The sequence below is a fragment of the Brevibacterium aurantiacum genome (genome assembly GCF_007558825.1).
GTDB lineage: Bacteria > Actinomycetota > Actinomycetes > Actinomycetales > Brevibacteriaceae > Brevibacterium > Brevibacterium aurantiacum_A.
This window is the reverse complement of record NZ_VLTK01000012.1, coordinates 1-114,202: the sequence shown is the minus strand read 5'-3', so window position 1 is coordinate 114,202 and position 114,202 is coordinate 1. Positions and strand designations below refer to the sequence as shown.

The following is a 114,202-nucleotide window of genomic DNA, read 5'->3' as shown; positions in this document are numbered from 1 at the left end:
GATGGTCTGCGGTTGTGCGGAATCCAGCCCAGCGCAACGATGCGGATAATCATGTCGATCGCCAGAAGTGTGAAAATCAGCCAGTTTGGCCACGCCTGATCGATTGAGAAGAAAAGATAGTTCTCCAATCCGGTCATGTCCTTACTCTTCCGGTCTGCGGGCCGTCAACGCCGGGTGCCGCGCTCAGACTCTCAGGCACCAGAGCTCAAGCTGCCTTGAGAAATTCGCCGTCGGTCTCGTCTGGCACCATCGTATCCTGCCGCATGATTCCCAAGGAGATCGCCCTGCGGCCCACCCCGCCTCCGCCGAGGACAACAGTCACAGTCATAATGGAAGGTGACGACCAGACACAGAGGCGAAGGTGCTGACAGTGATTCGAGATATCTCCCCCGAGGGGTCCGACCGTTCGGACCTCGCCGATTCCTCCAGCCGCGGACCTGATGTGCCCGACCCTTCGGCCGTGCCGATCAAGCCCGCCGTCAGCGTGCTCATGATCCGCGACGGTGCCACCGGGCTCGAGGTCTTCGTCCAGCACCGGGTGTCGACGATGGACTTCGCCGCCGGCGTCGTCGTCTTCCCCGGCGGCCGCGTCGATCCCATCGATGAGCAGACCGCAGCCTCCATCGCAGTCCCCGATGCGCAGAGTCATCAGGCAGCGTGGAAGGACTCCACCATCGCCGAGGTGGCCGATGGTTGGCGCATCCTGCTCGCCACCGCTGTGCGTGAGGTCGAAGAGGAGACAGGAGCCGTGCTCGACCCGGCAGGACTGAAGCCGTGGGCGAACTGGGTGACCCCGGCAGGGCGCCCGAAGCGATTCGACACCTACTTCTACGCGCTTTCGGCCGGCGACCTTGAGTCGGCCCGTCATCAGACCACCGAGGCGCATTCGAGTGAATGGATGTCGGTGGCTCAGATCCTGACCGCCGAAGCCGAGGAGCGTCTTAAGCTGATGCGCCCAACACTCGTGCTCATGCGCGAGCTCGACACGTTCGACACCGTCGCCGAGGTGGTCGGATCCGAACGGAGCATCGACCCGGTCCGCCCGGAGTTCCCCGGCAGACACGGCTGAGCCGCGCCAGCCCGTCGCGGGTGAGCAGTCCGCACATCACAACTGCCTCACTGCGCCTCAGCCCTTCGTCCGATTGGCCATGCGCGCCAGCCGTTCCGTGACGACCTCGCGTTGCTCGTCGGTGCCGATGAGGGAGGCCAGCGCCTCCTGCTCCGCATCGAGACCCGTGGCCAAGTCGGCCTCATAGGAGAGGTCGACGAGCTTCTTCGCCCACACGAGTGCCGAGCGTGATTTCCCCGCGATGTCGGCGGCAAGTTCGAGAGCTCGCTCTACCGGGTCCTCGGCCAGCTCTTCGACGAGACCGATCCGCAGCGCCTCCTCGGCGCCGATTGCCTCGCCTGTGGCGATGAGCTTCTTCGCCGTTCCGGGCCCGACCAGGCGCGGCAGCAGCTGGGTCCCGCACATGTCCGGGATGATCCCCCATTTGATCTCCATCAGTGAAAGCTGGACGTCGGGTCCGGCGATGCGGATGTCCGTGCCCAGCGCGATCTGCATCCCGCCGCCGAGCGCCGGACCCCTGAGCCCGGCGATGACCGGAACCTCGATCAGGGACCACACGTGCACTGCCTTCTGCGCCAGTGCCCGAGCGGACCCGAGCCGCTCACCGACGTCGACGGCGCCTTCGGTCGATGACTCGGACCCCGCACCCGCCTCGGCGGAGGTCGTCGCGGTGCCTTCCTCCGCGAGCCTGGACATCTCGGTGAAGTCCAGGCCAGCACTGAATGCCCGCCCGCGACCGGAGAGCACGACGGCCCTGACCTCAGTCGATTCCCTGAGCGCGAGGCCGACCTCGACGAGGTCCTCGAACACCTCTCTGGTCAGTGAGTTGAGCTTCTCGGCGCGGTCGATCTCCACATGGGCGACCCCCCGGTCGATCGTATAGGTGACGTTCGAATGTGCTGCGTGGGGCATGAAGTCCTCCGGTTCCAAAGCTGAACGAATGATCAGCTGCGTTTCTTGAACCCTATCGAAGCCCCGGTCAACGTCAAGATCAGAACGGCGAACAATGAGGTCATGCACATGACGACCACGCCCGGCCACGCGAAATCGGTGAACAGAACCGCCGACAGCCAGGCGCCCAGGCTGGTGCCCAGATAGTAGACGGTGAGGTAGATGGCCGCCGATCGGGTGGAGTCGACACCGGGTCGTGAGGCGCTGGCTGACGCGGATGCGCCCGTGTGGCCGAGGAAGAAACCGCCGGTGAGCAGGGACATGCCGATGACGATCACCGGCAGATTGTCGACGAGAGTGAGTCCGGCGCCGACAAGCGCTGTGACCATGCCGATCAGCGTCAACGAGGTGCGCGAGAGTTTCGTGGCCAACCGACCGTAATACGTGGTGACGACGGTGCCGACGAGGTAGATGAGGAAGAACAGTGCGACCGCACCTTCGCTCAGTCGCCAAGGATCGTGCTGCAGCCGAGTGCCGAGCATCGTGAAGGACCCGCCGAAGACGATCATGCACAGGAAGCCGGTGAGGTAGATCCGCCACAGCCCCGATCCCAGCGGAATGATCGCCCCCCGAGGCGGCTGTGCGGTCTCCGCTGTCGCCGACGGTTCCGGCGTGGTCGCCGACTCCAGCTCGGTCGCCGACGATTCGCGGGCGGCGATCACTCGTGAGGTGGTGAAGAGATCGTGGCGGAGCAGCCAGACCACGATGAGCCCGAAGACCAGAGAGACTGCCGCGGTGAACGCCAGGCCGCCGTGCCAGCCGAGGCCCTCCGCGGCAAGACCGGTCAGGAGCCGGGAGGCGAGTCCGCCGATCGTGTTGCCGGCGATGTAGACGCCGATCGCGCCGGGCAGTGCCTTCGCCGGCAGCCGCAGCGAAAGATAGGCCATTGCGGTGGCAGGCACCGAGGCGATCGCCACGCCTTGGAGGAAGCGGACGGCGATGAGCAGTTCGGGGCTCGGCATGAACGGCAGGATGAGCGCGAGGATTGCGGCCAGGATCACGCCGCCGGCGATCTGCCTGGCATGCCCGATGCGCGGGGCGAGCATGGAGAACGGGATGAGGAATACGGCCATGGCAACATTGGTGGCAGAGACCGTCAGGCTCGCGGTGGGAGCGTCGATGCCGTAGGCGCCGCGGATGGCGGGGAGCAGTCCCTGCGTCTCATAGAGCACGAGGAAGACCGAAACTCCGGCCAAGAACACCGCCACGATGGTTCGCCGAGTACTCGTCGCGCTCGGCTCACCAGTACTCATAGACCCAACGCTATGCCGATACTGGGGAAAACCCCAATGCGCGAACACTCACCTGTTTCCTAGGCTGTACTCAGGTCCCCCACCTGACGCCCATCCCCCGGTTCTCCGCGGCACGTCGATCACATCACGTCGATCGCTCCACGGAGAGCGGCGACGCAAGAGAAGGAGAACACCGTGTCCGTGTCGCCTCTGGTCCCCGAACTGCCCTCCATCGGCCCCTTCGATTCCCTTGACTCCCTTGAACGTCCGGGTTCCGTGAATCGACCGAACTCCGACAATGAGGCCGAGCACAACCATGCCAACCGCTCCTTCTTCGTCACCTGGCTCCTATCGCTCCTGCTGGGATTCCTCGGTGCCGACCGCCTCTACACGGGACGTTTCCTCACCGGCGGGCTCAAGCTGGTCAGCCTCGGCGGACTGGGCCTGTGGTGGGTCATCGACCTCGTCATCGTCATGGCCGGCGGACTTCGCTACGACAACCGCCCTCTCCGCGGTTACGACTCCTGGAAGGAAGTCGCGTGGATTGCCACAGGGTTCCTGCTCATCATCGGCTACTCCCTCCAGCTCGATGAACTGGTCCAGGCGCTGCTCACACGACTGTTCTGAGTCAGACGCTCGGAAATTTAGCCCACCCTTTCCTGAAATCCCCGTGTTCTCGGTTTAGGCTCGCATCAAGCACAGACCGAAGAAGTTCAAGGAAAGGTCGGTACCCCATGGTCAGCCAGCTCGGAGGAGACTCAACAGGGAAGCGCGTGGCTCAGGCCGCTGCCGCCGTCTCAGCGCTCGGCCTCGGCGCCCTCGCCGCCTGGGATGTGACCCAGAAGAAGCATTCGATCCTCCGCAACTATCCGGTCGCCGGTCACGCACGGTATCTGCTCGAGTCGATTCGCCCAGAGATCCAGCAGTACTTCATCGAGCGGAACTGGGATGGCCGTCCGTACAATCGCAACACTCGCGCAATAATCTACGAACGCGCCAAAGGCAAGCACTCCGAAAGCGCCTTCGGCACTGAACGCGACGTCAATCGCACGGGCTACGAGGCCCTCATGCACTCCACGGTTCCGATCACGAACTCCCCGACTCCCCCGCGGATCCGTGTCGGCGGTGCGGAATGCACACAGCCCTATGACATCTCGCTCCTCAACGTCTCGGCCATGAGCTTCGGATCGCTGAGCGACAATGCGGTGCGCTCGCTCAACAAAGGCGCCGCCCTGGGTGGGTTCGCCCAGGACACCGGAGAAGGCTCGATCACGCCCTACCACCAAGAGTTCGGCGGCGACCTGATCTGGGAGATCGGCACCGGCTACTTCGGCTTCCGAACCCCCGAGGGCGAATTCGCTCCGGATGTCTTCGCACAGAAGGCACAGGACCCACAGGTCAAGATGGTCTCACTCAAGCTTTCCCAGGGTGCCAAGCCCGGCCTCGGCGGCGTCCTGCCCGGCCCGAAGGTCACCGAGGAGATCTCAGAGATCCGCGGCATCCCCGTCGGCAAGACCTGTGTCAGCCCGCCGAACCACACCGTGTTCTCGACGCCGATTGAGCTCCTGGCGTTCATCGAGCAGATGCGAAAGCTCTCCGGCGGCAAGCCTGCTGGTTTCAAGCTCTGTGTGGGTTCGCGCACCGAATTCCTCGGCATCTGCAAGGCAATGCTCGAGACCGGCATCACTCCCGATTTCATCATCGTCGACGGCTCTGAGGGCGGCACGGGAGCGGCACCGCTCGAATTCGAGAACCACGTCGGCCTGCCCCTTACACAGGGCCTGATGATCGTGCACAACGCGCTCATGGGTGCGGGACTGCGTGATCGCATCAAGATCGGTGCGGCAGGGAAGATCGCGGCCGGCTCCGACATCGTCAAGCGACTCATCCAGGGTGCCGACTTCACGATGGCAGCTCGCGCCATGATGATGGCCGTCGGCTGCATTCAGGCTCAGGTCTGCCACACAGGCAAGTGTCCCGTCGGCGTGGCCACGCAGGATCCCCGTCGAGCTCGCGCCATCGATGTTCCCGACAAGTCGACCCGCGTGAAGAACTACCACGACGGCACTGTCACCGAGGCCGTGCGCCTGATGGCTTCGATGGGCGTGGCCCATCCTGATGAGTTGGAACCGACGATGCTGCGCCGCAATGTCTCGGAGTCTGAGTCGTGGTCCTACGCTCGGCTCTACGACTGGCTCAAGCCCGGCGAACTGCTCAACGGCGCTCCTGATGACTGGGCTGCCGACTGGGAGACGGCACAGGCTGACTCCTTCGCCATCCCGCACGGCCGCAGCCGCTGAGTCATACCTCGAGCCTCGGCAGAGCTGTATTCAACTGAGATAACAGGAGATCGCCATGGCAGCCCTCGTTCTGCTCCATTCCGCACTGGGCAAGACTCCCGGCATCGAAGCGATCGCCGATCGCTACAGAGCCGCCGGGCACACCGTGCTCGCCCCCGATGTCTACGAGGGACGCACATTCACCACCGCCGAGGCCGGGGTCGGCCACTCACAGGACGTCGGGTTCTCTCAGCTCGTCGATCGGGCCGCCGCGGCCTGTGCTGACCTGACTGGTGAGATCGTCTTCGCCGGGCTCTCCCTCGGTGCCGGCATCGCCCAGCAGTTGGGCAAGAACGACGCGCGGGCACGCGGCGCGCTCCTCTTCCACGGTGGCGGCTTCCCCAAGCCCACCCGATGGCAGGAGAATGTGCCCGTCCAGATCCATTTCTCAGTCGATGACGAGTGGAGAGACGCAGCGGCGCCACAGACTCTGTTGGAGTCGGCTGCCCGAGCGGGGGCACAGGCGGAGTATTTCCTCTACCCGGGCGGGAGTCACCTCTTCAGCGATCCGCTGGTCGCTGACTTCCGGGAGGACAGCGCTCAGCTGCTCCTCGACCGAAGTCTGGCGTTCCTCGACCGAGCCTGAGCCCGGCTCGCCTCAGCCCATCACCAGGCCATTGTCGACGACGAGGTTCTGACCCGTCACTGCTGGTTCTCACCTCAACGAAGGCCCAAGCCACCAAGACAACCGCCCACCAATCCCCTCTCTCACCCAACAAACGTCGAAAGCGGACCGTGGCGCCGAGAGCCGAGCGCACCGACCAAAGCCGACTCCCTGAAGTCACCCGACGGCGCTCCGGTCTGCTCTCGACGACTTCCCGGCTATAAATGGAGCGGGATCTGTGGATGTGTTGACGTCTTTTTGTATTGTTTCATTGCGTTTGATGTGGTTTGGTGCCATTATCTTTAAATGGTTCAGGTATACATCAAGCAGGACCTGCTCAGATTCGGCTTGACCGACGACGATGTCCGCCGAGCGCAGCAGTGTTGCCTGCGAAGAATTCGGCGCGGGCACTATGCCGTGGTCAGCCCCTGCAATTCACCGCAACATGCCGTTCTCCACTCGCCTGGTGCTGCCGAGCCGATCTCTTATCCCAAGACTTTTGGCGACATCCGAGACCGGACGGAAAATCTCAAGCCATTGATTCGTTCGCGACTGCTCGAGCTCCACTCCGGTGATGTCTACTCCCACATCTCTGCCGCGCTGATTCACGGCATTCGCCCGCCGTTCCCGGCAACCGACCAGGCCGAGATCATCCGCACCGGATACCACGAAAACTTCCCCACATTGCGCATCTATGACCGCACGGTTCCCCTGACGGACCGGACCACCGTCGGCGATTATGCGGTCACAGGTCTGTCGCGCACACTTTCCGACATCGCCCATGACTACCCGCTGGAGATTTCGGTTCCGATGATTTCCGAGGCCCTTCGGGTCGGCAACATCAGCAAGCCCGAGCTTCTCGAGCAGATGAAGATTCGGCGAAGAGGGTGCAGAGTTGCGCAACAAGGCCTCGCACTGTCCGATCCGCTGCACGAATCCCAGGGCGAGTCACTCTGTGCAGTGAAGTTCCACAGATTCTCGATTGCAGATATGATCCCGCAGGTAGCGGTGCACGATCGCACTGGGAAATTTCTCGGCAGATGCGACTTCAAGCACGCACGACTTCCGCTGATCGTGGAGTTCCACGGTCTGGGCAAGTACTACCTCAATGAGAATGGACCAGATCGAGCAAGCAAGGACAACCACGCTCGGCACATGCGGCTCGCCAATGCCGGGTTCGCGGTATTCAATTTGGTCTGGGCCGACCTCTTCCGCAGCGACATGTTTTCTGCCATCAAGAAACACATTGCCGAAAGCCGACCGCACCGTTGAGAGCCGACTCCCTGAAGTCGCCCGCCGCCGCTGGAGTCGGCTCTCAATGTTAGGGTCGGCCCTCGCCGGCGGGATCGGCTCCGGCGACGATTCAGCTGAATGTGTTGGGATTGCCGTTGGCGCCTCAGCCCATCACCAGGCCATTGTCGACGACGAGGTTCTGACCCGTCACCGCTCGTGAGGCCGGTGATGCGAAGAACACCACCGCCGAGGCGAATTCCTCCGGAGTCGTCACATGTCCCAGCGGAGTCTGGGCCGCAATCTGGTCGAAGACCTCTTCCGGAGTCGCCGAGGAGGCATCGGTGGTGCGCAGCAGCCCACCGGAGACCATATTCACCCTGACTCCCGCTGGCCCGAGGTCCTTGGCGAAGGTCCTCGTCAAGGACAGCAGGGCTGCCTTCGCTGCGGTGTAGTCATGGTAGGGCACAACGGGGTTCTGCACGAGGTTGGATCCGATGTTGATGACCCGTCCCGAGCCGATTTCGCGGAATCCGCTCATTGCCGCCTGGACAGTGTTGAGCGCCGCTCCGACGGCTCCACGGAACTGGTCGGTGAAATCGGAGAAGTCGATTTCGTCTGCCGGCTGCCGTTCCTCGCCGTTGAAGGAGAAGTCGACAAGTGCGTTGTTGACCACCGTCGACACGGGCGCCCCGAACTCGGCGTGTGCAGCTGCGAGCATGGCGTCGACTGCGCGCGAGTCGGTGACATCGGCCTCGATGGCCACTGCACGACCACCGCGAGCACGGATGGCCTCGGCGAGCTCCTCCGCGGCCTCGGCAGAGTAGCGATAGTTGATGACGAGCGCCGATCCCTCATGAGCAAAGGCCTTCGCGATGGATGATCCGACCCCGCGGCCGGCCCCGGTGACGAGGACGATCTGCTGGTCCAAGGGCATGGCCGATGTCGTGAATGCCTGGGCGTTGCTCATCGCAATTCTCCTTCGAATGCTAGGCGGTCCTCGGCGGTGCCGAGGTCATATCCGGTCGTGATCTCACCCTACCCGCGCGTTGGGGCACCGATGCCATTCTCGGGTGCGTCTTCGCCGGTCTCCGGGTGTGTTGCGGCGCTCAAACGTGATTACCTGGCCGATCCTCCTTAGACTGAGCACACGACCATCGTTGTCCATCCCCAGGAAGTCCCTCATGAGCGAGCTCGGAGCCAGCATCTCAATCGGAGTCCTCGCAGCACTCGTCGTTCTCGTCATCTACCTGATCGCGTCGCGTATCGGGCGATGGCAGCCGGCTCCGCAGCGTCGATCCCAGGGCGGACAGGCGCCGCAGCAGCCTGGGTACGGCCCCGGTGGCTACGGTCAGCAGGGATACGCGCCGGGCGCGCGACCGCGAGGCGGCACCTACGACCAGTCGACGCGTGCCTACAATCAGCCGACGCAGGCCTACGATCAAACGACCCGCGCCTATCCCCAACAACCCGAGCGCGTCTACGGTATGAGCGAGGACGAGACTCGTGTGCTTCCCGCGACAGGGGCCGACACCGATTCGCGGGCCACGAAGGCGGAGCTGAGAGACAACATCGGCCAGTCGGGGCAGATGGTCGAGACGAACCGTCGCGCGGCCACCTCCTCGAACGGTGACACTCTGGCGGTGTTCACGTATATCTTCGGCGCTGCCCTCATCGCCGTCATCGCGTTCGTGTTCTTCAACAATCTCCTCCTCCCCGCTACGGTCGGCGCACTGGCCGGCGCGATCATCTGTGTGGCGTTGGCATCGACCTACACGCTGAAGTCCCTCGATTTCTGGCCGGACAATTCGACGATCACGATCATCAATCTCCTCGTGGCTCTGGCCGCCTCCGTCGCCATGTTCATCGGCGCCGAGCAGACCGAACGCGACGGATTCACGCTGGGCCGCATCACCGATTCCTTCGCCGCATTGCCTTTCAGCGAAGGATTCACCGGTTTCGCCACCGCCATCGCCGATCGCGTCGTCGAGTTCTTCCGCGAATTCGGGTTCATGGGCTTCATCTTCCTGATCCTCATGGGCGTCGGCTGCATCATCGTCTTCACTCTGGCGGCCAAGTCACTCATCGACGTCATGGACTGGCGCATCTTCGTCCAGTTCGGACGCTTCGTCACCGACCGTCCCATGTCCCATTCGCGTGCCGTTCGCTTTCAGTCTTCGAAGGTTTCGCACACCGTGACGTCGATCATTCTGGCCGGGATCGCGGTCCTCTGCGCGACCGGAATGGCCTATGACGGATTCACCTGGTTCACTCGCTGAGAAACAATTCAGCTTGAGGGATATAAGATAGTCTCCGGACTTCCCCGTCGTGGCGCGCTTCAGGAGTGCGTCGCATCGGCCTTCAGCAGACGACGACGAACGACCCGCAAAGGGATGAGAACCTCAATTGGCGAATGGCAACGCAACATTCCGGCACTCGAACGTGGCGCTTCTCGGCCTGACTGAGATCCTCGCCCCGAACGAAGTGACCTCTCAAGAATTCGACGAGCGCCTCGCCGATACCCTGTCCATGCTCAACCTGCCGACCGGGCTGCTGCAGCGCGTCGCGGGAGTCTACGCGCGACGCAACTGGGATCAGCCGAATCAGTTCGCCGACGGTGCGATCGCCGCTGGCAAGAAGGCCCTCGCCGAGGCTGGGGTCTCCCCCGACTCGATCGGACTGATGGTCAACACCTCGGTCACGCGTGAGCACCTCGAGCCCTCTGTGGCCGTCGGCGTGCACGCCGGCATCGGCCTGGGTTCCCAAGCGATGAACTTCGACATCGCCAACGCCTGCCTGGGCTTCGTCAACGGAATGACCCTGGCCGCGAACATGATCGACGCCGGCCAGATCGAATACGCTCTCGTCGTCGCCGGCGAGGATGCCTCCCGCGTCCAAGAGGCCACACTGCGCCGACTGACGCGCCCCGGCATCAACCGCGAGGAGTACCTCAACGAGTTCGCCTCCCTGACACTGGGATCCGGTGCCTCCGCCGCCGTCCTCGGGCCAGCCGACAAGCACCCGGAAGGCCACCGCATCCTCGGCGGCATCACCCGCGCCGCGACCCAGCACCACGAACTGTGCGTGGGCGATCACAACGGAATGTTCACCGACACCAAGGGTCTGCTGGCCGGCGGCATGGAACTCGTGGTCGCCGCGTGGGAAGAAGCCCACGAGGATGGCTGGAACTGGCGCGACATGGACCGCTACGTCATGCACCAGGTCTCCGACGTGCACGTCAACTCGATCACGAAGGCCGCGAACCTCGATCCCGATCGGATCCCGGTCACCTATCCCGAACTCGGCAATGTGGGACCGGCTTCCCTGCCGATCACGCTCAGCCGCGAGGCATCACACCTCAAACCCGGCGACCGCATCCTGTGCATGGGAGTCGGGTCTGGACTCAACACCGCAATGACCGAAATCGAGTGGTAGAGGTTCGATGATAATTCCTGCACGGCCGGCTCAGGCTCCCCCGAAGCTGCCCGAGTGGGACCCCGCCTGGTCCCGAATCGTCGAGGCCAAGACATCCGATGGGCCGCATTCCTTCCATGTCCTCGACACCCTTGAGGTGCTGCGCGCCGAAGGGCTTGAACCCAGCGGCACGATCCTTGCCCTGCACGGCAATCCGACCTGGTCGTACCTGTGGCGACACCTTGCCCAGGCGACGGTGGACGCTGCCCGTTCCGGCGGACGAGTGTGGCGGCTCGTCGCTCCCGACCAGCTCGATATGGGCTTCTCGGAGCGGCTGGCACATGAGTCTCTGCCGACTCCCCACGGCACCCAGGTGCGCCGGATGTCCCAGCGCATCGATGACTTCGACGCCGTCGTGTCTGCCCTGCTCGCCGAGGTGGCCGGCAGTTCCGCGCCCCACAACGAGGCGGCAGGCGCCGCGAGCGCCGCACCCGACGACGCAGCCGCGTCGGCCGATCATCCGATCGTGACGATCGGTCATGACTGGGGCGGCGTGCTGTCCCTGGGGTGGGCGTCACGCAACACCGACCTGGTCTCCGCGTCGATCAGCTTGAACACGGCCGTCCACCAGCCCGAGGATGCCCCGATACCGGCACCGCTGCGGGCAACCTTGGCCGGACCCATGCTGCCGACCGCCACCGTGGTCACCGACGGATTCCTGCGGGTGACGATGGGCCTCGGCGATCTCGACCCGGAGATCAAAGACGCCTTCCGCTCCCCTTATGCGAACGCCTCACAGCGCCACGGGATCGGCGGCTTCGTCGCCGACATCCCCGTCAACGAGAACCACCCGTCCTACTCGGAGCTGCAGCGCGTCGGTGCCGATATCGCGGCCTACGAGCACCCTGCTCTCCTGGTGTGGGGACCGAAGGACCCGGTCTTCCTCGAACGCTATCTGCGTGACCTGCGTCAGCGCCTGCCCCAGGCCGACGTGCACCGCTTCGAACTGGGCTCCCACTTAGTCAGCGAAGACTACGACGTGGCCGGCGTCGTCATCGACTGGCTGAAGACACAGTTCCCCGTCGACGATGCTGGAGCAGACGCCGCCTCCGGCACAACTGCTGCCGAGAACACGTCTGCAGCAGCCCCTGCGCGTGGAGTCACCGCGATCCTCGACGCACGCCACGACGACGAATCCATCGCCTCGGTGGACTTCGCACAGAATCCTGCGCAGCAGATCACCTGGCGTCATCTCTGGCACGTGACGACGAGCATCGCAGGCGGCCTGCTCGAACTCGGCGTGCGCCCCGGAGATCGGGTCTCCATGCTCGTCCCGCCCGGCAACAACCTCACTGCGGCCCTCTACGCGTGCCTGAAGATCGGTGCCGTCGCGGTCGTCGCCGATGCCGGACTGGGGCCGAAGGGCATGACCCGGGCGACCACCTCGGCGGATCCGCAGTGGATCATCGGGGAACTGCCTGGACTCGGCCTCGCCCGTGCCTTCAACTGGCCCGGCCGGCGCATCTCCGTGTCCCCTCTGGGACCGGTGCAGGCCAAACTGTTCAAGGTCGAGACCAGCCTGACCGCGCTTTCGCGCACCACACACCACGCGCAGCTGCCCACACCGGCAGCCACCGACGATGCCGCGATCCTCTTCACCTCCGGATCGACGGGACCGGCCAAGGGCGTGCGCTACACCCATGGCGACATCTCCGCCCTTGCAGCAGTCCTGACCCGAGTCTTCGACGTACACGAAGGCACCGGCCTGGTCGCCGGCTTCCCACCCTTCGCTCTCCTGGGACCGGCCATCGGGGCTACCTCGGTGACTCCGGACATGTCCGTGACCAAACCGAAGACACTGACGGCCAGCGCCATCTCCGATGCGATCATCGCCGGTCATTCCACGATGGTCTTCGCCTCACCCGCTGCGTACAAGAATGTCGCCGCCACCGCCTCTGACCTGGATGAGGAGCAGAGGGCCGCATGTGCACGGGTCGAGCTCGTGCTCTCGGCTGGGGCTCCCGTACCGCTGGATCTGATGGATTCCATCGCCGAGGTGTTCCCGAACGCGAGCATCCACTCGCCGTATGGGATGACCGAGGGCCTCCTCCTGACCGACATCGACCGTGCCGGTGTCACCGCGGCGGCTGCCACGTCCAATCTCGGCGTGTGCGTGGGCCGGCCCATCGACGGCGTCGAGCTGGCACTGGCTGCGATCGACGACTCTGGTTCGTCTGCAGACACGCTGGAACAAGGCGTTGAGGCACAGGGCCACCTGGGCGAGTTCGTCGTCAGCGCCGCCCACATCAAGTCCGGCTACGACAATCTCTGGGCGACCACCGCTGCCTCGGCTCGGGATGACCTCGACGGTCGGACCTGGCACCGGACGAACGACATCGGCCACATCGACGCCGAGGGCCGAGTCTGGCTCGAAGGCCGTCTGCAGCATGTGGTCACCACACCTCGCGGGCCGGTGGGCCCCGGTGGTCTCGAGGCGCTCATCGATTCCGACGAGCAGGTCAGGCGCAGTTCGATCGTGGGCATCGGCCCGACCGGGACACAGTCTCTGGTGGCCGTCCTCGATGCCGAAGGCACCGATCTCTCCCCTGGCCTGGCACCGTTGGACCTGACGTCGAGACTGCGGGAGCTGGTTGCCGAGGTCCTCGGACACGACCTCACCGCGGTGCTCGTCGCTCCTGCGTTCCCGACCGACATCCGTCACAATTCGAAGATCGACCGATCCCGGTTGGCCACCTGGGCCGATCACGTCCTATCCGGCGGTTCGGTGCGTACCAAGGTCTGAATCCCGACCGTCTGAGGAGTCCTCATGAAGATCACCGTCACCGGGGCCTCCGGGCTCCTGGGTTCGTCCGTCGCTCGCGCACTGATGGCAGACGGCCACCAGGTCACGACTCTGCAGCGTCGCCCCTCCTCGGTGGCTGGCGTCCATGATGTCATCGGGTCGGTCACCGATCCGAGCAGTGTCACCGAAGCCCTCACCGGCGCCGAGGCTGTTGTGCACTTGGCGGCGAAGGTGTCAATGATGGGCGACCCCAGTGAGTTCGAGGCCGTGAACATCGGCGGCACGCGCACCCTCGTCGATGCTGCGCTGGCAGCGGGTGTGAAGCGGATGGTGCATATCTCCTCACCGTCTGTGGCCCACACCGGTGATTCGATCATCGGCGCAGGAGCCGGTCCGGCCTCACCTGAGCAGGCGCACGGTGAGTATGCGCGAACCAAGGCCGCCGGTGAACTCATCGCCCTGGACGCCGACTCCGAGGACTTCAAGGTCCTCGTCCTGCGCCCACACCTCATGTGGGGGCCAGGCGACACCCAACTGACGGAACGCGTCATCGATCGCGCACGGGCCGGCCGGATGCCGGTGCTGGGGTCGGGTGCACCACTCGTCGACGCCCTGTTCGTCGACAATGCGGTCGAGGCAATCGTTGCCGCCGTCGACGCCGTCACGTCCACGCACGGTGAATCGCTGGTGGTGACGAACGGTCAGCCGCGCCCCATCGGGGAGCTCATGTCACGCATCGCCATCGCCGGCGGCGCCGGGGTGCCGAAACTGCGCGTTCCCGTGGGTCCCGCGCTGGCGGCCGGATCCATTGTGGAGAAGGTGTGGGATCTGGGCGAGCATGACGATGAACCTCCCCTGACGAGGTTCTTGGCCGAACAGCTGTCGACTGCGCACTGGTTCGACCAGCGCCGCACCCAGGAGGTTCTGGGGTGGACACCGCGAGTCAGCATCGAAGAGGGACTGAAGATCCTGGCAGACCACTACCGGGGTTGATCAGCGAGGTGGTATCTGGTGTCTGTCGATCTGGATCGCCTTGGATGGGCACAGGAATTCTGCTTCATCGGCAGCCTCCCATTCCGATTCGGGCGGGGCGGAGTCATTGAGATGGGCGAAACCGCCGTTGCCCTCCGGGTTGGAGAAGACCTCGGGGGCGACGAACCCGCAATTGCCTGAAGCAACGCACATGCTCGCATGAAGAGTGATCTTCATCGGAACTTTCCTCTCGTGGCCTGCGGCGTTCGTGTCTGTTCGGTCGGAGCTCGGCAGGAGCCTCAGCCCCGATAGCGTCGCACAAGAGGACACGTATAGGGGTCCTGACCCTTCACACCGACCTGACTGAGATAGGCGATCACCGTGGCCGCAGCCTCGGTGAGAGTTCTCTCCGTATACGGTATGTCGTGCTTGGCGCAATGCTCACGGACGATCTTCTGCATCACGGGAAGACTGGGACGCGGAGCCGCCGGGAACAGGTGGTGTTCGATCTGGAACTGCAGGCCGCCCAGCAGAAACCGTGCCACCGGCCCGTCTTTGATGTTCCGGGACATGACAACCTGCCTGCGCAGGAAATCAATATGCATGCCCTTTTCCACAGTGGGCATTCCGATGTGATTGAGCGCGAAGGCACCGCCCAGCAGGATTCCGAAGAATCCGACCTGGACCCCGAAGAACGCGCACGCCATTCCGAACGGCAGCACCAGAAAGAGCAACGTCAAGTAGGCACCGAATCGGATCGCGATCAGCACGATCTCCGTCACCCGGTGCGGCACGTTCGGGGCAGTGAGTAGAGTCTTCAATGACGCAAAGTGAAGATTCGCCCCTTCCAGAAACAGAAGCGGAACGAAGAAGGCACCCTGATGACTGGCAAGGAAGGCACCGAACCCCCTCCTCCGGCTGGCCGCATTGGGAGTCATGGCAATCAGGTTGGACTCGATGTCCGGGTCCTCACCCTCCTGATTGGGGTAGGCATGATGCGTATTGTGCTTGGCCATCCACCAGCTGAAGCTCAGTCCCATGAACAGTCCGGCGACGATGCGCGACGTCCACTCGTTGAGCTCCCTGGACGCGAAGACCTCACGATGAGCGGCCTCGTGCGAGAGGAAGCCGAGCTGCGCCATGACCATTCCGATCAGGCCGGCAGTGATCAGCTGAAACCAGGTGGCGCCGAAGATGACGACGGCGGCGAGCAGAACCGCCAGCGCCAGCAGCCAGATGATGATTCTGGTGAGATAGAAGCCCCGGCGTCGTCGCAGCAGGCCGGAATCGTGGATTGTCCCGCTCAGCTGTCGATACGATTCGACATATCTTTCAACCGCCATGGCCGCCCTCCTCGTCCAGCAAAGGCCGACGGGCTGCACCTCGTTGCGCCCGTCGTGGAGATCCGTGCGCTATCTCTAGATTTTAGATCGGTCGACTGCCCACATCAACGGGCGATCGCGTCGCACTGCGAAATCTGGGCGACCTCTTCAGTACTTCGAGGTTCCGTCATTCGCAGAAGGGTCGTCGGTGTCATCGACGCTCTCGAGTTTGTCAGCCGGTGCGGGCTCCGAACCGTTCAGCGCATCGACGGAGATTCCCGGTTCGCCGGTCGGAGGGTTCTCCAATGACGACCCCGCCGTCTCTGCATCGACTTCATCCTCTGTCCGAGCCCTCGGCTCATTGACCGTCGACTCATCGTGCGTGAGACTATCGGGCTCTTCTGACCTGCCGACCTCTGGGACTTGCGACCCGCTGTCGTTTGACCCGTTGCCGTTATGGTCGCTGCTGCGTTCGGTGTCTTTGGGTTCGGCTTCGATCGAGGACTCGTCTGCATCCGGTGACACCTCAGCCTTCTTCGCCACTGCTTCGTTCGCCGCGGGTGGTATCGGTGGGACCCTCGGCTCCGTGGAAGAGGCTTTCGCCTTCGCCCCTGATCCTTCGTCATCATCGATGCTCACGCCCGCATCGGCAGCTAATCGAGCACGCCGTTCGGCGCGTGCATTCGCGCGCTCCTCCTCGCTCATCGCGGGCGTCGCGGGAGCTGTGTCCCTGTGGCTCGGCTTGACGACTTCCCAAACCAGGAGGACTACCACCATAGTGATGCCGACTATGGCACCCATCAGCAGCGAACCCCACGGACGGGGCATGGAGAAGAGGTCGGCAAAGAAGTTGATGCCGAACAGGACGCCGATTCCGATGATCAGAGCAACGAGGTATCTCATGTCTCCATTGTGCCTTGTCTGCGAACACAATCAGGCGAAGTCGGCAGATATCTGTCGTGAGCAGTCTGAGCTCAGCCAATTGCTGTGGCGACCGTGCAGTTGGCCGGCCTGTCCGAACCACCACCGGACGCAGATCGGTCGGGCCCGCTGCGGAGGCGGGGCTGCCCTAACCCCCAAACGGCTCCCGCACAACCATCGCGGTCCCCACAATCACCTGACCCCGCGCCCCCTGGCCGCTGTGCCATGGGTCACAATGGAACCATGAACACCATCGCACAGGACCAGTCCCCCAGCTACGACGATGTCATCGCTCGCATCGATGCCGATCCTGAAGAGTTCTGGCTCGACCAGGCCAAGCGACACATCGACTGGGTCACCGAACCGACTCGCGCCGTCGACGACGCGAACGCCCCCATCTACCGGTGGTTCCCAGACGGCGAGCTCAATGTGTGCTTCAACGCCGTCGACCGCCATGTAACGGCCGGACGCGGAGAACAGGCGGCCATCATCTACGACTCGCCGGTCACGAATACGATTCGCACGATCACATACTCAGAACTCCTCGATGAGGTCTCCCGTTTCGCCAGGGCGCTGTCCGACAAGGGCGTGGTCAAGGGCGATCGGGTCATCATCTACATGCCGATGGTCCCCGAGGCCGCCGTCGCCATGCTCGCCTGTGCCCGCATCGGAGCGATCCACTCGGTGGTCTTCGGCGGATTCGCCCCCAACGAGCTGGCTGTTCGCATCGACGACACCTCTCCGAAGGCCGTCATCTCCACCTCATGCGGGGTCGAGAAGAGTCGCATCCTCGAGTACAAGCCCATGGTTGACGAAGCGATCGACATCGCCGAGAACAAACCTGAGTTCACCGTCATCGTCCAACGAGACGAGCACCGCTGCGATATGGGCGAGGACGATCTCGACTACGCCGAACTGCTCGCGAACACTCCCGAGGGCATTGAACCGGTCACCGTCAAGGCCACCGATGAACTCTACGTCCTCTACACCTCCGGCACGACGGGCAAACCGAAGGGCATCGTGCGTGATTCCGGAGGCTACGCGGTGGCATCTGCGTTCTCGATGCCCAATGTCTTCGGACTCAATCCCGGCGACACGATGTTCACCGCATCCGACGTCGGCTGGGTCGTCGGCCACACCTACATCGTCTACGCGCCGCTGCTGGCCGGAGTCACTTCGGTCCTGTTCGAGGGCAAACCGATCGGCACACCCGATGCGGGCACCTTCTTCCGCATCATCGAAGACCACGGGGTCAACGTTCACTTCACGGCGCCGACGGCCATGCGCGTCGTACGCAAGGAAGATCCGAACGGCGAGCTCATCAAGAAGTACGACCTCTCCAGCCTGCGGGCCTCATTCCTCGCCGGTGAACGCCTCGACCCGGACACCTATGAGTGGACGACGAAGATCCTCGCCGAGGCGACCGGTCGGGACATTCCCGTCGTCGACAATTGGTGGCAGACGGAGACCGGCTGGCCGATCGCGGCCAATCCGCTCGGACTCACTCAGTTCCCCCTCAAAGCCGGGTCCCCGACGAAGCCGGTGCCGGGCTTCCAGGTCGAAGTCCTCGATCCAACCGGCCAGCCGAAGCCGGCCGGCGAGGAGGGCCTCATCGTTATGAAGCTGCCCCTGCCGCCGGGGACGATGGCCACCGTCTGGGGCGATGACTCCAGATTCGTGTCCTCGTATCTGTCCGCGTTCGACGGCTACTACCTCACCGGCGACTCGGGCTACCTCGACGAAGACGGATACGTCTTCGTCATGGGCCGCACCGACGATGTCATCAACGTCGCCGGCCACCGCCTGTCCACGGGCATGATCGAGGCCGTCATCGCCTCCCATCCTGCGGTCACGGAGACCGCCGTGATCGGCGTTCACGATGATACGAAGGGACAGAACCCGCGCGCACTGGTCGTTCTCGGTGATTCCGCCGAGGCGACCGATCCTGATGCGGTCATCGCCGAACTCGTGGCGCTGGTGCGCAAGGAGATCGGCCCCGTCGCCGCCTTCAAACAGGTCGATATCGTCTCTGCTCTGCCGAAGACTCGGTCGGGGAAGATCCTGCGCAAGACGATGCGTGAGATCGCCGACGGCGTTGACTCCCCGGCCGTGCCCTCGACGATTGAGGACCCTGCAGTGCTCGAGGCATTGGAGTCGGTGCTCCAGCGCGGCTGAGCACTGACTCCCCTGAGCCCTTGAACGTTCAGAACCGGACACCGCGCTTGTAACCTGCTGCGAATCCGTGGTCGAAGGCAGCCCCGACCATCCTGCCCAGACCTCGGCGTCGGCTGCCAGCGCGGTGGTCATGTCCGCGGTGGCCGTGTCCACAGTGGTCACGGGTTTGATAGTCACGAACATCGTGGTCACGACCTCGGTGATCACGACCTCGGTGGTCGGCGCCGCGAGTGCCTGGTCCACACTCTTCATGACCGCGGTGGTGGACGAAACGGCCTTCGTCTGTGATGCCTTCACCCCATTCCTCGGGTGAGTCCCAGCCACCACGCGAGGCCCACTCATGACGCTGGCCCCGGTCGCGGCGAGGACCGAATCCATGTCCGCGCCCGGGTCCGAACTTGGGCCCGAACTCGGGTCCGAATTTTGGCCCGAAGCCGCGCCGACCGGCGAATTCTCGGCGATCATTCCATTCATAGCCTGCGTCCCCTGCATCCCCGCCGAGCGCGTCAACGATTTTGCCCAGATTCTCTGTCAGAGATTCGAGCTCCTCATCCGACAGCGCCTCGTCGATCACCGCATCGACCTGTTCGCGGATCGCCTGGCCGCGGCTTCCCAACTCCCCCGCAGCAGCCGCAGCAAGGACCTTTCGGCGCAGCAGGCGGCTCGCCTGCTTGAGAAGGTCCGACAACTCCGGGGTCTCGGCACGCATGTCGGAATCGCCACTCTCGGCAGGGCCGGCCTCGTCGAATTCGTGTCCATCATTCATATTCATGCTCTCCTGACTGGGAATATCACTTCGATCACCTGCACGGTCCTCGCGACCTCCTGGGCCGCTGCCGGTGTTGGTGTTGTTGTCGTTCTGTTCGCTGTTGTTGTGCGAGTTCATGTCGTCTCCTTTGTTTGTCATCTGACATGTACATGTAGCATGACATGCATTTAGAGTGCATGTCAATCAACATGTAAAATCGGAGTATGAGCAATCAGGGAGACAGCGATCAGGGCACGGACAATGCCAGTCAGAGGATCGCCGAGGCGCTGACACGCCTGCAGTGGAGGCGCGGCCCCGGCGGTGGCCCGCGCGGATTCGGACCGCCAGGCGGTGCGGCTGGTTTCGGTGGCCATCCCGGGTTCGGCGGTCCAGGACGGGGCGACTTCCCGTTCGGTCGCGGCCGCCATCCCCACAGCAGCGGGGATGAGCGTCCCCCACAGAGCCAGCACGATCGACACGAAGAGGACGCACGCGAGGATGCCGGTGATCGCGGTCGGCATGAGGACGAACACGACTGGAAGGGGAGATTCGGCGCCCGCTTCGGCGGGCGAGCGCAGCTGCGACTGCTCATCGCCCTTGCTCAGGCCGACCGATCGCTTGGCGTCAGTGCGATCGGCGAGTCCATCGGCGTCGACCAGCCTCGCGCCTCCCGCCTCGTGTCACAGGGCGTCGAACTGGGGCTGCTCCAACGTGAAGTCGATCCCGATGATGCCCGTCGCACTCTCATCGCGCTGACGGAGAAGGGTCGCGCGATCTCGAACAGGTTCCGGGGAGCCCAACGTGAGAGTGTCGATCTGGCCCTTGACGGGTTCACCGATGAGGAGCGTGCACTCCTGGCTCAGCTGCTCTCACGCTTGGCAGATGCGTGGCCTCGGTGAGGAGCTTCTCGCTTCAGCTTTCGGCGAGTGTCTTGAGCCTCTCAAGCGACGCCAGGAGATTCTCGGACGTCGTCGACTGCGCGCGTGGCAGTCGCAGGGGGTCTCTCAATTCGGTCCAGTCATAGGTTTGGCGAACCAGGCTTGAGCGTTCTCCTGTTGCTTCGATCTCCCATGTCCACTTCTGGCCGAACGGTTCGCCACCGACTTCGGAGGGCTTCCAGGCGATGAGCCTGCCCTCCTCGAAGGCCACGATATGGTTCTCTCGATCCACACCTTTGGTCAAAGTAGTGATGAAGGATCCGCTGGCGCTGGTCGGTCGCTGACCTTGGGCGGCTGTGCCCAGATTGTCGTTGCCGTCCCATTCGGGCTGGCGGACAGGGTCCGCGATGAGGTCGAAGACCTCCGAGGCGGGTGCTGCGATCTCGATTTCCGCACTGACTACCTTGAGCGCCGGGTCAATCGTGTCGAAGATCTTGGCGTCGGGGGCAGCATTCCCCTCAGTGGGAGCAGGTGAGTTGGATGTCGGTTCGGTCATGGGGTTCCGCCTCTTCGCTGGTGTCCGGTTCCGACGGCAGCTTCGCCCCGCCGTCATGCAGTCGCCGTCAGGATACACAGCTTTCTGCTCGGTCCAGGTATTTCTGTGCCGGCGAATCCGGAACTGGCGCTCAGTCCTCGAGTGCCTGCTCCTGACGTTCGGCTCGCAGCTCCGCGGTGCTGAAACGAGTGAAGAGCCGCGAGGAATCGCTGGACAGCGACAGCAGCACGGCGACTTGCATGGCGATCGTCGTCAGAGCGTACATGTTGGTCGCGAGGTCGCGGTCTCCCGTGAAGTAGTTCGTCATCGACACGATCACGGACACCGTGGAAAGAGTCAGGATCCACAGTCGCGCCCGATTGCTGCCGCGGAAAACGGAGATGCTCGCGATCACCTGCAGGCATCCGATGAGGAGGCTGAGTCCGATGAGAACTCCTGCCACGATCCGTGTTGCCGTTTCATCGGCGAGGGTTTCGATGTCTTCGCTGTAGTCAACGACCTCGGTGCGCAGTCCATCCCAGTCGAGCACTGTGCCCAGCACATCCCACGCCTGAAAGATGAGCAGGACCAGGACGAGGGCGGCACCGACGACCGTCTGCAGCGGCCGCTTGTGCCACAGGGTCTTCGTCACTTCTCGGACCGACCGTGCGTCGGAATAGATCTGAGTCGCATCGAGGGCGAGTTCGAGTCGGTCAGGAGTATCTGTTTCGTCGGCGGCCACCTCGGTGACTTCGATGATCGGCAGATCCCCGTCCGTGATGATCGCGTCCCCACCGCCGTTGCGTGAATGATAACCAGTCGAGAAGTCCTGAATGTGCTGGACGACGATCGCCTCGTCGGCCGAAGCCACCGTGTCGACGATGTAGTCACGTTCGACATCGGTGTTCTCTTCGATCTTGTGGGTGAACTGCAGTGTGAATAGTGAGATCCCGACGCTCTTGTCATAGGTGCCCGCCGCCAACCAGTCCGCCTGATGCCCACCGGGCAGCATCCAACCGGCGGGACACTTCCAGAACCGCACATGGTGACGCTGGCCGGGGTCGCCGTCGACCTCCTGCTGATAGGCGAAGTCCTGGCGCCTGCCGAACAGCAGCAGGGGCGAGACCGGCGCCTTGGGATAGCTTCGCCGCGTCAGAGTAGACCTGATGATCTCCCAGGTTGAGGCTGGTGTGATGCCATCGGCAAGAATCCAGCCCGCGGCCTTCATCGCGTGATGGATCTGCGTTTCATCACCGCGCCATGCGAGGTTGACCGGGTCACCGAGCAGTCCGTCCGAGGTCCGTGCCCGACCGATGAAATAGTTCGGGACGTAGATCTGAGAGAGGATGCGATGAAGCCGTGGAAGCGCCAGGTACGAGACCACTCCCCAGAACACGAGGAGGGTCAGCACCTGCCACCACCCGAGCGAGAACCCCTCGAGCAGGATCAGCATCGCCAACCACGTTGATGAAGCACCCCCGAAGAGGAAGAAGAGGTAATCGAGAACCCCGGTGACGGTGAAACGATGGCGCCGGAATGCGAACGGCTGCCTCTGCCGTCGCTTCAACGAGGCATCCGAGCGGTCGGGCCCAGATTCGGGCGTCGTTATTCCGGAGGTCATGGGACAAGTTTAATGATCGCGGCGGCGATTCAGGGTCGCAGTCGCCGTCGCCGCAACCTCAAGATTCTCGTCGGTGCTGAGTTCGGCAATGAAATCATCGACCTCGGCACCTGGAATCTCAATGAGGACCTGCAGCACTCGGAACCGCATAGTCGCCTCTGGCGACCGCGCATGCCGCCGCAGATCCGACATGATCCGCGCCGCGACCTCAGCACGCTCCCCTTGTTCCGGAGCATCGTTGACGAAGGCGGCGAGTGCCTCGGCGGCCTCGATGTCTTTGGGGCCCTCCATCGCGATTTCGAGCAGGTCCGCGACTGCAGCGAGATCCCCCATCTGCCCCAGAACAAGAGCGGCACCGCTGCGCACTTGAAAATCAGTGTCTCCGAGGCCGGAGTGCAGCGCCTCGGTGATGGCCGCCTCAGCGACGGGCCCGAGCTCGTCCTTCGCTGTATTGCGACGAATCTCGTCGAGCGCTAAAAGCGCGTTGCGACGAACGTCGACGGAGAGATCGTCCATTCCCTTCGCCAGATAGCGGACCGCTTCGGGCCCCGACTGGACCAGGGCCCAGCGCATGGCCCCGGCAGCGTTGAGCACAGGTTCGTTGAAAACGGCTGCCGACAGGGACTCCACGGGCACAGTTCCGTCGACACCGCTGCCCAGTGCCGCCTTATGCCGCTGGATGACGTCGCCGGATTCCAGCGAACGCAGGAGATCAATGGTCAGCAGCAGTGCCTCCCCATCGGCATGGTGGAGACGGTCGATGCGCTCAAGATGGGAGAGCAGCTCCTGTTCGGCTGCGATGCGTCGCCTCGACGTCTCGACCAGCTCGCGAATCAGTCGACGCGGATCGAACGCAGGATCATCGAGGAGGGTCCCGATCTCTGCCAGCGACATTCCGAGCTTGCGCAGCCCTTCGATGTGGAAGATGCGTCCGATATCGGCCGCGGAATACTCCCGGTACCCGCTCGAGGTGCGCCCACTGGGATCGATGAGCCCCAAGGATTCATAGTGCCGCAGCATGCGGGCGCTCACGCCTGACCGTCTGGCCACCTCGCCGATCAGCATCAGCACCCCTCTCCCTCTTCCACTATAGACAGCTCACGCTGTCGCGGCTGCGCCATCAGCGCATCCAGTTCATGAGAAAGGAGCCCGAGGTGTCACACGCAGCACTGCGCGAGCTTGCCCCGCCCGGCAGTGCCGCCTCGGTCGACCCTTCCCGAAATCGACCTATGCTGACGCCTCGGACCCCAGTGCGACCACGCGTTTGGCTTCACCCAAGGCGTGAGCGAAGCCGGCATCCGGGTCGGTGAACATGTCCCGAGTCGCCATGGCGTGTGCCCGCACTGTTTCTTCCTCTGCCTGCAGTCTTCCATCGAGCACTGACACGAGATCCTCACCCAGAGAGACGATGGCTCGGCTGAGGCTCTTCTGCGTCTCCATGTCACCCTTCCCAAGCTGTGTGACCAGGGACAACGCCAAGCGCTCTCGATCATCACCGGGGACAAGTGTCGCTGCAGCCCTCCACGCACTGCGGGCCACCTCGGTGTCGGCATGAGCGATCAGACTGTCTCCGATAGATCCCGGGTCCATGGCCTCCCAGCCGCGGGGATCACCGATCTTCGACAATGTGTGCAGCGCCTGACTCTGGGCCTGCGGCACATCGGAGCTCAGCTCGACGATGAGCAGCGGCACAGTCGCCTCGGCGGGCATCCGAGTGATCGCCCAGGTGAGCATGTCACGAACGAAGAAGTCCGGTTCGACTCTGCACCGCTGGACGAGAACGCCGAGGTGCCGGTCCTCGGCAGTGGTCCCGACGGACAGCGCCGCCTGCAGTCGCTGCTGCGGGTTCGACGACGATAAGGCCGCGATGACGGGCTCACGTTCCGCCCGGGGCTGCGACTCAGACAGGATCGTCGAATCTGCTGTGTGTGGATTGGTCATTGTGTCCACCTCCTGGGAACCAGTGAAGTCCCTGACATAGTGTCAAGGTCAAGCCCCGGTCTACATCAGCCGCGCCTCGTAGAATCAGATCATCAGTGCCGCCGGATCGGAATGTGACATGGACAAGTTCGACGTCAAGAAGTCGATGCCCAGCTATCGTGCCAGACACGGCTCCTTCGAACTCGTGGAGGTGCCGCCGTTGCAGTACCTCATGCTCGACGGACATGGCGACCCGAACTCTTCGCCCGACTTCGCCTCGGCCGTCGCGACGCTCTATCCGCTGGCATATTCACTGAAGTTCTTCAGCAGGAACGAGCTGGGCCGCGACTACGTCATCCCACCGCTCGAGGGGCTGTGGTGGGCGGAGGACATGTCGACCTTCACATCTGCACGCGACAAAACCCAATGGGACTTCACGCTCATGCTCCTGGTGCCCGATTGGCTGAACCGGTCCCATCTCGACCACGCGATCGCTGTGGCGACAGGACGCAGGCCACTTCCTCGCCTCGACGACGTCCGCTTCGACATTCTTCGGGAGGGCACATGCATGCAGACCCTGCACATCGGACCCTTCGACGACGAGGCCGCTGTGCTCGACCACATGCATTCAGCTGCGATCCCGGCTGCAGGATTCGAGATGACGGGCAGACACCACGAGATCTACCTCAGCGATCTGCGCAGAAGCGCCCCGGAGAAGTTGCGCACGATTCTGCGTCAGCCAGTGCAGACCCCGCCTCTCGGCAACCATGCCGACGAGTGAACTTCCCCGACACCCTCACTCGCCGTTGGACCAATGCCCGCGGGAGGCCGGGGCACTGCTCGGTGCGCCGTCCCCGCCCGTGTCCGCGCCTGAATCCTCACCCGACCTGTCGGTGCCGGCGACTACCAGGACCACCGTGACGACTGCGACGGCAACGACCACCATGATGACTACCGCAATCACACCCACCAGGCACCCGAAGAGTCGAGATCTCGGGTTGCGTCGTCTCACGAAGATCATGGTCCGATCTTAGACTGCACACTGGTCGGTTCGCCCTGAGGAAATGACGCAGAGTTGGAACATGAGGCATCGTCGCCGACACACACCAAAAAATTCACTTCCGTGACCTTCTTGTGACAAAAGGTACGGCGTGGACACATGCATCCCTCAGTTTGTTGCATTATCGTTATATTCATGGCTGGAACGACTCGACACCGCAAGGGCTCTCGGTCCGTGCTTCGTGGTGCCCTGATCGGTTTCGGGGCAGCGGTGGCAGCATTGGTCCTTGCCGCCGTCGTGATCATCAACTCACCTGTCTCGTTCGGCTCGACTACGATCAGGCAGGTGCAGATGGCTTCAGTGAATCAACTGACCGAACAGCAGATCGACAATGCCCGACTGATCATCGGCATCGGTCGCGGCGGCGACTTCGATGACCGTGCAATCAGAATCGCTCTCATGACCGCACTCCAGGAATCCTCGCTGCGGAACCTCGAATCTGGTGACCGCGATTCGATCGGTCTGTTCCAGCAGCGCCCTTCGCAGGGTTGGGGTGAACCAGAGCGCCTCAACGACCCCATCTTCGCCACGAAGTCCTTCTACGGAATCAACCCGGACATCGAGAACCCGGGACTCGTGCAGATCGAAGATTGGCATACGATGGCCCCCACCGAGGCGGCACAGGCCGTCCAACGGTCCGCCTTACCTGACGCCTATGAGCAGTGGGAGTCTCTGGCCGACGATCTCATCGGCAGTCAGGACGACGTCGAAGCCCTGAGCTGAACGGTGAGTTCGCCGCAGAATTTCCGGTAATCTCTATCCATGGCCTCCACTTCAGATTCCACCCCGGTCAATGCCGCAGTCAAGCAGCTCCTGCGCAATCCCGAGGGCAATCTCGAAGCCATCTCAGAGACCGCCGACCTATTCAAGGCGCTGGCCACACCGTCGAGGCTGAAGATGCTGTTGGTCCTCGCCCACGGTGAGGCGACAGTCACGCACATCGTTGAGTCCACCGAGCTTTCACAGCCCCTGGTCTCCCAACACTTGAAGTTCCTGCGCGGCCTCCACCTCGTCGGGGTCAACCGAATCGGCCGCGAAGCCTACTACTCACTCAAGGATGACCACGTCGCTCACATCATCCTCGACGCCCTGGCCCACACCGTCGAAGGTCACGAGCACTGAACCCATCGATCGTCGGGCCTCGCTCCGGCGTCAGCGTCGTCTGCGCAGCGCCTCCGGGCCACCACCGACGACCCAGACGATCACAACGACCAGCACCGCACCGATCCACTGTGCCGACTGCAGCCGCTCTCCGGCGATGACCGAGCCCAGGACCACGGCCGACAGCGGTTGGAGCAACATGAGAGCGGCGGTCCGCGACACCGACACCAGCGGGCTCGAGATGCTCAGCAGCACCCATGACAGAGCCTGGCCGAAGACGGCCAGCGCCACCATCCACGCCCACCCGTCCCAGCCCAGGGCGAAGTCGAGCCCGCCGAGCGCGGCACCGGCGATCGCCGTCATCACTCCCGCAGCAATGGTGCCCACCGCCACGGGTGCGACCACGAAGTTCGGTGCCGCGTTCCGACAGTGGTGGATGCCGAAGATGTAGACGCCGTAGAGAATTCCGGAGAGCACTCCGAAGATCGCGCCGCGCACCGGGTTCGCCGCTCCCTCGTCGGCGCCGAAGATGCCTCCGGTCAGCAGCATGCCGATGATCATGATGGGAATGCACGTGATGAAGAGCCACCCGGGCCGCGTTCCTCCGAAGACCCATACCAGTGCCGGGAACACGATGACCTGAACGCTGATGAGGACAGTGGAGACGCCGACTCCAGCATCGAGGACGCTCTGGGCCCACAGCACGTAGTCGATGCCCAGTGCCGCACCCGAGGCAGCTGCGACGATGAGTGCCCTGGACGGCAAGAGCCCATAGCGTCGGAGCTCGATGATCGCCAATGGCGCCAGGACGATGACAGCGATCCAGCAGCGCAGAAATGCCGCGGTCGGGGCACTCGCCTCGGCAAGGATGACGAACAGACCGGCCGAGCCCAGGAGCAGTGCAGACACGATGACGCCCAGTGTCGGCAGCCCCGAGGGCGACGGCTCTGAGGCGGCTGGTGAGCCCGAGGACGCAGGCGGCTGCCCGGGCGGTTCCGCGCCATGGGCCGCGGCCGAGTTCGGAGTCATCGCATGAAGTCGAGGATCCGGTCGAGCGCCTCGGCGGTCTTGTCCGCACCGACAGCCAGCGACAGCCGCACCGAGCGCGACCCGTTGAGGGAGTCGAAGTCATCACCCGGAGCCAAGGCGACTCCGGTGGTCTCGAGGAGCGCCTGGCACCAATCGGTCGCGGTGACGATGGCGGCGTTCGACCGCTGCAGGATCTCGTCGATGCGGGCATACATGTAGAACGCCCCATCGGGCGGGGCCATATCGGAGAACCCGAGGTCAGCAGTGGCGTCGAGAACGTGCTTGCGGGCACGGGCGAAGGATTCGACCGCCGCCTCGCATTCGGCATAGGACTCCTCCGTGAAGGCCGCCACGGCCGCATATTGGGCGGGAACCGGGGCACACAGCGACAGATTCCCTGTCACGTTCTGCGCAGCGTGAGTGAGCTCTTCGGGCAGGATCGCCCAGCCGAGTCGCCACCCGGTCATCGCCCAGTACTTCGAGAACGAAGAGATGACGATGGCACTGTCATCATGGGCCAACGCGGTCTCACCACGCGTACCGATGTAGCTGATGCCGTGATAGATCTCGTCGGAGATCACCTGCACACCGTGTTCGGCGCACCAGGAGATGAGTTCGCCGAGGTGCTCGCCCGAGATCATCGTCCCCGTCGGATTCGCCGGCGAGGCGAGCATGAGTCCCTTGAGCGGGGCCTTCGCATGTGCCTGCTCGAGGAGTTCCACGGTCGGTTGGAAGCCATGGTCTCCACCGCAGTCGAGTTCGACGATCTCGCAGTTCAATGCGGCGAGGATGTTCTTATATGCGCCGTATCCCGGGCGGGCGAGTGCGACTCTGTCACCTGCGTCGAAGCAGGTCAGGAAGGCCGTTTGGAAAGCACCGGAGGAACCCGTGGTGATGGCGATGCGTTCTGTGGGCACCTCGACGCCGTACCAGTCACGGTAGTGCCCGGCGATGGCTGTGCGCAGTTCGGGGATGCCGAAGATCGGTGAGTAGCCGAGGTTCGTACCGTCGGTGACCACCTCGGCGGCTCTCCTGCGCACCGGCCCCGGTGCACCTTGGGTCGGTTCGCCCAGGCACATGGCGATGGTGTCCTGGCCTTGGCGCGACATCTCCTGGACCTTGGCCACGATATTCATGGCGGCGAAGGGCTGGACGAGTCCGGCCCGGTCAGAGACGCGGGATGCGTTCGTGTGAGTGCTCATTGTCATTCGTCACTTCCTCTCACGCGGGACGCGTCCCATGAGGTAGAACTCGGGGTTGGGCATCATTCCGCCCACGTGTGCCATGCGGTTGGACAGGCCGAAGAATCCGGTGATGGCACCGATGTCCCAGGCATCCTCGTCGTCGAATCCGTGTTCGGCCAGGGCTGCGAAGTCAGTGTCGCCGAGTGCCCAGGGCTGTGTGCAGACCGTCATTGCGAAGTCGAGCATCGCCATCTGACGGTCGGTGATGTCGGCCTGCCGGTAGTTGACGGCCACTTGGTCTGCGACCAGGGGCTTCTTCTCCATGATGCGCAGCACGGCTCCGTGGGCGACGACGCAGTAGAGGCAGTTGTTGACCGCCGAGGTGGCCGTGACGATCATCTCCCTGTCTCCTTTGGTCAGGTTCCCGGTCTCCTTCTCCATGAGAGCGTCGTAGTAGGCGAAGAATGCACGGAACTCGGCCGGCCGCCGGGCCAGGGAGAGGAAGACATTGGGCACGAAGCCCGATTTCTCTGACACGGCCAGGATGGTTTCGCGGATATCGTCTTCGACATCGTCGATGTCGGCGTAGGGGTATCGCATACAGCTCATGCTAACCGCCAGGTCGGTTCCTGCGTGCCCCGGGTCACGTGCAGGGCTGGGTTGCTGTTGTGCTGAAGGCTAGGGTGAGGAGCAGACCATCAGCGACGACCAGAAGGAGTGTCAATCATGAGCGATGAGAATACCGGTTCGACAGGTGAGATCCAGCTCGACAACGGAGTCTTCCGCGTGACCAGGTGGACGATCCAGCCTGATGGGGTCATCCCGATGCACAAACATGAGTATGAGTACGTCGTCATTCCGATGGTCACCGATGCGATGCACGTGCGGAACTCGGATGGCACGTCGATCGTCGCTGACCTCGAAGCAGGAGTCAGCTACACACGCGCCGCAGGGTCCGAACATGAGGTCTCGAATCCCAACGGGACCGACGACATCGTCTTCGTCGAAGTCGAACGCCTCTGATGCAGCGAAGTCGAACGTCTCTGACTCAGACTGGCACGTCCCAGGTATGGACTGGGTCGCCGGAGGCCTGGTTCGCCACGTAGGCGTCCATCATCTGCTTGAGTCCTTCGCGGCGCTCCGGTGAGTCCGGCGCACTGTTCGGGGCCAAGCGGTCAAGCATCTTCAGCTGCCAGGTCGCACCGTTGGTCCGCTTCTCGGCCCGGCCTTCGATGATCGACATGTATTCTTCGATGACGTCCTTGTCGATGCCCAATCTGCTCAGTCCCCTGCGCGCCTGCGGAATGAGAACATCGAGGACGAGGTCCGCGACATCGATGTGGCCGATCTTCGGCCAGGTCACGCGCGCATGTATGCCGTCCTTGGCGCAGGCGAAGAAGTTCTCCTCCGCCTCGCTGAAGGACATCCGCGACCACACGGGGCGGTTCTCTCCGACGAGGAATTCGGCCAGACCGTAGTAGAAAGCGGCATCGGCGACCATGTCGACGGGCGTCGGTCCGGCTGGGAGCAGTCGGTTCTCCACACGGATGTGAGCTCCGGAGTCCGAGGAGTCGTAGATGGGTCGGTTCCAGCGCCACACGGTGCCGTTGTGCAGATTGAGTTCGTAGAGCTTCGGAGCATCGGCCGAACTGAACTCGACGAAGTCCTTGATCTCGGGCAGCAGCGGTGGGAAGTAGCGGACGTTCTCTTCGAAGAGGTCGAAGACGCTGGTGATCCAGCGCTCCCCGAACCAGACTCGGGGCCGAACTCCCTGATTGACGAGTTCCGGGGTGCGCGTATCGATGGACTGGGTGAACACCGGGATCCGGGATTCGTGCCAGAGCTTGCGACCGACGAACAGCGGGGAGTTCGCACTCATCGCGACCTGGGCTGCTGCGATCGCCTGGGAGGCGTTCCACGCCTCGGCGAACTTGTTGGGTGCGACCTGCAGGTGCAGCTGCATCGAGGTGCAGGATGCTTCCGGGGCGATATCGGAGAATTCGTGCTTGTACGTCTCCTCGCCGTCGAGTTCGATGCGGACGTACTCACCCCGAGCATCGACGATCGAGTTGCTCAGCGCCTCGTAGCGATTCTCTTCGGTGATCCATGTCTCTTCGGTGAGGAACTGGGTGCTCAGGGTCGGCAGAGTCCCAATCGATGCGACCTTCAGCCCTTCCGCCTCGGCGGCCTTCTGGGCTTTGCCCAGCCGGTGCGCCACGCCCGCTTCCAGAGTCTTCAGTCCACGACCGGCCACTTGCAGCACCGGGTGATTGAGCTCGAGGTTGAACCCGCCGATCTCCGACTGGTACTCATCGTCGAGGCGCTCGAGGACCTTCGTGTTGTTCAGGCTCGGCTGATTGTCCGAGTCAACGAGGTTGAGTTCGAGCTCCAGACCGATCGTGCCCGCGGACTTGAACTCCGCATGGCGCAGATACGTGTCGAAGAGCTCGAGGTTCTCCGCGAGCTTCTCCCGATACAGCGTGCGTTCTTCCGGCGTGTACCGCTTGGAATTGACTGCCTCACCCATGGGACAAGCAAACCACAGACTGACACGGTTTGCGCGTGTGCGAAGTCCGACTTTTCTCAGTTCGGATAAGGCTGAGTCACGTCGCATCATGCGGACGCCGCAACCGCCCTTGCAGGCCACATCGTAGAATCGGCGCATGACCACCTCACTGTCTTCAGATCTCCAGTCCGCTGACCTCGTATCGAAGGCCACCGACCGCCTCCCCCTCATCCTCGATGACATCCGACGCGTCATCACGAAGGAGACGCCTTCGCACGACAAGGAAGCCGTGGCCGCAGGGGCCCAAGACTTCGTCGAACTGCTGTGCGAACGACTCGGGGCCACCGCTGAGGTCATCACCGTCGATGACACCGCCCATGTGCGCCTGCGCTTCGGTTCGGGCCCGGCCCGCGTCGTCCTCCTCAACCATCAGGACACGGTGTGGCCGCACGGGACCTTGGCCCGCAAGCCCTTCTCCACCGATGAGGGGATTCTGCGCGGGCCGGGCAGCTTCGACATGCTCACCGGGGCGATCATGAGCATCCACGCGAGCGCGATTCTGCGCGAGCACCTCGGCGAGGGCGCCCTTGAGGGACTGTCGATTCTGGTCACCGGCGATGAGGAGATCGGGTCGATCTCCTCGTCCGAACTCATTCGCGCCGAGGCGGCCGAGGCGAAGGCTGTGTATGTGATGGAGGCGAGCGCCGGCGGTGCGCTCAAGCTCGAGCGCAAGGGCACGAGCAACTACACTCTCGTATTCACGGGCAAGGCCTCTCACGCCGGGCTCGAACCGGAGAAGGGGATCAACGCGGGCATGGCGCTGGCCCTGCACATGCCCCTTGTCGCAGATCTTGCCGATGCTTCGGCGGGCACCTCTGTGGTCCCGACCGTGATCAGTGCGGGCACCACCTCGAACACGGTTCCCGCCGAGGCGCGCGTTGATGTGGATGTACGTGCTCGCACGGCCGCCGAACTCGATCGAGTCGATGCAGCCATGCGTGAACTCGCCACCCGCCCGCAGCTGGAAGGCTCGTCGATCGAGGTCATCGGCGGAATCAACCGTCCGCCGTTCGAACGTGAGCAGTCGGCTGAACTCTTCGATCGTGCCACTGCCCTGGCCGCTGAACTCGGCCTGCCCACTCCGGAGGGCGTGTCCGTGGGCGGCGCTTCGGACGGCAACTTCACTGCCGGTGACGGCATTGCGACACTTGACGGCCTGGGCGCCGTGGGCGATGGCGCGCATGCGGAGCACGAGCACGCGGTCATCGCTGAGATCGCCCCGCGCACAGCTCTGCTCGCGGCCCTCATCGCCGATCAGCTCTGATACTGACTCCTCTGGTCAGCTCCAGGTCTGAAGCGAGCCGGAACACGCAGGGTTGAAGCGAGCCTCAGCGCGCTGCGCTGACTCGGTCAGTCACCTGACCGGATAGCCCGCGACCCGCATGTCCTCCGGGTTCTTCGTGCTGAAGAGCCAGTCGCGGAAATGCGGGTCGGGGACGATCTCGTCATAGGCGCTGAGGTGATCGTCGCCGACAAGGTAGTAGTGGTAGTCGAAGCGGTCGAGGATGCGCATCAGCTGCTCGGGCTGCGCTCGGTCGTCGAGAACCTCGCACAGGATGTCCGGCTGCAGTGTGCCCAACAGTTCCCGACCGTTGTCGAGGACGTCGTTCTCTGCACCTTCCACATCGATCTTCACGGTCACCTGCGGACGGCCGGGCGGCAGATCCGGGAGGAGCTCGTCGAGCGAGGTGAAGCGCACCTGCGCACCGGAGTCGAAGTCCATGCCAGTCCCATAGAACGACGGCAATGCCGATCCTCCGTCGCCGGTGGGCACCTGCATCGTGGTGCCGGGCTTGCCGACGCCCGTCGGATGAACAGTCACCCGTTCACCGAGGTGGTTGCGCGCGACGTTCTTCTCCAACCCGGTGACGACGGCGGGGATGATCTCGAACGAGTGGGCGACCGCAGTCTGATTCGCGGCCAGCACCGCCATCGTGAAGACCCCGGTGTAGGCACCGATGTCGAGGAACACGTCCGCGTCGCGGGACAGTTCGACCATGAGGTCGAGCGCGAAGGCGTCCTCTGCCTCCGTCCGGCGGCCCTTGCCCCAGTAGAACTCCTTGGCGATCTCGCAACGGAACGGATCGACGAGGTAGAAGCCTGCGCCTCCGGCACGCCCGCGGACCTCGGTGAGTCCGATCGGTGCGGGCAGCCTGCCGACCTTGATGCCGTTGATGTGGGGCGCCACCGTCCTCAGCATCGGGTGGAGATACGGCTGCGCAAGTGCAGCCTTGACTGGCAGTTTGAGTCCGAACCACTTCTGCTTCCGGCCCTTGAGCGACCGCAGGTAGTCGTTCACGTAGCTCTCCCTTGAGTTGAGCGGGATCTTTGACTCACAGTACCAATGTCGGACGCACGCGCTCCAGCGGCAGACCGGCGCGTGAGACGGATGGTGCGAGCACGCCGGTGACCACAAGGAATCCTGTCGGAGTATTCCGAAGGAGACTCATGTCAGTCTCGCCGCTGGAATCGACCATTCTGGTCCATCGAAATCGCCGCGGTCCGCGCTTCGCATGTCCACTTCTGTCCCATACTCCAATGCCCGCCGAGGCGGTCCTGCGAGTGGTTATAGGCTGGGTCATAGGATCATCAGCCCCGAACACAAAGAAGGTGCATGGCGCATGAAACTCAAGTCAATCACTCTCCACCAGGTGTCCATTCCCCTCGTCACCCCCTTCGAGACCTCATTCATGCGGGAGACGGAGAAGGACTGCTACCTCGTCGAGGCCACCTTCGACACCCCGAAGGGTGAGATCACGGGCTGGGGTGAGTCGGTGGCGATGATCTCCCCGCTCTACTCTTCTGAGTACGTGGCTTCGGGCATCGATGTGACGAAGCGATGGCTGGCTCCGATCCTCTTCGACGTCGACGATCTGACTGCGGAGACCGTGTCCTGGCACCTGCGTCACGTGATCGGTCACCCGATGGCGAAGTCGGCGCTGGAGATGGCGGTCATCGAGGCCCAGCTCAAACTCAATGACCAGTCCTTCAAGACCTACCTGGGCGGCGTCGTCGACTCCGTCCCCTCCGGAGTCTCCGTGGGCATCCAGGATTCTGTCGAAGAGACGGTCAGAGTCATCGGCGGGTATCTGGACGAGGGATACGCCCGCATCAAACTCAAGATCAAGCCGGGTAAGGATATTGCCCCGATCGCCGCGGTGCGCAAGGCCTTCGGCGACGACTTCGGCTTCCAGGTCGATGCCAACGCCGCCTACACCCTCGTCGATGCCTCCCACCTGCGCAGACTCGACGATTACGGCCTCCTCCTCATCGAACAGCCCTTGGGAGAAGCCGACATCCGCCAGCACGGCGAGCTCGCGAAGCTGATGGAGACTCCGATGTGTCTGGACGAATCGATCGATTCCGCTGAAGCCGCCGCCGATGCGATCTCCATGGGCGCGGCAGCCGTCATCAACATCAAGCCCGGACGCGTGGGCGGCTTCATCGAGGCGAAGAAGATCCATGATCTCTGCGCCGCACATGGTGTGGCAGTCTGGCACGGCGGAATGGTCGAGACCGGTTTGGGCCGTGCCGCCAATGCAGCATTGGCATCACTGCCCGGCTTCACCTTGCCCGGAGACATCTCCGGATCGAATCGCTTCTTCCACGAGGACATCACCGAAGAGATCGTCATGTATGACGGCAAGGTCGATGTGCCCACCGGTGTCGGCTTCGGCGTGTCGATCGACCCCTCGAGGCTCGAGAAGCTCCGCACCGATTCGCTGCAGATCCTGCCGCAGAGCTGAGCCGCTGGGTAGAGTCCAACGGTTGGTAACTTCTGATCGAAAGAATCGGGCGGATTCGACCAGAAGTTACCAACTGTTGTTCCTCGCGGCGGCCGATCACCGCAATGAGCGACAACGGCAGCTGGGGCCAGCGGATCCGGTGAGGAGGAGTGGCTCCGACACTCGGGCGTGCGACTGCTAACGTCAGGGTCTGCGTCTCCGGCGGGGGCCATCAGCCTCAGGTGTGGGTGTGCGTCTCCTGGGCCGCGTCCTTCGCCCTGTCGAACTGGAACGTCGAGTGTTCGATCGCGACCTTGAAGTGCTCAGCCAGGCACTCCTGGAGCGCGATGAGTATTCGCGGGGCATGACCGTCGTAGAAGCATTCGTCGGCGAGGACCACGTGGGCGGTGAGCACGGGGAGGTTCGAATCGATGCGCGTCACGTGAAGGTCGTGGACCTCTTGGACGTGCTCGACTCCTTCAATGTGCATCTTGACCCTGTCGAGGTCGAGTTCCCTGGGGGCGACTTCAAGCAGGATCGATCCGGTCTCCTTCAGGATGGAGAAGGCTCGTGGGACGATCAGCGCGGCGATGAACAGGGCTGCCACGGCATCGGCGCGGGTCCAGTCGAAGAGCCAGATGGAGACGGCGGCGAGGATGACGGCGACGGATCCCAACGCATCGGCGATGACCTCGAGGAACGCGGCCTTGAGGTTGAGCGACTGCTCTTTGGAGGAACTGAGGATGATGATCGACACGATGTTGCCGAGAAGTCCGACGACGCCGAAGAACATCAGTTCCGGGCCCGGCACCTCCGGAGGGACGAAGAAGCGACGGATGCCCTCGATGAGACTGTAGACGCCGAGCCCCAGCAGCAGAGTCGCCTGCGCTCCGGCGGCAAGCACCTCGGCTCGGCGAAACCCCCAGGTCTTCTGACCCTTCGGCGGCTTGCGGACCAGGGTGGCGGCGAAGAGTGCGATCCCGATGCCGATGAGGTCGACGGAATTATGTCCGGTGTCGATGAGCAGCGCCAGACTGCCCGTCATGATCGAGCCGATCACCTGGAAGACGAAGATCAACAGGACGATGCCGAAGACGATCGCCAAGCGTCGACGCGATCCTGAGCTGTGCGAGTGATCATGAGCCATGGAAACCTCCTTCATGGTCACATTAACATATGCGCATGTCTTTATGAATGAGTGCGTCATCCCTCGAACTCAGCGCGTACCGGTGCCCGCTGCCCGTCCCGCTCCAACTTCAAACTGCCGCCGAGGCGGGCCCGCGCAGCAGACCCGGACGCAGAAAGCGTACATGCCCGGCATCTGCTGCCAAGCACGTACGCATCAGTTCCGCACACTGCCCGAGGGTCACCGCCGGGCAGTGTGAATGCCGATCACGGCACAGACTATTTCCTGTCGGGACCGCCCGTCCCGTCCGAATCGCCGTCACGACCGTCGCGTCGGCGCAGCGCCTCGGCGATGTAGGACTGCACGTCGATTCCAGTGGCCTTCTTCACGTCATCGCCGATGTGCGTGAGGTCGAGCTCACCGTTCTCGTCGAGGTAGTCCTTCGGGTCGAAATTCCCACTCGACCATGCACTGGGATCTCCCAAACCAGTGGGCTTCGGCCCCCCGCGACCCGAGCGATCTCCGCGACCTGAGCGATCCCCGCGACCCGGCTGGCCGCCGTGGCCCTCGGAGATCTCGCCTTCGACGACCTGATCGTTGTCGTCGGCTCCACCGCCTGCAGAACCCGAACCGGCGAAATCACCCGCATCGTCGAATCCGGTCGAGTCATCCCTGCCCCAGCCGGTCGCGGACTTCGATCCGCCCTGGTTCTGGGCCTTGCTGACCAGATCGCTGAGGTCGATGCCGGTGGTGCCGCGCACGACCTCGAGCACCTGAGCGAGGTTGTTCGATACCGAGTTCGCGAGCTTGGACTCACCATCGGTGGACACGATCGAGAGGTCCTTGATGTTCGCGTAGGGCGCGACGAGCTCGCCGGCGATGGTCGGCAGAACTTCGAGGACCTTCGACAGCACGGCGGCATCGTTGAACTTCTTGTAGGCCTCAGCCTGAGCCTGGAGGGCTCCAGCTTCTGCCTCACCGCGCGCCCTGATCGCATCGGCCTGAGCCTCGCCCTCGAGGCGAATGGCCTCAGCGTCCTTCGAACGACGATGCAGCTCGGCGGCTGCCTCGGCTCGGCCCTGGGCTTCGACATCGTAGGCTCGCGCGTCAGCTTCTGCCTGCTGGCGGTACCGCTCCGCATCGGCAGGACGCCTGACCTCGGCATCGAGCTGTTCGGCACGCAACTCTGCGGCTTCCTTCGCGACGATTCGGTCGCGTTCGAGCAGCTTCTGCTTCTCCGCCGCGTTCGCCAGCGGACCGGCGTTATCGGCACCCGCCTGACGCTGATCGGCTTCTTCTTTCAGCGCCGCACGCCGCAGCGCGAGCTGCTGCTGCTGTTCGGCGATTGCCTGATCTGTCAGAGCCTGCTGCTTCTGGGTTGACTCGTTCTGCAGCGCCTGCTCGACGGCCGAGGCGCGACTGGCGTTCGCCTCGGCGATGGCGGCATTCTTCGCGACCTCCGCCGCCTGCGGGCGACCCCAGTCCTTCAGGTAGCTGCCCTCGTCCTCGACCGCAGAGATCTGGAATGTGTCGATGACCAGACCCTGGTTGTTCATCGAGTGCGCTGATTCCTCCTGCACCTGCGAGGCGAAGGAAGCGCGATCCTGGATGATCTGCTCAACGGTCAGCGTACCGACGACGGCACGCAGCGTACCGGAGAGGATCTCTGTGCTGTAGGGCTCGATCTGATCCTGCTGATCGAGGAAGCGCTGTGCTGCCTTGCGCACGTCTTCCTCGGTGCCACCCACCTTGACCTGCGCAACTCCGTGCAGGCGCAATGCGATGCCGTTCATCGAGATGCCGTCGATCGCGACGGCGATCTGACGTGAGGACAGCGACAGGATGAATGCCTTCTGCACGATCGGATAGACCACTGAGCGCCCACCGATGATGATGCGACCGGTACCGCCCGAACTGCTGGCATTGCGGCCGGTGATGATGAGGGCCTCAGACGGGGAGGCGATCTTGATCGAGCGCATGATCACGAAGAACGCGATCAGGGCGATGATGACTATGACACCGATGACTACGGCGCCCAGGATGAAATCCACTTGAGCCTTTCCGAGATTCTGGATTGGAAGGGGCCAGGCACAGTGGGACCACAGCGCCCGTTGTGTTCATCCTATGCGAGTCTGCATGTCCTGGACAGGCCCGCCGAGGCTACGCGTCGTTCACTTGCCCCATTCGCCGGGAGGACCGAGGAACAGCAGTCCGCTGAAGATGATGATGACGAAGATGATTCCCACACCGATGGCCAGGAATGGTGAGCGGATCGCCCAGGAGGTGAGCTTCTCGAACCAGTTCCGCGGGGTACGACCGTTCGCGCCCAGCCCCCAGCCCCCCTCCAGCGCTCCTGTCCTTTCCACGGATCGTTCGAAGGGAATCGTGGCGTAGGGAATGATGGCCGAGGCCAGGCCCGTGGCGATGCGCTTCTTGCTCCACATCTGCGAGGTGCCGACGCCGAGCACGGCGATGACGAAGCAGATGAAGACGAACCCATGGATGCCGCCGCCGATGCGCACCCCGATCTCGGTGATATGGGTGTATTTGAGGATCATGCCGATGATGAGCAGTGTCCAGGTGATGGTCTCTGCAATGGCGAAGGTCTTGAAGAAGAGTTTGGGAGTCACGAACCAATTCTGCCTGACCAAGATGAGCGGGTGCTGAAGACTGTGAATGGGCACGCGGGCCGGTGAACTTTTGCAGTCACCGGCCCGCGTGGCATTCGGGGGATGCTCAGGCCTTGCGGCGGCGAGCTCCCATTGTCATGATCACGCCGAGCGCCATAAGTGCGCCCGCCGAGATCACCAGGGGCAGGGCCTCATTGCCTGTGCGCGGCAGGTCTCCGCCGCCGTCACCGGCACCCGGGCCGTCGCCGTCCTCGGCGAGGACCTCGAAGGAACCGGACAGCGGGTCACCGCCGTCGCAGTCGACCGTGACGTCGTACTGTCCGACGTAGGTTGCGGCCTTGGACTCGTCGAGACCACGTACGCCGAACTTGGCCACGGAATCGGCATCTGCCGTCGCAGCCTGCTCGAATTTCTCGATCTCGCCGTTCTGCGGCTCCACGGTCATCGTGGCAGTGGTGTCCGGGGTGCAGCCGGCGGCTGTCACCTGGACTCCCTTCTCACCGACGAAGTCAGCCTGGTCGATCGTTGTCGGATTGATGCTCAGACTCCGCTCGCCCGGGGTCTGCGTCGGATCATCCGTCGGCGTCTTGGTAGGAGTCTCCGTCGGTGGAGTGGTCGGCGGATCGGTCGGGTCCGGCGCATCACTGAGATCGTAGGCGAGCGTGTGCACCGAATAGCCGATGGCCGGCGCGAAGATATCGAGAGACTCTTGGTTCACGTTCTCGATCGTGTCCGTGGGCTGATGGTAGTTGGTGTCGTGCTTGTCACCAACGGTTCCGCCGAACCATTCAGCTTCCTGCTCAGTCTTCGTTCCATCCGCACCGGAGAACAGGCCGCTGGCTGGGATGCCGTTGTCGATGAAAGCCTGGTAGTCCGAACGGCCCGAGAAGTCGGTTCCGACGTTGGGCTGATCATTATCGGCGAAGTAGTCGGTGAAGATCTTCTCGAGTTCCGCCGATCCTTCGGGCACATTGACGCCGTCCGGGATCGGCACATCGGAGCCGTCCGAATCCAAGGTGCCGACGATGTAGTTGTCGGAGCCGATCATGTCGAAGTTCATGTACGACTTGACCTTCGAGAGCTCGGCGTCTCCGAGGCTTTCGACGTAGTGGGTCGAACCGACGAGTCCGACCTCTTCCGCGGCCCACCAGCCGAAGCGGATGGCGTTGTCGGCTTCGGTCGGCTGCTTGGCCAGAGCCTCGGCGCTGGCCAGAAGTGCAGCTGAGCCGGACCCGTTGTCATTGACTCCCGGACCCTCGCGGACACCGTCGAGGTGGGCGCCGAACATCTGGACGTTGTCGTGGTCGCCGGCCTTGGTTTCGGCGACGACGTTCCAGGTCGTCGAGGTGGTGTATTCGGTTTCGAGGGTGAAGTCCGCCAGCAGCGGCTCATCCTCGGAGGCGCCGTCGATCTTGGTCAGCAGATCGTTGCCGACGTTGTAGCTGACGCCGACTGTGGGCGCTCCATTCTCGACACGTTCGCCGAGGGTTGCGTTGAGTGCCTCATCGGGGGCAGAGGTGTCGTTGTTGTAGAGGATGACCGCTGCGGCTCCGGCATCCGTGGCCGCCTGGGTCTTCTCTCCGAAGGAACAGGTGCCGCGGGCGACGAGCACGAGTGCGCCCTCGGCGCTGTCATCGAAGTCGCTGGCCTCGCAGCCAAGCTGACCGCCGGCCAGGTCGCTGTAGTCATCGTCGACCGGCAGCGCCACCGACAGATCGGTCAGCGGTTCTTCGGTGCCCTCGGTGTAGCTGGCCGGGGTGACCTCGACCTCCTCGCCGTCAACACTGACGGCGACCTCGCCGAACGTCTGATCGTCGACTTCGAAGGCCTGTCGTTCGACGTCAAAGGCACCTGTTGCCTCAAGCGTCTGTTCGACGTATTCAACCGACTCCTCATAGCCGGGAGTGCCCAAGGCGCGGAACCCCTCATCGGCGTGGGAAGTCGAGATATCGGAGATCTTCTGCAGATGATCCATCACGGCGTCGCCGGTGACGCCCATATCGGTGTGCTCGGTCGGCCCCGCGTTCCCCGCCGCCAGTGCCGGACTGAATCCGCCGAGAGCCAGACCGGTGGCGGCGGTGACCGCCAACCATGTTTTGGTACGCAACTTCATAGAGTTCCTTTCGCTCCTCAGGTGCCAGACGAACCATGATTGCTTTTCGCACACGTTCGCGAGCGGGCATCTCTGACCGCGTCCGGTCATCGACCGAACGTCACCCATGGGGTAATCGCAGCACACGAATAGCTGAACACGAACCTGATGCACCGCTGCTGGCAGAAGTTCGCAACAGCAGCGGTGGCAACCGGTCGAGCTCAAGGGGAAGCTTGATTCTCACGTTTCGCAATGTCTTCGCCATTGGTAACGAAATACATACATCTATAACGAAACGGTGACACAACTCACATTGAGCTTTAATCTAGTCCATCCCCTGGACCTTTGAGGTAACGAATCGATAACAACCAATACTTCATCAATTGCGCAAGTATTGAATTCAAATGCCTACTCAAAGTAGAATCAGACCAGTGATGAACAACGAATCGACAACCCCCGACGCTGCCTATAAGCCCGATCGCCGGACGATCAGACGCTGGCAGCGATATCTTGCGAACGAGCGGCTCGAGGAGCGCGTCTACCGCAACCTGGCCGAGCGTCGCACCGGCGAAGACCGGGAGATACTCCTCGCTCTGGCCACCGCCGAATCCCGGCATCAGGAACACTGGATCGACCTCCTCGGCGAGCATGCGCAGAAGAAGCGGGCCCCCGATCTGGTCACCCTGAGCCTTGCGTTCCTGGGTCGAATGTTCGGGTCGGTCTTCGTTCTCGCTCTGGCGCAGCAGTCGGAGACGAGTTCACCCTATGACGACGACGAGGCGGCATCGGCAGAGATGGCCGCCGACGAGCGGATCCACGCCGAGGTTGTGCGCGCTCTCGCCGCCCGCTCCCGGGCCCGGCTGTCGGGCAATTTCCGGGCCGCAGTCTTCGGCGCCAATGACGGGCTCGTGTCGAACCTCGCGCTCGTCCTCGGTGTCGGCGCTGCCGGGGTGGGCAACCACGTCATTCTGCTCACCGGCGTCTCCGGCCTGCTCGCAGGGGCTCTGTCCATGGCGGCCGGGGAGTACATCTCCGTGCGGTCCCAGCGCGAGCTGCTCGATGCATCGACACCTGATCCTGAATCCCGCCACGCACTGGCAGATCTCAACATCGATGCCAACGAGCTCGCTCTCGTCTTCCGCGCCAGGGGCATGGACTCCCCCGAAGCCGATGCTCGAGCACATCGGACGATCGCCGCAGCCAAGAACAAGAACGCGGCTCCTCAGCTGCCCAGCCTCGACTCCGGCGTCGACCGCAACGAGCTGGGCACCGGCTTGGGGGCATCGCTGTCGAGCTTCGCCTTCTTCTCCTCGGGCGCCCTCATCCCGATCCTGCCCTACATCTTCGGCATGTCCGGCCTGCCCGCCGTGTTCCTCTCCGCCGGCCTCGTCGGCATCGCACTCCTCTTCACCGGCGGCACAGTCGGCCTGCTCTCCGGAACCGCTCCGGGACCACGCGCCCTGAGACAGCTTGCGGTGGGATTCGGTGCAGCGGCCGTGACATACGCTCTCGGCCTCCTGTTCGGCGTCAGCGCAGGCTGACCACGGCTTCTGCTGCGCACAGGCTGAGCGCAGCAGCCTCTCGGCGCAGGTTTTCCGAGAACCTAGACTGTCTGTATGACCGATACCCTTGTCCTGATCGACCCTGCCGCGTCCACCGTCGAGGTAGCCGATCTCGGCGACCCGCAGCTCCCTGTCACGGACCTGTCGGCCCATCGTGGCGACGGCATCTTCGAGACCGTTCTCGTGCGCATCGACCGCGGCGTGACCGTGGTGTCTCGTGATCGCCATTTCGCACGATTCTGCGCGTCCGCCTCGGCGCTGGGTCTGCCCGATCCGGAACCGGAGCTATGGGACCGCAGTCTCGACACCGTGATCGCCGAGGTGCGTGCAGCTGCTCCGAGCCTCACCGAGTTCGGGGTCCGCTACGCGCTTTCACGCGGAACCCAGAATCCAGACGGAAGCCAGAGCCCACGAGGGTGGGCCTTCAACGTTCCCGTCGACGAGAAGATCACGCGAGCACGCGCACAGGGCATCTCCGCCGTCAGCCTCGATCGCGGCTACGACGCCTACTTGGGAAGCAAGGCACCTTGGTTGCTCATCGGCGCGAAGACCTTGTCCTATGCGGTCAACCAGGCCGCCGGAAGATACGCAGCGGAGCAGGGCGCAGACGAGGCCCTGTTCGTCTCCCACGATGGAGTCGTCCTCGAGGGACCGACGTCCAACCTCATCATTCGCCGAGGCGACCGCCTTCTCACACCGAATCCGGAGGCAGGTCTGCTCTCGGGGACGACGCAGCGCCTGATCTTCGACCATGCGGGAGAGCTCGGGCTCAGTGCCGAATATGCAGACTTCGGCCTGGGCGACGTCATCGAGGCAGATGGTGCCTGGTATGTGTCCTCGATGCGCACAGCCGTGTCACTCAATCAGCTGGACGGGAACCCGATCCCGCGAGACGAGGTACTGACAACGCAGCTTCAGAGACTGATCATGGCCGGCTGACGCCGTCGGCCGAATCCGCTGCCGACTGCCTCGGTGCGTGCCGGTTCACTGCGGAACGTCCTGCTTCAAGTCGGCTCGTGTCGGGACGGCCTGTCTCGGAACGATTCGATGCGGAACGAGGAGACGGCACGACCACCGTCAGGACCAGCGCGAGGATGCATGCCCCGCAGCCGGCGAACCACAGGATCCAGAAGATGTCGGCGAGCAGCGGGAAGAGCCCCAGAATGAAACTCAGCGCGCCGAAGGCGAACAGCCCGGTGATGACCGCGACTTTCCATCTGCTGAGCATTCCAGCTCCTCTCGTGCACTGAAGCTTCAATCTATCGCTCGCATGCGCGCGCCACATCCCTCGAAAGTATGAAGTTCTGCCTCATGCTTATGAATGGGTCTCCTGCGCTAGTGTGGTCACGTACGGATTCGCACCCCAGCGACATCTGCGCGGCGCATCATCGCCGCAGGCACAACGTCTAACGAAAGGACACGAGCATGGGAAAGCTCGCATGGCAGGTCATCGGCGTCGGAGCGCCCATCGTGGCAGCATTCGCGGCTCGAAAGGCGTTGACCTTCACTTGGGAGAAGGCGACCAAACGACCAGCACCGAACAACCCCGTCGATGACGAGATTTCGATGTCCGAGGCTCTGGCCTGGACCATCGTCTCCGGCGTCGGCGTCGCAGTGGCACAGCTCGTCGTGCAGCGCATCGCCGCCAGCACCGTGCGCAACAGCTTCGGCGACGAGGCTCTGCCCAAGAAGTTCCGCAAGCAGATCGAAGAAGGCGTCGACTGACCAGGCGGCTCCGTTGAATAATCAGCATCGCTGATCGTTCGACCGGCTGATGGGTCGGAGCCGCTGAGCGGTCAGCCGTAGAGTTCGGCGATCACCCTGGCCAGATCCGCAACGGCGATCTGGCCGGGTGCCGACGCCTCCCCCAGCTGCGCGAACGTTGCGCAGCTTCCGAAGTCCGCGCCCATGACCCGACTGGTTCTGCCCAGCTGACCCATCGAGATTCCGAGCACGGGAACCTCAAGGGTCTCCGCCGCTCGCGCGGTGGCCCCCAGCAGCTCTGCGACGTCCGCCCTGCTCGCCGGCATCATCGCTATCTTCGCCACATCTGCCCCGGCCGCACCCATCCTCGTGAATGTGTTTGCCAACGCCTCCGCCGAGTCCGTTCCGGCGAAGTTGTGGTGCGAGGCCACCACCGGGAGGTCCTCGCCATGCGCCATGTCGATGAGTTCCGCGGCACCACGGCGATCGATTTCGACATCGAGTGCCCACGTGACACCCGCACTCGGTTCCCTCGGTCCGGATCGTACGGATCGACCAGACGTTCCGGCAATCCCGGTGATGAGTGTCGTGAGGATCTCCGTATAGACCTCTTCGCTCACTTCAGCGTTCCCGCCTTCGAACCCTGTCCGCAGCGTGATGAGAACCGGAAGCCCCGCCGCAGTCACATGCGGCGCCAAGCCCAGGACCGCCTCGGCGAGTTTCTGGGGAGCAATCGGGACGGCCCCGTGGCTGCTCTCATCCGCGACACAGTCGATCACGGGATCGATGCGCCATTCGATGACGTCGACGACTCCCGTGTCGGCGATGGCCCTGCACTGTCCTAGGATCTCTTCGGGCACGGTTGCCTGGACGGGAACGATGATGGCCGGGCGCCGCGAGTCAGCAGCCGTGGACGAATCGACAGCAGCCCGGTGACCTGCGGCATCATTGAGGAACGGCAATTGCTTCATGGCCCAAGCCTAGGTGCTTGGGCCGGCGCACCAGCGAAGAGGAACACCACGTGGAGACCAGGGACCAGATGACCATCACCGCTCGAGACGGATTTCCGCTCGCGATCCAGGTCAGCGGCCCACCCGAGGCACCTGCCCTGCTCCTTCTCCAAGGGCAATCGAACTCTCACGCATGGTGGGACGAACTGCGTTCGGACTTCGAACCCCAGTTTCGCACCGTCACCTTCGACTACCGCGGCACCGGCGGCAGCCGCGGTGAACTGAGTGAACTCTCGACTGCAAGCTTCGCCGCCGACGCCGCCGAGGTTCTCGACCATGTGGGCGTCACTCGTGCTGCCGTCTACGGGACGTCGATGGGTGGGCGAGTCGCTCAGATGCTGGCTGTGGACTTCCCTGATCGCGTCGACGCTCTGGTTCTGGGGTGCACGACACCCGGAGGGCCCAATTCCGTCAGACGGCCCCGAGAAGTGGGCCAGAACCTGGCACGTCTGCGCGGTCGTGAACACACCCAGTACCTGTTCTCACTGTTCTACACCCCGAACTGGACAGCGGCCCCGAGGTACAGCAAACTCCTCGGCGATGACACGATGACCGCCCAGGAGTCCGCGGCACATCTGCGCATCAGTGCCCGTCACAATGCGTGGGAGCGCCTGCCGGAGATCGCTGCACCGACGCTCATCGTCCACGGCGACGAGGACCTCATGAACCCCGTGGCCAACGCCCACCTGCTGCATGAGCGCATACCGAACTCCCGTATCCGCATCACCCCTGGAGGTCGGCATGGCTTCTTCGAAGAGTTCGCCGAGGTGGTCACTGCGGAGATCATCGGGTTCCTGAGCGCTGGTTCTTGAACTCCTCTCTCTGAATAGTCGCTGACTCAAGGCCGTATCTCCTCCGAGAGCGGACAACCTCGTTCACCATCAAAAATCCGCATTGTGTAACAAATCGAATAAGGCTATACCTATATGCCTCAAGAGCGGTTTGTAACAATCAAGTAACGCATTGGTCTACATAACCCCAGGTCAGAGCGGCCGTCAAGTTCGCCGCTCCGTGTTCTATCGACAAAACTACTACCGAAAATCCTGAACAAAACTACAATAGGGAGTGAGATATCCGTGTGCGGTGAGGCGAGTGAGCGATCGACCCAGTTCGGATCGACCACCACCGCATCGCAAAACGGGGGTGAAGCCTCTCGTTCTTGCGGAAGTTCAAGAATGTAAGGAGGAATCACGTGAGCGTAGTCAAAGCGTCAAACGTGTACAAGGTCTTCGGCAAGCGTCAGAAGGAAGTCGTCAAGCGTCTTGAAGAAGGTGCAGATCGCGACGAACTCACAAAGCTCGGCACAGCGGCGGTCATCGATGCCAGCTTTGAGGTCGAAGCGGGTGAGATCTTCGTCGTCATGGGACTCTCCGGTTCCGGCAAGTCCACTCTTATCCGCACACTCAACGGGCTGTGGGCTCCGACCACGGGGTCAGTCGAAGTCCTGGGCACAGACATCGCCAAGATCGATGCGGCAGCTTTGCGCAAGGTACGCAGCGAACACATCTCAATGGTCTTCCAACACTTCGCGCTGCTCCCGCACCGGACGGTTCGCGACAACGCCTCCTATGCACTTGAGATCCGAGGGACGGAGAAGGCCAAGCGCGACGAAGTCGCGGACCGCTGGCTTAAAGCCGTCGGCCTCGAAGGCTGGGGAGACAAGTACCCCGAGCAGCTCTCCGGCGGCATGCAGCAGCGTGTGGGTCTGGCACGAGCACTCGCTGCCGAAACCGACATCCTGCTCATGGACGAGGCGTTTTCTGCACTGGATCCGCTCATCCGGCGCGAGATGCAGGAGCAGCTCGTGGAGCTGCAGGGCGAGCTCAAGAAGACCATCATCTTCATCACCCACGATCTCAACGAGGCAATGTTCCTCGGTGATCGGATCGCAGTCATGCGCAACGGGCGCATCGTCCAAGTCGGCACACCAGAAGAGATCCTCACCGATCCCGCCAATGACTACGTCGCACAGTTCGTCCACGACGTCGATCGTGCCCGTGTCCTGACAGCGAGCAACGTGATGGAAAAGGCACGACAGGTCGTGACCAACCAGAACGGACCTCGTGTTGCTCTGCGCAACATGCGTGAGAGCAATGCTTCGGCGATCTACGTCACCGACCGCCACCGCAAATTCCTCGGTGTCGTCAGCGATCGTGACTGCATCGACCATCTCCGCAATGGCGGGAACACCCTGGACGAGATCATCCAACCGATGACGACATCAGCATCACCCGAGGATCTGCTCATCGAGCTGTTCCTCCCGTCATCGGAGACCCCTCTTCCTGTACCAGTGACGAATGACGAAGGGCATCTCGTCGGGGTCGTCCCTCGAGCGACCCTGCTCGCCGCTCTGGGCAGCCAGAACGGGGACGGAGAGCAGACCCACGATGACGCCAACCTGGAGTGGACTGCACCAGTGGACACCGGACTCATCGACCAGATCCTCGCCGAGACGGATGATGCGTCAGAAACCGAAGCGGCAAGTGGGAGGGGCGATCTCTAATGGAGAACATCAGAATCCCAGTAGGAGTCTGGGTCGACACTGTCTTCGACTGGCTCAAAGACAACGTCGCCTGGTTCTTTGACTTCATCACCTTCCTCTTCACCTTCCTCATCGATTCACTCACCAATGTGCTGGTTGATCTGCATCCTCTCGTCATCATGATTCTGCTCGCGCTCATCGGCTGGGTCCTGCGGTCCTGGCAGATGGCGCTGGGGACGCTGATCACGTTGTTCTTCATCGTGACGATGGATCAGTGGGTGCCCTCGATGCAGACACTGGCACTGGTCATCATTGCCGCGGTCATCGCAGTCATCATCGCAATCCCGGTCGGCATCCTGGCGGCCAGGAACGATACGGCCTCTGCCATGATCCGACCCGTGCTCGACTTCATGCAGACCATGCCCGCATTCGTCTACCTCATTCCCGCTGTCACCTTCTTCAGCATCGGTGTGGTGCCCGGCCTTGTTTCGACGGTCATCTTCGCCTTGCCTCCAGGTGTGAGATTCACCGAACTCGGAATTCGCGGAGTCGACTCGGAGACGGTCGAAGCCGGTCAGTCCTTCGGTGCAACACCGGGGCAGATCCTCAGGGGCGTCCAACTGCCGCTCGCTACGCCGACGATCATGGCCGGCATCAACCAGGTCATCATGCTTGCTCTGGCCATGGCCGTCATCGCCGGCTTCGTCGGGGCCGACGGCTTGGGCAAGAACGTCGTCGAAGCGGTCGCCAGCCAGAACCTGCCACTCGGCGTCGAATCCGGACTCGGCGTGGTCATCATTGCGGTCTACCTCGACAGAGTGACAGCCGCCCTGGGCACTGCGAAGGACTTTCCGAACTCACTGATCGCTACATTCCGTAACCGGAGCGCAAAGAAGAAGGCCACTGCTGCACAGGCCTGACCATCCCCAGCCGTCACAGACACAACCTGTCGAATACAAGAGAAAAGGAACATACAATGAAGAATAGATTCCTCACCACATTCATCGCCGGAGTCGCGGCCCTCGGCCTAGCCCTGACCGGCTGCTCGCAGGAAGCGGCTAAGGACGACGGCGGAAGCGGTGACAAGGGCGACATCAAACTCGGCTACGTCACCGGTTGGACCGATGGCCAGAGCGTCTCGCTGCTGCTCGAAGACCAGCTCGGAAAGCTCGGCTACAATGTCGAGACCGAAACCTTCAGCGACGCCGCAGTCCTCTACGCCGGCATCGCCAATGGCGACGTCGACATGTACCCTTCCTCGTGGCCCGAGGTCACGCACAAACAGTACATCGACAAATACGGCGACGATCTTTCTGATGTCGGTGCATACTACGACAACGCTGTGCTCACCATCGCGGTGCCGAAGTACATGAAGGACATCAACTCGATCGAGGATCTCAAAGGCAAGGGCAAGGACTTCGACGGAAAGATCATCGGCATCGAGCCCGGCGCCGGTCTGACCGCGGCCACGAAGAAGATGATCCCCGATTACGGTTTGGACAAGGAGTACGAGCTCGTCACCTCGTCGACAGCAGCCATGCTCACCGAGCTCGGCAATGCCACCGACGCCGAAGAGGACATCGTCGTCACACTGTGGCGCCCGTTCTGGGCGAATAACGCCTACCCGGTCAAGGACCTCGAGGATCCGAAGGGCGCGATGGGCGAGGCGGAGAAGCTGCACTTCACCGGCACCAAGTCATTCGCCGAAGACTTCCCAGAGGCCGCTGACTACATCGGCAAGATGAAGCTCGATGACAAGCAGTACGGTGACCTCGAGGATCTCGTCGTCAATGAGCACAAGGACGATGGCGAAGCAGCCATTGCCGAATGGCTGAAGAGCAACCCAGACGCCTACGAGGGCGAGATCGCCGACGAAGAGAAGTGATCCAAGTTCAGGGAATCAGATCATGATGCCCTGAACCCATTCGAAAGACCCTTCGGCTCGTTCACAAGAGCCGGAGGGTCTTTCGCAGATTGGTGAACGAACTCAGCGCCGTGACCTTCAACAGCGCCCTATGGCTCGGCCGTAATAGTGCGCTGGCTTTGCACCGACAGGGAGGAGATGTATGACGATGAGTTCGTACGAGTTCCATACCGAGGATTTTTCTACTCAAGCTACGACGGGCACTCCCGTCGGCCCCATCACCGTCACCAGCAACGGGCGGTCCATCACCCGAGTCACTTGGCGAGAGTCGGACACAGAATCCGGTCAGCTCGACGACACCGGTCTGGGCACTGCTGGCCCCGACGCTGACCCTCTTCTCGTCGAAGCACTGCGACAGCTTCGCGCCTACTTCGACGGAACCTTGACCACCTTCGATCTGCCCCTGGACCTGGGGCAGATCTCGGCAACCGCGCGGACGGTGCTCACCACTCTCGACGAGACGGTTGGACCCGGCACCACCGTCACCTACGGCGAGCTTGCCCGGCGCAGCGGGACGGGAATCCCCGCACGGGCTATCGGCAGCATCATGGGCCTGAATCCACTCCCGCTGGTCATCGCCTGCCATCGAGTCGTGGCCAGCGATGGGCTGGGCGGCTACTCCGGCGGTCGTCGCGGCGAAGGGTTGGCCACCAAGCGTTGGCTGCTCGAGTTCGAAGATGCACTCCCCCGCCCGTTGTTCTGAACAGCTTCACCTCTCGAAGAGGCTCTGTCCGATGTACTCCCCCTCCTGGACGCCCGGCGGAATCGCCCACACCGTCGACCCGATCGGCGTGGTCCACTCATTGAGCAGATCCACCTCGGCGAGGCGGCGTTGGATCGGCAGGTACTGCCGGTCGATGTCGGCTTGGAACGATGCGAACAGCAGTCCGGCTTCCTCCCCCGCCCCCGTCTCGTAGTTGAACGTTCGCCGGTGGATCTGAGTCTCCGGGCCCAGCCCATCGCGAGCCCTGGCCACATGCGAAGCCGCCGAGATCTTCGTCAGGCCGCGCTTGTCGACCGCGGTGAAGTCGGGAGCATCGAACTCGTCAGTGCCCGACAGCGGTGCGCCTTGATCGAGGGTCCGTCCCGTCGCGAACTCGCGTGCCGGCCGGTCAGCCCTATCCCAGGTGTCCAAGTTCATCGCGATATCGCGCAGCACCAGGGTCGTTCCCCCGCGCATCCACTCAGGCAGATGTGCACCGAGGTTGTCCGGCGGTTCCCCGCGCGCGGAGTACACCGCATCTTCCCTGCCGGTGCCCTGTCCCCAGATGATGCGCGCGAAGTCTTCGGATCCGGGACCGGGGTTGGCTGTCCCATCTAACTGTCCGAAGAGGTTCCGTTGGGTCTTCCCCTCTGCTTTGCTGCCGTAGGAACGGCGGAACCCATCCCTCTGCCAGGCCACCTCGGCGAAGGTCCGGGAATCCTTCCACAGCATCCTTCGTGCATGTGCCAAGGCCAGCGGATCGTCACCGCAGATCTGCAGGAGCAGATCGCCTGTGCACAGGTCCGGTTCGAGATCATCGATCGGAAACTTCTCCAGTGGACCTAACCAGGTGGGCACGGAATTCTGCCCCGCCAGCGTCACAAGGCCGCGGCCGAATCCGAACGTGACCGTCAATCGCGCCGGATCGTGGGCGAGTTCGGGTTCGGAGTCGGCCAGTGGGCCGCCGCCCTGCGTCAGGGCGGCGGCATCTGCGGTGAGCAGTCGCAGCCAGCGGACCACCTCGGCGGCGTCGATTCCGGGTTTCAGCGTCAATGCGAGGAAGTGCGCGTGAGCCTGCGGAGGAGTCTCCACCCCGGACTGGTGAGGGGCGTAGAACGGTTCGGTGAGCGACCCGTTGGCTCCGCGGAGATCCCGGGACGGCGAGTCCTCGGCACGGCCGCCAGCACCGGATCGTCCCACACCGAAGCCTGCGACGGCGCCGACCACTCCCGTCCCTCCGGCGGCTGCCACCGATGCGATGAGACGTCGGCGGCTGAAGCCGTGAGAATCAGAAGAGGCATCTCTGGACTCAGACTCAGTGGTCATCGTTGTCCCCGTGGACCATCTCGTCGTGGTCCATGTCCCCGTGGTCCATTTCGTCGTGGTCCATGTCCGTACGGTCCATGTCATCGTGGTCGGCGCCGTCGCCTTCGCCATCGGCCTCGCCAGGGGCGTAGTTCTCCTGCGCACCCGAATAGTCCTTGGCGATGGCGGTCACCGGGAAGCTCTGCTGATCGGCGGTGACGAGCTCCAACGAGATCTCCTCGCCGGGTTTGATCGGCTTCGCCAACCCCATGACCATGATGTGATCGCCACCGGGCTTGAGGCTCAGGGACTTGCCCGCAGGGATCGTGAAGCCGCCCTTCTTCTCCTGCATCGACATTCCTCCCGAGTTGTCTTCGAGAGTCTCGTGGAGTTGGACCTGGTCAGCGTCATCGTACTTCGCGGCGACGAGGTTGATGTCTTTGTCGCTGTTGTTCTCGAGTTCTCCGAAGACAGCGGTCATGCCGTCGTCGGCGGCCTTGACCCAGGCGTTGTCGAGACTCAGGGAGTCGACGCTGATCTGGGAGCTGCTGGCTTCTTCGGGCTCGCTCGCCTGGCTCTGGTTGCAGGCACTGAGGCCGATCATGAAGGCAACTGCCATGGTGGCCATCAGGGTGGTGTTCTTTCGCATTTCGTCTGCACTTTCAGCTTGTCGGTGCAGCCGGGCACAGGTCGCGACTTACGATCGGACGCCGACGCGATCGGGCGCAATCAGGCGCATGGACACGATCGGGCACACGGTACTGCTCGTCCGCGACGGTGCATGGCTGTCACCAATGATGTGTGAGTCGGCGGGGTCTCCGCCGATGGTGAGGTTCTGAGTTCAGACGAGAGCGGGCGGTCCGCGTCGGTAGTTCGGGCCGACGACGGCAGAGGTGATGGCCTGTGGCAGATGGAACTCGCCCTGGACGAATCGGGTCGGGAATTCGGCCAGTACACCGACCGCCTCGGCGAGTGACCGAAGTGCGGTGGCGACCGGTCCCAGCGCCAGCTGCAGGATGGTGAGGATGATGTCTTCGCCGCGCTTGAGGGCCACTGCGGTGACGATGACCGCGGCGATGTGAGCGAGCACCATGGGCAGGCTCGCGCTCGAGCCGTCACCGGCCATGTGCGACATCGGATGGGACATAGACCCAGCCTGGCCCACGTCGAGGGCACCGGTCCCGTGGTTCATGTGCTGGTGGCCCATGGCCATTCCGGTCGTCGTTGCACCGGTGGCAGCGGGTGCGGCGGTGAACCAACCCATCGACAGGTGCATGAGGATCTGGCCCAAGCCGAGCAGTGATCCCAACGCCAGATATCCGAGCCGACGACCAGCGAGGATCATTGCGGCCCATAAGGCGAAGACGAAGACGATCACGATGCCGACGACCGAGGTCGTGCCACCGGCGCCGACGTGCATAAGCACGGCCAGCAGAGTCGTCATGAGCGCGGCGAAGAGAGCACGAACCGACTTGTTCGATCCGGTCATGCCCCTCCTCTCCTTGGGCTGCTCGCACAGATGGCACCGTGGCTGAGCCTCAGAAGACTCAAATCTTCTACACAGTGTAGAACCAATATGGCCTACGGCGCCAGAGCGACCCTGTCACCACCGAAGAGGAGCAGGTCCTGAGCTGAGCTGCGTTGCTCGGTGCCGTCGGAATTCACATCCTCAGCCAGGTGTCAGCGGTCTTCTTGATCATGGCTCCGGCTTCTTCGGCCGAGTCCAGCCAGGTCACGGGTTGACCTTCGGGGTCGATCACCGCGTCGGAGAGGACGACGACGTCGAAGTTGCAGACGAGAGCGGCCATCGCGGAGGCACGAACCGATCCCGGCAGATCGCCGGCGCCGGTGTCGTCGGGAGCGTCTGCGTCATCCGCGCCATCCGTGCTGCCTGCACCATCCGGGGCATCTGCACCGTCCAGGGCATCTGCATCCTCGGAATTCGCGACTGTGCTCACGTCCCCACCGGCGATGACGATGCGGTCAATGCCCATGTCGTGGAGGCCGGGGGCCAGGTCTCGGATGCCGTCGAAGACGTCAGGCTTCTCCGAACGCAGCACGAGGTCTTCTTCGTCGGGCACGAAGATGGACAGTTCCTCATCGTCGACGTCGACGAGTTCGTCCTTCGTCGAGGCGAAGATGAGGACACCGCCGACGGTGCGAGTACGGCCGACGATGTCGACTAAGATCTCGGCGTCGTCGGTGTCGATGAGGAGCAGGGCATCCATGTCTCCTATCGTGCCATGTTCTCTGTTCGGATGCTCATGTCCGCGTTCAGCAGCAGGTGCTCGGAGGGCATTCCCACGCGCAGCAGACTGAGCTCGTCCTCGGCGATGACCCCCAGTGCCCGCAGCGGCACCAGGCTCGCGGCCCGGACCGCCTCAAGCGGGGTCATTCCCACCTCGGTAACGGCTCTCATCACCGCATCTTCCATGGTCAGAGTGGAGCCGGCAATGGACCCGGTCGAACCGTCCTCGCCCAGCAGTCGCGCCACGGAATCCTCCACCTGCACCGGCAGAGATCCGAGCATGTACCGCCCGTCGGCCATCCCTGTCGCGGCCATGGCATCGGTGATCAGCGCGATCCTGCCGGGCACCAGGCGCGTCAGCATCCTTGCAGGAGCGGTCGCCACGTGCACTCCGTCGTTGATGAGTTCGAGCGTGACGTGTCCTGCCTCGATCGCGGCGAGGATCGGACCGGGCGCCCGGTGGTGGATGCCGGACATCGCGTTGAACGTGTGGGTGAGGATGTTCGCGCCCGCGTCGAAGGCACGGCCCGCTTCCTCGTAGCCGGCTGCGGTGTGCCCGATGGCCACGCTCACCCCCGCCGAGGTGAACCGTGAGATCGCGTCGAGCGCACCGGGCAGTTCGGGGGCGATCGTGATCTGGGCCAACGTTCCGTCTGCAGCCGTCAGGATCGATTCGACCGCCTCGGGGGTAGGGCACGTGAGAACTTCGGGTGCGTGGGCGCCCTTGAAGTCCGGGGACAGGAACGGACCTTCAGCATGCAATCCGAGTACGCCAGGCTTCTCCCTCACGAGCCTGGCTCCGGTCGTCAGGGAGTCGCAGAGACCCTCGATCGTGTCCGAGACGAAGGAGAGGGCGAGCGCCCGGGTTCCGTGCCGGCGGTGGACGGCGAGCACCTCGTCGAGTCCGTCATCCCCGTCCTCGGCGCTCGAGCCGCCGGCTCCATGGCAGTGGATGTCGACATAGCCGGGGACCAGGTACGCGCCTTCTGCATCGATGGTCCTCACTCTCGCCGAGGTGCTCAGGTCCTGCCAGCCCGAACCGCGGCCGCGTGCGATGACGACTCCCCCGGCCTCGGCAAGCCAGTCATCGGCCGTGTCCACGGTGAAACCAGCCGGATCGCCGTCGAGGATGATGGCATTGCGGATGATGGTGTCTGCGGGCGTCGTCGTGTTCGCCTGGTCGCTGTCTGTCGTCATCGGTCCGATTTCTGCCTTCACCCCAGAGTGCGGACGCGTTGGGCGTCGATGTCGAGGACGTGCCTGTCGAGGAACGCCAGGACCGTGCGGTACCAGACCTCGGCATTGCCGCGACCGGCCACCCAGTGTCCTTCGTCGGGGAAGTACAGAAAGCGATGCTGTGTCTGCCCCTCCGCGTCCAGCGGCGTCTTCGACCGGGACAGCAGGTCGTACCAGAGTTCCTGCCCCTGCCCGATGGGCACCCGGTAGTCCTTGTCACCGTGGATGACGAGCATCGGCACCTCGATCCGGTCGGCGAACAGGTGCGGCGAGTACGTCCCCGACTGCTTCCGCATGGCCACGTCCCAAGAGGCGTTGTCCGTGGTCCGTCCCATCGACGTCGTGTTCCACAGGGAGGCGTGCGTGATGATGCATCTGAACCGTTCGCTGGTGTGCCCGGCCACCCAGTTCGCCATGTACCCGCCGTAGGATCCGCCGGCCAGAGCGGTGCGCTCGGCATCGATGTCGGGGCGTTCTATGGCCGCATCCGTGAGCGCCAGGATATCTGTGAAGGGCGCCCCACCCAGTTCCTGCTGACCGCGGTCGATCATCGACTGGCCGTAGCCGGTGGAGATCGCCGGATCCGGCAGCAGCACCGCGTATCCGGCGGCCGCGAACGGTCCCGGGTTCCACCGATACGTCCAGGAGTTCCAGGACCCCCAGGGCCCGCCGTGCGCGAATACGACGAGTGGGAACGGACCTTCCCCGTCGGGCACAGCCAACCAGGCTCGCACCTCGGTGCCGTCGTCACCAACGGCGGCCACCTCGGTGAGGGTGCCTGCCCCGTCGATGACGTTCGCCGGGTTGGCGAGCTCGCTGATCTGACCCGAGATCAGGTCGATGGCGATGGGCAGTGGTGCGACATCGATCGCCGAGGCGGTCGCCACGACCGTGATTCCCTGCACCTGCAGTCCTGCAAAGGCATATTTCTGCCCCGGACCGCCCACCAGCCGCCGAGGCTGTTCGTCGTTGACATCACCGATGAAGACACTGCCGCGTCCGTGGTCGTCAGCAGTTGCCACGATCGTCGAATCGTCGGCCCAGACGGGTTCGAACCAGTGATCGGCTTCGGGCCAGACTGGCTCCACTGAGCCTGTGTCGAGGTTGAGGAGCATGAGCGTTGCGGACAGGTTCGTCTTCGACGTCCAGAACTGCTCGCGAGTGACCAGGGCGTGGGTTCCGTCGGGGCTGATCGCCTCGACGCCGAAACCGTGGTCGGCGGCGGCCTCGACCAGCAGGCGGGGTGCACTGTGTTTGTGCAGGTCGAGCTGCCAGATCTCGCTGGCCTCGAGCTGACCCGAGATCGGCTTCTCGACCTGGACGAGAACGAACTGTGCTTCCTCATCAACGGCCCAGTCGACGAGTCGTCCCGGCGGCAGAGGCAGGTAGCGAAAGGTGAGTCCGATGGAAGCGGCTGTGGTCGAGTCTTCGCTGCAGCTGGTGGCCTCGGCGGCCGGGGTGGTGGACGTGGCACCGTCAGACGTGGTCGTCTCGGATTCAGCAGCGCCCCGTGTGGCGTCGGGGGTGAGGTCATCGTCGAACTCGTCGGTGATCTCGGTCAGGTCTGCGACCGCGAGGGTCTCCTGTCCCGGGCCCAGGTCATGATCCCAATGGCGGATGGGGAAACCCGCGTGGAGGATTCCGCTGACCTTCGATTTCCTGCGTTCCTGACTGTATTCCTGGTGTTCGTCCTCGTTCGCGGCCCAGCTGTGGACGGGGAACTGCACGATCATGGAGTGGCCTTTGACCTCGATTCGGGAGAATCCGCCGTCGTGATCGGCGAGCTTGCGTGCTTCCCCGGTCTCCGGCAGGGCCCAGAGGCTGGGGCTTTCGGCATCTTTGCCGTCTTCGCCGGTGCGCTTGGCCGCGAAGTACACGGTGCCCGAGTCGCTGACGGCGGCCGGGCCGATGGACTGATCGCCGCGGGTGATTCGGCGCGGTCGTTCACCGCTGATATCTGCCAGGTGGGAGAGGTAGCTGTTGCCCTCGGCATTGAGGAAGGAATACTGGGCGATGACACGGCCGCTCTGGTTCGTCAGGAGACCTTGCAGTCGGCGGGCATCGAGGAGAGTAGTCACAGCGTCGTTGATCGTCATAGAACCATCCTAGGATCATCGCCGATGGTCGGGTCTGCAGATTTCTATTTGAATCTCGGCGCGGGAACCTTTTCGCCGTCGATGGTGACCGTGGGCAGCATCTGCTTGAACTCCTCTGCCGCGTCCGCGTCCGATTCGAGAGCACGCATCTCGACGCCGATGTCGACGAGGCGCCCATTTGTCTGGTATCCGATCCGGGTCCCGTACATGACTGTCGGCTCCTGGTTGATCGCGAAGATCTCCGTCGGGCCGAGCACACCTTGGTAAGACCAGTAGGATCCGGCCGCGAGGCTGCCCGTGCGCTGAGACAGCACCGAGGAGTCCGGCTCCGCGAACGTGTATTTCTTCTTCGCATCGACGATCGACTGTGGGGACTCGTCGTAGCCCTTGCTGCAGGTGATGAGGATCGTGTCGGCGTCGGCGACGGAGGTGCCGCGGGAGAAGGAGTGGAAATCGTCGTTGGCCGATCCCTGGGTCCAGTCATCTGTCATCGCGACGCTGACGTCGACGGGGCATTCATCGCCGAGGTTGACCGAGACTTCCTTCATCCCCTCGGGGATTCCGTCGTCAGGGGGTGCCGTGGTGGGGTTCTCGCCGGCCTTCTCCTGCACTGCCACACGGACGGGACCGGAATCCCGTTCTGCGGTGCGGATCTGCAGAGCCGAGCAGCCGCTGAGGGCAAGGCTGAACAGTGCCGCTCCTGCCACGACTGTTCGCACCTTCGCAGCGTGGGCCATCACCGTTCTTCCCTCGACCGCAACTCACGGCGGCTCAGTGGCTGCTGTCCCGAATCAGGCTGCTGTGCTTGAGGCGGCTGCGCCGGAGGCTGCGGCGGTTGCTGCTGCCAGGCCTGCTGCGGTCCCGGCTGGCTGCCGAACTGCACCCCGGGTTGACTGCCGTAATACTGCTGCGGTCCAGGCTGACTTCCATAGGCCTGCTGCGGTCCTGGTTGGCTCCCATCAGGCTGCTGCGGACCCGACTGCGGACCGCCGGTACCCTGTATCGGCCCCGACTGGGGTCCAGGTTGGGGCTCTGACTCCGGCGCTGCCTGTGGGTTCCCGGGTGAGCGGCCGACGCCTGGGCCGGGCTTGAACTGGGAGTGCTGACCAGAGTCCGGTGGGAAACCGCCGCTCAGGGATTCTCCGGTCGACCTGTGGACGAGGTTGCCGTCGACTCGCTCGAGGCGTCGCTTCGAGGTTCTTCGCGGCGTCCCCAGGATCCGTCCCTGAAGCTCCGCCTCGTTAGGCTGCCGGGGAGGCAGGAAGCCGGGAGTCTGCCCCGTGTCGGGAAGCTGCACCGGCTGGACCGGATGAGATCCGGCCGCGGCATGCCCGACCTGATCGGCCATCGGCGGCACCGTCACCTGCGCGGCGTCGCCGAGAACCGGCAACACCATACGCACCGAGGTGCCCACACCTTCTTGGCTGAACAGCTGCACCGAACCGCCGTGACGGGTCACAATCGCCCGTACCAGTGACAGTCCCATGCCGGAACCGGCCACTGCACGAACGCGCGAGCCACGTGAGAGTTCGTCCCACACCTGGTCCTGCTCGGTCAGCGGAATGCCGCTGCCGGTGTCGGCCACCTCGACAACGACCCAGCGGTGGCTGTCGATGATCTGTTCATTGGCACGCAGTTCGACGACTTCGGCCTGAGAGGAGTATTTGAGCGCATTGCCCAGCAGGTTGAGGATCGCTGTCAGCAGCAGATCTTCCTCACCGGCGACGTCGGGCAGACGCCAGGGGGCACGGGCGACCGTGGCCACGATCATGCGATCTTCGGCGCCTGGCGCTGTCGATGCATCTTCGACAGCCTGGTGGATGAGCCGATCGAGATCGACTCGGGCGTATTCGATGATGCGCGTCTCGACGTCGGCGAGTTTGCGCAGGTCGGCCAGGAGGCGTGCGACCCGGCGCGAGGAGATGTCGACCTGTTTGGCTGAGGATTCGACTTCGGTGATAGAGCCGCCCTCACGGACGACGTCGCGGATGCTCGCGGCCGAGGTGCGCAGCGCGGTCAGCGGATTCTTCAGCTCGTGATCCAGTCGGATGAGCATCCGGTTGCGTTTGGCCAGGGAGTCCTCACTCGCCGCTGTCTCGATCGACTCCTTCAGTGCTGTCTCACGTCTGCGCAGATATCTCCAGGCGAAGAAGGCGCCGACGGCCAAGCCTGCCAGCACGAGGAACAGCAGGAGCAGGAACAGCCAGATCTGGATCTCGAAGACCAGAAAGTTCGTCATGGGGACCTCTGACCATCTTCGCCTCGGACCTCACCGACGAATCTGTAGCCCCGCCCCTGAACGGTGGCGATCCACCGAGGTTCGGCGGCGTCCTCCCCGAGGACTCGGCGCAGTTCGGCCACACGGGAATCCACCGCACGTGTGCCCACGGCCTCTTCGAAGCCCCACAGGATCTCAAGCAGACGGGACCGTTCGATGAGTTCGTCCTTGTGGACCATGAGGTATTCCAGCAGGGTGAAGCCCTTGGGGGTGATGACGAGTTCACGATTGCCCATCCATGCGCGCCTGCCCACACGATCGACGCGCAGGCCGAAGCTCGAGACCAGCACCGGAGCAGTGGCCAGGGGCGGCCCGTCTGTCCGGGTCCGACGCAGCACTGCGCGGATGCGCGCCACGAGCTCATGTGGGTCGAAGGGCTTGTTGAGGTAGTCGTCGGCGCCCTCTTCGAGTGCCATCGCCCGTTCGACGGCCTCTCCGACTTGGGTCAGCAGCAGAACCGGGACCCAGTTCTCCTCCTGGCGCAGTCGTCGCAGAACCTGCCTGCCATCGGCACCGGGCATGAGCACGTCGAGGACGCAGACATCGGGATTGTGCCGGTGGATCTCGTCGAGGGCCAACAGGCCATCGCTGGCGGCGAGCACCCGAAAGCCTGAGCGTTCGAGGAAGGGGACAACGGCACCGAGGACATCGGGTTCGTCGTCGGCGACCAGCACCAAGGGCTGGGGATCGTGCTGAGTGTCAACCGTCATTGTGGTCCGTTCCGCTTCCTCTTCTGCGTTCCCACGCGGCTTCCCTGGCTTCTGCCCGATCGACCGCCTCGGCGAGCTCATCTCGGTACAGCATAGAACGACGCAGGTGCTTGGTGCGATAACCGGCGCGTCCGACCATGTGCGTGGCCACGGGAATCGTGACGAGCTGGAACGAGATGACGATCGCCAAGGTCGTCACCGTCGACCATGCCGGGTACTGGATCGCAATCGCGACAGCCACCGTCAGCAGCCCCAGGATCTGGGGCTTTGCACTCGCGTGCATGCGCGAGAGGAGATCGCCGAAGCGCAGCAGACCCAGCGCGGCAGCCAGCGACAGCACCCCACCGAGGAGGATGAGCACCGCAGAGATGATGTCGAGGATCATCGACGTCCCCCTTCGTCGTCATCCGGTTCAGGTCCGGTGCGCTCACCGTCGTCGGAGTCCTCGGGTCCCGAGTCGGGTCCCGTGCCCATAACCTCACCCTCAGCATCCGAGTCGGGATCGACGCTGGGTTCGGCGCTGGGGTCGGAGCTGGGGTCGGTTCCTTGGTCGAGTCCCACGGTCACAGGCTCTTCGTCTTCCTGCACGGTGATCGCATCGGGTCCGTCGGCGACATCGGAGATTCCGCGGGCCACGTCATCGGGCCACTCCTCACCGACTGGGGATTGTGCTTGCTGGCGGGCCCCGGTGTCACTGTGCCCCTCTGCGTCATCGGCTGATTCCTTGGGCATGTGCCAGTCCGAGCTGGAGAAGTCACTGAGTGAGCCCACCTCGGCGCCGGGGGTCATGGAATCGGACTTGGACACGTACCGGGAGACGCTGACGGAGCCCACGAATCCGAGCATCGCCAGCACGATGAGCACGGGCAGGAGATCCGTGCGACCGGACAGGGCCATGAACCCGCCCAGACCGCACATGATCGAGGCCAGCACGACGTCGGTGGCGATCATGCGATCGAGGATCGAGGGTCCGCGAACGATGCGGTAGAGGGCGATGATCACCGATATGGCCAGCAGCACCGAGGCTGCGACGATGAGGGTGTCGAGAACGATCTGGCTCATCGGGCACCTCCGCGTTCATCGGCCATCGGATCGGGGGTGACCTTCAGCGCAGCGAGGTCACGATGGGAGCCGAGGGCTTTGATGAGCAGCTCTTCGATATGGTAGACCAGCTCCTTGGCGGCGAGGACCTTCTCCTCGGAATCGCAGTCGAGGACGTGCAGATAGAGGACGCCCAGCGCCCGGTCGCTGTCGACGATGATCGATCCGGGGATGAGGCTGGCAGTGTCGGCTACGAGTGTCATCAGAAGGTCCGAACTCGTGCGCAGGTCGCAGGCGATGACCGATCCTGCGCCCACCGCGCGCGGCCGGAATGCGTACCAAGCCACCTCGACAGAGGCGATGATGAGCGAATAGAGGAACCACAGTCCGTAGCTGAGGGCGTGGATGATGTTGAACCTGCCGGAGAGCACCACCGGCGGCAGGTAGAACACGCGGGTCACGAGGAATGCGAGGATGATGCCCGTGATGATGTGCATGAGCGACACCGCATCCCAGAGCATCACCCACAGCAGGACGAGGAAGAACACCAGAACGAGCTGTTGGACGAAGCTCCTGCGCTTCGTCATCCGAGGCCGGTTGGGACTCACAGGCCATCACCCCCGAGCACATCGCTCACGTAGCCGACCGGCGTCTGCAGGTTCTCCGCAGCACGGTTCGCCATGCCCCACAGCGGGGCCGCGAAGACGGTGAGGACGATGGAGGCGATGACAACCACGGTGGTGGCGGCGAACATCGATCCCGGTACGCCGATCTGTGATTTCCAGGGCTTGCCCGCGAGCTTCGCCTTCTTGCGTTCGGCGAATTCTGTGACGAGCTCTTCGTTCGGCTCCTCCGCATCCGCAGGGTCTCGCCAGAAGGCCAGGTTGAAGGTACGCCCGATGACGTAGAGGGTCAGCAGGCTGGTCACCGTGCCGGCGACGATGAGGCTGACAGCGAGCCAGTCGTGGTCGGAGAAGCCGGCGGCGAAGAGGGCAACCTTGCCGATGAACCCGGAGAACGGCGGGATGCCGGAGAGGTTGAGGGCAGGGATGAAGAAGATGATCGACAGCGCCGGGGACAGCACCATGAGGCCGCCCAGGGACCTGGTCGAGGTCGACCCACCTCGCATCTCCACCATTCCTATGGCCAGGAACAGCGCAGTCTGGACGATGATGTGGTGGACCGTGTAGTAGATAGCGGCAGAGAGTCCGACGGTGGTCCCCAGAGCCACACCGAAGAGCATGTAGCCGATGTGGGAGACGAGGGTGAAGGACACGATCCTCTTGATCTCCGACTGGGCGATCGCGCCTAAGATTCCGACCACCATCGTCAATGCTGCCGCTATCAGGAGAGGCACTCGCAGAGAGGACTCGGAGAACAGCAGCGTCTCGGTGCGGATGATCGCATAGATGCCGACCTTCGTCAGCAGCCCCGCGAAAACAGCCGTGACCGGGGCCGGAGCGGTCGGATAGGAGTCGGGCAGCCAGAAGGACAGCGGGAAGATCGCGGCCTTGATGCCGAAGCCGAGGAGCAGGAGGACATGCAGGATCATCTGCACATCCGGCGGCAGTTCGCTCAGCCGCTCTGCCAACTGCGCCATGTTCACTGTTCCGGTCGCCGAGTAGATGACGCCGATCGCTGCCAGGAAGATGATCGAGGACACGAGCGAGACGACGACGTAGGTCACGCCCGCCCGGATCCGCTCGGCCGTGGCACCGAGTGTCAGCAGCACATAGGAGGCGACGAGGAACATCTCGAAGCCGACGTAGAGGTTGAAGAGGTCACCGGCGAGGAAGGCGTTGGCGACGCCCGCGCACAGCACCAGATAACTGGGGTTGAACACGGAGATCGGAGTCTCGTTCGAATCGTCGTTGGCGTCCTGGCTGAGCGCGTAGATGAGCACGCACAAGGTGACCAGGGAGGATACGACGAGCATGAGCGAGGAGAGCCTATCGGCGACGAGCACGATCCCTGCTGGCGGCTCCCACCCGCCGATCGCCACTACCTGCGGGCCGTGGGCGTCGACGCCGAAGAGCATGATGAGGGAGATGATCATGCCCGCGCTGAGGATCAGGATCGACACGATGTTCTGTGCCCGCGAGTGCTTCGACAGCACCAGCGCCAAGCCTGCACCGAGAAGGGGCAGGAGAACGGGCAGCGGCACAAGCACGGGGAGGAGATCCATCATTTCTTCTCCTCCGTCTCGGTTCCTTCGGAACCTCTGCCGTCCTGGTTCGCCGAGGTGGTCCCGGCCCTGCCCTTGCCCGCACCGTACTTCGCCCTGTCCGTGCTGACCTCGCCGACTTCACGTTCATGTGGCTTGCCGTCGTCGTCGAGGTCGATGGCGCCGGTGATCGGGCTTTCGGCCTCATCACCGAACTCGGTGTCGTCGTAGTCCGTGCTCGCTTCCGCCTCGGAGTCGATCATCTTCGTGATCGCCACCCGCAGGTCGGCGGTATCATCCTGCAGCGAATCGGCACGGACCAATCGCCAGGAGCGGTAGATCATGGCCAGCAGGAACGCTGTGACCGCGAACGTGATGACGATAGCCGTGAGGATGAGCGCCTGTGGCAGCGGATCCGACATGCCCTCCGTGGACAGGTTCTTCCCGTCAGTCAGCGGCGGGACTCCCCTGCCTGCGGTGAGGATGATGAGGACATTGACTCCGTTGCCCAGAAGGATGAAGCCCAGCAGCACGCGGGTCAGGGAGCGTTCGAGCATGAGGTAGATGCCACAGGCGAAGAGGAATCCCATGGCCAGCACCATGATGAAGGGCACAGTCATAGCCGTCCCCCTTCCGCGCCGTTGTCCACGTCGAGGTGGTTGACACGGTCGAGGATCGAGGAGACCGCGTCGTGCTCAGCCTCGGCGCTGAAGTTCTCCGAGAGGTTGTACGACTGGTTGAGTCGATTGGTCAACACCATCTCATCGCGCTCCTGGTGCAGGTCCACCTCGGCGCCCAAGGATCTGAGGATGTCGAGCATGAGGCCGACGACGATGAGGTAGACGCCGATGTCGAAGAACGTCGAGGTTCCGAACGACAGGTGCCCGAGCACCGGAATGTCGCCCTCGAGATAGACGGACTTGAACACGGTGTCGCCCCAGATCCACCCGCCGACGCCGGTGAGCACGGCCATGATCATTCCGGTTCCCAGCATGCCCGAGGGGGTGAAGCGGGCCGCCTCGGCGAGTTCGAATTTGCCTCCGGCGAGGTAGCGCACGACCAGTGCCAGACCGGCCACGAGACCTCCGGCGAAGCCGCCGCCGGGATCGTTGTGGCCGGCGAAGAGGAGGTAGAGGGAGAAGATGAGGACAGCGTGGAAGATCAGGCGGGCGGTCACCTCGAGGATGATGGATCGGTTGCGTGGGGCCAGTGTGCGTCCGGCAATGAGCCAGGAGACTCGCCGCTGTGTCACATCCTCGCGCTGAGTGTCGTGGAAGTTGCCGATCTCCTCGGCGACCGGCTGGAAGCGCACCCGCCCCTGCAGCTCGGTGCCGTCACGGCGGGAGACGAAACGGTGGAGGTGTCCTTCACGGCCGCGGACGAAGATCAGTCCGGCGATGCCGGTGCCGGCGGCGACGAGGACCGAGATCTCACCGAGGGTGTCCCAGACGCGGATGTCGACAAGAGTCACGTTGACGATGTTCTTGCCGTGGCCGAGTTCGTAGGCGAGCTGACCGAAGTCCACGGAGACTGGGTCGCTGATGCGCACACCGGCGGCGATGAGCACAACCACCATCATGGTCACGCCGACTGCGGCGCCGATGATGGCGCGCCAGGCCGGGGTGAAGCGTCCGGTGCTCTGACCGATCCGAGCCGGAAGGCGACGCAGGACGAGGACGAAGACGACGATGGTGATGGTCTCGACGAGTACCTGGGTCAGGGCCAGGTCCGGGGCTCCGACGAAGGCGAAGTAGGCGACCATCGCATAGCCCGAGATTCCGGTGACGACCACGGCGGTGAAACGCTTCTTAGCGCGGGTGGCTGCGACCGCGACGATGATGAGGACCGCTGCGACTATGAAGTCGAGCGGGGTGTCGAAGAGTTTGAAATCGATGTTCCAGGTGTCGTTCGAGATCACAGCCAGACCGATGCCTGCCACGAGGACGAGGTAGATCACGCTCTGGTAGAACGGCAGCGAACCGCGCTGGGTGCGTGAGGTGACCCACAGGGCCAGCCTCTCCATCCAGTTGATCAGCTTGCTGTAGAGGTCGTGGAAATCCAGCCCCGAAGGCAGCGTCGACTGGACCTTGGCAAACGAGTCGCGGAGGAAGAAGAGGCCCAGGCCGACGGCAATGGTGATCGCGGACAGGGCCAGCGCAGGTTCGAGCCCGTGCCATAGGGCCAGGTGGTAGTCGCCGTCGCCGGGGTCGATGACCGGCAGCATCGAGGTCCAGGCTCCGAAGTAGCCGTCGATGAGCCCGGCGGCCGGTCCCAACGCCACGGTGAGCACGGTGAGCATGACCGGGGAGATGATGAGCGTGATCTTCTCATCGCGGCGGGCGATGTCGTCGACGCCCGCTTTGCTCGAGAACGCGCCCCAGACGAATCGCGCCGAGTAGGCCACGGTGAGCATCGAGCCGATCATGACGCCGATCAGCGCAATGATCGATGCCTTGTCCCCAGAGCCCAGCAGAGTCGAATAGACCGCCTCCTTGGCCACAAATCCCAGCAGCGGCGGCAGGCCGGACATCGAAGCTGCGGCGATTGTGGCGCAGACGGCCACGACGGGGAAGGCCTTCCAGCCACCGGAGAGCTTCGTCAGGTCACGCGTTCCGGCACGGTGGTCGATGATGCCCACGCACAGGAACAGACAGGCCTTGAATAGGGCGTGTGCAATGAGCATCGCCAGCGCGGCCTTGGTGATGTCGGGTGTGCCGAAGGAGGCCATCGTCGTGAGGAACCCGAGCTGGGAGACCGTGCCGAAGGCGAGCAGAAGTTTGAGGTCGGTCTGCTTCAGGGCCTGCCAGCCGCCGATGAACATCGTGAGCAGTCCCAGGGTGAGCAGGGTCTCCGACCACCCCGGGAGTGCGTGGTAGCCCGGCGCCAGACGCAGGATGAGGTAGATCCCGGCCTTGACCATCGCCGCTGCGTGCAGGTAGGCGCTGACCGGGGTCGGTGCTGCCATGGCGCCGGGGAGCCAGAAGTGGAAGGGCAGCAGCGCGGATTTCGAGACCGCCCCGACGAGGATGAGGATCACGGCCGTGACGATGACGGGCCCGGTGTCCAGCCCGAGACTCGCGCGCTCCATGAGCGTCGAAATCTGACCTGTTCCGGTCGCGGCCATCAGCAGGATCATACCCACGAGCATGGCAAGTCCGCCGGCCGTGGTGACGATGAGGGCCTGCAGTGCGGCCTGACGGGAGCGACGGCGGGATTGGCTGTGGCCGATGAGCAGGTAGGAGAAGACCGTGGTGCCTTCCCAGAACAGGTAGAGCATGAGGAGCTCATCGGCGATGACGAGTCCGTACATCATTCCTGCGAAGGCCATGAAGACTGCGGCGAACCGGGCCAGGCCAGGCTCATCGGGCGGGAAGTAGCGGGCACAGTAGACGAAGACGAGGGCACCGACGCCTGTGACCAGAAGACTCATGATCCAGGAGAGTTCGTCGAGGCGGAAGATCCCTTCGAGGCCGAGTGCCGGAAGCCAGTTCATGCTCTCGACCAAGGGCGAACCTGCAGACCCGAAGATGTCGGGGACCTTGGCCAGGCTGAAGATCAGCGCGGCGAACGGCACCAACGCAAGGAAGAAGAACCCGTTGCGACCGAGGCGCCTGACCAGTGGGTACGCAATGACAGCAGCCCCGAAAAAGGCTCCTGTCATGACTATCACCGGCGGACACCTCCGTCATTTATAAGATTTGCCAGAATGCAGTGCTCAACAGTATTTTCTCACGACACCCTACGTATCTCCCAATCAATGAGGCCGTTCGCGGCAGTCATTATGAACACATTCTGCTCAGCTTCCACGCCCATTCCACGCAGGTTCTGCGCGAATCCTGCTCGAATCAAACCGTTCACCGCCGGCGGAGTCGATTTTGCCGCGAACCGGGGGCCTAGTCAGCTTCGCAACGGCCTGGGGCTTAGCCAGCTTCGCAACGGCCTGGGGGCTGCGGGCTGGGAACTGGAACCTGCGTCAGCTGCGGAGCTGGCTGCTCGTGACGAGGAAGCCGGCCTCATCCAGGCCGGTGCCGTCACAGCCGATGAGCAGTTCTGCTCCGATGCTGTCGACGAGGCCGGCCACCTTGTTGCGCATTCGCCGGAAACGACGGGTCTGGACCGGCTGGTAGCGCTTCGAGTCGGTATCCATCCAGTGCACGTGGTACTCGATCAGCGGCATCTGAAGATGCTTGCCGATGATCGGCGGCACCCAGTCAGATTCCGATACGCGAATCTCGATCATGCCGGCCTTCTCACTGATCTCCCCGAGAGGGACGAGGAGCGAATAGCCGTCGAGGATGACCGGCGCCGAGGGATCGAAGAGCGGATCGTCGATCGTGGCCTGGGCCAGGACAGCCTCGTCGGGTGTCGGCAGCGCCTGCTGGAAGGCATGCGGAGCGTGCTTGCGGACGAGCGACAGCGCCACGTCGGGCTCGAGCCAATAGGACGAGTAGAGGTAGAGGTCGATCTTCGCCTCCGGGTCGGGCACGATGACCCGAGTCGGCAGGCCCGCTTCGTCCGCCAGACGGACACCGGTGTGCAAGCGTGATGCGACGCCCAGGATGAGGCTGAGCATCCGCTCCTCCTCCCGGTTGGGCAGCCCTTCCGGGAACGCCTCATGGAGTCCGTCCGCGTCGCTGAACCAGTCCGGCGGCGGGACCGGTTCGCGATCTCGAGGGCAGTCGATGACTACCGCGTGATGAGCCCAGTCGGGAACCTCGAGCGCGGCGATCGCGGCAGCATCGAGGTCGACTCCCTCACTCAGGCGTGAGTGTCGGCTCAGCTTCAGCTGACCTCTTTCATCCAGGCGGGGCGCGAGGTCGGGAAGCCTGTTGTGCACGAGCGCGAGCACATCGGAGACCTCGACCCCTTCGTCGAGGAGAAGCAGATGGAAGCCGCGCAGGTCCGCCGAGACATCCGTGTCGCTGACACGCTCGGCGGCCTCACGCTGCATCCGCAGCTCTCGGCGAGTGGTCACATGTCCCTCCGATAGAAGTTGAGGTGGGAACGGGAGGCCGTGGGGCCCTGCTGACCCTGATAGCGATTGCCGGTGACCTGCGAACCGTAGGGGTTGAGCGCAGCCGAGCTGAGGCGGAAGAAGCAGAGCTGACCGATCTTCATTCCCGGCCACAGGGTGATGGGCAGAGTTGCGACATTCGAAAGCTCGAGAGTCACATGACCGTTGAACCCTGGATCGATGAAGCCTGCCGTGGAGTGGGTCAGCAGCCCGAGGCGCCCCAGCGACGACTTGCCCTCCAGCCGCGCGGCCACATCGTCGGGCAGAGTGACGAGCTCGTGCGTTGAGGCGAGGACGAACTCGCCCGGGTGCAGCACGAACGGCTCCCCCGGTGCCGCCTCGACGAAGCGGGTGAGCTCGGGCTGATCGAGACTCGGGTCGATGACCGGGTACTTGTGGTTGTCGAACAGACGGAAGTAGCGATCCAGGCACACGTCAACGCTGGCCGGCTGGATCAGAGAAGGGTCATAGGGGTCGAGGGCGATGCGTCCGGAGTCGAGCTCGGCGCGAATGTCGCGATCGGAAAGGAGAGTCACGTAACCGATGGTAGTCGCCCAGGGCTCAGGAGTGCAGTGGGCAGCACTCACGAAGGGGCGAAATTGCTCACAGACTCCGCGACACACCGGAGTTTGGTAACGACTCTATAACGATCAGTGGTGTTTTTGCTGGTTTTCCCCCGTGTGTCTCCCCACAGCCGATCGTGAATGCCTTAGAGTTAGGAGCTGTACGAACCCGCGCACGATGGTGCCTTCCTCTTCTTAAGCCAAGGAATGCCGGGAGTCCATCGTCTTTCGTGGGTTGACAACGAACGAAAGGCATTACTGTGAAGACCTCGCGTCTTGTGCTTGCCCCCGCAGTAGCCGTTGCATTGACAGGTCTTGCTGGCGCTCCCGCGTTCGCAGCGACAGCGTCCGCTCCGGTGCCGGCAGGCCCGCTCTGTGCACATGAAGATGCACAGCAGTCAACCGACCCAGATTCCAAGGTTCCCGACAGCTCGGACCCGCAGGCGACACTGTCTGATGCGCAGGTCACCCGGGCCGATATCGCGGATCGCAAAAAGGGCATCGGATTCTCCGGTACCGGATTCACACCCGACAACAAGGCGACCGTCACAGTCGTCGGCACCGACGGGTCCAAATACTCGCCAGAGACCAAGCTGACCGTCGACGAGAAGGGCAAGGTGTCCGGCACCTACTTCTTCTCCGTCACAGATAACGCCAAGGTCCCCTCCGGCGAATACTCGCTCTACCTCACCGATGAGAAGACCGAGAAGGACTCCTCGAAGGTCTCCTTCGAGGTCGTAGCCAGTGACTCGGACATCGACGAGGACGCCAAGGGCTCCGATTGCTCACCTGCAACTGGAGCGGCCCCAGAGCCGTCCGAGACCGCGACCGATGAGCCATCCGAGACATCGACTCCGACCGAGACCAAGTCTGAAGAGCCGAGCGAAGAGCCCACGGAAACCAAGGAAGCCCAGCAGCCCGCTGCGCCTAAGCCGACCGAGACCGAGACGAAGACTCCGGAACCCACGGAGACCGAAACTCGGACTCCCGAGCCGACCGAGACGGAATCCGAAACTCCCGAGCCAACGGAGACCGACGCCAAGTCGGAGGCCCCTGCTCCCAACGAGGCCGAGTCTGAAGCTCCGAAGGCAGAACCGTCGGAGACGACCGCTCCGGCCAGCCCCAGCACCGAAGACGGTGAGAAGAAGGCCGCGACAACCGCGACCCAGGCGCTCATCATCGATCCGACCGAGATCAGCTCCGAGGACTTCCTCAATGAGGGCATCAAGCTCGGCATCACCGGTGCACAGCCGGGTGAGAAGATCACGATCACGGTCGAGCATGCTCAGGGCAAGGTCGATCGCTACACGATGACCAAGGAAGCCGACTCCGAGGGCAAAGCGACCTTCGGCGTGCAGGCGAAGGTCAAGGCTGTGCTGGGAACGTACAACGTCACAGCCCAGGCCGACAGCTTCGACAAGGCACAGGGCGGCAGCTTCACCGTCGTCACCAACGGCACCTCGGTCGACGAGGGCGGACAGAACGGCAGCGACAGCGGCAGTGACCTGCCCCGCACCGGTGCGGAGATGACCGGACTGGCGCTCGGAGTCGGGCTCCTCGTCGTCGGTGCCGCAGCCGTCGTCATCACTCGTCGGCGGATGACCGCCTCCGACGATCCTGCGGAGTTCTAAGATCCGTTGAACGATGAATTGTCCCTAGCGGGGCTGCACCTCGGCAGACACCAGATCGATCTCGGTCGTCTCCGAGCAGGGACAATGCTCGGTCTCATGGGCAGCACGGACAGCACCACTGAGGTGGTGCTGTCCGTTGCTGCGCGCTCCGACGTCGCACCTCCGCCGCAGTTCCCGACCGGGCTCCGGTCGGGTCTCATACGTGTGCGCAGGTGGGTCAGAACATATCTTCGCGAAGCCAATGCCGGATCTGGGGAGGCGGCATTGGCTCTGGCGTGCACGGAGTTCGGGGTCAACCCTGACGTCCTGAGGCGCCGGTTCGGCGAACTTGATGCCGGTGAGCGTGCGAGACTCGGCCTGGCCGTGGCATGGGCGAGCGGCTTGCCGTGGCTGACCTTCATCGACCCCTTCGCATCCGTCCCCGGACATGTGCGCGCCGGTCTGCGCGGTCGTCTGGCCGATCTGGCAGCAGCGCACGGCCGCGGGATCGTCTTCACCTCGAATACGCTGACCGACTTCACCGTCGCCGCGGCGGGGGTGGCCGATATCGAAAAAGGCGAGCTTGTCTCGTTCGGCACTTTGGAACAGGTCGTCACGGAGCCCAGAGGCTCCCTGCCGGCCGAACTCAGCAGGGTCAACGTCTACTCCGGGCTGGCGCGTAAGGGCTGGCTGTCGATCGGCCACTCTGCGGTGAAGGCTCGGACCGAACTCGACGGGAAGGTCTTCGTCACTCTCGGTTGGCGCAGTGCTCTCCTGTCATTGGACGAACACGACCCGGCGTTCACCTCGGCGACGGTGTTCGAAGCCGTCGTCATCGGACTGCGCGATCACGGTTCCTGCCTGCAGGCGAAGCTGTCGCCGGTGGACACCGAGATGGGACTCGCCCTCGATGTGGACCTGGCCGACCTTGCCGGCGTGTCCGGCAGCGAGAGCGGATTCGGCGTGCTCCACCCCAGCCTCGGCGACTCGATCGCTGCCCTGCGTGCCAACGTCAAGGTCGGCACCCACGTCTTCGTCGAGGTCGACACTCAGGCACTGCACGCGTACTCAGTGGAATAGACCCCACAGGCACGCGTCTGACTCCCCTTCCCGCGCGTCCTCGCCGTTCATAGAGCCGAGCGGCGGGCAATTGGCATTACACTGAAATTCCTTCATCCCCCACCGATTCAGGAGAAGCAATGCGAACGTCGCGCAAGCTTCTGATTTCGGCGCTCCTGGTCATCGTCCTCACCGTGGCAGCAGTTCCCCTCCTCAACCTGACTGTCTACACTCCTGCCCGCGCCGCTGTAGCCTATATTTCCGCGATCGAGGACGCCAACGCCGAGCGTGCGTTCTCCTATCTCGCCTCCCCCACCCCATCATCGACTCTGGCGCTCAATCATGATGTGCTCTCTGCCGCCCCTGACCTGCCGCGCGACGCTGAGGCGACGACGGTATCGATGGACGGCGACCATGCGAAGGTCTCGCTGAGCTATGTTCTGTCCTCGCAGACGCAGACCGTGGATCTGTCGATGGTGAAGCTGCCAGCCACTGCCGGACTGTTCGACCGGTGGGCGATCGAACAGGAGAAGTGGCCGACCCTCGACCTGCAAGTCGAAGGGTCGTCAACTGCCACGGTCAACGGCTACGGAGTCGCCGCCGGAGAGGTTCCCGTGCTGTTCCCGGCCACCTACCTCGTCGGCTTCGATGCGACCTACCTCAGGTCGAAACCCGAACGCGCCGAGGTGATCGCGCCGACCGACACCGCCCAGATCGCGCTCTCGCCCGAGCCCACGGCAAAGTTGGAGGAGTCTGTCGGTGAGCAGGTCAACGAGCATCTGGCGGAATGTGTGAAGTCGAAGACCCTCTACCCCTCAGACTGCGTGTTCGGCTATGAGACGGACAACGAGATCCTCGGCGATGTGAAGTGGTCGCTGGCTCGCGAACCAGAGGTCAGCCTGACCGCCTCGGGCAACGATCTCGAGCTCACTCCGTCCACGGTCGAGGTGCGCATCCAGGGACGCTATCGCGACATCGTCACGGCGGCCGAGCACGACTTCGACGAGACGCTCTCCTTCGACATGGGAGGCTCCGTCATCGTCAAGTCCTCGCAGGTCCGCTTCGATCCGCGCCGCCTCGGCGACGTGACCGTGAAATAATTCCTCCGACGCCGGCCGACATCGGCTGCATGCCGCGCTTCGAGGGCAACGACGGCCGCCGACCTTCAGGCCCAGTGGAGGTCGGGTCAGGCCCCGCGGAGGTCAAGGGTGAGTTCGGCCGGAGCGGTGGCGACGAGGTCGACCGGAATGCCCCAGTCCTGCTGGTAGAGATGGCACGCGGCGTGCAGGGGGATCTCTCCGCCTGGTTCGCCGTCGCAGGCGGCGGCTCGTGCGGTCACGTGCAGGACCCCTGACTCGAGTTCGGGGTTGATGACGATGTCGCGCTTCAGTCCTTCTGCGCCACCGTCCCCGGAGACGATCAGCTCTGGTGGTGTCGAGGAAACCTGCAGATACGTGGGGTCTCCCCACCGGTCATCAAGTTTCTGACCTGCTGGAACAGTGAAGCTCACGGACACTGCCACTGGGCCCGATGAGATCTCGGTTGAGGGGCGCTTGCTGGTCAGCGCACCCTCGTCGACTCGCTGGGCGTCCTTGGGCAGCTTCACTCTGGTCAGGGCGTGCGAGGCTGATTCGACGACGAGGAGTTCGGCCGGCGCGGAGCTGGCAGCTTCGAGGACGAAGATGTCGGATGGTTCGCGCAGGCCGCGGGCCAGGGTCGAGACCTCGTTCGTGGTGAAGTCATAGCGGCGGATCGCCCCGTTGTAGGTGTCGGCGATCGCGATCGATCCGTCAGGCAGGCTCCGCACTCCCAGAGGGTGCTGCAGTCTGGCCTCTGCGGCGGGACCGTCACGGAAGCCGAAGTCGAAGAGTCCTTCACCGATGAGTGTGGACACGGCTCCGGTGTTCGGGTCGAGACGTCGGACCGCCGAGGTCTCCGAGTCGGCGATGAGCACGTCGCCATCGGAGGCGAGGTCGAGGCCCGATGTCTGCGCGAACCATGCGCTGTCCGCATCGCCGTCGGCCAGGCCTTCGTTCATGGTGCCCGAGAGCAGTCGGATCGACCCGGCTTCGGGGTTGAACGACCAGATGGTGTGATTGCCCGCCATCGCCACAACAACCTCGGCGGTGGCAGGGACGTAGAGGACATCCCACGGTGAGGACAGCTTCACGTCGAGGGCGGGGCCGTCGTAGCGGCCGAGTTCGCCGTGGGTGCCGACCACGTTGTCGATCGCGCCGACCATGTGCTGTGCTCCGGTGCCGGCGATCGTCGTCACGGTTTCGGTCTCGAGGTTGATGCCGCGCAGGGTGTGGTTGACGGTGTCGGCGATGACGAGATGGTATCCGGCCTTCGCTGCCACGTCCCCGGGAAGGACGGTGATGCCGCCGGGTTCGCTGAAGGACGCCTGGGAGAAATCGCCGTCGCCCGCGCCGCGTTCGCCGGTGCCGATGCGCCGGATGATGTCCTGGCCCGAAGCATCGTATTCGACGAGGCCATGGTGTCCCGAATCAGCGACGAGGAGATTGCCCGATGGCAGTGCGGTGACCTTGCCGGGGTAGAACAGCTCGGTCTCCGGTGCTGGCGGCGGCACGTAAGGTCCGTCGCCGGAGTGCAGTGTGCCCTTCGCCGAGTGCTCCTCGATGAGTCCTTCGATGATCTCACCGAGGCCGGCACCGTGACCTTCGCCCGACAGGGTCGCGACCAGGTAGCCCTCTGGGTCGATGACGGCCAGCGTCGGCCAGGCACGGGCGGTGTATGCCTGCCATGTGACGAGGTCGGGATCGTCGAGGACGAGGTGTTCGACCTGGTAGCGTTCGACCGCCTGGTCGACGGCCTCGACGGTGCGTTCGAACTCGAACTTCGGCGAGTGGACGCCGATGATGACGAGCTCTTGTGCGTACTTCTCCTCGAGCGGACGCAGCTCGTCGAGCACGTGGAGGCAGTTGATGCAGCAGAAGGTCCAGAAATCGAGCAGGATCACCTTGCCGCGCAGATCGGCCAGGCTCAGCTCCTTGCCGCCGGAGTTCATCCACCTGCGGCCGATGAGTTCAGGTGCACGCACCTTGACCTGGTGGGACGGCGCGGCGGCAGGCGCCGCGGACGCTTGGGAATCCTGCGGACTGGTGTTCATAGCTCTATCTTCACAGATTCGCCGCCGCGGCGGGAGGCCCGGTGTCATCATGTGACCAATGCCCCAGTCCTCGAACGTGACGGTCACCTGCGGGCGTCTCAGGTGTGGTCGCGGCTTGCCTCAGGAGTAGTAGCGGGCGCCGAACACACTGGAACCGACGCGGACCATGGTCGCGCCCTCGGCGATTGCGAGCTCAAAGTCGTTGCTCATGCCCATGGACAACTCAGTGGCGTCGGGCGACATGGCTCCAGAGGAGAGGAGTTTCTCGCTGAGTTCTCGCAGGTCAGCATAGCTGGGACGGATCTCGTCCGGTGTGCGTCCGGGCAGACCGATCGTCATCAGACCGCGCAGCCTCATCCGTGTGTGAGCTTGCAGCGCCGCGATGAGCGCCTCGGTCTCTTCGGGCGCGATCCCGGACTTCGAGTCTTCCCGGGAGGTGTTGACCTGCACGAAGAAATCCACAGTCTGGTCGAGGGCTTCGAGACGGTTGTTGATCTTCGTCGCCAGTTCCAGATTGTCGACGGATTGGATGCAGTGCGCATGGCGCAGGGTGTGATTGACCTTGTTCTTCTGCAGAGGACCGATGAGATGGGCCTCGTGATCGAGATCAGCGAGGTCATCAGCCTTGCCGACCAGTTCCTGGACCTTGTTCTCCCCGATGAGGGTGAACCCATGTTCGAGGGCCACTCGGATCTTCGCGGCCGGTTGAGTCTTGGTCGCGAGCAGAACCTTCACATCAGCACTCGTCCGACCGCTCGCCTCGGCGGCGGTTGCCGCACGTGTGGACACCTCATCGAGGTTGACTCTGATGGAGGCGATGGCCTCCGGCGAAAGCGCTTCTGGAGTGTTCTGGGGTTCGGACGTATTCTGCGGTTCAGGAGTGTCTGGGGAACTCATGCTTCCAGTCTTACACGTACCCGCTGAAGTTGCAGATCGCCGGCGAAGCGGCACGGAAGCCGCGGTTCGTGGGCACGGCGCCCTGGTGCACGGCAAACGGTTGGTAAGTTCTCCTCGAAACTCGTTCGTGGATCGAAGAGAACTTACCAACCGTTGGTGCCTGTCCGGAGGGACGAGGCTGTCAGCTGCCACGCTCGTCACTGCGGTTAATTGCAGCGGCGCTCATCGCAGGGGTGTTGCATCAGATCCGCCCGCTTGTCCTTATTCGGGCAGCCCCTCGGCCTTGGCGTCGATGTTCTTGATCAGCGCCGAGGTGTCGAGCCCTTCGAGGCCCGCGTCGACGAGCTTCTGCAGCTGAGCGTGGACGAGCTGCGCTGCAGGCAGGTCGAGGCCCTGAGTCTCCGCTCCTGCGAGGGCGAGGCCGACGTCTTTGTGCATGAGAGCCGTGGCGAATCCGGGCTTGAACGAGTTGTTCGAAGCCGCTGTCTCTGTCACGCCAGGAACTGGGTACCAGGTGCGCAGCGGCCAGGAATCTCCGGAGGAGACCGTCGCGATGTCATAGAAGACCTTGGGATCGAGACCGAAGCGATCAGCGAGCACGGCCCCTTCGACGACGCCCTGCAGGCTGATCGAGAGCATCATGTTGTTGACGATCTTGGCGGCCTGACCGGCTGCTTCGCCACCGGCGTGGAACATATTGCCGGCCATGGGTTCGATGAACGTCTTCGCCTCGGCCACGTCTTCCTCGGTGCCGCCGAGCATGAACGTCAGCGTGCCTGCCTCGGCACCGGTGACGCCGCCGGACACGGGACCGTCGACGAACCGGAAGCCGGCCTTGGCTGCTTCTGCATGCAGTGCGCGGGCGGAATCGAAGTCGATCGTCGAAGAGTCCACCAGGAGCGTCTTGGTGTCTGCGTGGGCCAACACGCCGTCAGCCTCGAGGTAGACGGCACGAGCGTGTTCCCCCTTGGGCAGCATCGTGAACACGATATCGGCTCCGGCAACAGCCTCGGCGATGGACTTCACAGGATTCACCCCGTGCTTGGCTGCCTCTTCGACGGCGATCTCGACGAGATCGAAGCCATTCACAGTGTGACCGGCCTTGACCAGGTTCGCTGTCATCGGACGACCCATGTTTCCCAGGCCGACCCATCCAATTGTCGACATAAAATGCCTCCTCGCATCATGTTCTTCAGGTGGTGCAGTGTTCCCACTCACATTACGCCAGTCACTCGGCCTACACCTGTCGCGCAGAATCACATATTCCGCACCAGATATGTGCGTGCACGCAGATAGGATGGAACCACTATGGTTTCATATGCACCAGGCGGATCCGGTTCGCAGATCTCTCCCGAAGATCTGCTGACGTTGCTTGCCGTGGCACGACTGGGCAAGTTCACGGCCGCTGCGCACAGCCTGGGCCTCAACCACACGACGGTCTCCCGACGCATCGCGGCCCTGGAGAAGGCCTATGGCGAGCGGATGCTCGTTGCCTCACCTGACGGCTGGGAGCTCAGCGCTGCCGGACGTCACCTGCTTCCCGTGGCCGAGGACATCGAGTCCGCCCTGGGACGCATCGACTCCCACGCCAGCTCCACTCTTTCGGGGACGATCCGTTTGGCCTGCCCGCAGGCCTTTGCCCTCGAATTCGCGGTCCCGGCCCTGACCCAGCTGCAGCGCAGCCACCCCGGCCTGCAGTTCGAACTCATCACGGCCACGCAGCGGGCCCGGCAGTACCGCTCGGGTGTCGATATCGAGGTCGTCGTCGGCAGGCCGGACGCACCACGCAGCGTCGCAAAGCATATCCGCGACTATCGGCTCCAGCTCTACGCCTCCCGTGAGTACCTGGGGTCCCACACGATGCCGACGACGCTTGATGATCTTGCCGAGCACCGGCTCATCTACTACATCGAGAACTCGCTCCAGGTCGATGACCTCGACGAGGCTGGCAATGCGCTGCCGCGCGGCAAGGGGTTCTTCCGCTCCACCTCGGTGCATGCGCACGTGCTCGCCACATCGAACGGAGTCGGGATCGGGATCCTGCCCGACTTCCTCGCCGTGGGCAACAGCCGCCTCGTACAGGTGCTGCCCGAGGAATTCTCGAAGCCGGTCTCCTACTGGGCCTCGGTCCGCCACGAATCCCTGCGCAACGCAGGAGTCCGCAGCGTCCTCGAGGTCCTCTGAGTCCGACCCGGACCGTCTCTCCATCAGGCCTCAGCCGGTGCTGTACGTCTGACCTCAGCCGGCGCGATACCTCAGGCCTCAGGCGGCGGACCAGCCGCCGTCGACACTGTGTGCGCTGCCGTTGATGACGGCGGCAGCATCGCTGGCCAGGAACAGTGCCAGAGCGGCGATATCGCCTGGTTCAGCAAGCTTCGGCACGGCAGAATGCCCGAGGAAGACCTGTTCGAGGACCTCGTCCTCGGTGATGCCGTTCGTCTTCGCCTGATCGGCGATCTGGCCCTTGACCATCGGTGTCATCACATAGCCGGGATTGATCGCGTTGCAGGTCACACCGTGTGGACCCGCTTCCAATGCGGTCGTCTTCGTCAATCCCATGAGCCCGTGCTTGGCCGCCACATAGGCGGATTTGTTCGCCGAGGCGCGCAGCCCGTGGATCGAGGAGAGGTTGATGACCCTGCCCCATCCTTTGGCGTACATCGCGGGCAGCGCTGCCTTGGTCAGCACGAACGGCGCTTCGAGCATGAGCGTATTGATGAGTCGCCATTCCTCGAGCGGGAATTCCGTGATCGGGTGGATCCGCTGGATGCCGGCGTTGTTGACGAGGATGTCGACGTCAAGGTCGACTCCATCCAGCGCCGAGGTGTCCGCGAGGTTGACCGTCCACGCCTCTCCTCCGATGTCGCTGGCTACGGCTTCCGCAGATTCCGCGTTGACGTCGGCGACGATGACGTGTGCTCCGGCTGCGGCGAACGCTTCGCTCATCGCCTTGCCGAGGCCGGAGGCTCCCCCAGTGACAAGGGCGCGCTTCTTGTTGAGATCGACCATTGCAGTCCCTTCGATCGTGTCGCAATTCGGCTGTTTTGTCGGTTGTGTTGTCGACTGTTGCGTGGTCCGCTGTCATGCATTCGGGCGGTGCCGACGATCATCGGCACCGCCCGATTACCGAACTCACTGTTGTGCGCTCGAGTTCACGAACTCACTGTTGTGCGTTCGAGTGCTGAGGTGTGAGTATCAGCGCTTCACCGCGTGACGACGATCCTTGTCCACCTGGTCCAGTGAACGCAGATCGATGCCCTTCGTCTCCTTTGTGAACAGAAGCGCGACCATCGAGATGATGGCGGCAACCAGGAGGTAGAACGCGATCGGCACCGAGGAGTCGAACTTCTGCAGCAGCGCAGTGGCGATGATCGGAGCGAACGATCCGGCCACGATCGCCGTGACCTGGTATCCGGTCGAGACACCCGAGTTGCGCATGCGGGTAGGGAACATCTCCGACATGATCGCCGGCTGTCCGGCATACATCAGAGCATGGAAGATGAGCCCCAGCAGCAAGGCGAGGAAGATCATCGCACCGCTGCCGGTGTCGTACATCGGGAAGGCGAAGAAGCCCCACGAAGCGGTGAGCACGATTCCGATGCCGTAGGGCAGCTTGCGCCCGACCTTGTCCGCCAGCGCCCCGACGAAGGGCACGAGCACAGCGTGGATCGCGTGGGCGCCGAGAAGGAGCCCGAGGATCTCTGCAGATTCGATCTTGACCGCGATCGCCAGATAGGTGATCGAGAAGGTCACCACGAGATAGTAGTGGATGTTCTCGACGAAGCGCAGCCCCATCGCGGCGAAGACCTCACGCGGGTAGCGCTTGAAGACGGCCTTGATTCCGTAGTCCACGCCCTCTTCGATCTCCTCAGCCTGGACCTGTTCGAAGATCGGAGCATCGGAGACGCGGGTGCGGATGTAGTAGCCGATGAGCACGATGACGGCCGAGAGCCAGAAGGCCACCCGCCAGCCCCAGGACAGGAAGTCCTCGTCGTTCAGTGTCGCGGTGAGAACGAAGAGAACGCCGGTCGCGAGCAGATTACCCAGCGGCACACCCGACTGAGGGAATGACGACCAGAAACCGCGCTCCTTGTTCGGCGCATGCTCAGCGACAAGGAGGACAGCTCCGCCCCATTCGCCGCCGACGGCGAAGCCCTGGATGAGGCGCAGGAGGACGAGCAGGACGGGCGCGAGGTACCCGATCTGGTCGAAGGTCGGCAGACAACCCATGAGGAATGTGGCCGCGCCGACGAGGATGATGGACAGTTGCAGCAGCTTCTTGCGACCGTACTTGTCCCCGAAGTGGCCGAAGATGATGCCGCCGAAGGGTCGCGCGACGAACCCGACCGCATACGTTGCGAAACCTGCCAGGATCGCGTTCAGAGGGTCGTCTGTCGGCGGGAACAGAATGTGAAAGACCAGCGTGGCCGCAGTTCCGTAGAGAAAGAACTCGTACCACTCCACGACTGTGCCGGCCATCGAGGCGGCGACGACCTTGCGCAGCTGTGCGCGGACCGTCTTCCTCTCGGCATTATTCGAAGAACTCATGACTCTCCTTAATTTCCACGATCCGCATCACCATTGAATGCGCGAATCGACTTGCTGTGACGCCCCAGTCCGGTGAGATGTGTACCTACAAGCCCCTGCTATGCGGCTACAGGTCCACTCCCCTGACACGGACTGCGCTACGCCCGGATGAATATGATCCTTGCAACAGTCTGCGCCATAAAGGCGCGCCATGGGCGCTGGAGTGGCTCGAATTCGGGAATTTCTCCTACACATTCCCGCACACGAGGTGTGCAGCCAACCACCACACCCGGTGTGCAGTCATCCGCCGCACCCGGTGTGCAGTCACCTGCTTCTCAGACCACTGTTCGCGTCGCGCTCGGCCATGTTGGCGAGCATGTCGTTGTAGGCGCGAAGTTCCGCGTCGTCGGTGCGCGCTTCGCTGCGGTCGATGCGCCTAGCCTCTCGATCCGAGGACTTCGACCATTGGAAGGCAACCATGATTGCAATGAACAGGGTGGGGAATTCGCCGATGCCCCAGGCGATTCCTCCGCCCGTCTGTTGGTCTTCGATCGCCGGATAACCCCAGTCGGCGCCGATATTGCCGAACCAGTCGCCCTCAATGAGGACTTCGGAGCTCATGATCGAGATCCCGAAGAACGCGTGGAAGGCCATCGTGATGAGCAGCATGAGCAGGCGCAGCGGATATCCCGGACGCTCCACGCCGGGATCGATGCCGATGAGGGCCTGCGCGAACAGATAGCCCGCGCCGAGGAAGTGGATGATCATCAGCTCGTGGCCGAGGTGCCATTCGAGCGCGTACTTCATCACGCCTGAGTAGTAGAAGATGACGAGGGAGCCGGCGAAATTCACGCTGGCGAAGATCGGGTTCGCGAAGAAGCGCATATACGGGGTGTGAACGAGCCAGAGCACCCACTCGCGGATCCCGCGCGAACCGTCCGTGCGAGCTTTCGTTCCACGCATGAGCATCGTGATGGGTGCGCCGAGAACCATCGGCAGGGGCACGACCATGATCAGGAGCATGTGCTGGATCATGTGTCCGGAGAACTGGATCTCACCGTAGACCCTGGCTCCTCCGGAGGTGACGTAGACGAGGAAGATCATGCCGAGCAGCCAGCAGATCAGGCGATGGACCGGCCAGGAATCACCTCGGCGCCGGAGATTGACGAAGCCGACGATGTAAGCCGTCGCCAGACCGACGGCCACGACGACCCACAGGGGGTCCAGGGACCATTCGGTGAAGTATCGGGCCAAGCTCGGCGGAGGAGGAAGCGGCTCGCCGGTGAGGATCTCAGCCGGGGACGGGTCCCCCACCGGCTCCTGTGAAACAGGGGGTTGGGACCGCGACAGAGCGACCGCGAGACCCATCGTGGCGCCGAAGATGACGAACTCGACGATGATGAGCCGCCAGAACTCCCTGGTCGCCGAGGCTGTTGTGCCCAGACGGCGGATGACGAACTGACGGTGCCAGAACCCGATGAGACCGAGCAGGATCGTCGCGAAGGCCTTCGCAACGATCACCTGCCCGTAGGGAGTCATGACGTCAGCGAGGCTGTGGACGCGCAACAGCGAGTTCACCACACCGGAGAAGGCAACGAGGGCGAAGGCGATGAGTGCGATTGAGGAATAGCGTTCGATCGTGCTGCGCAGTTGGTTGGAGCGGGCAAGGTCCGAGCCCAAGAGGGCGATGACGAAAAGGCCGCCCAGCCAGATGGTGACGCCCAGCAGGTGCAGACCGATGCTGTTGACGGCTTGGGTGTGTCCGGAGGCTTCAGCGGAGTGTCCCATCAGTGCCAGCGGGATCATCACGCCGACGCCGAGCACGCCTGCCACCGCGATGCCGAGATAGCTGCGTGTGCCGAAGCACAGGGTCGACGCGACGGCGATCAGGACGACGATGAGCGTCCAGAGCTGACCGAAGGCGATCTGAGTCAGGAACACGCCGAGCTGATTGGAGAAGTCCAGATAGGCCTGTGCGCCGACAGTGTCGGCGAAGGTGAGGACAAGGACAGCCACAGCAGAGATCGTCCAGACCACCGATGCCACCTCGGCGATCTTCAGGGTCTTCTCCCAGAGCGCATTGAACGGGATCTCCTCGGTGGTGCCCGCCTTCGCGCCTGCAGGACTCGTCGTCCTGTTCCGGCTTCGCCCCTGGGTGCGAGGCAGGATGAGGAGGGCGAACATCAGTGCGCCCAGAGTCAGTGCCATCGAAATGTTGAAGACGAATTTCGCTGCCGGAAGACCGAATCGCACGTAGGGGCCGGGGTCGTTGAGGAGTGTTGCCTCCGCTGCTCCGGTGAAGAGCATCGCGGCCATACCCACACCGAGTCCGCCGATGACGACCAGGGGAACGGCCGCGCGAGACGTGAATCGGGTGACCGATGCGAAGACTTGAGTGCTCACTGGTGGCAGACCGCCGCTTCATTCATGATTCAAGAGTATCGCCGGAGTCTGAGACCGAGCCAACTGCGAGGCCCGGACGTGGTCGAGATCTCGGCGAGCAGACACGAAATGACCCGGACCAAAAGGCCCGGGTCATTCCACACTGATGCGCGAGGCTCAGTTAGGGCTGCCAGCGGCAGCTTTCAGCTTCGAACCAGCGGACAGCTTCACGGAGTAGCCGGCCTTGATCTGGATTTCTTCACCGGTCTGCGGGTTGCGTCCCTTGCGAGCGGCACGTTCGGTGCGCTCGACGGACAGCCATCCGGGGATGGTGAGCTTTTCGCCCTTGCCGACGACATCTGAGAAGACATCGAAGACACCGTCAAGAACGTCCGAGACCTGCTTCTGGGTCAGTCCGGAATTCTCTGCAACTTCTGCTACGAGCTCACTGCGGTTCTTAGCCATAAAAGTGTCCTCCTTAGGACAAGTCGGTCGGTTACCGGTCCGTTTTTCCGATAACGAACTTCCTCGAGATTACCAGCTTGACTTCGTGATGCCGGGCAACTCGCCGTTATGTGCCATTTCGCGGAAGCGAACACGGGAGAGACCGAACTTGCGGAGGTAGCCGCGTGGACGGCCATCCACCTGGTCGCGGTTGCGCACACGCACTGGTGAGGCATCGCGAGGAAGCTTCTGCAGTCCGAGGCGTGCTTCTTCACGCTGCTCGTCGGTGCTGTCTGGGTGTGTCAGCTGGCGCTTGAGCGTCGCACGACGCTCCGCGTAGCGCTCAACAATGACGCGACGCTGCTTGTCGCGTGCGATCTTTGACTTCTTAGCCATTTGCGCTCAGCGCTCCTCTCGGAAATCGACGTGCTTGCGAACAACTGGATCGTACTTCTTGAGTACCATGCGATCCGGGTTGTTGCGGCGGTTCTTGCGGGTCACGTAGGTGAACCCGGAGCCAGCGGTCGACTTGAGCTTGATGATGGGACGAATGTCCTGTGCTTTAGCCATCAGAGTTTCACTCCCTTGGCAATGAGTTCGCCGACGACGGCGTCAATTCCGCGCACGTCGATCACCTTGATGCCCTTGGCGGACAGGTTAAGGGTGATGCTGCGACGCAGAGACGGAACGTAGTAGCGCTTTTTCTGAATATTCGGGTTGAAACGACGCTTGGTGGTTCGTTTCGAGTGGGACACGTTGTGTCCGAAACCAGGGACGGCCCCGGTTACTTGGCAGGTTGCTGCCATGACTCTCCTCCAGTTCACAAGTTACCGACTCTCGAAACAAGCAGGTCTGCGTGGGGTCCACGCTCGCTTGCGCCGATGTCGGAAGACATCAACAAATTTTCACGAATGCTGCTCGACCGGACTGATGCCCGACCGCTGACCAGGCTGCTGCCTGGCATGAGGCGTTCGCAATGAAAATTGTGTACGCCAAAACAGGTTTGCCCGTTCGGGCGAGATGTCTCACCAGCGCTGAAGCCGTAGCCTGTGAGAGATTGGCCGAAGCTGGAGTGCAGCGGTGGGTGAGCACCATGTTGGGCTGAGCAGATCCATCAATGATCGAACTGCTATGACACAACAGATAACAATCTTAGAGAGAAACAGGCCTTCAGAGCAAATTCACTGAAACACTGTCGCAGAACCTCGTCGGACGTGCTGCCGCTGAGGGCTTCGGAACGCACTGCGCCCGGATTCGCGGGCCCAACGCCACTTCCCGCCTGGCACTCATCCCGCACGCATGTTCGCGCGCGCCATCCAGCAGACAACGCATCCTGCTCTGGCTCGTGTTGAAGACGTGTCGATGACGTGCCAAGGTAAGAAGATGATTGCCACCACATCTGGCACTCAGGAGGACCGATGAGCGACGTTCCACCGAGGCCGCGAATCCGTCCAGCGACCAGTGATGACTGGCAGAAGGGCCAACCGGATCGCGCCAGTCCGACCCCGTCGCCGGGCCACGAGTCCACCCAGAGTGCTGCCGACTTCGACAACTCGACCTATTACGAATACCTCGAGAAGCACACTGGCGACGTACCCGTATCCAAAAGTCGCACGCGCAATGTCTTCGCCCCCGCAGGCGCTTCCCCGTTCCAGGAACAATCTCAGAACTCCCCCGGTGCATCACTGACAGAACAACGGGGTCAAACCGGTACGCCCGGGCAGACAGAAGACCCCGGCCACAAGTGCGAGCAGCCCGCACATTCGGCACGCGCCGAACACGGCTACGATGGTCCGGCGTCCGGGCAGATCCCGCTCCAGACGGCACCGGCCCCGAAGAAGGGCAACGGGGCCAAGATCACCGTCGTCATCATCGCCATCGTCATGATTCTCGCGCTCCTGGCCTTCTTCGGAGTGCGCTGGCTGGCACCGTCGACGGGAACGGTGCCGGTCGACTTCGGCGGCGATGAGACCGGGTCCGCCTCTCCCTCCCCTTCCGAGACCCTGGTGCAGCCGACAGCAAGCCCGCAGGAGGCGCTGTCGACCTACACGAAGGAGGGCACCGCGAAGGCCGATGACCTCGAGGGGCAGTGGGTCACACAGGTCAGTGCTAAAGACGTCGGCCTGGAGGCCGACGGTAAGACCTGGAGTGCACAGGACATCGTCGACGAGTTCGAGGCCAACCGCGTCAAGTACCCGGGCGCGATCCTCATCCACAGCGGCGACTGGGATTCCTACAAGGACGACAACTACTGGGTAACCGTCATCGACACCGCCTACAGCGATCCCGAACCCGCACTCGATCAGTGTCGCTCCTGGGGCTTGGACCGCAACCACTGCCTCGCGAAACGTCTGGTCACGGACGGAAGCCCCGCCGACAACAGCGCCTACCTCGACAAGTAGGGTCGGTTCACCCTCACCGCGACATCGCCAACGCGCCGGCGCCGGGGCGCAGCGCTGGAGTTTGGGCGCAATGCCGAGACTACGACGGAGCTCCGGGACACCTATGTGCGCACAGGTGTCTCGGAGCTCCGTCGTTGTCTCGAAGTCAGGGCGACTGCGGCGGTGACCTCTGCTTGGGAAGTCTGAGCCGGCCTCAGGCCAGCAGCAGCGTCGGATCCTCGAGTCCGCGACCGACGTCGGCGAGGAACTTCGAAATGATCTCGCCATCGACGACACGATGGTCAGCGCTCACCGACAGCGTCGTGATGTCACGCGGAACGATCTCGTCGCCGACGACCCATGGCTTCTTCCTGATCTGCCCGAAGGCCAGGATCGCGGCCTCGCCGGGGTTGATGATCGGAGTACCCGCATCGACGCCGAAGACGCCGACGTTCGTGATAGTGATCGTTCCACCCGACTGGTCGGCCGGAGGCGTCTTGCCCGAACGAGCCAGCGCAGTCAGGTCCTGGATGCCCTGAGCCAGGTCGCTCAGGCCCATTGCGTGTGCACCTTTGATGTTCGGCACGATCAGACCACGCGGAGTAGCTGCAGCGATGCCGAGGTTGACGTACTTCTTGACGACGATCTCTTCGCCCTCGAGGCACGAGTTGATCCGCGGGTTGCGAGCAACAGCCCAGGCCACAGCCTTAGCCACGAGCAGCAAGGGAGACACCTTGACGTCCTCGCCCAGGAACTTCGTGGACTTGAGCTTACGCACGAAGGCCATCGTCTCGGTCACGTCCACGTCGAGGAACTCGGTGACGTGGGGCATCGTGAACGCGGATTCGACCATGGCCTTGGCCATCATCTTAGCCACGCCCTTGAACGGGATCCGCTCTTCGAGTTCGTCAGCGGAGACGGCCCCCGCCGAGGCGGTTGCGGCCCCGACGCTCGAGCCTGTCGCTGCGGTTGCCGCCGGGCCGGTGCCGCTGGCCGCGGCCTTGACGTCGTCTCGGGTCACTTCACCGCGGGAACCGGTCGCAACGACCGCAGCCAGGTCGATGCCGAGATCCTTTGCGAGCTTGCGCACGGGAGGCTTGGCCAGTGGCTTGTTCGCCGAGGCGGTTGCTGGTGCCGTGGTTTCAGCCGGCGCCGAGGCGGTTGCTGGTGCCTTGGTTTCAGCCGGTGCCGCTGCAGCTGGAGCAGCAGGAGCCGCTGGCACTGCAGGGGCCGGGGCCGCAGGTGATTGAGCTTCTGGTGCGGCGGCCGAGCTTGTCTGCGCCGGAACGCCTGCACCCTTGCGGGGACGGCGTTTCGACGACGCTGCTTTGGCACCGTAGCCGACCAGGGTGGCGCCGCCTTCGGCTTCACCTGCGCTTTCACTCGAGGCCTGTGCATCTCCGGCTGCAGGCGACGATGCTCCTGCGGAAGCGGATGCGGAAGCGCCGGCAGGATCGCCACCGCCGAAGCGGATAATCGGCGTTCCGACCTCGATGGTCTGGCCCTCATCGACCAGCAGAGCCTCGACCGGTCCGGCCTGTGGGCTCGGCAGTTCGACCAGAGACTTTGCCGTCTCGATCTCGACGAGGATCTGGTTGACGGTGACTGTGTCGCCGACGGCGACCTTCCACGACACGAGGTCGGCCTCTGTCAGACCCTCACCGACATCAGGAAGAGAAAATTCAAAAGACATATCAACTCTCCTTGAGTCAGTAGGCCAGTGCCTGGTCGACACCATCGAAGATGCGATCCAGGTCAGGCAGATAGTGCTCTTCCATCCGCGAGCCGGGGTACGGCGTGTGATAGCCACCGACTCGGATGACCGGAGCCTCGAGGTTGAAGAAGCAGCGCTCAGACAGGCGTGCAGCGATTTCGGAGCCGAGCCCCAGGAACTTCGGCGCCTCATGCGCTACGACGAGTCGACCGGTTTTCTGCACGGACTTCTCAATCGTTGCAAAGTCGATCGGGCTCAGGCTGCGCAGGTCGATGAGTTCGACGCTCTTACCTTCGTCGGCCGCGGCTGCGACGACGTCCTTGGCCGTGGGCATCAGCGGGCCGTAGGCCACCAGAGTGACATCGGTGCCCTCGGAGACGACACTGGCGTCGTGCATTCCCAGGCTGCCTCGGTTAGCGGTGTCGACGTCTCCGCGCAGCCAGTAGCGGCGCTTGGGTTCGAAGAACATCACCGGGTCGTCGCTCTTGATCGCTTCCTGCATCATCCAGTAGGCGTCGTGGGCGTTCGACGGTGAGACCAGACGCAGTCCAGCGTGGTGGGCGAAGACCGTCTCCGGGCTCTCCGAGTGGTGTTCGGGTGAACCGATGCCGCCGCCGTAGGGCACGCGGATGACGATCGGCATCCTCTCTTTGCCCAGGGTGCGGTTGTAGAGCTTAGCCACCTGGGTCACGATCTGGTCGTAGGCCGGGAAGATGAATGCATCGAACTGGATTTCGATGACCGGGCGGTAGCCGCGCAGCGTCATGCCGATCGAGGTTCCCACGATTCCGGATTCGGCCAACGGCGCATCGATGACCCGCTGCGGACCGAAGTCCTTCTGCAGACCCTCGGTGACGCGGAAGACGCCGCCGAGCTTTCCGATGTCCTCACCGATGAGGACGACCTTCGGGTCGTCCTCCATGGCTTTGCGCATTCCGGCCGTGATGGCCTTTGACAGGGGAAGTTTCTCCATCAGGCCTCACCTGCATCGGCGAATGAGGCCTGGTATGCGAGGAATTCCGCACGTTCCTCATCGACGAGGGGGTGAGGTTCGGAAGTGACATGGGCGAACATCTCGACGGGATCGGGATCTTCCATTGTCATGCAGTTGTGGCGGATGCGCGCGGCGAGAGTATCGGCCTCGGCGTCCACCTCGGCGAAGAATTCGTCCGCGGTCTCCGTGTGGTTGTCGAGGTAGGTCTTGAGCCGTTTGAGCGGGTCGCGATCCTCCCAGATCTCTTCCTCTGCCCGATCGCGGTACTTCGTCGGGTCATCGGCCGTGGTGTGGGCACCGCGTCGGTAGGTGAAGGCTTCGATGAGCATCGGGCCATTGCCGGCGCGAACTGAGTCCAGGCTGGCCCGGGCCACCGCGTACATCGCGATGATGTCGTTGCCGTCGACGCGCAGGCCGGGAACGCCGAATCCCTCTCCGCGCTTGCACAGTGGTGCCGCGGACTGGACGTGGGTGGGTTCGGAGATTGCCCACTGGTTGTTCTGGCAGAAGAACAGCACTGGTGCGTGGAAGGCTCCAGCGAAGGTCAGCGCCTCTGAGACGTCGCCCTGCGAGGTGGCTCCGTCGCCGAAGCAGGCGATGGCGACAGTGTCGCGTTCCAGGTCACCGGTGCCGACATCGCCGTCCATGGACACGCCCATGGCGTAGCCGGTGGCGTGCAGAGTCTGCGAACCGATGACGATCGTGTACGTGTGGAAGCGGTGTTCCTGAGGGTCCCAGCCGCCGTGATCCTGGCCGCGGAACATGCCGAGGAGAGTTTCGGGTTCGACACCGCGAGTGTAGGCGAGGCCGTGTTCGCGATAGGTGGGGAAGACGAAGTCTTGGGGGCGAGCCGCCCGTCCCATTCCGATCTGGGCTGCTTCCTGACCGAACATCGGCGCCCAGAGGCCGAGCTGTCCTTGGCGCTGCAGGGCCGCACCCTCAGCATCGATGCGACGCACCAGGACCATATCCCGGTAGAAGCCGCGCAGATCCTCATCGGTGAGTTCTGCCGCGAAGGCGTCATATTCACCGGATTCGACGCGATTGCCGTCTTCGGTGAGCATCTGGATCATCCGAGGTTCCGACGACTGACTGTGGGCAGTCCCGGTTCCCACTGAAATGTTGGAGGTCATTCCAGTTCTCCTTTGTTCAAGGTCCAAGCGCACCGGAGGTGACCAGTGGCGGACGGTGTCCTGAGGACGGGACCTCTGGTGTGAGTTCTCGCCCTCGAGTGATGTGATTCACAGGTGATACCACGATACCGAATCCACCGACCGCATGCCACATCGGCAACGTGCGTCGAGCGCCAATTGTTATGGTCGGGTTCAGCCTAAGATGTGAATTTCGGGCGTGTGGTTCACGTCCAAAGGCTTCCATGTCGAATTGTCGATGGTCGCAGAGTTGCTCCAACGTCCGACAAACGCACGTCCGAGCACTTCAGAGCCTTACCGCGCCGAGGTGGGACTCCGGTTTCGCCGAGGTGGGACTCCGGTTTCGCCGAGGTGTGGCTCCAGGTCCTGTGCCCGCTCTTCGTCGCCGCCGGCCCGATCCTAGCCAGCGGCGTGTTCATCTGCGTCTCCCCTGGTAGTCCCTTGTCTGCTTGAGATCCCCGGTGAAGAATCCTGAGTTCGTCGCGGTGAATCGGTTGAAACCGGCATGGCCGCCTGCGAGCATCAGCCCGATTGAGGCGGTGTAGGCGGCCGAAGAATGTGCTGCCCCGGCGGAGGAGAACAGTTCGTCGAGTTCGGCATCGGTCTTGCCCTTCAGGTTCGGAGCCTGGCGCAGCTGCTCGGGATCGTAGTCGACGGTGATCGTCGACCAATGGTCTTCGGCTGGATTCTCGTTGCCGTCGAGGTCGGGGACCAGATCCTGTTCGTGCTCGATCGAGAGAACGTCGATGCCCTCGTCAACCGGGAAGTCTGAAATCGGTGCGCCCACGGTCACCAGCGCGGTGACGTTCACATCGGCCAAGAACGCCGGGTCGGCGGCCAGGGAACCGGCAGTGATTCCACCCTGCGAATACCCCACCAGCATGACCTCGGCATCAGAGCCGATATTCGCATCGGCAATGGCCTGGCGGACCATCTCCGCCATGACGGTGTCATTGCCGGCCATCGCCTGCACGTTCGTCGTGAGATCGGTGGTGTTCTGCCCGGGCTCGGGCGACCAGTCGGTCGTTGCGGGAACGTAGACGATATAGCGGGTAGTGCCGTCGGGGGAGACGATCTCTTCGATCCGCACCTGCCCGGAGTCGACGCCGCGGTGGCGGTCTGCCTCTCGGCCGTAGAGGTCCTCGATGTCGCGCGGCGGTTCGTCATCCGCCGGGGTGATTCCCTTGGCCCTCCACACCTCCACGTCCGAGGGCAGGAGCAGTCCGAACATGTTCGCACCTCCCAGGATCCATGCCGTCATCGACGACGAGTCATGTGGCCACAGCGCGTGGTCCCCCTCGACGGCCAGCACCATCGGCGGCAACCCCATGAAGCCGACGACGATTCCAGGCAGCACGTGTTCGATGATGGCCCCGGAGACATCGGAGTTCTCGAACACAAGGGCCACGAAGGCTTCCTTGGCCGCCGCCTTCGTCTGCGCCAGGTCGATGCCGAAATGTTTGGCCACGACATCGTCGAGGCCTGTTGCGTCGAGTAATTTCACTCCCAGGTAGATCGGTGCCCCGATCGCGATGCCGATAGGGATGGATACGGGCAGAGTGATCGCGATGACGCGACCGGTGACGTATCCGAAGTAGTCAAGGAGCCCGCCGAATGTGTCGCTGATGCCCTTCTCTGCCTGCCTGTAGGCGAGGGCTGCGGCTCTGACGGCGAGGACGGTGGCTTCGAGTTCGATGAGCACGCGCGCCGACTGGTGAAGGTAGACGATCCGGGCGGCGTCGAGATTGAGCGCCGTGAGCGGAGCGGGAACCTGCGTCAGGAGCGTGGCAAGGTCGAAGTCGACCAGTGATCCTTCCGCGGTCAGATCACCGATGGTGCCGCAGATGCGCTGCAGATCGTCTCCGCTGGAATCTGCCCGGTCATCGATCTTCAGCTGCGAGCCGCCCGCCGTTCGGGTCGCGATCACGGCCGGTGGCCGGTCGTCGTCTGGAGCCGAGTCAGAATCGCCGCAAGCAGGACTCGCACAGCATTGGCTTCGAGGCTGTTCTCGGCCCCCACGGTGATCGTGTCACCATCGCGCTCGAGCGTCGGTCGGGCCCAGGTACCGTCAACCCGGTGCAGGACCTCCATCCCGGCGACTTTGGCCTCGCTCAGATAAGTCAGGGTGAGCACGCAGTCCTTCTCAACCAGAGAGCACAGCTCCTCGGTGACCCGACCGAGTTCGGAAGGCTCGAGGCGTCTGAGGAGTTCGAAGCCTTCGAACTCCTCGAATCCCTTGCCATGCAGCACCAGAATGGCCAGGCAGATGTCATCACACAAAGACACCTCTAGATGGGCAGTCTCATCCCCGGAGCTGATGACGATGGTCATTCGGGAACGGGTGAGATTGAGCTCGGCCGTGAACCCAGTCAGCCAGGCAGTGAGCACATCGGGCCCACGCTTTGAGTCCCTGCCTGCGGATTCCCCCAGCATCACCGTTTCCGTGATCCCCCTTCCATCATCCGGAATCACGCCCGTTGCCCTCACCCCCGCCGAGGTGGTTTCGGATTCCGTACGTGGCATCAGCTCATGGGGCCAGAGAGTTCTCAGTCGCTCGGGAAGCCCGATGATCCGTGCGATGTCGACAGCACACCACGTGCTGCCCGACCCGACGGCAGACTCGCCCGACCCGACGGCCGACCTGCTCGACCTGCTCGACCCGGCAGCAGACCTGCCCACCCGTGCCGCTGCCTTCGCCCCGCCTCTCATATCTGGATCCGACCTCCCACTGAGACGACCTGCAGATGCAGGTCGTAGGCTTCGGCGAGCTTGTCGGCCCTCTCTGCGAGAGTGCTGATCGAGTCCGAACATGTCAGCAGACGATCAGCGAGCATCCGCCCTGCCGGGGAGTCCCACCCTTCTACCTGCCGACAGGTCTGCGCCAGACTGCGCAGCTCGTCTGCTCGCCGCCTCCACCCGTCCCTGTTGAGTGCCAGCTCATCGGTGATCACTGCCCGTCCTCCCCTCCCAATTGGTGTCGGCTTTCACCGTACGAATCGGCATCTTCCACCGGAAGCGCCTCAGTTCGTCCTGTGGAAACCGGTCGGCGCTCCACAGGGTTCCGGCGTCGAAGTCACGCGCGAATCCACAGTGACAGGAGCACGAGTCGCACTGCGGATCTCGGACCTGCGCACGACCGCCTGGTGGTCGGTTCCGCGTCCCTGCCCGGCTCATGAGAAAATGGGGCCATGCCGACCGTTTCGCTTGCTGACATCTCGCCCGCCATTGCTCTCGGACCACTCGATGGCCGTTACCGCAAAGACACCGCTGACCTCGTCGATCATCTCTCCGAGGCGGCCCTGAACCGCAACCGGATCACCGTCGAGGTCGAGTGGTTCATCCACCTCGCGCAGAACTCCGTGATCGAGGGGGTGCGTCGCCTCACCGACGATGAGGTCACCGGGCTGCGTGCCTTCGCACAGAATTTCGATGCCGAGACGATCGCCACCCTCGCCGCCCATGAGGCCGTCACGGTTCACGACGTCAAGGCCGTCGAGTACACAATCAAAGAAGCGCTAGTCGACCTCGGCGCCGAGGACCTCAGCGAGCTCGTCCACTTCTGCTGCACCTCGGAGGACATCAACAACTTGTCCTGGGCTCTCGGCATCAAGGGCGCCACCGTCGATGTGTGGCTGCCCCGCGCGAAGGCGCTCATCGACTCATTGGCAGATACCGCCTCGGCGCTGGCCGAGGTCCCGATGCTGTCCCACACCCACGGCCAGCCGGCGACGCCGACGACGATGGGCAAGGAGCTCGCGGTGTTCATCCACCGCCTGCGCCGCCAGTACGAGCGGATCGAAGCGAACGAGTTCCTCGGCAAGATCAACGGCGCAACCGGCACCTACTCGGCCCACCTGGCCGCCGTGCCCGGCGCGGATTGGCCGAAGCTGGCCAAGACCTTCGTCGAAGGCAGCCTGGGACTGACGTTCAACCCGCTGACCACACAGATCGAATCCCACGACTGGGATGCGGAGCTCTTCGCCGATATCGCACGGTTCAACCGCATCGCCCATAACCTGGCGACGGACATGTGGACCTACATCTCGATGAATTACTTCAAGCAGATCCCCGTCGCCGGCTCCACCGGATCCTCGACGATGCCGCACAAGGTCAACCCGATCCGCTTTGAGAACGCCGAAGCGAACCTCGAGCTCTCCTGCGCGCTGCTCGACTCGCTCGCGTCGACCCTGGTGACCTCGCGGATGCAGCGAGACCTCACGGACTCGACCTCGCAGCGCAACATCGGCGTGGCCTACGGACACTCGGTGCTGGCGCTGAACAACCTGGTCAAAGGCCTCGAACGGCTCGCGATCAACGAAGAGGCCCTGGCCGCCGACCTCGATTCCAACTGGGAGGTCCTCGGAGAGGCAATCCAGTCGGTCATGCGCGCCGCCGGGCTGCAGGGCGTACCTGGAATGGACAGCCCCTACGAGAAGCTCAAGGAGCTCACCCGGGGCAAGCGCATCGATCAGACCGATCTGCAGTCCTTCGTCGCGGGTCTTGGACTGCCTGAGGCAGAGACCGAACTGCTGACCGCGCTGACTCCAGCCACCTACGTCGGTGTCGCCGCGCAGCTGGCCGAATCAGAGGTCGCCGACTGGAAGGCCCGCACACAGGGTTGATAACGGTGCACGGAACTCACTGTTACCGAACGGTAGATAATAAGGTCGATCTTCACTAACCTTGTGCTCATGACGAGCACAATGATGAGTTCCGTGCGCATCCCGGTCACCGGCAGCCCGCACACCGATGTCGCCGGTGACAGAAGTCCCGACGGAAGCGAATCCGACCGACAGAGTCACATCGTCGGCACCCTGCTGATGCCTCAGGAAACCCCGGTCGGGCTCCTCACGATCCATTCCGCCACGGCGACGCCGGCCCGCTTCTATACGAATTTCGCCGACTATGCGGTCACACGCGGTCTGGCCGTGCTCACCTACGATGTGCGAGGCGTTGCGGCGTCTGGTCCGGCACGGGAGCACACCCGGCTGCGGATGCGCGATTGGATGCTGCAGGACGCGAATGCCGTCTCCGCCTGGGCCGCGAGCGAATTCCCTGAACTGCCGAAGGTCGCTCTCGGGCACAGCCTCGGCGGTCATGCCCTGCTGCTGGGAAACGCCGCCGAAGACCTGCACGGAATCGTCACCGTGGGCACCTCACGAGCGGCACTGCGCGATATCAACCCACTGGCCGAACGGCTGAGGGTCGGTCTCATCCTCCGGGTACTCGGCCCCCTGATCAGTCCTCTCGTCGGCTACGCACCCGGCAGACGTCTCGGCCTCGGCGAAGACATCCCCACCGCAGCAATGCTCGAATGGGGCCGGTGGGTGCGCATGTCCGAATACTTCTTCGACGATCCGACCCTGGGCGCCTCCACTCGGATGGCCCGCCTGCGCACCCCGGTGCTCGCAATCGGGACCAGCGACGACAACTGGGCATCACCGGCGCAGGTCGACGCACTCCTCGACCATGCCCGCCTCGCCGAGGTGGAACGACGCACCTTCACACCGCAGGAACTCGAGGTCTCCCGAATCGGTCATCACGGCCTGCTGAGACGCTCGGTCGCCGAAAGAGCCTGGCCCGAGATCATCTCCTGGCTGCTGGCGCGACTCCCCCAGAACTGACCTCACACCGGGACGAGGTCTCTGTCGCGGTCGACCTCCGCCAAAGGCCTGCCCGCCATGTTGCGCGCCAGGAACAGCGTCGGAACGCCTGCCACCACGACGATGACGGTTGCATAGATCGCCGGAGCCAGCGTCAGACCGGTGGAGGACATCAGTGCGGTCGCAATCAGCGGCGAGAGACCACCGAAGAGGACCGTAGCCACGTTGTAGCCGATGGCCATTCCCNCGTAGCCACGTTGTAGCCGATGGCCATTCCCGAGAAGCGGCTGGTGCCGGTGAACTGCTCGGGGACCATGGCCGCCGCCACAGCGCTCCAGCCGGCTGCCGGTACGGCAAGGAATGCAACACCGAAGATCGCGACCCCGGAGGTCCCGTCGGCCAGCAGCGCGTACGCGGGGATGGTGGTGAGAATGAAGACGGCCATCAGCACGGCCAAAGTCCGCTTCCGTCCGAACCGGTCCGAGGCGATGCCGAAGAACGGGGTGATGACGATCGCGACGACGGCAGCGATCGTGCCCAGGGCCAGGGACCCGGAGTTCTCCACCTGCGAGACCTCTTCGATATAGGTCGGCACGTAGGTGATGTTGAGGAAGTAGCTGACCGAACCGATCGAGGAGATGAGGAACGCGACGAGGATTGCACGGGGCTGCTGGATGAGCGCGATGAGCAGCGGGGAGCGACCACGCGAGACGACGGGATCGTCACCCTTAGTCTGCAGCTGCTTCGCCTGCAGCTGCTTCGCCTTCTCCGCCGCCTGCAGACGTCTGAAGGTGTCGGTCTCCTCCATCATCCGACGCAGCGGGATCATCAGTGCAGCGAGCAGCGCACCGAGGATGAACAGGACTCGCCAACCCCAGGAGCTCATCGCCTCGGCCGAAAGGGTGCTTGCCAGCAGTGCCCCCGACCCAACCGCGAGCAGAGCCCCGACCTCACTGTTGGCCGCAGCCCAGCTGGCTGCGAGCCCGCGGCGCTTGCTGCCGGCCGACTCCATCAGGAAGACCATAATGCCGGTGTATTCGGCACCGACGGAGAATCCGGACAGGCAGCGGAAGAACACCATGCCGACGCCTGCCCAGATGCCGATCGTGTCGTACCCTGGCATGACGGCGATCCCGAGCATCGCGACGGCCATGAGCACAGCGGAGACAACCAGTGCGGACTTACGGCCGACTCTGTCACCGAGATGACCGAAGACCATGGCGCCGAGCGGCCGGAACAGGAACCCGGCAGCTCCGACGCCAAGGGTGAGCAGCAGCGAGTCAGGCCGATCGCCGAAGAACTCTTTGGTCAGGATGGTCGCGACGTAGAAGAAGATCGAGAAGTCGTACCACTCGACGATGGTGCCGAAGGCCGCAACCATCATCGATCGACGGCGACCTTTATCCTTCTCCGGGCTGTTGGAGGCTGCGGGGTCCGACTGGGCCTGCGATTCGAAATCTGACATCGAGGATTCCATTTCTTAGGGAATGCTGCGGCACTCTCCCAATGACTCCGGATAGGGCAAGCCATCGAGACTCTCCTGCTACCTTACTGCTGGTGAGCGCCTGTAGTCAGGTGAAACGGAAATTCTCAGCTCGCGCGCGAGACCGGCCCGAACAGGGAGTCGGTGAATCGGTTTCCGAACATCGCCTGCGGATCCAGCCGACTCCGCAGCTCACAGAAGTCCTCGAAACGTGGATAGAGCTGACGCAGATCGCCGGCGCCCAGACTGTGGATCTTGCCCCAGTGCGGGCGGCCTCCATGACTCCTGCAGATCCCTTCGACGACACGGAAGTACTCGGCGAAGTCTTCCTTCACGAACCGGTGCACGGCGATGTACATCGTTTCTCGCCCGTAGGCCGTCGACAGCGGAACGTCATCGGCCGCCGCCGATCGGACCTCGATCGGGAATGAGATCGTCCACCCTCTCGACTCGATGGCGGCTCGGATCTCCCGGATCACCTCGGCGCCGGATGCGAAGGGTACCGCGTACTCCAACTCATTGAACCGCACCCGCCGAGGTGTCACGAAGACGTCGTATCCCGGCGCCCGGTACGTCCTGTCCGTGACAGCGGATTGTGCGAGCCGATTGATGTGCGGCACCAGTTTGGGCACTGCGGCGCCGAGCTCGACGGCAAGACGCAGGGCACCGTTCTCCACAACTTCCTTGTCGAGGAGGTTGAGTATCCGGTTGCGCACCCCTGCCTCGGCGAGGTGGCCCGGGCCGATCTCACCCAGACCGACTCTGGTGTTCGTCTTGGTCAGAGCGGTGTCGGTGTGCGGGAACCAGTAGAACTCGAAATGGTCGGCCGCACGCATCCGCGACTCAAGGTCGGCCAGCAGTTCGTCGACATCCGTCACGAGCTCCTCGGCGATGAGGTCAAAGGCCGGCACGCACTGCAGCTCGATCTCCGTGACGATGCCCAGCACGCCGAGCCCGACGCGGGCCAGGTCGAAGATCTCCGGCTCACTCGTTGCGGACAGGTTGCGGACGGCACCGTCGGAGCCCATCAGCGAGAGACCGGTGACGGTTCCGGCGAAGCCGGTGAAACCGAGCCCGGTCCCGTGTGTGCTCGTCGAGATCGCTCCTGCGAGCGCCTGTGGGTTGACGTCGCCCTGGTTGGCCAGGGCAAGTCCGAACGGTGCGAGCAGGGCCGGGATATCGCGCAACCGGGTGCCGGCGTGGAAGCGGACCCGCCCGCTCGCCTCGTCGACGGTGATGATTCCGCTGAGATGGTCGAGGTTGATCATGACGTCGTCACCTGCGGCGACGGGGGTGAATGAGTGCCCGGCACCGACGGGTCGGATACGGTGACCGGCGGCGGCCGCGGATGTCAGGACCTCGGCCAGCGCCCCCACCGAGGTGGGGCGCACGAAGGTGTGCGGATAAGCGTGGACGTGGCCGGACCAGTTCCGGAACAGCCTTCGAGCACTCATCACGCGCCCGCTCACAGCGCCCACCCCTGTCCGCGGTAGGTCGACCAGGTGTCGATGACCTGCGAACCGGAGACGACGAGGAATTCGTTGAAGTGCTCGGCGAGCTCACCGGCCTTCGCATGCCGGAACCAGACCAGGTCGCCGATGCGAAGATCCTCCGTGCCGGGACCGGTGAGCGGGGTCTGGACTTCGCCCGCGCCTTCGAGGCCCGCATAGTGAAGTCCCTGCGGCCAGGCGATCGTTGGGATGCGGTCTGCTCCGGGCACGCCGGAGGCGATGAAACCACCCTTGAACACCGTGACCCAGCCGGGTCCTGGCCGGCGCACAACGGGGGTGGCGAAGTACGCGGCCGGCTCGTGGTGGAAGTGGGTGTAGCCGTCGAAGAGTCCCGGGGAGAAGAGCCCTGAACCAGCGGCCAGTTCCGTCAGCGTGCCTTCGGCAGCACTGGATTCGAAGGACCCGGTGCCGCCGCCATTGACGAATTCGAGCTCGGTCAGTTCACGCACTGCGTCGATGACGCCTGAGCGCCTCACCCTCAGCTCTGCGATCGAGCGCTTCTGCATGGCGCGCACCATCACCTGTCTGGCCGTTGCCCCGGCGTCAGCGGTCCCGGCGATCTGCCCTTCATAGGACATCAGCCCGACGAGGTCGGCGCCGGGTCGAGCGATGACATGTTCGGCAAGATCGACGGCAGAGGCCGAATCTCGGATCGGCGAGCGCCTGGCCCCGATGTGGATCCGACTGCCGAGCACCCCCTCGCCGAGGCGGTAGGCCGCATCGATATCGAGGCACACGCGCACTGTCTGTGCTGCACTTTCGGCCGCCACGTCGCTGCTGGCCGCGCTGCTGCCGGCCACCTCAGCGTCGCCGGCCACCTCAGCGTCGCCCGCTGCCGCAGCCTTGGCACCTGCAGCCACGTCGTCGCCAGCAGCCGCAGCCGCACGGGCACTGTCGATGATGTCGAGGTGGGTGGGGCAGTCGATCATCAGGGTGATGTTCTGTGTGGCCCCCGCCTCGGCGAACATCTGTGTGAGGCTGCGCCGGTCCACTGTGGGATAGCCGACGAGGATGTCACGGACTCCGCGGGCATGCAGGACCAGCGCCTCCGGCAGGGAATAGGCCAAGACACCCGAGTAGCCCTGATGGGCGAGCGCGCGGTCGATCGCAGCGGGAGTGCGCAGTGACTTCGTGGCGACGCGGATCGGCAGGCCCTGAGCGCGCTGGGCCAAGGCGGCGATATTCGCGTCGAACGCCTCCAGATCGATCACAGCCACGGGGGCCTCGACCCCGCTCAGGGCGTGACGCAGTTCACGTGAGACCATGAAGATACTGTAGCGTAAGTTAGTGGTTCCACAGGCCGCATTCCACCCATTCGCTGACGACACGGAGGCATGATGTACACGGACGCCACCAGCACCACCCCCTCGGACAGAATCACCCATGTCACGGATCGGCTCCGCGAATTCCTCGACAGCGATCCTTACGCCGAGGCGTCGGGCAGCGGCGATCCCATAGTCAGCCCAGACCCGTTCACCGGCCTCGAACTCCCCCGCTTCTCCATCAACACGCCGGCTGACATCGAACGGGCCTACGCCACCGCGCGCATCGCCGGTGAGGCCTGGGCCGCAAGGTCCCCCGAGCACCGCGCCCGGGTGCTGCTGCGCCTGCATTCTGCATTGCGTCGGCACGAGGATCTCCTCCTCGACATCATCCAATACGAAACCGGCAAGGCCCGCATCCACGCCTACGACGAGATTCTCGACACCTACAATGTGTGCCGTCATTACGGCGTGACCGCTCCCGCCCGTCTGCGGCCGGAGCGTCGCCGCGGTGCCGTTCCCGTCCTCACCCGCACCGAGGTCGCCCGCACTCCCCTGGGCGTCGTCGGGTTCATCACCCCCTGGAACTATCCGCTGACTTTGGGCGCGACCGACCTGCTTGCGGCACTGGCCGCCGGCAATGCGGTGGTGCACAAACCCGACAGCCAGACAACCCTGACGGCCATCATCATGCGTCGTCTGGCCATAGCCTGCGGCCTGCCCGCGGAGGCCTGGCAGCTGGTTCCCGGACCCAGCAAAGAGGTGGGCCCTGCCCTGATGGCCGGTGCCGATGGGATCTCCTTCACCGGCTCGACCGCCGCAGGACGCTCCATTGCCGCCGAGGCTGCTCGACGTCTGCTTCCGACAGCCCTCGAACTGGGCGGAAAGAACCCGATGCTCATCCTCTCCGATGCCGATCTTCCCTCGGCCGTCGATGGAGCGGTGCGCGGGTGCTTCTCCTCGGCCGGACAGCTGTGCCTGTCCATCGAGCGCATCTATGTCCATGAGGATCTCTACCCCGAGTTCTGTGCCCATTTCGCCGAGGCGACCCGGAACCTCGAGCTCAGTGCCGACTACGCGTATGGGCCCGGAATGGGGTCTTTGGCTGGACCGAAACAGCTTGCCCGAGTCAGCGAGCACGTCGAACAGGCACGAGCCAGCGGAGCTCGGATCATCGCAGGAGGCCACCCGGTCCCGGAGCTGGGCCCGTACTTCTACCTGCCGACCGTACTCACCGAGGTCACCGAGGACGCCGAGCTGTATGCTGAGGAGACCTTCGGGCCTGTCGTCGCCGTGTATCCGGTCGCCAGTGACGCGGAGGCGATCGAACGGGCCAACGCTTCCGAATACGGCCTCAATGCCAGCGTCTACTCCCAGTCCCGCGGGATCGAAACAGCTCGGCAGCTCGAATCCGGGATGGTCAATGTCAATGAGGCATACGTAGCCGCCTGGGGGTCGATCGATTCCCCTGCCGGCGGCGTCAAAGCTTCAGGAATGGGCCATCGGCATGGCGTTGAGGGTCTCTACCAGTTCACGCACACGCACAGCATCGCCGAGCAGAATCTGGTTCCCATCGCCCCATTCGGCCCGATCGATCAGTCCCGGTTCGCTCGCACGCTGACGACGGCCTTCGAGGTCATGCGTGCCCTGCGGATGAAGTGAGATTCTTCCGCCTCGCGGGCAGGGTGAGGGCCTTCCTCAGTTGAGCTCTGTGAAGAACTGCTTCGCTACCGGCACAGCCGCCTCGGCGCCGAATCCGCCGTCCTCGACGAGGACGGCCACGGCCACGTCGCCCTGATACCCAGCGAACCAGGAGTGGGTGCGCGGAGGGGTCTCGCCACCGTATTCGGCGGTGCCGGTCTTGCCGTGGACCGGTTCGCCGGGGACGTCCTGCAGCGCATCGGCGGTCCCGTCGGTCACTGCGCGGCGCATGAGCTTCTGCATCGTCGTGGCGGCATCGACGTCGATCGCCCGTCCGCTCTCGGTCTCACTGCCCCTGCCATCCTCGCTTTCACCAGAGACGACGAGGAGCGGATCGACCGTGTCTCCTGCGGCCACGGAGGCGGCCATCACCGCCACTGCAAGAGGGCTGGAGTTGACCTTGCCCTGGCCGATCATCTGCGCCGCGTGCGTCACCGCGTCATCTTCGCTGGGAACGGTCGCCATCTTCGCCTCGATTCCGAGATCGATGTCGTCCATTCCCAGGCTCGACGCCGCATTCGCCACGTCCGAGGCCGAGACCTTCTCCGCGGCATCGACGAATGCGGTGTTGCAGGATTCGGCGAAGTCGTCTTCGAAGGCCACCTCGCCCAGGACATGGTCTTCGGCGTTCTTGAAGCTCTTTCCATCAACCGTCGTGGTCTTCGGACAGTCGAGGGTCGTCTTCGCATCGACTCCTGACTCCAGGAGGGCGAGGCCCGAGGCGACCTTGAACACCGAGCCAGGCGCGTACTGCCCAGTCAGTGCCCGGTCCCAGGCGGCACCTTCGGGATCCTGGTTGGCCACAGCGATGATGTGACCGTCGCTGGGCCGGATCGCAACGAGAGCCGTGGGCTTCTTGCCCGTCGCGGCCGCATTGTCTGCCGCCTCCTGCACGCCGACATTGAGTGTCGTGGTGATTTCCTCGCCGTCATGGTCAGGGAATTCGTGGACCAGCACAGGCTCGGCGGCCTTGCCCACGTCGGTATCGCTGCCCTCGCTGGTGCCTTCGTCGCCGCCGTCCTTCTCGTCGTCGGCGTCGGAGATGTAGATCGCTTCACTGCCTGGCCCGCTCAGGTCTTCGTCAAAGGCCTTCTGCAGTCCGCTTTTGCCCACGACGGACTCGCCGGTGAGCCTTCCATCCGAGGCCTCGACCTCCTCGGCGCTGGCGGCTCCGGCCGTTCCCAGCGTCGGACCCGCGAAGCCCTTCTTCCTGCTCAGCGGCTGGGTGTGCGAGTTGAAGACGGTGCCGGGAAGGGAGTGAATCGTGTCCTTGACCTGTCTGTATTCGCTCTCGCGCAAGGTGATGACGGGAACGAACTGCTCAGGTTCGGCCTTGTCGATGCGCTCCTTGAGCGCCTTGACATCGATGTCGAGTTCGTCCTGAAGCGTGGTGAGCGTGTCCTGACCGCCGTTGCTGTTGACGCCCCCTGCTTCATCGAGTTTGGCCGGGTGGATGCCGATATCGACGACGGGGCCCTCGGCCATCAGCTCTTCGCCGTCCTCACCGAGGATCGCGCCGCGTGCTCCGGGAGTCTTCTGCGAGACGAGGACTCGGCCGTCGTCGAGGTCCGGGTGAAGCACCGTGGGGGTGAGCTCGGCCGACCAGAGCAGCCCCCTTTTGCGCAGAGGAAGCTCGGAGGCGTATTCCCAGGGCTCTCCATCCTGGTTCGTCCATGTCCACTTCAGTTTCGCGACCACATCGTCACCACGCTGCTCGGTGCCGGTGAGCTCGACCGAGCGCTTCTTCATGCTCTGAGCGACAGTTCCGAGGACCAGTTCGTGCAGCTTCTTCGCCGTCTTCTCATCCGACCAGATACTCGAATCGATGGTCCCGCTGTTGAGGTCGGCGGTGGCGTCTTCGGCTGCCGTCTCTGCCTTGAGCGGCAATGTGAAGAAGGCGAAGGCGCCGGCACCGGCCAGCAGCACGAGGACGATTGCGATGGCCAGCCAGGTTGTGGACTTCTTTGTCATAGGTCAATCATCGATGCAGTCACTCGGGAAGTCCACTTGCCGGGGCGCGTGCGGGTGGGTGAACGTGCGTGCGGGTGAACGTGCGGGTGGGTGAACGTGCGGGTGGGGTATGCGTCCGAGCGTCGAGGGGTGGCGGGGACAGGGCGGGGACAGGGGTCCGAGCGTCGAGGGGGTGATTCAGGCGTCCTCGGTGATGACGGTGTATTCGAGAACCGGCCGGCCGGCCGCTCCGTACCGGGGTCGGCGGGCGAGCATGCCCGCGTCAGCCATGGCCTCCAAGTACCGACGTGCGGTCACTCGGGAGACACCGAGACCAACGGCGACCTCGGCGGCGGACTGTCCGGGTTTGACGTCGAGGACGGACTTCACTTCTGTCTGCACAGCATCAGGGACGCCCTTGGCGGTCGCAGTCACCGTGTGGGTGCGCAGTGCTGCGATTGCGGTGTCGACGTCGGTCTGGGTGACCTCGCCCTCGGTGCTGTCCCCGCCGAGGCTGTTGCGGAAAGAGGAATATGCCTCAAGTTTGGATTTGAAGACCGGGAAGGTGAACGGTTTGATGATGTATTGGGCAACACCGTAGGACAGTGCCTCCTGCACGATCTGCATATCCCGGGCCGCGGTGACAGCGATGATGTCGACGTCGACGCGATGACCGCGGATGGCCCGGCAGACCTGCAGTCCGTGGCCGTCGGGAAGGTTCATGTCGAGGAGGACGAGGTTGATGCAGTCCGCATTGAGACCGTAGATCTTTCCGGTCAGAGCGGCCATCGCCTGAGTGGCGTTCTTCGCCACGCCGGCGAGGTGATAGCCGTCGATGCGCTCGATGTACTTCGCGTGGGCTCGGGCGGCGACTGCCTCGTCCTCAACCACGAGCACACCGATGCTCGACTCAGGCGCAGTTGTATCTGACATGCCGCCAGTCTAACCGTCGCCATTGCGGGTCTGCCGCTGTTCGTGTTACAGCCTGGGCACATCCGTGACACAGGACTGGAACGCTGCAAATCCTCAGGCGCGTTCGAAGATTGCGGCGATGCCCTGGCCTCCGCCGATGCACATGGTCTCGAGTCCGTAGCGGGCGTCGCGGCGCTCCATCTCGCGCAGCATCGTCGCCAGGATCCGGCCGCCGGTCGCGCCGACCGGGTGGCCCAGGGAGATTCCGGAGCCGTTGACGTTGAGGCGGTCGAAGTCGTCCTTGCCGAAGCCCCATTCGCGGGTCACGGACAGCGCCTGGGCGGCGAAGGCCTCGTTGAGTTCGATGAGGTCGATGTCGGCCAAGCTCAGCCCGGCCTTCTCGAGTGCCTTGGCGGTGGCCGGGACGGGGCCGATGCCCATGGTCTTCGGCGGCACGCCGGCCACTGCCCAGCTGACCAGGCGGCCGAGCGGCTTGAGCCCCTGTGCCTCGGCGGCGGCGCGAGTGGTGACGATGCTCGCGGCAGCTCCGTCGTTCTGGCCCGAAGCGTTTCCTGCGGTGACGGTCGCCTGGTCATCACCCTTGCCCAGGATGGGACGCAGCTTGGCGAGCTTGTCGATGCTGGTGTCGGGACGGATGTGCTCATCGGCGTCGACCTGGTGTTCGGCGACCTTGCGGGTGCCGGGGATCGTCACCGGCACGATCTCTTCGGCGAAGCGTCCGTCCTTGGCCGCTGCGGCTGCACGCTGGTGTGAGTTGTATGCGAGTTCGTCCTGCTCTTCGCGGCCGATCGAGTACTCGCGGCGCAGGTTCTCTGCGGTCTCGAGCATGCCTCCGGGGACCGGGTAGTTCTTTCCGCCCGGAGTGGTGCGGCCGCGGCCCAGGGAGTCGGTGAATTCGGCGTTGCCGCCGCGGACTCCCCAGCGGATGGTGTCGTTGTAGAAGGGCGCGTGGGACATGGATTCGACACCGCCGGCGATGACGAAGTCTCCGTTGCCGGAGCCGACGACCATCGAGGCGTCGATGACTGCCTGCAGTCCGGAACCGCAGCGGCGGTCGACCTGCTTGCCGGGCACGGTCACGGGAAGACCCGCGTCGAGTGCGGTGACACGGCCGATGCAGGGAGCCTCGGAGGTGGAGTAGCCCTGTCCCATGATGACGTCAGCGACGAGTTCGGGATCGAGTCCGGTCCTGGCGATGAGTTCGCGGACTACGGTGGCGGAGAGCTCGTGCGCAGGGATGTCGCGGAACTGTCCTCCGAATCCTCCGATCGCGGTGCGCAGCGGTTCGCAAACGACGATGTCCTGGTCCATAGTTCCTCCACTCGTATTCGCTTCAGCCGATGACATGTGGTCGCCAGCCCGGCATTCCTGCATAGCCTAAGCCGGATCCACACGATGTCGCGGAAATGTTTCATTCATTGGGACGTCGCCCACCACCGGTGACCGCCCGCTGAGCAGGTCAGACTGTCGGCCGCCTGTGAAATCGGCGCGAACTGTCGTGCCGTCGAGCAGCTCAGTCGCGGTCGTCGCGGCTGTCGCGGCTATCGCGGTCGTCGCTCACGATCTGGATCGGCCCCGTGGGCGGATTTCCCGTCGGCGGGTGGTTCGATGCCGCAGTCCGCGCGGAGGGGAGCCAGGATGTCTGGCCGAGCGCACCGGAATCGACGTACTCATCGTCGGGCAGCCACACCGTGAGCACAGCACCCTGGAAATCGTCGAAGTCCTCGCCTCGGCCCTGCACATCCACCGCCCCGCCGAGGCGACGGATCGCCTGGACGACCAGCGACAGTCCGACCCCACGGGTGCCGGTCTCCTGCCGGCCGAGTCCCTTGTCGGTCTCGACACCGTCGTGCTTGGTCGACCAGCCCCGTTCGAAGATCGCGTCGACGTATTCTTCGTCGATGCCCGGACCATCGTCGCTGACCTCGATCGTGAAGCCGCCTGCCCCGCCCGCCCCGCTCAGGTGCACATGCACCCGCTTGTGCTCAGGCAGCACGTCCTGCCTGCTGAGGGCGTCGAATGCATTGTCGATGAGGTTGCCGAGGATGGTCGCCAGGTCACGGTCGTCCCCGCCGAGGCGGCCGGAGAGTCCCGCCGTGTCCACCGTCATGTCGATGCCCACCTCGGCGGCTTGGGCGATCTTCGACAGCAGCAGTGCGGAGAGCACGGGGTGGTCGAAGCTCATCTGGCCATCGCCGGTGACCCGGTTGAGGTCATCGAGGTCCTTGGCCGCGAATTCGATCGCCTCGTCGACATGTCCGGTCTCCAGCAGGGAGACGACCATATGGAGTCGGTTCGCGTATTCATGGGTCTGTGCGCGCAGGGAGTCGGAGAACGATCGGACGGAGACGAGTTCGCCGGAGAGTTCGGCGAGTTCGGTGTGGTCGCGCATCGTCACCACCCAGGTGTCGCTGACGGCGTCGGTGGGCTGCTGGTTGACGACGAGCACCCGATCGTCGGTGTAGTGGATTTCGTCGCGGGCCCACCGACCTGACGAGAGCAGATCGATGAGGGCATCGGGAAGATGGAGGTCGCGCAGCGCGATGCCGCCGATCGGCGAGGTCGCCCCGACCGGGTCGTCTGTGCCTGGGATCTCCTCACCCGTGGAGCCATCGCCGGCAGAGGGAAGTCCCAGGAGTTCGCGTGCATCGGAGTTGATGAGGACGATGCCCGTAGAGCGGTCGACGAGCAGCAGGCCTTCAGATACGGCTTTGAGCACCGAAGAGTAGAACTCGAGCATGTTGCGCAGCTCCGTGGCCCCGTAGTCGCCGGTGACTCGACGCAGGCCGCGGGAGGTTGCCCAGGAGGCGGCGATACCCAGGACCAGGGTCGTAATGGCGATGCCGATGAGCCAGTTGCTCTGGGCCAAGAAACCCTCCCGCACCGAATCGGCGGAGTTGCCGACGATGACGGCACCGACGACGGTGTCGGGACCGATGCCCTCGACGCCGAGGTGCTTCGCGAAGATCGGACTGATGACGTACATCGTGCCCCCGCCGGGACCGCCGTCGTCGAGGAAGCGGACGATGGACTCACCGTCGGAGACCCGCGAACCGTCGACGGCTGCGGCGAGCTGGTCGATGGAGTCATCGGGTACATCGCCCGAGTTCGAGGACACGATATTCGCTTCGTTGCGCTCCTGCCGGTTCGACGAACCCAAGGACGGAGGGGTGAGTAGGTAGTCGATGGGGACGACTGCGGCCACACCGAAGTCGTACTCGCTCACGACGTTGTCGAGCATCGTCTCGACATTGTCATGCGAGTCCTGGTCGATGAAATCGGCCGGACTGGTCTCACCGGACCCGACGAGGCTCAGCGAGATCGACATATTGTCAGCCGCAGAGCCCAGCAGGTCCTGTTCGCGCTTCTGGTTCAGCTGAGAGAGCTGGATGTAGAGGAGACTCGTGGTCAGCACCATGATGCCCACGAGCATGATCGAGTTCGCGAACATGATGCGTCCGGCCACACCGAGCTTCATTCGTCGGCTCACACGTCCCACTGGTCTTGTCAGGCCTCCTGACAATTTGGCACGCTGATCCTTGGGCATGGCTCCATTCTGCCACCCACTGCGCCGAGGCCCGGGCCGATCAGTTTCCGAGGCTATTGCCGATCAGTCTCCGAGGCTGGGGTCGATCAGTTTCCGAGGCCCGGGCCGATCAGTCTCCGAGGCTGGGGCTGATCAGAGCCCGAGGCTGATGGGCCCGGAGGGGACGGCGGAGCACACGAGCACTTCGTCGGCGGTGATCCGCGCGGCAGGCTCCACTGGGTAGATGACCGACCCGGCGGCCAAGGACACGGCGCACGTTCCGCACGAGCCGCCCCGGCAGGAGCTGTCGGCTCGCAGTCCGCGCGCTTCCAGTGCTTCGAGCAGGGTCCCCTGCTGAGGTTCCCAGAGGAAGCTGGTCCCCGAGTTCTCCAGGGTCACCTCGGCGGGCGGGCACTGAGCGATGGCCTCGCTCATTCCGGTGTGCGGGGAAGCGAAGATCTCCTGATGCACCGCCGGGACTCCGGCCTCGGCGCTGGCGTCGAGCACTGCGCGGGTGAAATCGGCGGGCCCGCAGACCATGACGTTATCGCAGCCTGCCAGCCAGTCGACGAGGTCTGCGTGACCCGGCCTGCCCTGGCTCGCGGTGTCACGATGGTGGGACTCGACCGGGACCGCCCGAGACTCCGCCCGCTTCTGCAGACGGTCCCAGAGGCAAGCTGTCCGGTGGTCGCGGTCGACGTGGAAGAGCCTGATCTTGTCCGTGCCGGACAGTTGTGCCCCGCGCATCAGTCCGAGGCTCGGCGTGATGCCGATGCCCGCCGTGACCAGCGCAGTCGTACCGCCGAAGACCCTGTCGGCGGTCATCGTTCCGTGCGGACCAGACGCGAGGATGGATTGTCCGGCGGCGAGTCCCGCGACCGCTCGGGACCCCTTGCCCTGGGTGCGCACCGCAACCCGGACGATGTCATCGGACACGTCCGTGATCGTATATGTTCGCCAGAAGGGTTCGACCAGTTCGAGATGGACGCGCAGATTGGTGCCGGGTTCGTCGAACTGGCGGATCCAGCCCTGGTCGTCGCGCAGTGAGACCTCGACGATGTCGTTGCAGATCTGCTGGCTGCCCAACACCGTCATGAAGCGCGGGGTCCGCGCGGTCTTGACGAGCTCACGTGGGGCCTCGCCTTCGATCTCGATCTGATCACCGGTGCTGACCAGGCCGGATTCGAGGATGCGGCCGTAGATGCCGCAGTGCAGGTGTCCGCATGCCGAGGCCAGGACCCGGGGGACGTTGACGTCGACCTCGGTGGTGGCGGGGTTGACCGTAGTCGCCGGGCAGCGTTCGATCGCCTGAGTGATGGCCAGGCGCACCCCGCCGAGGCGGACGATCTTGCCGATGAGTGCGAACTCCTCGAAGGGAGCGAGCCCCTCGACGAGCACATTGCCGCGGAAGCGCAGCGGGTCGAGTTCGGTTTCGTCCGGCGCCAGAGCCGCCTGCCCCTCGGCGGTCTTGGAGATCGCGGCGACCGTGGCCGGGTTGATGATCGAGATTCCCGAGGCCTGCGAGTCGAACATCCCCTGATCCGCGACGCTCAGTGCGCGCGGGAAGTCACCCTGCGGGGGTATGCGGGCAGAGAGGAAGTCCGCCGAGGCGGCCCTTGAGTCCCGGTCATCCGTACGGAAGGTCGTGGACTCCTGGGTCGGGGACGTCATGGTCACGGTCGCCGAAGACCCTTCAGGCACTTCGGCGAGGTCGAGTGCCACCTGCCATTTCTGCAGGTCGGTGTTGTTCTTGAGCACGGTGAACGCGGAGTATCTGTGCCAGCTGTCGTCGGGGACGTCGAGGCTGCCGTTGGTGAACGCGGCGACCCGGTCGCCGATGATGCCTCGCTCGGTGCGCACATCCGCCACTGAGATCTCTTCGGCGGGGAACCCCTTGACGGGGAATCGATACAGTCTGGCAACACGCATGATTCGATTGTAGGAGCTTGGCGACGCCCGGTGCCCACGGTGAGACCAATTGCACAATGGCCGAGGCCCTCCATGCCAAAGCGCGCGAGGAGACCCGCCACTTGCCTCATACCCTAAGGGGGTATATAGTATCGTCATGACTGAGCATTATGGATATACCCCGCAGAAGGACGCCCTTGCGAAGCGGATGAAACGGATCGAAGGTCAGGTCCGTGGGATCGGAAAGATGATCGATGACGACAAATACTGCATCGACATCCTGACCCAGGTCTCCGCAGCAACGGCCGCGCTGCACGCGGTCTCCATCAACCTCTTAGAAGAGCACATCGCTCATTGCGTGGTCGACGCCGCATCCTCAGGGGATGACGACGCCGCCCGCAAGAAGATCGAAGAGGCTTCAGCCGCTATTGCCCGGCTCATCAAGAGCTGAGGCGACATCATCGGCATACCTGCCGATTGACGCGCGAAGACAGGAGACACATCATGAGAACAACCACCATCACCGTCAGCGGAATGACCTGCGGCCACTGCGTAGGCGCCGTACAGGAAGAGCTCGGAGCGCTGCCTGGAGTCACCGACGTCGCCGTCGAGCTCAATGCCGGCGGGGACTCCCCCGTGACCATCACCTCCGAAAGGGACCTCGACGACGGTGCAATCAGCGCCGCCGTCGATGAAGCCGGCTATGAGGTGAAGTGATGTCACGCGAGGTCGATCTCGATATCACGGGAATGACCTGCGCATCGTGCTCGGCGCGCATCGAGAAGAAGCTGACACGTTTGGACGGAGTCAGCGCGGAGGTCAATCTTCCGCTCAATTCCGCCCACGTGGTCGTCGAATCCGAGCTCACCGACGCGGACCTCACTGCCGCCGTCGAGAAGGCCGGCTACGGCGCCACGGTCAAGACCACCTCGGCGAGCGGGCCAGAGATCGTCGATTACGATCCCAGGCATCTGCGGCCTCGGTTCCTCGGATCCCTGATTCTCGCCGTGCCGATCGTGGCCGTGTCCATGGTCATGAGCTGGCACTTCCCCGGCTGGCAGTGGATCGTCGCGATCCTCGCCCTGCCCGTGGTGACCTGGGGCGCGTGGCCGTTCCACTCGGCAGCGTTCAAGGCCGCACGGGGCAGGTCCACGACCATGGACACCCTGGTCAGCGTCGGAATCATCGTCGCCAGCCTCTACTCCTATATCACCTTGGGCCGGGCGGTGATCGAGGGCCACGGCTGGCAGATCCCCGGCGACTATCACGTGTGGTTCGAAGCCGCGGCCGCGATCACAGTGTTCCTGCTCATCGGCAAGCTCACCGAGGACCGGGCGAAGAACCGCGCCACCGCCGCCCTCAAGGCACTGCTGGGGCTGGGTGCCAAATCCGCGAGCGTGCTGCGCGATCGCAGCGACGGCGCTCGGGAGGAGGTCCAGGTCCCGATCGACGAGCTCACCGTCGACGATGTATTCATCGTCCGTCCGGGCGAGAAGATCGCCACCGACGGCGAGGTGATCGCCGGCCACTCCGCAATCGACCAGGCGATGCTCACCGGCGAATCAGTTCCCGTCGAGGTCGGACTCGGCGACTCGGTCACCGGCGCCACGATCAACACCTCGGGTGTGCTCGAGGTCCGAGCCACCCGAGTCGGATCCGATACGACCCTGGCCGCCATGGCTGATCTGGTCAGTCGTGCGCAGACGGGCAAACCGGCCGTCCAGCGCCTGGCCGACCGGATCTCAGCGGTTTTCGTGCCGATCGTCTTCGCGATCAGCGCTCTCACGCTCCTGGCCTGGGGACTGATCACCGGCGACTGGGCGATGGGCCTGCACGCCGCGCTCACCGTCCTCATCATCGCCTGCCCCTGTGCGCTGGGTCTGGCCACGCCGACTGCGCTGGCCGTCTCGTCAGGACGCGGTGCCCAACTGGGCATCCTCGTCTCCGGGCCCGAGGCGCTCGAGTCGACTCGTTCGATCGACACGGTCGTCCTCGACAAGACGGGCACCCTGACCACGGGCGTCATGTCCCTGCAGGCGACGCAGCTCAGTGACGAGGACTTCGCGGTTCTGGCTCGACTGGAGTCACAGAGCGAGCATCCCGTGGCCCGCGCGATCGTCGAGGCCGCCAGCACGCTGGGACGGTCCGACGCGGATTCGCGGGTCGAGGCTCAGCCGGTCGCGCAGGCGAGCGCACCTCAGGAACGATCGGCCGCCTCGGCGGTGGATGATTTCGAGAACATTCCCGGCGGCGGACTGCAGGCCACGATCGATGGTGCCGAGGTGCTCGCTGGGCGCCCGGATCTGCTCCGGGAGCGCGGGATCGACGTCTCGTTCTCGACTGTGGATGTGCCCACCGGTGCCACGATCGTCGCCCTGGCCATCGACTCTCACTTCCGGGGCCTGACCTTCGTCTCGGACGAGATCAAGGCCGGTGCCGCCGAGGCGATCTCCGAGCTGCACTCGCTCGGCATCAACACCGTCCTCCTCACCGGGGACAATGCCCAAGCCGCCGAGGTGGTCGCTGGCAAGCTTGCCATCACCGAGATCCGTGCCGATGTCCGTCCCGAAGGCAAGATCGCCGTGGTCAATGAGCTGCAGGCTCAGGGGCAGGCGGTGGCCATGGTCGGTGACGGAATCAACGACGCCGCAGCCCTGGCCGGTGCCGACCTGGGCATCGCGATGGGATCGGGCACCGATGCGGCGATGGCTGCCTCGGACATCACCATGGTGCGCTCGGATCCGCGTCAGATCCCGCAGGCGATCCGCCTGTCCCGGAAGACTCTGGGACTGATCAAGGGCAACCTGTTCTGGGCCTTCGCCTACAACACGGCTGCCGTTCCGATCGCTGCGTTCGGCCTGCTGAGCCCGATGATCGCCGGCGCCGCGATGGCGTTCTCCTCGGTCTTCGTCGTCCTCAACAGCCTGCGCCTGCTGAGGTTCAGGTAGGACGTCTCGCGCGCAAGCGCCCTCGCCGCGGTCACCCCGGTGAGGGCGCTTACGCGTCAGCCTTGGATACGTGAGGGGCGGTCGCCCCACTCCTGGTTGCGGAGTTCGAACTTCTGGATCTTTCCGGTCGAGGTCTTGGGCAGGGACTCTACGACTTCGACCTCGCGCGGGGCCTTGTACTTCGCGATCTGCGTGCGCACATGGTCGATGACCTCTGCCTCGGTCACCGGCTGTCCCTCACGCACGATGACGAACGCCTTCGGCCGTTCGCCCCATTTGTCGTCGGGGACTCCGATGACGGCGACTTCGAGGACTGCCGGGTGCGAGGAGATCGACTGCTCGATCTCGACGGTCGAGATGTTCTCTCCGCCGGAGACGATGATGTCCTTCGACCGATCACGCAGTTCGATGTAGCCGTCCTCGTGCATCACGCCCAGGTCACCGGAGTGGAACCAACCACCCTGGAAGGCCTTCGCGGTGGCGTCTTCATCACGGAAGTAGCCCTTCATCACGTTGTTGCCGCGCATCACGATCTCTCCGATCGTCTGTCCGTCGGCTGGAACATCGACGAGCTCGTCACCTGACTCGAGGGCGACGATGCGCGCCTGATCGGCCTGGACCATGCCGACTCCCTGCCGTGCGCGAAGCCTTGCCCGGGACTTGTCATCCAGTGAATCCCACGAATCCTGCCACTCGCACACCGTATACGGGCCGTAGGTCTCCGTGAGGCCGTAGACGTGCACGATCTCGAAGTTCAGTGCCTCCATCTGCCAGATGAGGGTCGGGCTCGGTGCGGCACCCGCCATCGTTGCTGTCACTGCCCGGTCGAGGGAATGCGCCTGTTCGGCGTTGATGACCGTGCTCATCACGGTCGGGGCACCGTTGAGGTGGGTGACCGTGTGACGATCGATGAGATCCCAGATCACGTCTGCGCGCACCTCGCGCAGGCACACCTGGGTGCCGCCGGCTGCGGTCAGCGCCCAGCCCGTGCACCAGCCGTTGCAGTGGAACATGGGCAGTGTCCACAGGTACACGCTCTTCTCGTCGTGTGCGGAGTGGATGACCTCGCCGAGTGCGTTGAGGTAGGCGCCCCGGTGCGTGTACATGACGCCCTTGGGCCGTCCTGTCGTGCCGGAGGTGTAGTTGATCGACAACGTCGCGCACTCGTCCTCGACGCTCCAGCTGAGTGCCTCCGCGTCAGCTTCGGCGCCGGACAGGAACTCGTCCAGGCCGGTCACGACGGGTGAGGACGAATCCGGGCGGACCGCCTCGGCGGAGGAATCGATCGTCGTGTCCTCGACGTCGACGATGCGTTCGACCGTGTCGAGGCCGTCGATGACGGAGGCGACGCTGGGCCACAGCTGCGTGTCCACGACCAGCAGCTTCGCCTGGCTGTGATTGCAGATGTAGCGGACTTCCTCGGGGGCCAGCCGGGTGTTGATCGGCACCAGCACGGCACCGGCCAGCGGCACGGCGAATTCGGCGATGAGTGCCTCTGGAAGGTTGGGCATGAGGTAGGCGACTCGGTCGCCGGGCTTGATGCCCGCTGCGCGCAGAGCATGCGCCCGGGTCTCCACGGCCGCGGCCATTTCGCGGTAGGTCATCTCCTGGTCGTTGTAGGCCACGGCGCGCTTGTCGGGAAAGACGTCGGCCGAGCGGCGCAGGAAGGACAACGGTGTCAGTTCTGTGTTCCAGGTCTCCATGGAAAAAGCCTACGTCACCGAGGTGAGCCTCAATCGACAGGGGGCTTGTCTGCTGACCGGGGGGTGCCCCTATATTTATTGGTAGGCCCCGAACAGGG

Annotated in this window: 106 protein-coding genes (1 of these 106 cut by a window edge); 37 read left to right on the top strand and 69 right to left on the bottom strand. The window is 63.7% G+C overall.

Annotation, left to right across the window (positions count from 1 at the left end; genetic code table 11):
• Positions 1 to 137, bottom strand: the start of a protein-coding gene (gene cls, locus FO013_RS18010; RefSeq protein WP_143923936.1) for a cardiolipin synthase. Its footprint begins 1,360 nt before the window's first position; the window shows 137 of its 1,497 coding nt (coding positions 1-137); the start codon lies at positions 135 to 137; its stop codon lies off the left edge, out of view.
• 68 nt (positions 138 to 205) lie between these two features.
• Positions 206 to 328 carry a hypothetical protein gene (locus tag FO013_RS22975; protein WP_260848252.1) on the bottom strand — a complete coding sequence of 41 codons (123 nt, stop codon included), beginning with the start codon at positions 326 to 328 and terminating at the stop codon, positions 206 to 208.
• Between the two features lie 42 nt (positions 329 to 370).
• Here FO013_RS22975 and FO013_RS18005 point away from each other — a divergent pair, with 42 nt between their 5' ends.
• On the top strand, positions 371 to 1,069 hold the full coding sequence (locus FO013_RS18005) for an NUDIX hydrolase (protein ID WP_143923935.1): 699 nt from the start codon (positions 371 to 373) through the stop codon (positions 1,067 to 1,069).
• Between the two features lie 57 nt (positions 1,070 to 1,126).
• On the opposite strand, the gene FO013_RS18000 is transcribed toward FO013_RS18005, so the two are convergent.
• The gene (locus FO013_RS18000; RefSeq protein WP_143923934.1) at positions 1,127 to 1,981 is read right to left on the bottom strand and encodes an enoyl-CoA hydratase-related protein; all 855 of its coding nucleotides are present in this window, start codon (positions 1,979 to 1,981) and stop codon (positions 1,127 to 1,129) included.
• A gap of 32 nt (positions 1,982 to 2,013) precedes the next feature.
• On the bottom strand, positions 2,014 to 3,273 hold the full coding sequence (locus tag FO013_RS17995; RefSeq protein ID WP_143923933.1) for an MFS transporter: 1,260 nt from the start codon (positions 3,271 to 3,273) through the stop codon (positions 2,014 to 2,016).
• 174 nt (positions 3,274 to 3,447) lie between these two features.
• Here FO013_RS17995 and FO013_RS17990 point away from each other — a divergent pair, with 174 nt between their 5' ends.
• The 4 genes from FO013_RS17990 (at position 3,448) to FO013_RS17975 (ending at position 7,467) form a co-directional block, all read left to right on the top strand.
• The gene (locus FO013_RS17990; protein ID WP_260848251.1) at positions 3,448 to 3,879 is read left to right on the top strand and encodes a TM2 domain-containing protein; all 432 of its coding nucleotides are present in this window, start codon (positions 3,448 to 3,450) and stop codon (positions 3,877 to 3,879) included.
• A 107-nt stretch (positions 3,880 to 3,986) separates the two neighbouring features.
• On the top strand, positions 3,987 to 5,552 hold the full coding sequence (locus FO013_RS17985) for an FMN-binding glutamate synthase family protein (protein WP_143923932.1): 1,566 nt from the start codon (positions 3,987 to 3,989) through the stop codon (positions 5,550 to 5,552).
• Positions 5,553 to 5,607: 55 nt separating this feature from the next.
• Positions 5,608 to 6,177 (top strand): dienelactone hydrolase family protein, encoded by a 570-nt coding sequence (locus FO013_RS17980; protein WP_143923931.1) that lies wholly within the window; start codon positions 5,608 to 5,610, stop codon positions 6,175 to 6,177.
• Between the two features lie 366 nt (positions 6,178 to 6,543).
• Positions 6,544 to 7,467: a hypothetical protein gene (locus FO013_RS17975; RefSeq protein ID WP_260848250.1), complete on the top strand. Its 924-nt coding sequence runs from the start codon at positions 6,544 to 6,546 to the stop codon at positions 7,465 to 7,467.
• Positions 7,468 to 7,591: 124 nt separating this feature from the next.
• Here the strand turns inward: FO013_RS17975 and FO013_RS17970 are convergent, their stop codons facing one another.
• Positions 7,592 to 8,395, bottom strand: a complete 804-nt coding sequence (locus tag FO013_RS17970) for a 3-oxoacyl-ACP reductase (RefSeq protein ID WP_222103671.1) — start codon at positions 8,393 to 8,395, stop codon at positions 7,592 to 7,594.
• A gap of 214 nt (positions 8,396 to 8,609) precedes the next feature.
• Here FO013_RS17970 and FO013_RS17965 point away from each other — a divergent pair, with 214 nt between their 5' ends.
• From FO013_RS17965 to FO013_RS17950, 4 genes are all read left to right on the top strand, one after another.
• The gene (locus FO013_RS17965; protein ID WP_143923930.1) at positions 8,610 to 9,704 is read left to right on the top strand and encodes a hypothetical protein; all 1,095 of its coding nucleotides are present in this window, start codon (positions 8,610 to 8,612) and stop codon (positions 9,702 to 9,704) included.
• Between the two features lie 127 nt (positions 9,705 to 9,831).
• On the top strand, positions 9,832 to 10,860 hold the full coding sequence (locus FO013_RS17960; RefSeq protein WP_143923929.1) for a 3-oxoacyl-ACP synthase III: 1,029 nt from the start codon (positions 9,832 to 9,834) through the stop codon (positions 10,858 to 10,860).
• A gap of 7 nt (positions 10,861 to 10,867) precedes the next feature.
• Entirely contained in the window at positions 10,868 to 13,642 is a 2,775-nt protein-coding gene (locus FO013_RS17955) for an alpha/beta fold hydrolase (RefSeq protein ID WP_143923928.1), read from the top strand.
• A 24-nt stretch (positions 13,643 to 13,666) separates the two neighbouring features.
• Positions 13,667 to 14,635 (top strand): NAD-dependent epimerase/dehydratase family protein, encoded by a 969-nt coding sequence (locus tag FO013_RS17950; protein ID WP_143923927.1) that lies wholly within the window; start codon positions 13,667 to 13,669, stop codon positions 14,633 to 14,635.
• On the opposite strand, the gene FO013_RS17945 is transcribed toward FO013_RS17950, so the two are convergent.
• From FO013_RS17945 to FO013_RS17935, 3 genes are all read right to left on the bottom strand, one after another.
• On the bottom strand, positions 14,636 to 14,851 hold the full coding sequence (locus FO013_RS17945) for a ferredoxin (RefSeq protein WP_143923926.1): 216 nt from the start codon (positions 14,849 to 14,851) through the stop codon (positions 14,636 to 14,638).
• Between the two features lie 62 nt (positions 14,852 to 14,913).
• Positions 14,914 to 15,957, bottom strand: coding sequence for a fatty acid desaturase family protein (locus tag FO013_RS17940; protein WP_143923925.1), 1,044 nt, complete (start codon positions 15,955 to 15,957; stop codon positions 14,914 to 14,916).
• 147 nt (positions 15,958 to 16,104) lie between these two features.
• On the bottom strand, positions 16,105 to 16,839 hold the full coding sequence (locus FO013_RS17935; RefSeq protein ID WP_143923924.1) for a hypothetical protein: 735 nt from the start codon (positions 16,837 to 16,839) through the stop codon (positions 16,105 to 16,107).
• 261 nt (positions 16,840 to 17,100) lie between these two features.
• Here FO013_RS17935 and FO013_RS17930 point away from each other — a divergent pair, with 261 nt between their 5' ends.
• Positions 17,101 to 19,032, top strand: a complete 1,932-nt coding sequence (locus FO013_RS17930; RefSeq protein WP_186293188.1) for an acetate--CoA ligase — start codon at positions 17,101 to 17,103, stop codon at positions 19,030 to 19,032.
• 28 nt (positions 19,033 to 19,060) lie between these two features.
• Here the strand turns inward: FO013_RS17930 and FO013_RS22970 are convergent, their stop codons facing one another.
• Positions 19,061 to 19,918 (bottom strand): hypothetical protein, encoded by an 858-nt coding sequence (locus tag FO013_RS22970; RefSeq protein WP_260848249.1) that lies wholly within the window; start codon positions 19,916 to 19,918, stop codon positions 19,061 to 19,063.
• Positions 19,919 to 20,004: 86 nt separating this feature from the next.
• Between FO013_RS22970 and FO013_RS22965 the strand changes: the two genes are divergently transcribed.
• Positions 20,005 to 20,679, top strand: a complete 675-nt coding sequence (locus FO013_RS22965) for a MarR family winged helix-turn-helix transcriptional regulator (protein ID WP_260848248.1) — start codon at positions 20,005 to 20,007, stop codon at positions 20,677 to 20,679.
• 13 nt (positions 20,680 to 20,692) lie between these two features.
• Here FO013_RS22965 and FO013_RS17915 read toward each other — a convergent pair whose 3' ends face one another.
• From FO013_RS17915 to FO013_RS17900, 4 genes are all read right to left on the bottom strand, one after another.
• Positions 20,693 to 21,214, bottom strand: coding sequence for an SRPBCC family protein (locus FO013_RS17915; protein WP_143923923.1), 522 nt, complete (start codon positions 21,212 to 21,214; stop codon positions 20,693 to 20,695).
• Positions 21,215 to 21,344: 130 nt separating this feature from the next.
• Positions 21,345 to 22,814, bottom strand: coding sequence for an LssY C-terminal domain-containing protein (locus FO013_RS17910; protein WP_143923922.1), 1,470 nt, complete (start codon positions 22,812 to 22,814; stop codon positions 21,345 to 21,347).
• Between the two features lie 9 nt (positions 22,815 to 22,823).
• Positions 22,824 to 23,879: a MerR family transcriptional regulator gene (locus FO013_RS17905; RefSeq protein ID WP_143923944.1), complete on the bottom strand. Its 1,056-nt coding sequence runs from the start codon at positions 23,877 to 23,879 to the stop codon at positions 22,824 to 22,826.
• 162 nt (positions 23,880 to 24,041) lie between these two features.
• Positions 24,042 to 24,755 carry a HEAT repeat domain-containing protein gene (locus FO013_RS17900; protein WP_143923921.1) on the bottom strand — a complete coding sequence of 238 codons (714 nt, stop codon included), beginning with the start codon at positions 24,753 to 24,755 and terminating at the stop codon, positions 24,042 to 24,044.
• A gap of 118 nt (positions 24,756 to 24,873) precedes the next feature.
• Here FO013_RS17900 and FO013_RS17895 point away from each other — a divergent pair, with 118 nt between their 5' ends.
• Positions 24,874 to 25,515, top strand: a complete 642-nt coding sequence (locus tag FO013_RS17895; RefSeq protein ID WP_143923920.1) for a GyrI-like domain-containing protein — start codon at positions 24,874 to 24,876, stop codon at positions 25,513 to 25,515.
• A gap of 15 nt (positions 25,516 to 25,530) precedes the next feature.
• Here the strand turns inward: FO013_RS17895 and FO013_RS17890 are convergent, their stop codons facing one another.
• Positions 25,531 to 25,755, bottom strand: a complete 225-nt coding sequence (locus tag FO013_RS17890) for a hypothetical protein (RefSeq protein WP_143923919.1) — start codon at positions 25,753 to 25,755, stop codon at positions 25,531 to 25,533.
• 174 nt (positions 25,756 to 25,929) lie between these two features.
• Between FO013_RS17890 and FO013_RS17885 the strand changes: the two genes are divergently transcribed.
• Both FO013_RS17885 and FO013_RS17880 read left to right on the top strand, forming a co-directional pair.
• Positions 25,930 to 26,517, top strand: a complete 588-nt coding sequence (locus tag FO013_RS17885; protein WP_260848247.1) for a peptidoglycan-binding protein — start codon at positions 25,930 to 25,932, stop codon at positions 26,515 to 26,517.
• A 39-nt stretch (positions 26,518 to 26,556) separates the two neighbouring features.
• Positions 26,557 to 26,916 (top strand): ArsR/SmtB family transcription factor, encoded by a 360-nt coding sequence (locus FO013_RS17880; RefSeq protein WP_143923918.1) that lies wholly within the window; start codon positions 26,557 to 26,559, stop codon positions 26,914 to 26,916.
• Between the two features lie 30 nt (positions 26,917 to 26,946).
• Here FO013_RS17880 and FO013_RS17875 read toward each other — a convergent pair whose 3' ends face one another.
• Entirely contained in the window at positions 26,947 to 27,804 is an 858-nt protein-coding gene (locus tag FO013_RS17875; protein ID WP_222103670.1) for a DMT family transporter, read from the bottom strand.
• A gap of 1 nt (position 27,805) precedes the next feature.
• On the opposite strand from FO013_RS17875, the gene FO013_RS22960 reads away from it, so the two are divergent.
• Positions 27,806 to 27,931, top strand: coding sequence for a hypothetical protein (locus FO013_RS22960; RefSeq protein ID WP_260848246.1), 126 nt, complete (start codon positions 27,806 to 27,808; stop codon positions 27,929 to 27,931).
• Here FO013_RS22960 and FO013_RS17870 read toward each other — a convergent pair.
• Together FO013_RS17870 and FO013_RS17865 are read right to left on the bottom strand one after the other, a co-directional pair.
• On the bottom strand, positions 27,921 to 29,126 hold the full coding sequence (locus FO013_RS17870) for a pyridoxal phosphate-dependent aminotransferase (protein ID WP_143923916.1): 1,206 nt from the start codon (positions 29,124 to 29,126) through the stop codon (positions 27,921 to 27,923). The two genes, FO013_RS22960 and FO013_RS17870, sit on opposite strands and share 11 nt — an antisense overlap.
• Positions 29,127 to 29,135: 9 nt before the next feature.
• Complete coding sequence (locus FO013_RS17865; protein ID WP_222103669.1) at positions 29,136 to 29,708, bottom strand: peroxidase-related enzyme; 573 nt, start codon at positions 29,706 to 29,708, stop codon at positions 29,136 to 29,138.
• Between the two features lie 126 nt (positions 29,709 to 29,834).
• Here FO013_RS17865 and FO013_RS17860 point away from each other — a divergent pair, with 126 nt between their 5' ends.
• A complete protein-coding gene (locus tag FO013_RS17860; RefSeq protein ID WP_143923914.1) occupies positions 29,835 to 30,131 on the top strand; it encodes a cupin domain-containing protein in 297 nt (98 codons plus the stop codon).
• A 25-nt stretch (positions 30,132 to 30,156) separates the two neighbouring features.
• Here FO013_RS17860 and FO013_RS17855 read toward each other — a convergent pair whose 3' ends face one another.
• The gene (locus FO013_RS17855; protein ID WP_143923913.1) at positions 30,157 to 31,635 is read right to left on the bottom strand and encodes a glutamate-cysteine ligase family protein; all 1,479 of its coding nucleotides are present in this window, start codon (positions 31,633 to 31,635) and stop codon (positions 30,157 to 30,159) included.
• 136 nt (positions 31,636 to 31,771) lie between these two features.
• Between FO013_RS17855 and FO013_RS17850 the strand changes: the two genes are divergently transcribed.
• Positions 31,772 to 32,938: a M20 family metallopeptidase gene (locus FO013_RS17850; protein ID WP_143923912.1), complete on the top strand. Its 1,167-nt coding sequence runs from the start codon at positions 31,772 to 31,774 to the stop codon at positions 32,936 to 32,938.
• A 90-nt stretch (positions 32,939 to 33,028) separates the two neighbouring features.
• Here the strand turns inward: FO013_RS17850 and FO013_RS17845 are convergent, their stop codons facing one another.
• Positions 33,029 to 33,973, bottom strand: coding sequence for an FkbM family methyltransferase (locus FO013_RS17845; RefSeq protein ID WP_143923911.1), 945 nt, complete (start codon positions 33,971 to 33,973; stop codon positions 33,029 to 33,031).
• A gap of 34 nt (positions 33,974 to 34,007) precedes the next feature.
• Positions 34,008 to 34,151 (bottom strand): hypothetical protein, encoded by a 144-nt coding sequence (locus FO013_RS22455; protein WP_186293187.1) that lies wholly within the window; start codon positions 34,149 to 34,151, stop codon positions 34,008 to 34,010.
• A 144-nt stretch (positions 34,152 to 34,295) separates the two neighbouring features.
• Here FO013_RS22455 and menC point away from each other — a divergent pair, with 144 nt between their 5' ends.
• Entirely contained in the window at positions 34,296 to 35,420 is a 1,125-nt protein-coding gene (gene menC, locus FO013_RS17840) for an o-succinylbenzoate synthase (RefSeq protein ID WP_143923910.1), read from the top strand.
• Positions 35,421 to 35,637: 217 nt separating this feature from the next.
• On the opposite strand, the gene FO013_RS17835 is transcribed toward menC, so the two are convergent.
• The 4 genes from FO013_RS17835 to FO013_RS17820 all read right to left on the bottom strand — a co-directional run bounded on the left by FO013_RS17835 (position 35,638) and on the right by FO013_RS17820 (position 41,268).
• A complete protein-coding gene (locus FO013_RS17835) occupies positions 35,638 to 36,546 on the bottom strand; it encodes a cation diffusion facilitator family transporter (RefSeq protein WP_143923909.1) in 909 nt (302 codons plus the stop codon).
• Positions 36,547 to 36,803: 257 nt separating this feature from the next.
• Positions 36,804 to 38,576, bottom strand: coding sequence for a flotillin family protein (locus tag FO013_RS17830; RefSeq protein ID WP_143923908.1), 1,773 nt, complete (start codon positions 38,574 to 38,576; stop codon positions 36,804 to 36,806).
• Positions 38,577 to 38,696: 120 nt separating this feature from the next.
• Positions 38,697 to 39,155, bottom strand: a complete 459-nt coding sequence (locus FO013_RS17825; RefSeq protein ID WP_143923907.1) for a DUF3817 domain-containing protein — start codon at positions 39,153 to 39,155, stop codon at positions 38,697 to 38,699.
• 106 nt (positions 39,156 to 39,261) lie between these two features.
• Positions 39,262 to 41,268, bottom strand: a complete 2,007-nt coding sequence (locus FO013_RS17820; RefSeq protein WP_143923906.1) for a M28 family peptidase — start codon at positions 41,266 to 41,268, stop codon at positions 39,262 to 39,264.
• A gap of 413 nt (positions 41,269 to 41,681) precedes the next feature.
• Between FO013_RS17820 and FO013_RS17815 the strand changes: the two genes are divergently transcribed.
• Both FO013_RS17815 and FO013_RS17810 read left to right on the top strand, forming a co-directional pair.
• Positions 41,682 to 42,788: a VIT1/CCC1 transporter family protein gene (locus FO013_RS17815; protein ID WP_143923942.1), complete on the top strand. Its 1,107-nt coding sequence runs from the start codon at positions 41,682 to 41,684 to the stop codon at positions 42,786 to 42,788.
• A gap of 75 nt (positions 42,789 to 42,863) precedes the next feature.
• The gene (locus FO013_RS17810) at positions 42,864 to 43,748 is read left to right on the top strand and encodes an aminotransferase class IV (protein ID WP_143923905.1); all 885 of its coding nucleotides are present in this window, start codon (positions 42,864 to 42,866) and stop codon (positions 43,746 to 43,748) included.
• Here the strand turns inward: FO013_RS17810 and FO013_RS17805 are convergent.
• The gene (locus FO013_RS17805; RefSeq protein WP_143923904.1) at positions 43,735 to 44,037 is read right to left on the bottom strand and encodes a hypothetical protein; all 303 of its coding nucleotides are present in this window, start codon (positions 44,035 to 44,037) and stop codon (positions 43,735 to 43,737) included. The two genes, FO013_RS17810 and FO013_RS17805, sit on opposite strands and share 14 nt — an antisense overlap.
• 197 nt (positions 44,038 to 44,234) lie before the next feature.
• On the opposite strand from FO013_RS17805, the gene FO013_RS17800 reads away from it, so the two are divergent.
• A complete protein-coding gene (locus FO013_RS17800; protein WP_143923903.1) occupies positions 44,235 to 44,534 on the top strand; it encodes a DUF4235 domain-containing protein in 300 nt (99 codons plus the stop codon).
• 71 nt (positions 44,535 to 44,605) lie between these two features.
• On the opposite strand, the gene FO013_RS17795 is transcribed toward FO013_RS17800, so the two are convergent.
• Positions 44,606 to 45,484, bottom strand: a complete 879-nt coding sequence (locus FO013_RS17795) for a type I 3-dehydroquinate dehydratase (protein WP_260848245.1) — start codon at positions 45,482 to 45,484, stop codon at positions 44,606 to 44,608.
• A 50-nt stretch (positions 45,485 to 45,534) separates the two neighbouring features.
• Between FO013_RS17795 and FO013_RS17790 the strand changes: the two genes are divergently transcribed.
• The 5 genes from FO013_RS17790 to FO013_RS17770 all read left to right on the top strand — a co-directional run bounded on the left by FO013_RS17790 (position 45,535) and on the right by FO013_RS17770 (position 50,632).
• Positions 45,535 to 46,335, top strand: coding sequence for an alpha/beta fold hydrolase (locus tag FO013_RS17790; protein ID WP_143923902.1), 801 nt, complete (start codon positions 45,535 to 45,537; stop codon positions 46,333 to 46,335).
• Positions 46,336 to 46,715: 380 nt separating this feature from the next.
• Positions 46,716 to 48,026, top strand: a complete 1,311-nt coding sequence (locus tag FO013_RS17785; protein WP_143923901.1) for a quaternary amine ABC transporter ATP-binding protein — start codon at positions 46,716 to 46,718, stop codon at positions 48,024 to 48,026.
• The gene (locus FO013_RS17780) at positions 48,026 to 48,925 is read left to right on the top strand and encodes an ABC transporter permease (RefSeq protein ID WP_143923900.1); all 900 of its coding nucleotides are present in this window, start codon (positions 48,026 to 48,028) and stop codon (positions 48,923 to 48,925) included. The genes FO013_RS17785 and FO013_RS17780 overlap by 1 nt, the downstream gene beginning before the upstream one ends.
• Positions 48,926 to 48,981: 56 nt before the next feature.
• Positions 48,982 to 49,890: a glycine betaine ABC transporter substrate-binding protein gene (locus tag FO013_RS17775; RefSeq protein ID WP_143923899.1), complete on the top strand. Its 909-nt coding sequence runs from the start codon at positions 48,982 to 48,984 to the stop codon at positions 49,888 to 49,890.
• 181 nt (positions 49,891 to 50,071) lie between these two features.
• Positions 50,072 to 50,632, top strand: a complete 561-nt coding sequence (locus tag FO013_RS17770) for a methylated-DNA--[protein]-cysteine S-methyltransferase (protein ID WP_143923898.1) — start codon at positions 50,072 to 50,074, stop codon at positions 50,630 to 50,632.
• Positions 50,633 to 50,638: 6 nt separating this feature from the next.
• On the opposite strand, the gene FO013_RS17765 is transcribed toward FO013_RS17770, so the two are convergent.
• From FO013_RS17765 to dcd, 17 genes are all read right to left on the bottom strand, one after another.
• On the bottom strand, positions 50,639 to 51,958 hold the full coding sequence (locus FO013_RS17765) for a Dyp-type peroxidase (protein WP_143923897.1): 1,320 nt from the start codon (positions 51,956 to 51,958) through the stop codon (positions 50,639 to 50,641).
• Positions 51,948 to 52,586, bottom strand: coding sequence for a copper chaperone PCu(A)C (locus FO013_RS17760; RefSeq protein ID WP_143923896.1), 639 nt, complete (start codon positions 52,584 to 52,586; stop codon positions 51,948 to 51,950). Before FO013_RS17760 ends, FO013_RS17765 begins: the two co-directional genes overlap by 11 nt.
• A 192-nt stretch (positions 52,587 to 52,778) precedes the next feature.
• Positions 52,779 to 53,426: a hypothetical protein gene (locus FO013_RS17755; RefSeq protein ID WP_143923895.1), complete on the bottom strand. Its 648-nt coding sequence runs from the start codon at positions 53,424 to 53,426 to the stop codon at positions 52,779 to 52,781.
• Between the two features lie 172 nt (positions 53,427 to 53,598).
• Positions 53,599 to 54,165, bottom strand: coding sequence for a hypothetical protein (locus FO013_RS17750; RefSeq protein WP_143923894.1), 567 nt, complete (start codon positions 54,163 to 54,165; stop codon positions 53,599 to 53,601).
• 5 nt (positions 54,166 to 54,170) lie between these two features.
• Complete coding sequence (locus FO013_RS17745) at positions 54,171 to 55,382, bottom strand: N-acetylglucosamine-6-phosphate deacetylase (protein WP_143923893.1); 1,212 nt, start codon at positions 55,380 to 55,382, stop codon at positions 54,171 to 54,173.
• Positions 55,383 to 55,399: 17 nt separating this feature from the next.
• Positions 55,400 to 57,517 (bottom strand): S9 family peptidase, encoded by a 2,118-nt coding sequence (locus FO013_RS17740; protein ID WP_143923892.1) that lies wholly within the window; start codon positions 57,515 to 57,517, stop codon positions 55,400 to 55,402.
• 44 nt (positions 57,518 to 57,561) lie between these two features.
• A complete protein-coding gene (locus FO013_RS17735) occupies positions 57,562 to 58,254 on the bottom strand; it encodes a hypothetical protein (protein ID WP_143923891.1) in 693 nt (230 codons plus the stop codon).
• Entirely contained in the window at positions 58,254 to 59,756 is a 1,503-nt protein-coding gene (locus FO013_RS17730; RefSeq protein ID WP_143923890.1) for an ATP-binding protein, read from the bottom strand. The genes FO013_RS17735 and FO013_RS17730 overlap by 1 nt, the downstream gene beginning before the upstream one ends.
• A complete protein-coding gene (locus FO013_RS17725; protein ID WP_143923889.1) occupies positions 59,753 to 60,505 on the bottom strand; it encodes a response regulator transcription factor in 753 nt (250 codons plus the stop codon). Before FO013_RS17725 ends, FO013_RS17730 begins: the two co-directional genes overlap by 4 nt.
• Positions 60,495 to 60,890, bottom strand: coding sequence for a monovalent cation/H(+) antiporter subunit G (mnhG, locus tag FO013_RS17720; RefSeq protein ID WP_143923888.1), 396 nt, complete (start codon positions 60,888 to 60,890; stop codon positions 60,495 to 60,497). Before mnhG ends, FO013_RS17725 begins: the two co-directional genes overlap by 11 nt.
• Positions 60,887 to 61,567: a monovalent cation/H+ antiporter complex subunit F gene (locus tag FO013_RS17715; protein ID WP_143923887.1), complete on the bottom strand. Its 681-nt coding sequence runs from the start codon at positions 61,565 to 61,567 to the stop codon at positions 60,887 to 60,889. The genes mnhG and FO013_RS17715 overlap by 4 nt, the downstream gene beginning before the upstream one ends.
• A complete protein-coding gene (locus FO013_RS17710; protein WP_143923886.1) occupies positions 61,564 to 62,154 on the bottom strand; it encodes a Na+/H+ antiporter subunit E in 591 nt (196 codons plus the stop codon). The genes FO013_RS17715 and FO013_RS17710 overlap by 4 nt, the downstream gene beginning before the upstream one ends.
• Positions 62,151 to 63,734: a Na+/H+ antiporter subunit D gene (locus tag FO013_RS17705; protein ID WP_143923885.1), complete on the bottom strand. Its 1,584-nt coding sequence runs from the start codon at positions 63,732 to 63,734 to the stop codon at positions 62,151 to 62,153. Before FO013_RS17705 ends, FO013_RS17710 begins: the two co-directional genes overlap by 4 nt.
• Entirely contained in the window at positions 63,731 to 64,330 is a 600-nt protein-coding gene (locus FO013_RS17700) for a Na(+)/H(+) antiporter subunit C (protein WP_143923884.1), read from the bottom strand. Before FO013_RS17700 ends, FO013_RS17705 begins: the two co-directional genes overlap by 4 nt.
• On the bottom strand, positions 64,327 to 67,371 hold the full coding sequence (locus FO013_RS17695; RefSeq protein ID WP_143923883.1) for a Na+/H+ antiporter subunit A: 3,045 nt from the start codon (positions 67,369 to 67,371) through the stop codon (positions 64,327 to 64,329). Before FO013_RS17695 ends, FO013_RS17700 begins: the two co-directional genes overlap by 4 nt.
• 312 nt (positions 67,372 to 67,683) lie before the next feature.
• Entirely contained in the window at positions 67,684 to 68,685 is a 1,002-nt protein-coding gene (locus FO013_RS17690; RefSeq protein WP_143923882.1) for a hypothetical protein, read from the bottom strand.
• The gene (dcd, locus tag FO013_RS17685) at positions 68,682 to 69,260 is read right to left on the bottom strand and encodes a dCTP deaminase (protein ID WP_143923881.1); all 579 of its coding nucleotides are present in this window, start codon (positions 69,258 to 69,260) and stop codon (positions 68,682 to 68,684) included. The genes FO013_RS17690 and dcd overlap by 4 nt, the downstream gene beginning before the upstream one ends.
• Positions 69,261 to 69,547: 287 nt before the next feature.
• Here dcd and FO013_RS17680 point away from each other — a divergent pair, with 287 nt between their 5' ends.
• From FO013_RS17680 to FO013_RS17670, 3 genes are all read left to right on the top strand, one after another.
• Positions 69,548 to 70,918, top strand: coding sequence for an LPXTG cell wall anchor domain-containing protein (locus tag FO013_RS17680; protein ID WP_143923880.1), 1,371 nt, complete (start codon positions 69,548 to 69,550; stop codon positions 70,916 to 70,918).
• Between the two features lie 96 nt (positions 70,919 to 71,014).
• Positions 71,015 to 71,977, top strand: a complete 963-nt coding sequence (locus tag FO013_RS17675) for a P-loop NTPase family protein (RefSeq protein WP_260848244.1) — start codon at positions 71,015 to 71,017, stop codon at positions 71,975 to 71,977.
• A 119-nt stretch (positions 71,978 to 72,096) separates the two neighbouring features.
• The gene (locus tag FO013_RS17670) at positions 72,097 to 73,056 is read left to right on the top strand and encodes a hypothetical protein (RefSeq protein WP_143923878.1); all 960 of its coding nucleotides are present in this window, start codon (positions 72,097 to 72,099) and stop codon (positions 73,054 to 73,056) included.
• Between the two features lie 86 nt (positions 73,057 to 73,142).
• Here the strand turns inward: FO013_RS17670 and FO013_RS17665 are convergent, their stop codons facing one another.
• From FO013_RS17665 to mmsB, 3 genes are all read right to left on the bottom strand, one after another.
• Positions 73,143 to 75,086 carry an NHL domain-containing thioredoxin family protein gene (locus FO013_RS17665; RefSeq protein ID WP_143923877.1) on the bottom strand — a complete coding sequence of 648 codons (1,944 nt, stop codon included), beginning with the start codon at positions 75,084 to 75,086 and terminating at the stop codon, positions 73,143 to 73,145.
• 120 nt (positions 75,087 to 75,206) lie between these two features.
• Positions 75,207 to 75,983, bottom strand: a complete 777-nt coding sequence (locus FO013_RS17660) for a YggS family pyridoxal phosphate-dependent enzyme (protein WP_143923876.1) — start codon at positions 75,981 to 75,983, stop codon at positions 75,207 to 75,209.
• A gap of 261 nt (positions 75,984 to 76,244) precedes the next feature.
• Entirely contained in the window at positions 76,245 to 77,201 is a 957-nt protein-coding gene (gene mmsB / locus FO013_RS17655; protein ID WP_395949948.1) for a 3-hydroxyisobutyrate dehydrogenase, read from the bottom strand.
• A gap of 90 nt (positions 77,202 to 77,291) precedes the next feature.
• Between mmsB and FO013_RS17650 the strand changes: the two genes are divergently transcribed.
• On the top strand, positions 77,292 to 78,167 hold the full coding sequence (locus tag FO013_RS17650) for a LysR family transcriptional regulator (protein WP_143923874.1): 876 nt from the start codon (positions 77,292 to 77,294) through the stop codon (positions 78,165 to 78,167).
• A gap of 78 nt (positions 78,168 to 78,245) precedes the next feature.
• Here the strand turns inward: FO013_RS17650 and FO013_RS17645 are convergent, their stop codons facing one another.
• The 7 genes from FO013_RS17645 to rpmB all read right to left on the bottom strand — a co-directional run bounded on the left by FO013_RS17645 (position 78,246) and on the right by rpmB (position 84,142).
• Complete coding sequence (locus FO013_RS17645) at positions 78,246 to 78,992, bottom strand: 3-hydroxybutyrate dehydrogenase (protein ID WP_143923873.1); 747 nt, start codon at positions 78,990 to 78,992, stop codon at positions 78,246 to 78,248.
• Between the two features lie 186 nt (positions 78,993 to 79,178).
• Entirely contained in the window at positions 79,179 to 80,531 is a 1,353-nt protein-coding gene (locus FO013_RS17640; RefSeq protein ID WP_143923872.1) for an MFS transporter, read from the bottom strand.
• Positions 80,532 to 80,834: 303 nt separating this feature from the next.
• Complete coding sequence (locus FO013_RS17635; RefSeq protein ID WP_143923871.1) at positions 80,835 to 82,913, bottom strand: bifunctional copper resistance protein CopD/cytochrome c oxidase assembly protein; 2,079 nt, start codon at positions 82,911 to 82,913, stop codon at positions 80,835 to 80,837.
• 156 nt (positions 82,914 to 83,069) lie between these two features.
• Complete coding sequence (locus FO013_RS17630) at positions 83,070 to 83,357, bottom strand: HU family DNA-binding protein (RefSeq protein ID WP_009882243.1); 288 nt, start codon at positions 83,355 to 83,357, stop codon at positions 83,070 to 83,072.
• A gap of 69 nt (positions 83,358 to 83,426) precedes the next feature.
• On the bottom strand, positions 83,427 to 83,732 hold the full coding sequence (gene rpsN, locus FO013_RS17625; RefSeq protein WP_009882241.1) for a 30S ribosomal protein S14: 306 nt from the start codon (positions 83,730 to 83,732) through the stop codon (positions 83,427 to 83,429).
• 6 nt (positions 83,733 to 83,738) lie between these two features.
• Positions 83,739 to 83,906 (bottom strand): 50S ribosomal protein L33, encoded by a 168-nt coding sequence (rpmG, locus tag FO013_RS17620; protein WP_143923870.1) that lies wholly within the window; start codon positions 83,904 to 83,906, stop codon positions 83,739 to 83,741.
• The gene (rpmB, locus tag FO013_RS17615) at positions 83,906 to 84,142 is read right to left on the bottom strand and encodes a 50S ribosomal protein L28 (protein WP_143923869.1); all 237 of its coding nucleotides are present in this window, start codon (positions 84,140 to 84,142) and stop codon (positions 83,906 to 83,908) included. Before rpmB ends, rpmG begins: the two co-directional genes overlap by 1 nt.
• Positions 84,143 to 84,754: 612 nt before the next feature.
• Between rpmB and FO013_RS17610 the strand changes: the two genes are divergently transcribed.
• Complete coding sequence (locus FO013_RS17610; protein WP_143923868.1) at positions 84,755 to 85,738, top strand: protein kinase; 984 nt, start codon at positions 84,755 to 84,757, stop codon at positions 85,736 to 85,738.
• A 193-nt stretch (positions 85,739 to 85,931) separates the two neighbouring features.
• On the opposite strand, the gene FO013_RS17605 is transcribed toward FO013_RS17610, so the two are convergent.
• From FO013_RS17605 to FO013_RS17580, 6 genes are all read right to left on the bottom strand, one after another.
• Positions 85,932 to 87,410, bottom strand: coding sequence for a dihydrolipoamide acetyltransferase family protein (locus tag FO013_RS17605; protein WP_143923867.1), 1,479 nt, complete (start codon positions 87,408 to 87,410; stop codon positions 85,932 to 85,934).
• 16 nt (positions 87,411 to 87,426) lie between these two features.
• Entirely contained in the window at positions 87,427 to 88,404 is a 978-nt protein-coding gene (locus FO013_RS17600) for an alpha-ketoacid dehydrogenase subunit beta (protein ID WP_143923866.1), read from the bottom strand.
• Positions 88,404 to 89,558, bottom strand: coding sequence for a pyruvate dehydrogenase (acetyl-transferring) E1 component subunit alpha (pdhA, locus tag FO013_RS17595; RefSeq protein WP_143923865.1), 1,155 nt, complete (start codon positions 89,556 to 89,558; stop codon positions 88,404 to 88,406). The genes FO013_RS17600 and pdhA overlap by 1 nt, the downstream gene beginning before the upstream one ends.
• A 433-nt stretch (positions 89,559 to 89,991) precedes the next feature.
• Positions 89,992 to 91,503, bottom strand: coding sequence for a hypothetical protein (locus FO013_RS17590; RefSeq protein ID WP_143923864.1), 1,512 nt, complete (start codon positions 91,501 to 91,503; stop codon positions 89,992 to 89,994).
• Positions 91,500 to 92,099 carry a hypothetical protein gene (locus tag FO013_RS17585; protein WP_143923863.1) on the bottom strand — a complete coding sequence of 200 codons (600 nt, stop codon included), beginning with the start codon at positions 92,097 to 92,099 and terminating at the stop codon, positions 91,500 to 91,502. Before FO013_RS17585 ends, FO013_RS17590 begins: the two co-directional genes overlap by 4 nt.
• Before the next feature lie 182 nt (positions 92,100 to 92,281).
• Positions 92,282 to 92,527: a hypothetical protein gene (locus FO013_RS17580; protein WP_143923862.1), complete on the bottom strand. Its 246-nt coding sequence runs from the start codon at positions 92,525 to 92,527 to the stop codon at positions 92,282 to 92,284.
• Between the two features lie 237 nt (positions 92,528 to 92,764).
• Between FO013_RS17580 and purB the strand changes: the two genes are divergently transcribed.
• Complete coding sequence (purB, locus tag FO013_RS17575; RefSeq protein ID WP_143923861.1) at positions 92,765 to 94,198, top strand: adenylosuccinate lyase; 1,434 nt, start codon at positions 92,765 to 92,767, stop codon at positions 94,196 to 94,198.
• 69 nt (positions 94,199 to 94,267) lie between these two features.
• On the top strand, positions 94,268 to 95,200 hold the full coding sequence (locus FO013_RS17570) for an alpha/beta hydrolase family protein (protein WP_260848243.1): 933 nt from the start codon (positions 94,268 to 94,270) through the stop codon (positions 95,198 to 95,200).
• Positions 95,201 to 95,202: 2 nt separating this feature from the next.
• On the opposite strand, the gene FO013_RS22955 is transcribed toward FO013_RS17570, so the two are convergent.
• From FO013_RS22955 to FO013_RS17555, 4 genes are all read right to left on the bottom strand, one after another.
• Positions 95,203 to 95,421, bottom strand: a complete 219-nt coding sequence (locus FO013_RS22955) for a hypothetical protein (protein ID WP_260848242.1) — start codon at positions 95,419 to 95,421, stop codon at positions 95,203 to 95,205.
• On the bottom strand, positions 95,367 to 96,560 hold the full coding sequence (locus FO013_RS17565; RefSeq protein WP_472924390.1) for an MFS transporter: 1,194 nt from the start codon (positions 96,558 to 96,560) through the stop codon (positions 95,367 to 95,369). Before FO013_RS17565 ends, FO013_RS22955 begins: the two co-directional genes overlap by 55 nt.
• A gap of 209 nt (positions 96,561 to 96,769) precedes the next feature.
• The gene (locus tag FO013_RS17560; RefSeq protein WP_143923860.1) at positions 96,770 to 98,116 is read right to left on the bottom strand and encodes a D-arabinono-1,4-lactone oxidase; all 1,347 of its coding nucleotides are present in this window, start codon (positions 98,114 to 98,116) and stop codon (positions 96,770 to 96,772) included.
• 11 nt (positions 98,117 to 98,127) lie between these two features.
• Entirely contained in the window at positions 98,128 to 99,438 is a 1,311-nt protein-coding gene (locus tag FO013_RS17555) for an amino acid deaminase/aldolase (protein WP_143923859.1), read from the bottom strand.
• A gap of 69 nt (positions 99,439 to 99,507) precedes the next feature.
• Between FO013_RS17555 and FO013_RS17550 the strand changes: the two genes are divergently transcribed.
• Positions 99,508 to 101,097 (top strand): succinic semialdehyde dehydrogenase, encoded by a 1,590-nt coding sequence (locus FO013_RS17550; RefSeq protein WP_143923858.1) that lies wholly within the window; start codon positions 99,508 to 99,510, stop codon positions 101,095 to 101,097.
• Positions 101,098 to 101,133: 36 nt separating this feature from the next.
• On the opposite strand, the gene FO013_RS17545 is transcribed toward FO013_RS17550, so the two are convergent.
• The 5 genes from FO013_RS17545 to FO013_RS17525 all read right to left on the bottom strand — a co-directional run bounded on the left by FO013_RS17545 (position 101,134) and on the right by FO013_RS17525 (position 109,474).
• Positions 101,134 to 103,107: a penicillin-binding transpeptidase domain-containing protein gene (locus FO013_RS17545; protein WP_143923857.1), complete on the bottom strand. Its 1,974-nt coding sequence runs from the start codon at positions 103,105 to 103,107 to the stop codon at positions 101,134 to 101,136.
• A gap of 177 nt (positions 103,108 to 103,284) precedes the next feature.
• A complete protein-coding gene (locus tag FO013_RS17540) occupies positions 103,285 to 104,019 on the bottom strand; it encodes a response regulator (protein WP_143923856.1) in 735 nt (244 codons plus the stop codon).
• A gap of 93 nt (positions 104,020 to 104,112) precedes the next feature.
• Positions 104,113 to 105,330 (bottom strand): acetyl-CoA C-acetyltransferase, encoded by a 1,218-nt coding sequence (locus FO013_RS17535; protein ID WP_222103668.1) that lies wholly within the window; start codon positions 105,328 to 105,330, stop codon positions 104,113 to 104,115.
• 202 nt (positions 105,331 to 105,532) lie between these two features.
• Positions 105,533 to 107,566, bottom strand: coding sequence for a sensor histidine kinase (locus tag FO013_RS17530; RefSeq protein WP_143923854.1), 2,034 nt, complete (start codon positions 107,564 to 107,566; stop codon positions 105,533 to 105,535).
• Between the two features lie 132 nt (positions 107,567 to 107,698).
• Entirely contained in the window at positions 107,699 to 109,474 is a 1,776-nt protein-coding gene (locus FO013_RS17525; protein WP_143923853.1) for an MOSC domain-containing protein, read from the bottom strand.
• 136 nt (positions 109,475 to 109,610) lie between these two features.
• On the opposite strand from FO013_RS17525, the gene FO013_RS17520 reads away from it, so the two are divergent.
• From FO013_RS17520 to FO013_RS17510, 3 genes are read left to right on the top strand one after another with little or no spacing between them, the layout of a single operon-like run.
• Positions 109,611 to 109,904 carry a metal-sensitive transcriptional regulator gene (locus FO013_RS17520; RefSeq protein WP_143923852.1) on the top strand — a complete coding sequence of 98 codons (294 nt, stop codon included), beginning with the start codon at positions 109,611 to 109,613 and terminating at the stop codon, positions 109,902 to 109,904.
• A 53-nt stretch (positions 109,905 to 109,957) separates the two neighbouring features.
• The gene (locus FO013_RS17515) at positions 109,958 to 110,170 is read left to right on the top strand and encodes a heavy-metal-associated domain-containing protein (protein WP_143923851.1); all 213 of its coding nucleotides are present in this window, start codon (positions 109,958 to 109,960) and stop codon (positions 110,168 to 110,170) included.
• Positions 110,170 to 112,401, top strand: a complete 2,232-nt coding sequence (locus FO013_RS17510) for a heavy metal translocating P-type ATPase (protein ID WP_143923850.1) — start codon at positions 110,170 to 110,172, stop codon at positions 112,399 to 112,401. The genes FO013_RS17515 and FO013_RS17510 overlap by 1 nt, the downstream gene beginning before the upstream one ends.
• Positions 112,402 to 112,457: 56 nt before the next feature.
• On the opposite strand, the gene FO013_RS17505 is transcribed toward FO013_RS17510, so the two are convergent.
• Entirely contained in the window at positions 112,458 to 114,104 is a 1,647-nt protein-coding gene (locus tag FO013_RS17505) for a long-chain-fatty-acid--CoA ligase (protein ID WP_143923849.1), read from the bottom strand.
• Positions 114,105 to 114,202: the final 98 nt, after the last annotated feature.

What these genes read in the sequence shown, in the direction of transcription:
- FO013_RS22975 (WP_260848252.1), bottom strand. Translation starts at nt 328, where the DNA reads ATGACTGTGACTGTTGTCCTCGGCGGAGGCGGGGTGGGCCGCAGGGCG.
- FO013_RS18000 (WP_143923934.1), bottom strand. Translation starts at nt 1,981, where the DNA reads ATGCCCCACGCAGCACATTCGAACGTCACCTATACGATCGACCGGGGG.
- FO013_RS17995 (WP_143923933.1), bottom strand. Translation starts at nt 3,273, where the DNA reads ATGAGTACTGGTGAGCCGAGCGCGACGAGTACTCGGCGAACCATCGTG.
- FO013_RS17985 (WP_143923932.1), top strand. Translation starts at nt 3,987, where the DNA reads ATGGTCAGCCAGCTCGGAGGAGACTCAACAGGGAAGCGCGTGGCTCAG.
- FO013_RS17980 (WP_143923931.1), top strand. Translation starts at nt 5,608, where the DNA reads ATGGCAGCCCTCGTTCTGCTCCATTCCGCACTGGGCAAGACTCCCGGC.
- FO013_RS17970 (WP_222103671.1), bottom strand. Translation starts at nt 8,395, where the DNA reads ATGAGCAACGCCCAGGCATTCACGACATCGGCCATGCCCTTGGACCAG.
- FO013_RS17965 (WP_143923930.1), top strand. Translation starts at nt 8,610, where the DNA reads ATGAGCGAGCTCGGAGCCAGCATCTCAATCGGAGTCCTCGCAGCACTC.
- FO013_RS17955 (WP_143923928.1), top strand. Translation starts at nt 10,868, where the DNA reads ATGATAATTCCTGCACGGCCGGCTCAGGCTCCCCCGAAGCTGCCCGAG.
- FO013_RS17950 (WP_143923927.1), top strand. Translation starts at nt 13,667, where the DNA reads ATGAAGATCACCGTCACCGGGGCCTCCGGGCTCCTGGGTTCGTCCGTC.
- FO013_RS17945 (WP_143923926.1), bottom strand. Translation starts at nt 14,851, where the DNA reads ATGAAGATCACTCTTCATGCGAGCATGTGCGTTGCTTCAGGCAATTGC.
- FO013_RS17940 (WP_143923925.1), bottom strand. Translation starts at nt 15,957, where the DNA reads ATGGCGGTTGAAAGATATGTCGAATCGTATCGACAGCTGAGCGGGACA.
- FO013_RS17935 (WP_143923924.1), bottom strand. Translation starts at nt 16,839, where the DNA reads ATGAGATACCTCGTTGCTCTGATCATCGGAATCGGCGTCCTGTTCGGC.
- FO013_RS17930 (WP_186293188.1), top strand. Translation starts at nt 17,101, where the DNA reads ATGAACACCATCGCACAGGACCAGTCCCCCAGCTACGACGATGTCATC.
- FO013_RS22970 (WP_260848249.1), bottom strand. Translation starts at nt 19,918, where the DNA reads ATGAACTCGCACAACAACAGCGAACAGAACGACAACAACACCAACACC.
- FO013_RS22965 (WP_260848248.1), top strand. Translation starts at nt 20,005, where the DNA reads ATGAGCAATCAGGGAGACAGCGATCAGGGCACGGACAATGCCAGTCAG.
- FO013_RS17915 (WP_143923923.1), bottom strand. Translation starts at nt 21,214, where the DNA reads ATGACCGAACCGACATCCAACTCACCTGCTCCCACTGAGGGGAATGCT.
- FO013_RS17910 (WP_143923922.1), bottom strand. Translation starts at nt 22,814, where the DNA reads ATGACCTCCGGAATAACGACGCCCGAATCTGGGCCCGACCGCTCGGAT.
- FO013_RS17905 (WP_143923944.1), bottom strand. Translation starts at nt 23,879, where the DNA reads ATGCTGATCGGCGAGGTGGCCAGACGGTCAGGCGTGAGCGCCCGCATG.
- FO013_RS17900 (WP_143923921.1), bottom strand. Translation starts at nt 24,755, where the DNA reads ATGACCAATCCACACACAGCAGATTCGACGATCCTGTCTGAGTCGCAG.
- FO013_RS17895 (WP_143923920.1), top strand. Translation starts at nt 24,874, where the DNA reads ATGGACAAGTTCGACGTCAAGAAGTCGATGCCCAGCTATCGTGCCAGA.
- FO013_RS17890 (WP_143923919.1), bottom strand. Translation starts at nt 25,755, where the DNA reads ATGATCTTCGTGAGACGACGCAACCCGAGATCTCGACTCTTCGGGTGC.
- FO013_RS17885 (WP_260848247.1), top strand. Translation starts at nt 25,930, where the DNA reads ATGGCTGGAACGACTCGACACCGCAAGGGCTCTCGGTCCGTGCTTCGT.
- FO013_RS17880 (WP_143923918.1), top strand. Translation starts at nt 26,557, where the DNA reads ATGGCCTCCACTTCAGATTCCACCCCGGTCAATGCCGCAGTCAAGCAG.
- FO013_RS22960 (WP_260848246.1), top strand. Translation starts at nt 27,806, where the DNA reads ATGACGCCCAGTGTCGGCAGCCCCGAGGGCGACGGCTCTGAGGCGGCT.
- FO013_RS17870 (WP_143923916.1), bottom strand. Translation starts at nt 29,126, where the DNA reads ATGAGCACTCACACGAACGCATCCCGCGTCTCTGACCGGGCCGGACTC.
- FO013_RS17865 (WP_222103669.1), bottom strand. Translation starts at nt 29,708, where the DNA reads ATGCGATACCCCTACGCCGACATCGACGATGTCGAAGACGATATCCGC.
- FO013_RS17860 (WP_143923914.1), top strand. Translation starts at nt 29,835, where the DNA reads ATGAGCGATGAGAATACCGGTTCGACAGGTGAGATCCAGCTCGACAAC.
- FO013_RS17855 (WP_143923913.1), bottom strand. Translation starts at nt 31,635, where the DNA reads ATGGGTGAGGCAGTCAATTCCAAGCGGTACACGCCGGAAGAACGCACG.
- FO013_RS17850 (WP_143923912.1), top strand. Translation starts at nt 31,772, where the DNA reads ATGACCACCTCACTGTCTTCAGATCTCCAGTCCGCTGACCTCGTATCG.
- FO013_RS22455 (WP_186293187.1), bottom strand. Translation starts at nt 34,151, where the DNA reads ATGGTCGATTCCAGCGGCGAGACTGACATGAGTCTCCTTCGGAATACT.
- menC (WP_143923910.1), top strand. Translation starts at nt 34,296, where the DNA reads ATGAAACTCAAGTCAATCACTCTCCACCAGGTGTCCATTCCCCTCGTC.
- FO013_RS17835 (WP_143923909.1), bottom strand. Translation starts at nt 36,546, where the DNA reads ATGGCTCATGATCACTCGCACAGCTCAGGATCGCGTCGACGCTTGGCG.
- FO013_RS17820 (WP_143923906.1), bottom strand. Translation starts at nt 41,268, where the DNA reads ATGAAGTTGCGTACCAAAACATGGTTGGCGGTCACCGCCGCCACCGGT.
- FO013_RS17815 (WP_143923942.1), top strand. Translation starts at nt 41,682, where the DNA reads ATGAACAACGAATCGACAACCCCCGACGCTGCCTATAAGCCCGATCGC.
- FO013_RS17810 (WP_143923905.1), top strand. Translation starts at nt 42,864, where the DNA reads ATGACCGATACCCTTGTCCTGATCGACCCTGCCGCGTCCACCGTCGAG.
- FO013_RS17805 (WP_143923904.1), bottom strand. Translation starts at nt 44,037, where the DNA reads ATGCTCAGCAGATGGAAAGTCGCGGTCATCACCGGGCTGTTCGCCTTC.
- FO013_RS17800 (WP_143923903.1), top strand. Translation starts at nt 44,235, where the DNA reads ATGGGAAAGCTCGCATGGCAGGTCATCGGCGTCGGAGCGCCCATCGTG.
- FO013_RS17795 (WP_260848245.1), bottom strand. Translation starts at nt 45,484, where the DNA reads ATGAAGCAATTGCCGTTCCTCAATGATGCCGCAGGTCACCGGGCTGCT.
- FO013_RS17780 (WP_143923900.1), top strand. Translation starts at nt 48,026, where the DNA reads ATGGAGAACATCAGAATCCCAGTAGGAGTCTGGGTCGACACTGTCTTC.
- FO013_RS17775 (WP_143923899.1), top strand. Translation starts at nt 48,982, where the DNA reads ATGAAGAATAGATTCCTCACCACATTCATCGCCGGAGTCGCGGCCCTC.
- FO013_RS17770 (WP_143923898.1), top strand. Translation starts at nt 50,072, where the DNA reads ATGACGATGAGTTCGTACGAGTTCCATACCGAGGATTTTTCTACTCAA.
- FO013_RS17765 (WP_143923897.1), bottom strand. Translation starts at nt 51,958, where the DNA reads ATGACCACTGAGTCTGAGTCCAGAGATGCCTCTTCTGATTCTCACGGC.
- FO013_RS17760 (WP_143923896.1), bottom strand. Translation starts at nt 52,586, where the DNA reads ATGCGAAAGAACACCACCCTGATGGCCACCATGGCAGTTGCCTTCATG.
- FO013_RS17755 (WP_143923895.1), bottom strand. Translation starts at nt 53,426, where the DNA reads ATGACCGGATCGAACAAGTCGGTTCGTGCTCTCTTCGCCGCGCTCATG.
- FO013_RS17750 (WP_143923894.1), bottom strand. Translation starts at nt 54,165, where the DNA reads ATGGATGCCCTGCTCCTCATCGACACCGACGACGCCGAGATCTTAGTC.
- FO013_RS17745 (WP_143923893.1), bottom strand. Translation starts at nt 55,382, where the DNA reads ATGACGACAGACAGCGACCAGGCGAACACGACGACGCCCGCAGACACC.
- FO013_RS17740 (WP_143923892.1), bottom strand. Translation starts at nt 57,517, where the DNA reads ATGACGATCAACGACGCTGTGACTACTCTCCTCGATGCCCGCCGACTG.
- FO013_RS17735 (WP_143923891.1), bottom strand. Translation starts at nt 58,254, where the DNA reads ATGGCCCACGCTGCGAAGGTGCGAACAGTCGTGGCAGGAGCGGCACTG.
- FO013_RS17730 (WP_143923890.1), bottom strand. Translation starts at nt 59,756, where the DNA reads ATGACGAACTTTCTGGTCTTCGAGATCCAGATCTGGCTGTTCCTGCTC.
- FO013_RS17725 (WP_143923889.1), bottom strand. Translation starts at nt 60,505, where the DNA reads ATGACGGTTGACACTCAGCACGATCCCCAGCCCTTGGTGCTGGTCGCC.
- mnhG (WP_143923888.1), bottom strand. Translation starts at nt 60,890, where the DNA reads ATGATCCTCGACATCATCTCTGCGGTGCTCATCCTCCTCGGTGGGGTG.
- FO013_RS17715 (WP_143923887.1), bottom strand. Translation starts at nt 61,567, where the DNA reads ATGAGCCAGATCGTTCTCGACACCCTCATCGTCGCAGCCTCGGTGCTG.
- FO013_RS17705 (WP_143923885.1), bottom strand. Translation starts at nt 63,734, where the DNA reads ATGATGGATCTCCTCCCCGTGCTTGTGCCGCTGCCCGTTCTCCTGCCC.
- FO013_RS17700 (WP_143923884.1), bottom strand. Translation starts at nt 64,330, where the DNA reads ATGACTGTGCCCTTCATCATGGTGCTGGCCATGGGATTCCTCTTCGCC.
- FO013_RS17695 (WP_143923883.1), bottom strand. Translation starts at nt 67,371, where the DNA reads ATGACAGGAGCCTTTTTCGGGGCTGCTGTCATTGCGTACCCACTGGTC.
- FO013_RS17675 (WP_260848244.1), top strand. Translation starts at nt 71,015, where the DNA reads ATGGGCAGCACGGACAGCACCACTGAGGTGGTGCTGTCCGTTGCTGCG.
- FO013_RS17670 (WP_143923878.1), top strand. Translation starts at nt 72,097, where the DNA reads ATGCGAACGTCGCGCAAGCTTCTGATTTCGGCGCTCCTGGTCATCGTC.
- FO013_RS17665 (WP_143923877.1), bottom strand. Translation starts at nt 75,086, where the DNA reads ATGAACACCAGTCCGCAGGATTCCCAAGCGTCCGCGGCGCCTGCCGCC.
- FO013_RS17660 (WP_143923876.1), bottom strand. Translation starts at nt 75,983, where the DNA reads ATGAGTTCCCCAGACACTCCTGAACCGCAGAATACGTCCGAACCCCAG.
- FO013_RS17650 (WP_143923874.1), top strand. Translation starts at nt 77,292, where the DNA reads ATGGTTTCATATGCACCAGGCGGATCCGGTTCGCAGATCTCTCCCGAA.
- FO013_RS17645 (WP_143923873.1), bottom strand. Translation starts at nt 78,992, where the DNA reads ATGGTCGATCTCAACAAGAAGCGCGCCCTTGTCACTGGGGGAGCCTCC.
- FO013_RS17640 (WP_143923872.1), bottom strand. Translation starts at nt 80,531, where the DNA reads ATGAGTTCTTCGAATAATGCCGAGAGGAAGACGGTCCGCGCACAGCTG.
- FO013_RS17630 (WP_009882243.1), bottom strand. Translation starts at nt 83,357, where the DNA reads ATGGCTAAGAACCGCAGTGAGCTCGTAGCAGAAGTTGCAGAGAATTCC.
- rpsN (WP_009882241.1), bottom strand. Translation starts at nt 83,732, where the DNA reads ATGGCTAAGAAGTCAAAGATCGCACGCGACAAGCAGCGTCGCGTCATT.
- rpmG (WP_143923870.1), bottom strand. Translation starts at nt 83,906, where the DNA reads ATGGCTAAAGCACAGGACATTCGTCCCATCATCAAGCTCAAGTCGACC.
- rpmB (WP_143923869.1), bottom strand. Translation starts at nt 84,142, where the DNA reads ATGGCAGCAACCTGCCAAGTAACCGGGGCCGTCCCTGGTTTCGGACAC.
- FO013_RS17610 (WP_143923868.1), top strand. Translation starts at nt 84,755, where the DNA reads ATGAGCGACGTTCCACCGAGGCCGCGAATCCGTCCAGCGACCAGTGAT.
- FO013_RS17605 (WP_143923867.1), bottom strand. Translation starts at nt 87,410, where the DNA reads ATGTCTTTTGAATTTTCTCTTCCTGATGTCGGTGAGGGTCTGACAGAG.
- FO013_RS17600 (WP_143923866.1), bottom strand. Translation starts at nt 88,404, where the DNA reads ATGGAGAAACTTCCCCTGTCAAAGGCCATCACGGCCGGAATGCGCAAA.
- pdhA (WP_143923865.1), bottom strand. Translation starts at nt 89,558, where the DNA reads ATGACCTCCAACATTTCAGTGGGAACCGGGACTGCCCACAGTCAGTCG.
- FO013_RS17585 (WP_143923863.1), bottom strand. Translation starts at nt 92,099, where the DNA reads ATGCCACGTACGGAATCCGAAACCACCTCGGCGGGGGTGAGGGCAACG.
- purB (WP_143923861.1), top strand. Translation starts at nt 92,765, where the DNA reads ATGCCGACCGTTTCGCTTGCTGACATCTCGCCCGCCATTGCTCTCGGA.
- FO013_RS17570 (WP_260848243.1), top strand. Translation starts at nt 94,268, where the DNA reads ATGACGAGCACAATGATGAGTTCCGTGCGCATCCCGGTCACCGGCAGC.
- FO013_RS22955 (WP_260848242.1), bottom strand. Translation starts at nt 95,421, where the DNA reads ATGGCCATCGGCTACAACGTGGCTACGGTCCTCTTCGGTGGTCTCTCG.
- FO013_RS17560 (WP_143923860.1), bottom strand. Translation starts at nt 98,116, where the DNA reads ATGAGTGCTCGAAGGCTGTTCCGGAACTGGTCCGGCCACGTCCACGCT.
- FO013_RS17555 (WP_143923859.1), bottom strand. Translation starts at nt 99,438, where the DNA reads ATGGTCTCACGTGAACTGCGTCACGCCCTGAGCGGGGTCGAGGCCCCC.
- FO013_RS17550 (WP_143923858.1), top strand. Translation starts at nt 99,508, where the DNA reads ATGATGTACACGGACGCCACCAGCACCACCCCCTCGGACAGAATCACC.
- FO013_RS17545 (WP_143923857.1), bottom strand. Translation starts at nt 103,107, where the DNA reads ATGACAAAGAAGTCCACAACCTGGCTGGCCATCGCAATCGTCCTCGTG.
- FO013_RS17540 (WP_143923856.1), bottom strand. Translation starts at nt 104,019, where the DNA reads ATGTCAGATACAACTGCGCCTGAGTCGAGCATCGGTGTGCTCGTGGTT.
- FO013_RS17535 (WP_222103668.1), bottom strand. Translation starts at nt 105,330, where the DNA reads ATGGACCAGGACATCGTCGTTTGCGAACCGCTGCGCACCGCGATCGGA.
- FO013_RS17530 (WP_143923854.1), bottom strand. Translation starts at nt 107,566, where the DNA reads ATGCCCAAGGATCAGCGTGCCAAATTGTCAGGAGGCCTGACAAGACCA.
- FO013_RS17525 (WP_143923853.1), bottom strand. Translation starts at nt 109,474, where the DNA reads ATGCGTGTTGCCAGACTGTATCGATTCCCCGTCAAGGGGTTCCCCGCC.
- FO013_RS17520 (WP_143923852.1), top strand. Translation starts at nt 109,611, where the DNA reads ATGACTGAGCATTATGGATATACCCCGCAGAAGGACGCCCTTGCGAAG.
- FO013_RS17515 (WP_143923851.1), top strand. Translation starts at nt 109,958, where the DNA reads ATGAGAACAACCACCATCACCGTCAGCGGAATGACCTGCGGCCACTGC.
- FO013_RS17510 (WP_143923850.1), top strand. Translation starts at nt 110,170, where the DNA reads ATGTCACGCGAGGTCGATCTCGATATCACGGGAATGACCTGCGCATCG.
- FO013_RS17505 (WP_143923849.1), bottom strand. Translation starts at nt 114,104, where the DNA reads ATGGAGACCTGGAACACAGAACTGACACCGTTGTCCTTCCTGCGCCGC.